This is a genomic window from Streptomyces sp. NPDC039423 (assembly GCF_055598725.1).
Map to the genome: position 1 here is coordinate 169634 of NZ_JBVKAH010000007.1, position 112256 is coordinate 281889.

At 73.3% G+C, this 112256-nt stretch carries 106 protein-coding genes and 7 tRNA genes (1 of these 113 cut by a window edge); 78 read left to right on the forward strand and 35 right to left on the reverse strand.

The features are described from left to right. Nucleotides 1-1769, forward strand: partial view of a DEAD/DEAH box helicase gene (locus ACZ7LK_RS23055; RefSeq protein ID WP_392275854.1) — the 3' portion only. 1051 nt of this gene lie to the left of the window's left edge; 1769 of the gene's 2820 nt are visible here — the last part of the coding sequence; the start codon falls outside the window, past its left edge; it ends in the stop codon at nucleotides 1767-1769. Nucleotides 1770-1831: 62 nt separating this feature from the next. On the opposite strand, the gene ACZ7LK_RS23060 is transcribed toward ACZ7LK_RS23055, so the two are convergent. Genes ACZ7LK_RS23060 through ACZ7LK_RS23070 form a run of 3 tightly spaced genes read right to left on the reverse strand, consistent with a single transcriptional unit; the run spans nucleotide 1832 to nucleotide 4216 of the window. Then, a complete protein-coding gene (locus tag ACZ7LK_RS23060; protein WP_471143028.1) occupies nucleotides 1832-2779 on the reverse strand; it encodes an ADP-ribosylglycohydrolase family protein in 948 nt (315 codons plus the stop codon). 4 nt (nucleotides 2780-2783) lie between these two features. Continuing rightward, nucleotides 2784-3236: an ABA4-like family protein gene (locus tag ACZ7LK_RS23065; RefSeq protein WP_392275856.1), complete on the reverse strand. Its 453-nt coding sequence runs from the start codon at nucleotides 3234-3236 to the stop codon at nucleotides 2784-2786. Continuing rightward, entirely contained in the window at nucleotides 3233-4216 is a 984-nt protein-coding gene (locus ACZ7LK_RS23070; protein ID WP_471143030.1) for a hypothetical protein, read from the reverse strand. The genes ACZ7LK_RS23065 and ACZ7LK_RS23070 overlap by 4 nt, the downstream gene beginning before the upstream one ends. Before the next feature lie 139 nt (nucleotides 4217-4355). Between ACZ7LK_RS23070 and ACZ7LK_RS23075 the strand changes: the two genes are divergently transcribed. Beyond that, nucleotides 4356-5066 (forward strand): MerR family transcriptional regulator, encoded by a 711-nt coding sequence (locus tag ACZ7LK_RS23075; RefSeq protein ID WP_469462216.1) that lies wholly within the window; start codon nucleotides 4356-4358, stop codon nucleotides 5064-5066. Between the two features lie 351 nt (nucleotides 5067-5417). Here the strand turns inward: ACZ7LK_RS23075 and ACZ7LK_RS23080 are convergent, their stop codons facing one another. Next, the gene (locus ACZ7LK_RS23080) at nucleotides 5418-6263 is read right to left on the reverse strand and encodes a siderophore-interacting protein (protein ID WP_469462218.1); all 846 of its coding nucleotides are present in this window, start codon (nucleotides 6261-6263) and stop codon (nucleotides 5418-5420) included. Nucleotides 6264-6312: 49 nt separating this feature from the next. Beyond that, nucleotides 6313-7218: a 5'-3' exonuclease gene (locus ACZ7LK_RS23085; RefSeq protein WP_471143249.1), complete on the reverse strand. Its 906-nt coding sequence runs from the start codon at nucleotides 7216-7218 to the stop codon at nucleotides 6313-6315. 177 nt (nucleotides 7219-7395) lie between these two features. Between ACZ7LK_RS23085 and ACZ7LK_RS23090 the strand changes: the two genes are divergently transcribed. Then, nucleotides 7396-7938, forward strand: coding sequence for a helix-turn-helix domain-containing protein (locus ACZ7LK_RS23090; protein WP_392275860.1), 543 nt, complete (start codon nucleotides 7396-7398; stop codon nucleotides 7936-7938). Beyond that, nucleotides 7938-8663 (forward strand): helical backbone metal receptor, encoded by a 726-nt coding sequence (locus ACZ7LK_RS23095; protein ID WP_392275861.1) that lies wholly within the window; start codon nucleotides 7938-7940, stop codon nucleotides 8661-8663. The genes ACZ7LK_RS23090 and ACZ7LK_RS23095 overlap by 1 nt, the downstream gene beginning before the upstream one ends. Here the strand turns inward: ACZ7LK_RS23095 and ACZ7LK_RS23100 are convergent. Next, complete coding sequence (locus ACZ7LK_RS23100; RefSeq protein WP_469462225.1) at nucleotides 8581-9702, reverse strand: TDT family transporter; 1122 nt, start codon at nucleotides 9700-9702, stop codon at nucleotides 8581-8583. The two genes, ACZ7LK_RS23095 and ACZ7LK_RS23100, sit on opposite strands and share 83 nt — an antisense overlap. Before the next feature lie 70 nt (nucleotides 9703-9772). Between ACZ7LK_RS23100 and ACZ7LK_RS23105 the strand changes: the two genes are divergently transcribed. Next, entirely contained in the window at nucleotides 9773-10672 is a 900-nt protein-coding gene (locus ACZ7LK_RS23105) for a LysR family transcriptional regulator (protein WP_392275863.1), read from the forward strand. Nucleotides 10673-10790: 118 nt separating this feature from the next. On the opposite strand, the gene ACZ7LK_RS23110 is transcribed toward ACZ7LK_RS23105, so the two are convergent. From ACZ7LK_RS23110 to ACZ7LK_RS23120, 3 genes are all read right to left on the reverse strand, one after another. Next, nucleotides 10791-11468 carry a gamma-glutamyl-gamma-aminobutyrate hydrolase family protein gene (locus ACZ7LK_RS23110; RefSeq protein WP_469462227.1) on the reverse strand — a complete coding sequence of 226 codons (678 nt, stop codon included), beginning with the start codon at nucleotides 11466-11468 and terminating at the stop codon, nucleotides 10791-10793. Between the two features lie 144 nt (nucleotides 11469-11612). Further along, on the reverse strand, nucleotides 11613-13097 hold the full coding sequence (eat, locus tag ACZ7LK_RS23115) for an ethanolamine permease (protein WP_471143036.1): 1485 nt from the start codon (nucleotides 13095-13097) through the stop codon (nucleotides 11613-11615). A 186-nt stretch (nucleotides 13098-13283) separates the two neighbouring features. Beyond that, nucleotides 13284-14030 (reverse strand): FadR/GntR family transcriptional regulator, encoded by a 747-nt coding sequence (locus ACZ7LK_RS23120; RefSeq protein WP_392275866.1) that lies wholly within the window; start codon nucleotides 14028-14030, stop codon nucleotides 13284-13286. Between the two features lie 78 nt (nucleotides 14031-14108). Between ACZ7LK_RS23120 and ACZ7LK_RS23125 the strand changes: the two genes are divergently transcribed. The 4 genes from ACZ7LK_RS23125 to ACZ7LK_RS23140 all read left to right on the forward strand — a co-directional run bounded on the left by ACZ7LK_RS23125 (nucleotide 14109) and on the right by ACZ7LK_RS23140 (nucleotide 18740). Then, nucleotides 14109-15479 (forward strand): glutamine synthetase family protein, encoded by a 1371-nt coding sequence (locus ACZ7LK_RS23125; protein ID WP_392275867.1) that lies wholly within the window; start codon nucleotides 14109-14111, stop codon nucleotides 15477-15479. Nucleotides 15480-15489: 10 nt separating this feature from the next. Further along, complete coding sequence (locus ACZ7LK_RS23130) at nucleotides 15490-16854, forward strand: aldehyde dehydrogenase family protein (protein ID WP_471143039.1); 1365 nt, start codon at nucleotides 15490-15492, stop codon at nucleotides 16852-16854. Nucleotides 16855-16860: 6 nt separating this feature from the next. Beyond that, the gene (locus ACZ7LK_RS23135) at nucleotides 16861-17643 is read left to right on the forward strand and encodes a 3-oxoacyl-ACP reductase (protein ID WP_392275869.1); all 783 of its coding nucleotides are present in this window, start codon (nucleotides 16861-16863) and stop codon (nucleotides 17641-17643) included. A gap of 200 nt (nucleotides 17644-17843) precedes the next feature. Then, on the forward strand, nucleotides 17844-18740 hold the full coding sequence (locus tag ACZ7LK_RS23140) for a DUF2510 domain-containing protein (RefSeq protein ID WP_471143042.1): 897 nt from the start codon (nucleotides 17844-17846) through the stop codon (nucleotides 18738-18740). 25 nt (nucleotides 18741-18765) lie between these two features. On the opposite strand, the gene ACZ7LK_RS23145 is transcribed toward ACZ7LK_RS23140, so the two are convergent. Next, nucleotides 18766-19968 (reverse strand): amino acid deaminase/aldolase, encoded by a 1203-nt coding sequence (locus ACZ7LK_RS23145; RefSeq protein WP_392275871.1) that lies wholly within the window; start codon nucleotides 19966-19968, stop codon nucleotides 18766-18768. A 170-nt stretch (nucleotides 19969-20138) separates the two neighbouring features. Here ACZ7LK_RS23145 and ACZ7LK_RS23150 point away from each other — a divergent pair, with 170 nt between their 5' ends. The 3 genes from ACZ7LK_RS23150 to ACZ7LK_RS23160 are packed head-to-tail and all read left to right on the forward strand — an operon-like array spanning nucleotide 20139 to nucleotide 23696. Then, the gene (locus tag ACZ7LK_RS23150) at nucleotides 20139-21755 is read left to right on the forward strand and encodes a hypothetical protein (protein ID WP_471143046.1); all 1617 of its coding nucleotides are present in this window, start codon (nucleotides 20139-20141) and stop codon (nucleotides 21753-21755) included. Continuing rightward, nucleotides 21752-22939 (forward strand): type VII secretion-associated serine protease mycosin, encoded by a 1188-nt coding sequence (gene mycP / locus ACZ7LK_RS23155; protein WP_471143048.1) that lies wholly within the window; start codon nucleotides 21752-21754, stop codon nucleotides 22937-22939. Before ACZ7LK_RS23150 ends, mycP begins: the two co-directional genes overlap by 4 nt. Nucleotides 22940-22961: 22 nt before the next feature. Continuing rightward, a complete protein-coding gene (locus tag ACZ7LK_RS23160) occupies nucleotides 22962-23696 on the forward strand; it encodes an SseB family protein (protein WP_471143051.1) in 735 nt (244 codons plus the stop codon). A 36-nt stretch (nucleotides 23697-23732) separates the two neighbouring features. Here ACZ7LK_RS23160 and ACZ7LK_RS23165 read toward each other — a convergent pair whose 3' ends face one another. Beyond that, nucleotides 23733-24107 (reverse strand): DUF1844 domain-containing protein, encoded by a 375-nt coding sequence (locus ACZ7LK_RS23165; protein ID WP_392275876.1) that lies wholly within the window; start codon nucleotides 24105-24107, stop codon nucleotides 23733-23735. A gap of 289 nt (nucleotides 24108-24396) precedes the next feature. Here ACZ7LK_RS23165 and infC point away from each other — a divergent pair, with 289 nt between their 5' ends. The 9 genes from infC (at nucleotide 24397) to ACZ7LK_RS23210 (ending at nucleotide 34320) form a co-directional block, all read left to right on the forward strand. Continuing rightward, nucleotides 24397-25098, forward strand: a complete 702-nt coding sequence (infC, locus tag ACZ7LK_RS23170; protein ID WP_392275877.1) for a translation initiation factor IF-3 — start codon at nucleotides 24397-24399, stop codon at nucleotides 25096-25098. Nucleotides 25099-25199: 101 nt separating this feature from the next. Continuing rightward, on the forward strand, nucleotides 25200-25394 hold the full coding sequence (rpmI, locus tag ACZ7LK_RS23175; RefSeq protein WP_041128339.1) for a 50S ribosomal protein L35: 195 nt from the start codon (nucleotides 25200-25202) through the stop codon (nucleotides 25392-25394). A 102-nt stretch (nucleotides 25395-25496) separates the two neighbouring features. Continuing rightward, nucleotides 25497-25883, forward strand: a complete 387-nt coding sequence (gene rplT / locus ACZ7LK_RS23180; protein WP_064068121.1) for a 50S ribosomal protein L20 — start codon at nucleotides 25497-25499, stop codon at nucleotides 25881-25883. Between the two features lie 101 nt (nucleotides 25884-25984). Further along, nucleotides 25985-26839, forward strand: a complete 855-nt coding sequence (locus ACZ7LK_RS23185) for a TrmH family RNA methyltransferase (protein WP_392275878.1) — start codon at nucleotides 25985-25987, stop codon at nucleotides 26837-26839. Between the two features lie 54 nt (nucleotides 26840-26893). Next, nucleotides 26894-28087, forward strand: a complete 1194-nt coding sequence (locus ACZ7LK_RS23190; protein ID WP_392275879.1) for a sensor histidine kinase — start codon at nucleotides 26894-26896, stop codon at nucleotides 28085-28087. A gap of 139 nt (nucleotides 28088-28226) precedes the next feature. Then, on the forward strand, nucleotides 28227-29366 hold the full coding sequence (pheS, locus tag ACZ7LK_RS23195; RefSeq protein WP_392275880.1) for a phenylalanine--tRNA ligase subunit alpha: 1140 nt from the start codon (nucleotides 28227-28229) through the stop codon (nucleotides 29364-29366). Beyond that, nucleotides 29366-31894: a phenylalanine--tRNA ligase subunit beta gene (gene pheT / locus ACZ7LK_RS23200; protein WP_392275881.1), complete on the forward strand. Its 2529-nt coding sequence runs from the start codon at nucleotides 29366-29368 to the stop codon at nucleotides 31892-31894. The genes pheS and pheT overlap by 1 nt, the downstream gene beginning before the upstream one ends. 477 nt (nucleotides 31895-32371) lie before the next feature. Continuing rightward, entirely contained in the window at nucleotides 32372-33712 is a 1341-nt protein-coding gene (locus ACZ7LK_RS23205; protein WP_392275882.1) for a transcriptional regulator, read from the forward strand. A gap of 77 nt (nucleotides 33713-33789) precedes the next feature. Then, nucleotides 33790-34320, forward strand: a complete 531-nt coding sequence (locus ACZ7LK_RS23210; protein WP_392275883.1) for an NUDIX domain-containing protein — start codon at nucleotides 33790-33792, stop codon at nucleotides 34318-34320. Nucleotides 34321-34335: 15 nt separating this feature from the next. Here ACZ7LK_RS23210 and ACZ7LK_RS23215 read toward each other — a convergent pair whose 3' ends face one another. Together ACZ7LK_RS23215 and ACZ7LK_RS23220 are read right to left on the reverse strand one after the other, a co-directional pair. Next, nucleotides 34336-34593, reverse strand: coding sequence for a hypothetical protein (locus ACZ7LK_RS23215; protein ID WP_392275884.1), 258 nt, complete (start codon nucleotides 34591-34593; stop codon nucleotides 34336-34338). A 129-nt stretch (nucleotides 34594-34722) separates the two neighbouring features. After that, nucleotides 34723-35586: a 3-hydroxybutyryl-CoA dehydrogenase gene (locus ACZ7LK_RS23220; RefSeq protein WP_392275885.1), complete on the reverse strand. Its 864-nt coding sequence runs from the start codon at nucleotides 35584-35586 to the stop codon at nucleotides 34723-34725. 168 nt (nucleotides 35587-35754) lie between these two features. Here ACZ7LK_RS23220 and ACZ7LK_RS23225 point away from each other — a divergent pair, with 168 nt between their 5' ends. Beyond that, complete coding sequence (locus tag ACZ7LK_RS23225; protein ID WP_469462249.1) at nucleotides 35755-37062, forward strand: glycoside hydrolase family 10-like protein; 1308 nt, start codon at nucleotides 35755-35757, stop codon at nucleotides 37060-37062. 28 nt (nucleotides 37063-37090) lie between these two features. Here the strand turns inward: ACZ7LK_RS23225 and ACZ7LK_RS23230 are convergent, their stop codons facing one another. Then, entirely contained in the window at nucleotides 37091-37282 is a 192-nt protein-coding gene (locus ACZ7LK_RS23230) for a DUF1918 domain-containing protein (RefSeq protein WP_392275887.1), read from the reverse strand. Nucleotides 37283-37508: 226 nt separating this feature from the next. Between ACZ7LK_RS23230 and ACZ7LK_RS23235 the strand changes: the two genes are divergently transcribed. Further along, a complete protein-coding gene (locus ACZ7LK_RS23235; RefSeq protein ID WP_392275888.1) occupies nucleotides 37509-38666 on the forward strand; it encodes a methyltransferase in 1158 nt (385 codons plus the stop codon). Between the two features lie 4 nt (nucleotides 38667-38670). Here the strand turns inward: ACZ7LK_RS23235 and ACZ7LK_RS23240 are convergent, their stop codons facing one another. After that, entirely contained in the window at nucleotides 38671-39195 is a 525-nt protein-coding gene (locus tag ACZ7LK_RS23240) for a hypothetical protein (protein ID WP_392275889.1), read from the reverse strand. Between the two features lie 247 nt (nucleotides 39196-39442). Here ACZ7LK_RS23240 and argC point away from each other — a divergent pair, with 247 nt between their 5' ends. The 5 genes from argC (at nucleotide 39443) to ACZ7LK_RS23265 (ending at nucleotide 44371) form a co-directional block, all read left to right on the forward strand. Continuing rightward, a complete protein-coding gene (gene argC, locus ACZ7LK_RS23245; RefSeq protein ID WP_471143061.1) occupies nucleotides 39443-40471 on the forward strand; it encodes an N-acetyl-gamma-glutamyl-phosphate reductase in 1029 nt (342 codons plus the stop codon). A 112-nt stretch (nucleotides 40472-40583) separates the two neighbouring features. Further along, nucleotides 40584-41735 (forward strand): bifunctional glutamate N-acetyltransferase/amino-acid acetyltransferase ArgJ, encoded by a 1152-nt coding sequence (argJ, locus tag ACZ7LK_RS23250; protein ID WP_392275891.1) that lies wholly within the window; start codon nucleotides 40584-40586, stop codon nucleotides 41733-41735. After that, nucleotides 41732-42637, forward strand: coding sequence for an acetylglutamate kinase (gene argB / locus ACZ7LK_RS23255; protein WP_392275892.1), 906 nt, complete (start codon nucleotides 41732-41734; stop codon nucleotides 42635-42637). Before argJ ends, argB begins: the two co-directional genes overlap by 4 nt. 38 nt (nucleotides 42638-42675) lie before the next feature. Continuing rightward, a complete protein-coding gene (locus ACZ7LK_RS23260; RefSeq protein WP_471143252.1) occupies nucleotides 42676-43827 on the forward strand; it encodes an acetylornithine transaminase in 1152 nt (383 codons plus the stop codon). 7 nt (nucleotides 43828-43834) lie between these two features. Further along, nucleotides 43835-44371, forward strand: a complete 537-nt coding sequence (locus ACZ7LK_RS23265; protein ID WP_392275893.1) for an arginine repressor — start codon at nucleotides 43835-43837, stop codon at nucleotides 44369-44371. 30 nt (nucleotides 44372-44401) lie between these two features. On the opposite strand, the gene ACZ7LK_RS23270 is transcribed toward ACZ7LK_RS23265, so the two are convergent. Then, complete coding sequence (locus ACZ7LK_RS23270; RefSeq protein ID WP_392275894.1) at nucleotides 44402-45133, reverse strand: L,D-transpeptidase family protein; 732 nt, start codon at nucleotides 45131-45133, stop codon at nucleotides 44402-44404. Nucleotides 45134-45337: 204 nt separating this feature from the next. On the opposite strand from ACZ7LK_RS23270, the gene ACZ7LK_RS23275 reads away from it, so the two are divergent. From ACZ7LK_RS23275 to ACZ7LK_RS23290, 4 genes are all read left to right on the forward strand, one after another. Then, a complete protein-coding gene (locus ACZ7LK_RS23275; RefSeq protein ID WP_469462256.1) occupies nucleotides 45338-46531 on the forward strand; it encodes an argininosuccinate synthase in 1194 nt (397 codons plus the stop codon). A gap of 82 nt (nucleotides 46532-46613) precedes the next feature. Next, nucleotides 46614-48041 carry an argininosuccinate lyase gene (argH, locus tag ACZ7LK_RS23280; protein WP_392275896.1) on the forward strand — a complete coding sequence of 476 codons (1428 nt, stop codon included), beginning with the start codon at nucleotides 46614-46616 and terminating at the stop codon, nucleotides 48039-48041. Nucleotides 48042-48263: 222 nt separating this feature from the next. Next, on the forward strand, nucleotides 48264-48815 hold the full coding sequence (locus tag ACZ7LK_RS23285; protein WP_392275897.1) for a TetR/AcrR family transcriptional regulator: 552 nt from the start codon (nucleotides 48264-48266) through the stop codon (nucleotides 48813-48815). Continuing rightward, nucleotides 48812-50356 carry an MFS transporter gene (locus ACZ7LK_RS23290; RefSeq protein WP_392275898.1) on the forward strand — a complete coding sequence of 515 codons (1545 nt, stop codon included), beginning with the start codon at nucleotides 48812-48814 and terminating at the stop codon, nucleotides 50354-50356. The genes ACZ7LK_RS23285 and ACZ7LK_RS23290 overlap by 4 nt, the downstream gene beginning before the upstream one ends. Before the next feature lie 115 nt (nucleotides 50357-50471). On the opposite strand, the gene ACZ7LK_RS23295 is transcribed toward ACZ7LK_RS23290, so the two are convergent. Next, a complete protein-coding gene (locus ACZ7LK_RS23295; RefSeq protein WP_392276058.1) occupies nucleotides 50472-51101 on the reverse strand; it encodes a lysophospholipid acyltransferase family protein in 630 nt (209 codons plus the stop codon). A gap of 265 nt (nucleotides 51102-51366) precedes the next feature. On the opposite strand from ACZ7LK_RS23295, the gene ACZ7LK_RS23300 reads away from it, so the two are divergent. From ACZ7LK_RS23300 to ACZ7LK_RS23310, 3 genes are all read left to right on the forward strand, one after another. Continuing rightward, nucleotides 51367-52515, forward strand: coding sequence for a glycerophosphodiester phosphodiesterase (locus ACZ7LK_RS23300; protein WP_471143069.1), 1149 nt, complete (start codon nucleotides 51367-51369; stop codon nucleotides 52513-52515). A gap of 125 nt (nucleotides 52516-52640) precedes the next feature. Beyond that, a complete protein-coding gene (locus ACZ7LK_RS23305; RefSeq protein ID WP_392275900.1) occupies nucleotides 52641-53342 on the forward strand; it encodes a sigma-70 RNA polymerase sigma factor region 4 domain-containing protein in 702 nt (233 codons plus the stop codon). A 39-nt stretch (nucleotides 53343-53381) separates the two neighbouring features. Then, entirely contained in the window at nucleotides 53382-53864 is a 483-nt protein-coding gene (locus ACZ7LK_RS23310) for a GNAT family N-acetyltransferase (RefSeq protein WP_392275901.1), read from the forward strand. Here the strand turns inward: ACZ7LK_RS23310 and ACZ7LK_RS23315 are convergent. Then, nucleotides 53842-54246, reverse strand: a complete 405-nt coding sequence (locus ACZ7LK_RS23315) for a hypothetical protein (RefSeq protein WP_392275902.1) — start codon at nucleotides 54244-54246, stop codon at nucleotides 53842-53844. The two genes, ACZ7LK_RS23310 and ACZ7LK_RS23315, sit on opposite strands and share 23 nt — an antisense overlap. A 1-nt stretch (nucleotide 54247) precedes the next feature. Beyond that, a complete protein-coding gene (locus tag ACZ7LK_RS23320; protein WP_392275903.1) occupies nucleotides 54248-54607 on the reverse strand; it encodes a hypothetical protein in 360 nt (119 codons plus the stop codon). A 535-nt stretch (nucleotides 54608-55142) separates the two neighbouring features. On the opposite strand from ACZ7LK_RS23320, the gene ACZ7LK_RS23325 reads away from it, so the two are divergent. The 8 genes from ACZ7LK_RS23325 to ACZ7LK_RS23360 all read left to right on the forward strand — a co-directional run bounded on the left by ACZ7LK_RS23325 (nucleotide 55143) and on the right by ACZ7LK_RS23360 (nucleotide 66118). Continuing rightward, the gene (locus ACZ7LK_RS23325) at nucleotides 55143-56240 is read left to right on the forward strand and encodes a methionine ABC transporter ATP-binding protein (RefSeq protein WP_392275904.1); all 1098 of its coding nucleotides are present in this window, start codon (nucleotides 55143-55145) and stop codon (nucleotides 56238-56240) included. Further along, nucleotides 56237-56908, forward strand: coding sequence for a methionine ABC transporter permease (locus ACZ7LK_RS23330; RefSeq protein ID WP_469462265.1), 672 nt, complete (start codon nucleotides 56237-56239; stop codon nucleotides 56906-56908). The genes ACZ7LK_RS23325 and ACZ7LK_RS23330 overlap by 4 nt, the downstream gene beginning before the upstream one ends. 65 nt (nucleotides 56909-56973) lie before the next feature. Continuing rightward, nucleotides 56974-57837 carry a MetQ/NlpA family ABC transporter substrate-binding protein gene (locus ACZ7LK_RS23335; RefSeq protein WP_392275906.1) on the forward strand — a complete coding sequence of 288 codons (864 nt, stop codon included), beginning with the start codon at nucleotides 56974-56976 and terminating at the stop codon, nucleotides 57835-57837. Nucleotides 57838-58016: 179 nt separating this feature from the next. Next, on the forward strand, nucleotides 58017-58664 hold the full coding sequence (locus ACZ7LK_RS23340) for a GNAT family N-acetyltransferase (RefSeq protein ID WP_392275907.1): 648 nt from the start codon (nucleotides 58017-58019) through the stop codon (nucleotides 58662-58664). Between the two features lie 61 nt (nucleotides 58665-58725). Continuing rightward, on the forward strand, nucleotides 58726-59934 hold the full coding sequence (cbiE, locus tag ACZ7LK_RS23345) for a precorrin-6y C5,15-methyltransferase (decarboxylating) subunit CbiE (RefSeq protein WP_471143077.1): 1209 nt from the start codon (nucleotides 58726-58728) through the stop codon (nucleotides 59932-59934). Nucleotides 59935-60240: 306 nt separating this feature from the next. Further along, nucleotides 60241-63714 (forward strand): nicotinate-nucleotide--dimethylbenzimidazole phosphoribosyltransferase, encoded by a 3474-nt coding sequence (gene cobT, locus ACZ7LK_RS23350; RefSeq protein ID WP_471143080.1) that lies wholly within the window; start codon nucleotides 60241-60243, stop codon nucleotides 63712-63714. A gap of 313 nt (nucleotides 63715-64027) precedes the next feature. Beyond that, nucleotides 64028-65260 (forward strand): uroporphyrinogen-III C-methyltransferase, encoded by a 1233-nt coding sequence (gene cobA, locus ACZ7LK_RS23355; RefSeq protein ID WP_392275910.1) that lies wholly within the window; start codon nucleotides 64028-64030, stop codon nucleotides 65258-65260. A gap of 39 nt (nucleotides 65261-65299) precedes the next feature. Continuing rightward, on the forward strand, nucleotides 65300-66118 hold the full coding sequence (locus ACZ7LK_RS23360; protein ID WP_469462274.1) for a TrmH family RNA methyltransferase: 819 nt from the start codon (nucleotides 65300-65302) through the stop codon (nucleotides 66116-66118). 28 nt (nucleotides 66119-66146) lie between these two features. On the opposite strand, the gene ACZ7LK_RS23365 is transcribed toward ACZ7LK_RS23360, so the two are convergent. Continuing rightward, nucleotides 66147-67325, reverse strand: a complete 1179-nt coding sequence (locus ACZ7LK_RS23365; protein ID WP_392275912.1) for a serine/threonine-protein kinase — start codon at nucleotides 67323-67325, stop codon at nucleotides 66147-66149. Between the two features lie 473 nt (nucleotides 67326-67798). Between ACZ7LK_RS23365 and ACZ7LK_RS23370 the strand changes: the two genes are divergently transcribed. From ACZ7LK_RS23370 to ACZ7LK_RS23380, 3 genes are all read left to right on the forward strand, one after another. After that, complete coding sequence (locus ACZ7LK_RS23370; protein ID WP_392275913.1) at nucleotides 67799-68005, forward strand: hypothetical protein; 207 nt, start codon at nucleotides 67799-67801, stop codon at nucleotides 68003-68005. Between the two features lie 465 nt (nucleotides 68006-68470). Next, complete coding sequence (locus ACZ7LK_RS23375) at nucleotides 68471-69448, forward strand: phosphotransferase family protein (RefSeq protein WP_471143085.1); 978 nt, start codon at nucleotides 68471-68473, stop codon at nucleotides 69446-69448. Between the two features lie 40 nt (nucleotides 69449-69488). Then, nucleotides 69489-69758 (forward strand): TFIIB-type zinc ribbon-containing protein, encoded by a 270-nt coding sequence (locus ACZ7LK_RS23380; protein ID WP_392275915.1) that lies wholly within the window; start codon nucleotides 69489-69491, stop codon nucleotides 69756-69758. Between the two features lie 50 nt (nucleotides 69759-69808). Here the strand turns inward: ACZ7LK_RS23380 and ACZ7LK_RS23385 are convergent. The 5 genes from ACZ7LK_RS23385 to ACZ7LK_RS23405 all read right to left on the reverse strand — a co-directional run bounded on the left by ACZ7LK_RS23385 (nucleotide 69809) and on the right by ACZ7LK_RS23405 (nucleotide 70261). Further along, nucleotides 69809-69880 (reverse strand) — tRNA-Val (locus ACZ7LK_RS23385). A 34-nt stretch (nucleotides 69881-69914) separates the two neighbouring features. Beyond that, nucleotides 69915-69986, reverse strand: a tRNA-Val gene (locus ACZ7LK_RS23390). A gap of 19 nt (nucleotides 69987-70005) precedes the next feature. Next, nucleotides 70006-70077 (reverse strand) — tRNA-Val (locus tag ACZ7LK_RS23395). A 1-nt stretch (nucleotide 70078) separates the two neighbouring features. Then, nucleotides 70079-70152 (reverse strand) — tRNA-Cys (locus tag ACZ7LK_RS23400). 36 nt (nucleotides 70153-70188) lie between these two features. Next, nucleotides 70189-70261: transfer RNA gene (locus tag ACZ7LK_RS23405), tRNA-Gly, on the reverse strand. Nucleotides 70262-70406: 145 nt separating this feature from the next. Here ACZ7LK_RS23405 and ACZ7LK_RS23410 point away from each other — a divergent pair. The 3 genes from ACZ7LK_RS23410 to ACZ7LK_RS23420 are packed head-to-tail and all read left to right on the forward strand — an operon-like array spanning nucleotide 70407 to nucleotide 73147. Then, complete coding sequence (locus ACZ7LK_RS23410; protein WP_392275916.1) at nucleotides 70407-71462, forward strand: chorismate-binding protein; 1056 nt, start codon at nucleotides 70407-70409, stop codon at nucleotides 71460-71462. After that, nucleotides 71459-72271: an aminotransferase class IV gene (locus ACZ7LK_RS23415; protein ID WP_392275917.1), complete on the forward strand. Its 813-nt coding sequence runs from the start codon at nucleotides 71459-71461 to the stop codon at nucleotides 72269-72271. Before ACZ7LK_RS23410 ends, ACZ7LK_RS23415 begins: the two co-directional genes overlap by 4 nt. Nucleotides 72272-72304: 33 nt before the next feature. Beyond that, nucleotides 72305-73147 carry a GNAT family N-acetyltransferase gene (locus ACZ7LK_RS23420; protein WP_392275918.1) on the forward strand — a complete coding sequence of 281 codons (843 nt, stop codon included), beginning with the start codon at nucleotides 72305-72307 and terminating at the stop codon, nucleotides 73145-73147. Nucleotides 73148-73153: 6 nt separating this feature from the next. Here the strand turns inward: ACZ7LK_RS23420 and ACZ7LK_RS23425 are convergent, their stop codons facing one another. Then, a complete protein-coding gene (locus ACZ7LK_RS23425) occupies nucleotides 73154-73687 on the reverse strand; it encodes a DsbA family protein (RefSeq protein ID WP_392275919.1) in 534 nt (177 codons plus the stop codon). Between the two features lie 171 nt (nucleotides 73688-73858). On the opposite strand from ACZ7LK_RS23425, the gene ACZ7LK_RS23430 reads away from it, so the two are divergent. Together ACZ7LK_RS23430 and ACZ7LK_RS23435 are read left to right on the forward strand one after the other, a co-directional pair. Then, complete coding sequence (locus ACZ7LK_RS23430) at nucleotides 73859-74302, forward strand: hypothetical protein (RefSeq protein WP_392275920.1); 444 nt, start codon at nucleotides 73859-73861, stop codon at nucleotides 74300-74302. Nucleotides 74303-74405: 103 nt separating this feature from the next. Next, nucleotides 74406-74678: a hypothetical protein gene (locus ACZ7LK_RS23435; RefSeq protein ID WP_392276067.1), complete on the forward strand. Its 273-nt coding sequence runs from the start codon at nucleotides 74406-74408 to the stop codon at nucleotides 74676-74678. 27 nt (nucleotides 74679-74705) lie between these two features. Here ACZ7LK_RS23435 and ACZ7LK_RS23440 read toward each other — a convergent pair whose 3' ends face one another. Next, nucleotides 74706-75266, reverse strand: coding sequence for a CGNR zinc finger domain-containing protein (locus tag ACZ7LK_RS23440; RefSeq protein ID WP_392275921.1), 561 nt, complete (start codon nucleotides 75264-75266; stop codon nucleotides 74706-74708). Between the two features lie 256 nt (nucleotides 75267-75522). Next, nucleotides 75523-75936 carry an SsgA family sporulation/cell division regulator gene (locus ACZ7LK_RS23445; protein ID WP_003959770.1) on the reverse strand — a complete coding sequence of 138 codons (414 nt, stop codon included), beginning with the start codon at nucleotides 75934-75936 and terminating at the stop codon, nucleotides 75523-75525. A 190-nt stretch (nucleotides 75937-76126) separates the two neighbouring features. Here ACZ7LK_RS23445 and ACZ7LK_RS23450 point away from each other — a divergent pair, with 190 nt between their 5' ends. After that, complete coding sequence (locus ACZ7LK_RS23450) at nucleotides 76127-76591, forward strand: TIGR02611 family protein (RefSeq protein ID WP_392275922.1); 465 nt, start codon at nucleotides 76127-76129, stop codon at nucleotides 76589-76591. Nucleotides 76592-76655: 64 nt separating this feature from the next. Continuing rightward, a tRNA-Val gene (locus ACZ7LK_RS23455) sits at nucleotides 76656-76730 on the forward strand. Nucleotides 76731-76785: 55 nt separating this feature from the next. On the opposite strand, the gene ACZ7LK_RS23460 is transcribed toward ACZ7LK_RS23455, so the two are convergent. After that, nucleotides 76786-79119, reverse strand: a complete 2334-nt coding sequence (locus ACZ7LK_RS23460; protein ID WP_471143093.1) for an SCO7613 C-terminal domain-containing membrane protein — start codon at nucleotides 79117-79119, stop codon at nucleotides 76786-76788. A gap of 89 nt (nucleotides 79120-79208) precedes the next feature. On the opposite strand from ACZ7LK_RS23460, the gene ACZ7LK_RS23465 reads away from it, so the two are divergent. Continuing rightward, the gene (locus ACZ7LK_RS23465; protein ID WP_392275924.1) at nucleotides 79209-79658 is read left to right on the forward strand and encodes an SRPBCC family protein; all 450 of its coding nucleotides are present in this window, start codon (nucleotides 79209-79211) and stop codon (nucleotides 79656-79658) included. Nucleotides 79659-79697: 39 nt separating this feature from the next. Next, nucleotides 79698-79769, forward strand: a tRNA-Val gene (locus ACZ7LK_RS23470). Between the two features lie 60 nt (nucleotides 79770-79829). Here the strand turns inward: ACZ7LK_RS23470 and ACZ7LK_RS23475 are convergent. Further along, a complete protein-coding gene (locus tag ACZ7LK_RS23475) occupies nucleotides 79830-80555 on the reverse strand; it encodes a 3'-5' exonuclease (protein WP_392275925.1) in 726 nt (241 codons plus the stop codon). Between the two features lie 154 nt (nucleotides 80556-80709). Here ACZ7LK_RS23475 and ACZ7LK_RS23480 point away from each other — a divergent pair, with 154 nt between their 5' ends. From ACZ7LK_RS23480 to ACZ7LK_RS23495, 4 genes are all read left to right on the forward strand, one after another. Further along, a complete protein-coding gene (locus ACZ7LK_RS23480) occupies nucleotides 80710-81276 on the forward strand; it encodes a DUF4365 domain-containing protein (RefSeq protein WP_392275926.1) in 567 nt (188 codons plus the stop codon). Continuing rightward, nucleotides 81276-82496: a hypothetical protein gene (locus tag ACZ7LK_RS23485; RefSeq protein ID WP_392275927.1), complete on the forward strand. Its 1221-nt coding sequence runs from the start codon at nucleotides 81276-81278 to the stop codon at nucleotides 82494-82496. The genes ACZ7LK_RS23480 and ACZ7LK_RS23485 overlap by 1 nt, the downstream gene beginning before the upstream one ends. Nucleotides 82497-82607: 111 nt before the next feature. Continuing rightward, nucleotides 82608-84584, forward strand: a complete 1977-nt coding sequence (gene thrS / locus ACZ7LK_RS23490) for a threonine--tRNA ligase (RefSeq protein WP_471143097.1) — start codon at nucleotides 82608-82610, stop codon at nucleotides 84582-84584. 68 nt (nucleotides 84585-84652) lie between these two features. Beyond that, nucleotides 84653-85222, forward strand: coding sequence for an HIT family protein (locus ACZ7LK_RS23495; protein WP_392275929.1), 570 nt, complete (start codon nucleotides 84653-84655; stop codon nucleotides 85220-85222). A gap of 45 nt (nucleotides 85223-85267) precedes the next feature. Here the strand turns inward: ACZ7LK_RS23495 and ACZ7LK_RS23500 are convergent, their stop codons facing one another. Together ACZ7LK_RS23500 and ACZ7LK_RS23505 are read right to left on the reverse strand one after the other, a co-directional pair. After that, a complete protein-coding gene (locus ACZ7LK_RS23500; protein ID WP_392276059.1) occupies nucleotides 85268-86914 on the reverse strand; it encodes a hypothetical protein in 1647 nt (548 codons plus the stop codon). Between the two features lie 179 nt (nucleotides 86915-87093). Then, a complete protein-coding gene (locus ACZ7LK_RS23505; RefSeq protein WP_392275930.1) occupies nucleotides 87094-89295 on the reverse strand; it encodes an elongation factor G-like protein EF-G2 in 2202 nt (733 codons plus the stop codon). A gap of 259 nt (nucleotides 89296-89554) precedes the next feature. On the opposite strand from ACZ7LK_RS23505, the gene pgsA reads away from it, so the two are divergent. From pgsA to ACZ7LK_RS23580, 15 genes are all read left to right on the forward strand, one after another. Next, nucleotides 89555-90307, forward strand: coding sequence for a phosphatidylinositol phosphate synthase (gene pgsA, locus ACZ7LK_RS23510; protein ID WP_469462296.1), 753 nt, complete (start codon nucleotides 89555-89557; stop codon nucleotides 90305-90307). Next, on the forward strand, nucleotides 90304-91218 hold the full coding sequence (locus tag ACZ7LK_RS23515; RefSeq protein WP_471143102.1) for a phosphatidylinositol mannoside acyltransferase: 915 nt from the start codon (nucleotides 90304-90306) through the stop codon (nucleotides 91216-91218). Before pgsA ends, ACZ7LK_RS23515 begins: the two co-directional genes overlap by 4 nt. Then, complete coding sequence (locus ACZ7LK_RS23520; protein WP_471143104.1) at nucleotides 91215-92375, forward strand: glycosyltransferase family 4 protein; 1161 nt, start codon at nucleotides 91215-91217, stop codon at nucleotides 92373-92375. Before ACZ7LK_RS23515 ends, ACZ7LK_RS23520 begins: the two co-directional genes overlap by 4 nt. Before the next feature lie 187 nt (nucleotides 92376-92562). After that, nucleotides 92563-93111 carry a LemA family protein gene (locus ACZ7LK_RS23525; RefSeq protein WP_392275934.1) on the forward strand — a complete coding sequence of 183 codons (549 nt, stop codon included), beginning with the start codon at nucleotides 92563-92565 and terminating at the stop codon, nucleotides 93109-93111. Between the two features lie 109 nt (nucleotides 93112-93220). Continuing rightward, on the forward strand, nucleotides 93221-94129 hold the full coding sequence (pdxS, locus tag ACZ7LK_RS23530; protein WP_073758122.1) for a pyridoxal 5'-phosphate synthase lyase subunit PdxS: 909 nt from the start codon (nucleotides 93221-93223) through the stop codon (nucleotides 94127-94129). Beyond that, nucleotides 94129-94719, forward strand: coding sequence for a pyridoxal 5'-phosphate synthase glutaminase subunit PdxT (gene pdxT / locus ACZ7LK_RS23535; RefSeq protein ID WP_392275935.1), 591 nt, complete (start codon nucleotides 94129-94131; stop codon nucleotides 94717-94719). Before pdxS ends, pdxT begins: the two co-directional genes overlap by 1 nt. A gap of 62 nt (nucleotides 94720-94781) precedes the next feature. Further along, nucleotides 94782-95534 (forward strand): YebC/PmpR family DNA-binding transcriptional regulator, encoded by a 753-nt coding sequence (locus ACZ7LK_RS23540; protein WP_392275936.1) that lies wholly within the window; start codon nucleotides 94782-94784, stop codon nucleotides 95532-95534. 109 nt (nucleotides 95535-95643) lie between these two features. Next, nucleotides 95644-96177 (forward strand): crossover junction endodeoxyribonuclease RuvC, encoded by a 534-nt coding sequence (gene ruvC, locus ACZ7LK_RS23545; protein ID WP_469462303.1) that lies wholly within the window; start codon nucleotides 95644-95646, stop codon nucleotides 96175-96177. After that, the gene (ruvA, locus tag ACZ7LK_RS23550) at nucleotides 96174-96791 is read left to right on the forward strand and encodes a Holliday junction branch migration protein RuvA (protein ID WP_392275938.1); all 618 of its coding nucleotides are present in this window, start codon (nucleotides 96174-96176) and stop codon (nucleotides 96789-96791) included. Before ruvC ends, ruvA begins: the two co-directional genes overlap by 4 nt. 124 nt (nucleotides 96792-96915) lie before the next feature. Beyond that, complete coding sequence (gene ruvB, locus ACZ7LK_RS23555) at nucleotides 96916-97998, forward strand: Holliday junction branch migration DNA helicase RuvB (RefSeq protein WP_392275939.1); 1083 nt, start codon at nucleotides 96916-96918, stop codon at nucleotides 97996-97998. 166 nt (nucleotides 97999-98164) lie between these two features. Then, nucleotides 98165-98650 carry a preprotein translocase subunit YajC gene (gene yajC / locus ACZ7LK_RS23560; RefSeq protein WP_392275940.1) on the forward strand — a complete coding sequence of 162 codons (486 nt, stop codon included), beginning with the start codon at nucleotides 98165-98167 and terminating at the stop codon, nucleotides 98648-98650. 141 nt (nucleotides 98651-98791) lie between these two features. Beyond that, entirely contained in the window at nucleotides 98792-100558 is a 1767-nt protein-coding gene (secD, locus tag ACZ7LK_RS23565) for a protein translocase subunit SecD (protein ID WP_392275941.1), read from the forward strand. A gap of 1 nt (nucleotide 100559) precedes the next feature. Beyond that, nucleotides 100560-101663, forward strand: a complete 1104-nt coding sequence (gene secF, locus ACZ7LK_RS23570; protein ID WP_392275942.1) for a protein translocase subunit SecF — start codon at nucleotides 100560-100562, stop codon at nucleotides 101661-101663. Next, nucleotides 101660-102202, forward strand: a complete 543-nt coding sequence (locus ACZ7LK_RS23575) for an adenine phosphoribosyltransferase (RefSeq protein ID WP_392275943.1) — start codon at nucleotides 101660-101662, stop codon at nucleotides 102200-102202. Before secF ends, ACZ7LK_RS23575 begins: the two co-directional genes overlap by 4 nt. 188 nt (nucleotides 102203-102390) lie before the next feature. Next, a complete protein-coding gene (locus ACZ7LK_RS23580; protein ID WP_471143112.1) occupies nucleotides 102391-104889 on the forward strand; it encodes a RelA/SpoT family protein in 2499 nt (832 codons plus the stop codon). 64 nt (nucleotides 104890-104953) lie between these two features. Here the strand turns inward: ACZ7LK_RS23580 and ACZ7LK_RS23585 are convergent, their stop codons facing one another. Together ACZ7LK_RS23585 and ACZ7LK_RS23590 are read right to left on the reverse strand one after the other, a co-directional pair. Continuing rightward, nucleotides 104954-106183: a DUF349 domain-containing protein gene (locus ACZ7LK_RS23585; RefSeq protein ID WP_392275945.1), complete on the reverse strand. Its 1230-nt coding sequence runs from the start codon at nucleotides 106181-106183 to the stop codon at nucleotides 104954-104956. 220 nt (nucleotides 106184-106403) lie between these two features. Beyond that, nucleotides 106404-107192: a peptidylprolyl isomerase gene (locus ACZ7LK_RS23590; protein ID WP_392275946.1), complete on the reverse strand. Its 789-nt coding sequence runs from the start codon at nucleotides 107190-107192 to the stop codon at nucleotides 106404-106406. A gap of 153 nt (nucleotides 107193-107345) precedes the next feature. Between ACZ7LK_RS23590 and ACZ7LK_RS23595 the strand changes: the two genes are divergently transcribed. The 4 genes from ACZ7LK_RS23595 (at nucleotide 107346) to ACZ7LK_RS23610 (ending at nucleotide 111467) form a co-directional block, all read left to right on the forward strand. Then, a complete protein-coding gene (locus ACZ7LK_RS23595) occupies nucleotides 107346-108053 on the forward strand; it encodes an MBL fold metallo-hydrolase (RefSeq protein WP_392275947.1) in 708 nt (235 codons plus the stop codon). 13 nt (nucleotides 108054-108066) lie between these two features. Further along, nucleotides 108067-109329, forward strand: a complete 1263-nt coding sequence (hisS, locus tag ACZ7LK_RS23600; protein ID WP_471143116.1) for a histidine--tRNA ligase — start codon at nucleotides 108067-108069, stop codon at nucleotides 109327-109329. A gap of 124 nt (nucleotides 109330-109453) precedes the next feature. Further along, entirely contained in the window at nucleotides 109454-110077 is a 624-nt protein-coding gene (locus ACZ7LK_RS23605; protein WP_392275949.1) for a vitamin K epoxide reductase family protein, read from the forward strand. Nucleotides 110078-110108: 31 nt separating this feature from the next. Further along, a complete protein-coding gene (locus tag ACZ7LK_RS23610) occupies nucleotides 110109-111467 on the forward strand; it encodes a replication-associated recombination protein A (RefSeq protein ID WP_392275950.1) in 1359 nt (452 codons plus the stop codon). A gap of 31 nt (nucleotides 111468-111498) precedes the next feature. On the opposite strand, the gene ACZ7LK_RS23615 is transcribed toward ACZ7LK_RS23610, so the two are convergent. Continuing rightward, nucleotides 111499-112179 carry a DUF2470 domain-containing protein gene (locus ACZ7LK_RS23615; protein WP_392275951.1) on the reverse strand — a complete coding sequence of 227 codons (681 nt, stop codon included), beginning with the start codon at nucleotides 112177-112179 and terminating at the stop codon, nucleotides 111499-111501. Nucleotides 112180-112256: the final 77 nt, after the last annotated feature.

The following is a 112256-nucleotide window of genomic DNA, read 5'->3' on the forward strand; positions in this document are numbered from 1 at the left end:
TGCACGTCCTCGGGTACTACGAATGGCTGGAGGGCCTGGAGCGGGGCATCGCCGCGCACCACGCCGGCATGCTGCCGACCTTCAAGGAGGTCGTCGAGGAGCTGTTCGTCCAGGGCCTGGTCAAGGCCGTGTTCGCCACCGAGACCCTGGCGCTCGGCATCAACATGCCCGCCCGCTCCGTGGTGTTGGAGAAGCTCGTCAAGTGGAACGGCGAGCAGCACGCCGACATCACCCCCGGCGAGTACACCCAGTTGACCGGGCGCGCCGGGCGGCGGGGCATCGACGTCGAGGGCCACGCCGTGGTCCTCTGGCAGCGCGGCATGGACCCCGGCCACCTGGCGGGACTCGCCGGCACGCGTACGTACCCGTTGCGCTCCAGCTTCAAGCCCTCGTACAACATGGCGGTCAACCTGGTCGACCAGTTCGGCCGGCACCGCTCGCGCGAGCTGCTGGAGACGTCCTTCGCCCAGTTCCAGGCGGACCGGTCGGTCGTCGGCATCTCCCGCCAGGTCCAGCGCAACGAGGAGGGCCTGGAGGGCTACCGCGAGGGCATGACCTGCCATCTCGGTGACTTCGAGGAGTACGCGCGGCTGCGCCGCGAGCTCAAGGAGCGCGAGACGGAGCTGGCCAAGCAGGGCGCCGCGCAGCGCCGGGTGGCGGCCGCGACGTCCCTGGAGCGCCTCAAGCCGGGCGACGTCATCCATGTGCCGACCGGCAAGTTCGCCGGACTGGCGCTGGTGCTGGACCCGGGCCTGCCGGCCGGCCGGGCCAACGGGCACCGCGGCTTCGAACACCAGGACGGGCCGCGCCCGCTGGTGCTCACGGCCGAGCGGCAGGTCAAGCGGCTGGCGTCGATCGACTTCCCCGTGCCGGTCGAACCGCTGGAGCGGATGCGCATCCCCAAGTCCTTCAACCCGCGCTCCCCGCAGTCGCGGCGCGACCTGGCGTCCGCGTTGCGCACCAAGGCCGGGCACATAGCGCCGGAGCGGCACCGCAAGCAGCGCTCGGCCGCCGCCGACGACCGCGAGATCGCCCGGCTGCGCACCGCCTTGCGCGCGCACCCCTGCCACGGGTGCGACGAGCGGGAGGACCACGCCCGCTGGGCCGAGCGGTACCACCGGCTCCAGCGCGACACGCGGCAACTGGAGCGGCGCATCGAGGGGCGTACGAACACCATCGCGCGGACCTTCGACCGGATCGTCGCCCTGCTCACGGAGATGGACTACCTGCGCGGCGACGAGGTGACCGAGCACGGCAAGCGGCTCGCCCGCCTCTACGGCGAACTGGACCTGCTGGCCAGCGAATGCCTGCGGGACGGCGTCTGGGAGGGGCTCAACCCGGCCGAACTGGCCGCGTGCGTCTCCGCCCTGGTCTACGAGTCCCGGCAGGCCGACGACGCGGTCGCGCCGAAGCTCCCCACGGGCAAGGCCAAGGCGGCGCTCGGCGAGATGGTCCGCATCTGGGGACGGCTGGACGCCCTGGAGGAGGACTTCCGGATCAACCAGGCCGAGGGCGTCGGCCAGCGCGAACCGGACCTCGGCTTCGCCTGGGCCGCCTACCAGTGGGCCTCCGACAAGAGCCTCGACGAGGTGCTGCGCGAGGCGGAGATGCCGGCCGGTGACTTCGTCCGCTGGTGCAAGCAGGTCATCGACGTCCTCGGACAGATCGCGGCGGCGGCGCCCGGCGAGGGCAGTACGGTCACCAAGAACGCGCGGAAGGCGGTCGACGCGCTGCTGAGGGGCGTCGTCGCCTACAGCTCGGTGGGCTGACGGGGCACGACGTCAGGGCCCGGCCGGATCCCGGCCGGGCCCTGACGCGCTCCGGGCTCAGGTCACCCCTGACGGGGGCCCGCCGCGAGGGCCCCGGCCAGCGCGGTGAGCTCCGCGACCCGCAGCACCCGGTCGCCGTGGCCCGGCAGGGGCACATGCAGGGCGGCCGTCCAGCGGTCGGGGATCGCCCCCGCCCCGTACACCGCGCCCGCCAGCGTGCCCGTGACGGCCGCGACGGTATCGGTGTCACCGCCCAGGTCGATCGCGGCGGCCAGGGCGTCCTCGAAGGAGCCGGTCGTCCGCAGCGCCCACAGCGCCGAGCCCAGACAGGGCCAGACGGCGCCGTTGAACTCGGAGGCGTCGTCCGGGTGCCAGTCGGGGGCCAGGACGACGGCCCAACGTGCCCGGTGACCGGCATCGACCTCGGCCAGGGCGTCCGGCACGGCCGCCACGGGGTCCGCCCCGTCCAGGGCGACCCGGACCAGTTCGTGCAGGACGGCCGTCCCCTCCCAGGCCGCGCGGTCGCCGTGCGTGAGCGCCGCGAGCCGCCGGGCCGCCTCCATCGTCGCGGAGCGGCCGGCGCCGGCGAAGTACACGGCGGAAGTGGCCGCGCGCATCAGCGAACCGTTGCCCGCGGCGCGCCCGGTGATCTGGAAGTGCAGTGCGGCGGCGCGGTCCCACGGCTGCCCGTTGGACAGGACGTCCTCCGTCTGGAGCCCGATGTCCTTCGGTGCGCCGGCCGCCCACCGCCGGAAGCGGTCGAAGACGTCCGGCAGGTCGAGCCCGCCGCGTTCCAGCAGCGACTCCCCGACCAGGACGGCCATCTGCGTGTCGTCCGTGGCCTCGCCCGGGTCCCAGCCGGCGCCCCCGCACATCGCGCCCCTCCCGTCCGGGAAGCGCGCCGAGTAGACGCCCGGCGGGCCGAACTCGAAAGGGGCGCCGAGCGCGTCTCCGACGGCCGAGCCCAGGACGGTACCGGCAACACGGCCGCGACGGTCGGGGGTTGACATGGGATCAGCGTACGGCCGGCCCGCCGGGGCGGGGCGGCGCGCTCCGGCGGGCCGCCGCCCGGACGGCCAGGAAGAGCAGCAGCCCGACAGGGGAGAGCAGGATCGTCAGGACCAGCAGCGGTCCGGTCACCAGCGGATGCAGACCGAGGCGCCGGGCCTGGAGGAACATCCACTGGCCGATCAGCAGGTCCCACGCGATGACCTGCGCCCAGATCGCGCCCGCGCCGCCGGAGAGTGCGGTCAGGGCGCGGAACGTCTCCAGGTCCGGCTCGCGGACGGCGGTCCACAGTTCGGGGAACACCGGTACGGCGAGGCCGAGGTAGACCAGCAGGATCGGGACGACGGTCCAGGGCGAGGCGGCGATCCGGGCCGTCCGGGACCAGTTGGGCGCCAGGATCATCAGCAGCCAGACCGGGGCGGCCAGGAAGAAGGACAGCTCGAAGAGGAGGACGGTCATGCCGCGTGCTCCGGGTGTGCCGAGGGGGCGGGAGCGGGTGACCGGGTGGTGCCGGCGGCCGGGGCGGGCGTGGAGCGGCGCAGCGCCACCCAGGTCGCCGCCGCGGTGAGGGCGAGGATCAGGGCCGCCGCGATGAGCGTCGCACCGTCGGGGTGGACCAGCGGCTGACCGCGCAGCGCCTGCCAGGTGAGCAGGGCCAGCACCGCCGCGTACGCCGCCGACGCGACCAGTACCAGGCGGGTGCGGACCCGTTCGTCGTGGAGCCGGCGGAAGCGCGGGGCCAGGGTGACGAGGACGAGGACCAGCAGCGGGAGCAGTTGCAGGGCGTGCATGCCCACGAAGTGCGGGATCCGCAGGTCGCCGCCGGTGGTCGACCAGCCGGTGAGCGGCATGCCGGGGCCGCCGTCCGGGACTCCGACGCTGTGCGCGCCGACGGTCGTGGAGTCCGGCTTCTGCTCGGGCGTCGGCTGCGTCATCAGGAAGCCGAGCCCCGTGCCGGCCAGGGCGAGCGCCGTGCCCAGACGGATGGCCCAGGTGGAGGCCCGATCCACGAGCCGGGTGCGGAAGAGGAGCACGGCGAGGGTGAGCGTGGCGGTCCACAGGATCACGATGGTCACCGCCATGATCTCGTACAGGCCGGCGTCGAAAGCGGTCCCGACGTTGAAGTGGCTGCGCCTGCCCCGGATCACCTGGCCGGTGATCACGGCCATCTCCACGGCGCCCGCCGCCGCGACGACGGTCCCCGCCCACCAGCCGGCCCGCCGGAAGCGGGGGAGCAGCGACAGCATCCAGGCCAGGGACAAGCAGTAGGCGGTGAGGGAGAGGGTGAACTTGAGCGGCTTCGCCCAGATCGGCGCGCCCACCAGGACGCGGTCGTCGACGGCGAGACCGGCCGCGGAGACGACGGCGAGCACCATCATCGCGCCGGAGAAGAGCGTCAGCGGCCGGTGGAGACCGGCGAGTCGACGGAAGACGGACATGCTTCTGGATCCCCCTGTGTGACGGCCACGGCCGGGACATGTATGGATAGCGGCACTGTCTGCTATCTGATAGTGAGACTATCTATGATGGAGGTTGCGTTGGCAAGGGTGAGCCGGAAACGAAGAGGGTGAACGCCGCGTGCGTATCGGTGAGTTGAGCCGCAGGACCGGGGTCTCGGTGCCGACGATCAAGTACTACGTACGGGAGGGACTCCTCCCGGCGGGCCGGCTGACCAGCCCGAACCAGGCCAGCTACGACACGCTCCACGAGCGCAGACTGCGGCTGATCCGGGCTCTGCTGGACGTGGGCGGCCTGTCGGTGGCCGCCATCCGGGAGGTGCTCGACGCGGTCGACGACGACGGCCGGCCGGTGCACGAGATGCTCGGTGAGGCCGCCGACCGCCTCACGCCCCGGCACGCGGGCGAGGCCGACGAGGACATGGAGGCGGCGCGCGCCACGGCGGCGGAGTTCATCACGCGCCGGGGCTGGCACGTGTACACCGATGGCCCCCACGCCGAGTCGCTCGCGGGGGCCATCGCCGCGCTCCGGCGCCTGGGGCACGGGTCGTTCGTGGAGCTGCTGGACGCCTACGCGGACGCCGCCGAGAAGGTGGCCGCCGCCGACCTGGCGTGGGTGGCCCGCAACGTCAAGCGCGAGGAGGTCGTCGAATGCGCGGTCATCGGCACGGTGCTGGGCGACGCGGTCCTCTCGTCCTTGCGCCGCCTGGCCCATGTGGACGCCTCGGCCCGCGCGTACGGGGACGGGGACGGGGACCGGGTCCTCGGCGTGGCCGACGCCGCCGGCCACGCCGGTGACGGGGTGGCGCCGGGGGCGCGGGCGGGGGAGTGACCGGCCCGGGTCGCACCGCGCCCGGGCCGCCGCGAGGTTGCCCGCGCCCGGTGCCGACGGGCCGGGGCGGCCGCGCCGGGCTGCCGGACGCGGTGTCGGGCGGGGCGGTTGGGCGCGGTGCCGGCGGGCGGTCGTGTGAGGCCGAGGGGCGCCCGCGCGCGGTGCCGGCGGACGGGCGGTCGGGTGGGACCGCGGGGCGCCCTCGGGAGGTGCCGGCGGCCGCGGCGGCCGCGTGGGGCCGCGGGCGCTCGCGTGAGGCTGCCGGGGCGGTGCCGGGCGCCCGGCGCGGTCGGTGTCACGCGGCGAGCGCCCGCGGGAGCCTGATCCGGTAAGGGGCCGGGGCCCGGGGGGTCAGGCGGCGGGGGATTCCTGTTCGCGCTCCACCTGGGCGTTCCAGTCGCGCTTGACCGCGCGCCAGGCCTCGTCCGTCTGGCCCAGGCGCCAGTAGCCGGAGATGGACAGGCGCTCGCGCGGCACCTGGCGCTCCAGGCGGAGGTGGCGGCGCAGCTCCTTGACGAAGCCGGCCTCGCCGTGGACGAAGGCGTGCACGTCGCCGGGCGGGAAGTCCAGCGCCCGGACCGCCGCGAGGAGCGCGTCGCCGACCGGGGCCGCGCCGCGGTGGAGCCAGCGCAGCTCCACGCCCGACGGCACCGCGATCTTCTGCTCGTCGTCGGGGGACTCGACCTCGACGAGGGCGTGGCCCACCGCGTCCTCCGGCAGCCGCTCCAGCGAGGCGGCGATGGCGGGCAGCGCGCTCTCGTCGCCCACCAGCAGGTGCCAGTCCGCCGCCGGGTCCGGCGCGTACCCGCCGCCCGGCCCGAGGAAGCGCACGGTCTCGCCCACCCGGGCGCGCGCCGCCCACGGGCCGGCCAGGCCCTCGTCGCCGTGCACGACGAAGTCCACGGTCAGCTCCCGCTGGGCCGGGTCCCACGCCCGGACCGTGTACGTCCGAGTGGTGGGCCACTGCTCACGCGGGAACTCCTCGCGGATCCGCGCCATGTCGAACGGCTCCGGGTACGTCACGCCGGGCGCCGGGAAGAGCAGCTTGACGTAATGGTCCGTGAACTCGTCCGCCGGGAAGTCGTCCAGCCCGTCGCCGCCCAGCACGATGCGCACCATGTGCGGCGTGATCCGCTCGGTGTGCACGACGCGCGCCTCTCGCGCCTGGGGTGCCTTGCGAGCCGGCTGTTCCGCCACAGTGGTCTCCCGGGGGACGTGGTTGCTTAGGTATACCTAAGTTAACACCTCATCCGCGAAGCGTGACGAGGAGCCGGTCCAGCGAACCGCCCAGCCCCCACCGCTCCGCCAGCCGTTCCAGGCCCGCGGGGTCGCGCGGGCCGGACGGCAGCGCGGGGTCGAACTCCGGCAGGGGCACGTCCCCGGCGACCCGTACGACCTTCGGGGCCACCGCCACGTAGTCCCGGGCCTCGTCCAGCCGCCTCCGCTGCGCGGGCGTCAGCTTCGACGCCGGATCGTCCACCGCCGCCATGATCCCGGCCAGGTCCCCGTACGTGTCCAGCAGCTTGGCCGCCGTCTTCTCGCCGATGCCCGGCACGCCCGGCAGCCCGTCGCTCGGGTCGCCGCGCAGCAGCGCCAGGTCCGCGTATCCCGGCCCGTCCACCCCGTACTTGCCGCGCAGCCACGCCTCGTCCGTGACCTGGAGCGTGCCGACGCCCTTGAGCGGGTACAGCACCCGCACGCCCCGGGCGTCGTCCACAAGCTGGTACAGGTCCCGGTCGCCGGTCACGATGTCCACCGGCCCCGCCGCCCGCCCGGCCAGCGTCCCGATGACGTCGTCCGCCTCGTACCCCGCCACACCCACCCGGGCGATCCCCAGGGCGTCCAGCACCGCCTCGATCACCGGCACCTGGGGCGACAGCGTGTCCGGGACCTCCTCCTCGTCCGGCCCCACCTCCGTCTCCTCGGCCACCCGGTGCGCCTTGTACGACGGGATCAGCTCCACCCGCCAGGCCGGCCGCCAGTCCGCGTCCATGCAGGCGACCAGGTCGTCCGGCCGCCGGTCCTGGACCAGCCGGGCGATGAAGTCCAGCAGTCCGCGCACGGCGTTGACCGGCGTGCCGTCCGGCGCCCGGACGGAGTCGGGGACCCCGAAGTAGGCGCGGAAGTACAGGGAGGCGGAGTCGAGGAGCATCAGGCGTCGCGTCACGCCTCCGATCATGCCCCACCCCACTGACAGCCGGGCGTCCGCGACGGGCCCGCGCGGAGCACACGTCCCCCGGGGCCCGCCGCTTCGCGCCTTTCCCTCCCGTTGCGCTACTCGGTGGTACCGCCGCTGCGTAAGGTGGTCGCAGAGGGAGGGAGCCGAGACATGGACGAGAAGGAGACGCTCCGGGTGGGCGTGGCCGTCCGCAGGAGGCGAAGAGCCATGGCGCTCACCCTCGCCGCGGTCGCCGCGCGGAGCGGGCTGTCCGTGCCCTTCCTCAGCCAGATCGAGAACGAGCGCGCCCGGCCCAGCGAGCGCTCCCTCCAGCAGATCGCCGACGCCCTGGAGACCACCACCGTGGCGCTGCTCGACGCCGCCGACCCGGCACGCACCGTCGACGTCGTACGCGCCGCGGACGATCCCGGCCGCCCCGGCGCGCGGGCCCTGGTGCGCGGCCAGCACCAGATGCACGCCGAGGAGTTCACCGGCGAGCACGACGCGGGGCGGGAACTCGTGCTGCGCAACGACGCCATGCTGTACGTCGCCGACGGCACCGCCCAGGTGGAGGCCGAGGGGCAGGCGTACCGGCTGGAGCGCGGCGACACCCTCTACCTCTCCGGGGGCGTCCGGCACCGCTGGCGGGCCGGCGACCCGCACACCCGGGTCCTGGTCGTGTCCGTCGCCGAGCACATCGAGACCTCCGCCTGATGCGGGTCGTGTCGCTGGTGCCCTCCCTCACCGAGGCCGTCGCCGTCACGGCCCCGGGACTGCTGGTCGGTGCCACGAACTGGTGCACCCACCCCGCCGGACTCGACGTCACCCGTATCGGCGGCACCAAGAACCCGGACGTCGCGGCGGTCGTCGCCCTCCGCCCCGACCTCGTCGTCGCCAACGAGGAGGAGAACCGGGCCCCCGACCTGGCCGCCCTGCGCGCCGCCGGGATCGACGTCCTGGTCACCGAGGTCCGCGACCTGGACCAGGCCTTCCCGGAGCTGGACCGGGTGCTGCGCGCCTGCGGGGTGCCGGAGCGGCCGCACTGGCTGGAGGCGGCGCGGGAGGCCTGGGCGGCGGTCACGCCCGGTCCGCGCCGCACGGCCGTCGTGCCCGTCTGGCGCCGCCCCTGGATGGTGCTGGGCCGCGACACCTTCGCGGGCGACCTGCTGGCCCGCCTCGGCGTCGTCAACGTGTACGCGGACCACCCCGAGCGTTACCCGCGCGTGCCCCTCGACGAGCTGCGCGCCGCCGGGCCCGACCTGGTCGTCCTGCCGGACGAGCCGTACCGGTTCACCGCCGACGACGGGCCCGAGGCGTTCGACGGCATCCCCGCCGCGCTCGTCGACGGACGGCACCTCACGTGGTACGGGCCGTCGCTGGCCGCGGCACCGGAGTCGCTGCGAGCAGCTCTCCGGCGGCCAGTCCACGGGCCGTCCTGACGGCCGCCGTCAGCCATGCCGCCACCAGCAGCGCGTACAGGCCGACCGCCAGCCACCCCAGGACGGCGAGCCCGGTGTGCCGCGCCAGCCCCTCCGCGCCCGTCACGCACGTACCGACCGGGAACGTGAACGCCCACCAGGTCATCGCGAACGGCATGCCCCGGCGACGCGCCCGCAGCACCACCGCCCCGGCCAGCGCCAGCCACATCAGCGCGAAGCCCATCACGGGCACGCCGTACAGCACGGCCAGGCCGGCGGCGTACGGCACGCCGGCCGGCACCGCGCCGGCGAGGTTGTTCGCCGCCGTCGCGGACTGGCCCAGCGGCCCGAGGACCAGGAACAGCGTCGGCGTCATGGCCAGCGGCAGCGGGCCGCCGGTCACCAGCCGCCCGAAGACCAGCGGCAGCACCACCAGGGTCGCCAGCAGGCTCAGCCCGAACATCCCGTAACAGGCGGTCAGCAGGGTCCGCTGCCACTGGCCGGGCGGCAGGTGCGGCACCAGGAGGGGGCCGAGCGCCGCGGACACCATGGGCGCCACGACGGGCAGCAGCCACACCGGTGAGGCCGGACCGGTGTCATGGCGCACCACCATCAGGTACGGGACCGCCACCGCGACCGTCAGCCCGATCACCGTCCCGGCCGTGAACAGGACCGCGTCGAGGGCCAGCGCGGCACCCGGCCCGATCCAGTCCACGCCGACCACGAGCGCCCCGCCCCCGACCGCCACCAGGGCCATGGCCAGGCACCCGTAGAACGGGGCGACGGCGGGATCCAGGAGGTGCGTCCGGGCCTGGTCCCGGTGGTGCGTCCAGTGCAGCGCCCGCGCCGCGAGCAGGGTGAGCAGCAGCACCAGGGACAGCGCCCAGACGGCGGCGCAGGCGGTACGCAGCCCCGGCACGGGGGCGGGAAGCGCGGCGCCCGCGTTGGCGACGATCGCGGTGCCCATCACCGTCGCGTACCAGTTGGGCCCGAGGTGCCGGACGGCCGTGGCGCGGGGAACGCGGGTGATCGGGACACGGTGCTGCGCGAGGGTTGCCATGGCACCACCCTGTGTCCCGGGGATGCCCCTCACCAGAGATCACTGTCCTATGGCCACATAAACTGGGGTTATGACTCTCGCGCACCGCGTTCCCGACCTCGGGGCCCTGGAACTGCTGCTGGCCGTTGCCCGGCACGGCAGCCTGGGCCGCGCCGCGCGCGAGGTCGGGATCACCCAGCCCGCCGCCAGCAGCCGCGTCCGCTCCATGGAACGCCAACTGGGGGTCGCCCTGGTGGACCGCTCCCCGCGCGGGTCCCGGCTCACCGACGCGGGCACCCTGGTCACCGACTGGGCGCGGCGGATCGTCGAGGCGGCGGAGGCGTTCGACGCCGGGGCCCAGGCGCTGCGCGACCGGCGCGACTCGCGGCTGCGGGTCGCCGCGTCCATGACGATCGCCGAGTACCTGCTGCCCGGCTGGCTCATCGCGCTGCGGGCCGAGCGCCCCGACACGGCGGTGTCGCTCTGGGCCGGCAACTCGACCGACGTCGCCGCCGGGCTGCTCGCCGGGGAGGCGGACCTGGGGTACGTCGAGGGCCTCACCGTTCCGGAGGGCCTGGACGCGGCGGTGGTCGCCCACGACCGCCTGGTGGTCGTCACGGCGCCCTCCCACCGGTGGGCCCGCCGCCGCGCCCCGCTGACCCCCGCGGAACTGGCGGCCACCCCGCTGGTGCTGCGCGAGTACGGCTCGGGCACCCGCCAGGTCCTGGACGCCGCGCTCGCCGAGTACGGCGGGCTGGCCGACCCCCTGATGGAGCTGGCCTCGACGACCGCCGTGAAGGGCGCGGCGGTCAGCGGGGCGGGACCGGCGGTGCTCAGCGAACTGGCCGTCACCGAGGAGCTGTCCTCGCGGCGCCTGGTGGAGGTCCCCGTGGAGGGCGTCCACCTCCGCCGCGCCCTCCGCGCCGTCTGGCCGACGGGCCCCCTCCCCACCGGCCCGGCCCGCGACCTGCTGTCCCTGGCGCGGGGCTAGGGGGCAGTCGCGCCGATCTTGCCGGGCTCTCGGCGTCCGCCACCGCACCTCGCGCCGATCCGGCCAGATCGTCGGGGCACCCCCTGGCAACGCCGCCCGGGCCGCCCGGACGGGCTGGTCACGAGGAGGCCCGGACCAGGCCCTCCATGACCCGCGGGTCGTCGCCCATCTCGGGGTGCCACTGGACGCCCAGCACCCAGGGGGCGCCCGGCAGTTCGACCGCCTCCACGGTGCCGTCCTCGGCGTGCGCCGAGGGGATCAGGCCCTCGCCCAGCCGGTCCACGGCCTGGTGGTGGTAGGTGGGGACCGCCGTCGCCTCGCCGACGAGCGCGGCGTACCGCGTCCCCGGAACCGGCTTCACCGTGTGGGCGTCGAACACGCCGACCCCGCCGGTGTGCCCGTCCAGGTGCTGGACCAGCGTGCCGCCGAGGGCCACGTTCAGCAGTTGCATGCCGCGGCAGATGCCCAGGAGCGGCGTGTCCGCCGCCAGCGCCGCCCCGATGAGCGCGAGCTCCCAGGCGTCCCGCGCCGCCGCCGGCGGGCCGGTGCGCGGGTCGCGCTCGGCCCCGTACCGCTCGGGGTCGACGTCGGCGCCGCCCGCGACGACGAGCCCGTCGAGGCGGGCGACCACATCGGCGGCGACGGACGGCGCGTCCGGCGGGAGCATCACGGCGATGCCGCCCGCGGCCCGGACCAGACGGGGGTACGCCTCCGGGAGGAGCGCGGCGGGCAGCTCCCACACGCCCCACCGGGCGGGGTCCAGGTAGGTCGTGACGCCGATGAGCGGCTTCGGCACGGTGTGGTTCCTCTCTGTCTCGGTCCGGGCGCCGGGAGCGCTTCCCGTCCCGGTCCTGGTTCCGGTTCCAGCCCCGGTTCCGGCCCCGGTCCCGGTTCCAGCCCCGGTCCCGGGTCCGGTCCCGTCGCGGTCCCGGACACGGGCTCAGTCGCGGGTGAGTTCGGCCTCGGCCGCGGCCAGGGCCGCGAACTCCTCCTCGGGCGCGTTGGCGACGAGACGGTGCCGACTGTAGAAGGCGAAGTACGCCAGGGCGACCGCGTAGACCCCCAGCGCCATGAACGCGGCGTCCTTGTCCACCAGGAACGTCGCCACCAGCGCCGACAGCGCCAGCACGAAGGCGACCGAAGAGGTGACGATCCCGCCGGGCGTACGGTACGGGCGGGGCAGCTCCGGCTCGCGGCGCCGCAGCACGATGTGGGACAGCGCCATCAGTGCGTAGCTGATGGTGGCGCCGAACACCGCGATGTTCAGCATCCGCGCCCCGTTCCCGGTCCCGGCCGCCAGCGCGAACCCGATCGCGCCCGGGATCAGCAGCCCCAGGTACGGGGACTTGCGGCGGCTGGTCAGCGACAGGAACCGGGGCAGGTACCCGGCCCGGGAGAGGGCGAAGAGCTGCCGCGAACCGGCGTAGATGAGTGAGAAGAACGAGGCCACCAGCCCCGCCAGCCCCGCGTAGTTGACGAACCGGCTCAGCGCCGTCGGGTCCCCGTCCCCCTGGAGGGCCACCACCAGCGGGTTGCCAGCGTCCTGGATGGCGGCCGAGCCGCGGACACCCGTCGAGGCGAAGAACGTCAGCACCGCCAGCAGCACCAGGACCAGCAGCGACAGCGACAGCGCCCGGGGCATCGAGCGCACCGGGTCCTTGGCCTCCTCGGCGGCGAGCGGCACGCCCTCGACCCCCAGGAAGAACCACATCCCGAACGGGAAGGCCGCCCAGATGCCGAGCAGCCCGTACGGCAGCCAGGAGTTCGCCCCGAACGCCGTGGGGTCGGCCGGGATGTCGTTCAGCCCGTCCGCGTGGAACTCGGTGAGGGCACCGGCCGCGAAGATCAGCAGGGCGGCCACCGCGACGGCGGTCACGACCAGGCTGAAGCGCAGCGCCTCGCCGACGCCCCACAGGTGGATACCGATGAAGATCACGAAGCAGGCCAGGTAGACGGGCCAGCCGGACTCCAGGCCGAACAGGCCGAGGGATTCGACGTAGTCGCCGATGAAGATCGAGATGGCGGCCGGGGCGAGGATGTACTCGATGAGGATGGCCGTCCCGGTGAGGAACCCGCCCCAGGTGCCGAGCGCCCGGCGGGCGAAGCCGTAGCCGCCGCCGGCGGCCGGCAGGATGGCGGACAGTTCGGCGAGGGCGTAGACGAGACAGGCGTACATCACGCCCATCAGCACGGTCGCCGTCGCCAGCCCGCCGAAGCCGCCCTCGGAGAGGCCGATGTTCCAGCCGGAGAAGTCGCCGGAGACGACGTACCCCACTCCGAGCCCGGTGAGCAGCAGCCAGCCGGCGCTGCCCTGCCGCAGCGCCCGGCGCCGCAGATAGTCGTCGGATTCGGAACCGGATCCGGAGTCGGAGCCGGAGCCGGAGTCCGCCGGCCCGGGTGTGTCCTTGGTTTCTTCCAGCGTCATGGCAGCCGTGCTCCCGTGTCGGTCGGGGCCCAATGGAATGGACCCATACCTTTGCGGTGGGCGGGCGGGAGCGCAAGACCCGTGCGTTACTTTCGGGTTACGCCGACGGCCCGGTCCGCCCCCGGTGGCCGCCCGCCCCCGGCCGCCGCCCGCCACCCGTGGCCGCCCGCCCCGGCCCGCGCCCCGTCACGTCAGGAACCCGCGCAGCAGCGCCGCCGTACCCGCGCAGTGCTCCCGCATCACCTCGCGCGCCGCGTCCGCGTCGCCCTCCAGGACGGCCTCCACCAGTGCGGTGTGCTGGTGCTGCGAGTGCTCCAGGTTGCGCACGAGCAGGGGGATGCAGTCCAGCAGGTCGTTGACCGACGCCCGCACGGCCGCGTACTGGGCCGTCAGTGTGGGCGAGCCGGACAGTTCGGCGAGCGTCAGGTGCAACAGCGTGTCCTGGCGCCGGTACTCCTCCAGCGGGGCGTCGTGCGTGGCCCGCAGCGCCGTGCGCAGCCGTTCGGCGCCCTCCTCGGTCAGCCCGTGCGCCGCGCACAGCCCCGCCGCGCCGACCTCCAGCACCTCGCGGAACCGCAGCGTGTCCTCGACGTCGACCGACGCGATGCGCCGCCGCAGCTCCGCCTCGCCGGAGTCGCCGGGCGCCCGGTCCCGGTGCAGCACGAACGTTCCGCCGTAGCGGCCGCGCCGGCTCTCCACCAGGCCCTGCTCCTGGAGCACCTTGAGCACCTCGCGCAGCGTCACCCGGCTGATCCCCATCCGGTCGGCCAGCTCCCGCTCGGCGGGCAGCCGCTCGCCGCCGGGCACCAGACCCAGCCGTACGACCTGGAGGATCTGCTCCAGCGCCTCCTCGAAGCCGTTGCCCGCGCGCACCGGCCGCAGCACGGGTGCCAACCGGTCCCCGGGTTCGCCGCCCGGGCTCTTCTTCGCCACCTCGCCGTTTCCCCTTCCCAAGCAATGGTCTTCCGCAATACCTTATGGCTCCCGGCTGACCGAAGGAGGAGCAATCCCGTGGCAGACCGCAAACCCCCGCTCGACGTCGAGGAACTGCGTGCCCTCGTCGCGAGCGGTGAGATCGACACAGTGGTCCTGGCCTTCCCCGATATGCAAGGGCGGCTCCAGGGCAAGCGGTTCGCCGCACCCTTCTTCCTCGACGACGTGCTGGAGCACGGCACCGAGGGCTGCAACTACCTCCTCGCCGTCGACGTCGAGCTCAACACCGTCGAGGGCTACGACATGTCCTCCTGGGCCAAGGGCTACGGCGACTTCGCCATGCGCCCGGACCTGACCACCCTGCGCCGGGTCCCCTGGAACGACGGCACCGCGATGCTCATCGCCGACCTCGCCTGGAACGACGGCTCACCGGTCGTCGCCGCGCCCCGCCAGATCCTGCGCCGCCAGCTCGAACGGCTCGCCGAACACGGCTACACCGCCCACGTCGGCACCGAGCTCGAGTTCATCGTCTTCAAGGACACCTACGAGCAGGCCTGGAACGCCGACTACCGCGACCTCACCCCGGCGAACCAGTACAACATCGACTACTCCGTCCTCGGCACCGGCCGCATCGAACCCCTGCTGCGCCGCATCCGCAACGAGATGGCCGCCGCCGGGCTGACCGTCGAGTCCGCCAAGGGCGAGTGCAACCCGGGCCAGCACGAGATCGCGTTCAAGTACGACGAGGCCCTGGTCACCTGCGACCAGCACGCCATCTACAAGACCGGCGCCAAGGAGATCGCCGCCCAGGAGGGCGTCTCGCTCACCTTCATGGCGAAGTACAACGAGCGCGAGGGCAACTCCTGCCACATCCACCTGTCCCTCCAGTCCATCGACGAGGCCGGACACAGCGTCATGGCGGGCGACGGACCGGGAGGGATGTCACGGGTCATGCGGCACTTCCTCGCCGGACAGCTCGCCGCGCTGCGCGACTTCTCCCTGCTCTACGCCCCCAACATCAACTCCTACAAGCGCTTCCAGCCCGGCTCCTTCGCGCCGACGGCCGTCGCCTGGGGGTACGACAACCGCACCTGTTCCCTCCGGGTCGTCGGCCACGGCCGCTCGATGCGCTTCGAGAACCGCCTCCCCGGCGGCGACGTCAACCCGCACCTCGCCGTCGCCGGCCTGGTCGCGGCCGGCCTGTACGGCATCGAACAGGAGCTGGAGCTCCCCGAGCCGTGCGACGGCAACGCGTACGCCGCCGACTACGACCACGTCCCCACCACCCTGCGCGAGGCCGCCGAACTGTGGGAGAGCAGCCCCATCGCCAAGGCCGCCTTCGGGGACGAGGTCGTCGCCCACTACCGCAACATGGCGCGGGTCGAGCTGGAAGCCTTCGACGCCGCGGTGACCGACTGGGAGCTGCGCCGCTCCTTCGAACGCATGTGAGGCCCCTGTCGTGACCACCGAACACCTCGTACTCGACCCCGCCACCGAAGAGGTCGTCGCGACCGTCCCGGCCGCCACCCCGGCCGACGTCGACGCGGCCGTCACCCGTGCCGCCGCCGCCCAGCGGGGGTGGGCGGCGGCGGCCCCCGCCGACCGCGCCCGCCTGCTGCGCCGCTTCGCCGCCGTCGTCGACGAGCACGTCGAGGAACTTGCCCGCCTGGAGGTCCGCGAGGCCGGCCACACCCTCGGCAACGCCCGCTGGGAGGCCGGCAACGTCCGTGACCTCCTCGACTACGCGGCCGGCGGTGTCGAGCGCCTCAACGGCCGGCAGATCCCCGTCCCCGGCGGCCTCGACATCACCCTCCTCGAACCCCTCGGCGTCATCGGCGTGATCGCGCCGTGGAACTTCCCCATGCCGATCGCCGCCTGGGGCACCGCCCCCGCCCTCGCGGCCGGCAACGCGGTCGTCCTCAAGCCCGCCGAGACCACCCCGCTCACCGCGCTCCGCCTCGCCGAACTCGCCCTGGAGGCCGGCCTCCCCGAGCACCTGTTCCAGGTGCTGCCGGGCGCCGGGCCCGTCACCGGCGACGCCCTCGTCGAGCACCCCGGCGTCGCCAAGATCGTCTTCACCGGCTCGACACGGGTCGGCAAGGCCATCATGGCCAAGTGCGCCGCCCGGGTGAAACGCGTGACGCTGGAACTCGGCGGCAAGAGCCCCAACATCGTCTTCGCCGACGCCGACATCGAGGCCGCGGCCGCCGCCACCCCCATGTCCTTCCTGGACAACTCCGGACAGGACTGCTGCGCCCGCACCCGCATCCTGGTCCAGCGCGCCGTGTACGACCGCTTCCTGGAGCTGCTGGCGCCCGCCATCGAGGAGATCGTCGTCGGCGACCCGTCCGACGAGAGGACGCAGATGGGCCCCCTCATCTCCCGCGCCCAGCTCGACCGGGTCCGGTCGTACGTCCCCGACGACGCGGAAGGCATCCGCGGCAAGGCCCCCGAAGGCCCCGGCTTCTGGTTCCCGCCCACCGTCCTCACCGGCCTCGCGCCCGACGCGCCCGCCGCCGTAGAGGAGGTCTTCGGCCCCGTCGCCGCCGTCCTCCCCTTCGACGACGAGGCCGACGCGATCCGGCTCGCCAACGCCACCGAGTACGGCCTGTCCGGCTCCGTCTGGACCCGGGACATCGGCCGCGCCCTGCGTGTCTCCGGCGCCGTCCGGGCCGGGAACCTCTCCGTCAACTCCCACTCCAGCGTCCGCTACTGGACCCCGTTCGGCGGTTACAAGCAGTCCGGCCTCGGCCGCGAACTCGGCCCCGACGCCCTCACCGCCTTCACCGAAACCAAGAACGTCTTCATCAGTACGGAGGCCTGACCCACCATGACCGAAACCCCTGTGTGCCGCCGCCTCACCGGCCGTACCGCCGTCATCACCGGCGCCGGCAGCGGCATCGGCCTCGCCGCGGCCCGCCGCCTCGCCGCCGAGGGCGCCCACGTCGTCTGCGGCGACATCGACGAGCGGGCGGGCAAGGCGGCGGCCGACGAGGTCGGCGGCACCTTCGTACGCGTCGACGTCACCGACGCCGACGAGGTCGAGGCGCTCTTCAGGACCGCGTACGAGACCTACGGCAGCGTCGACATCGCCTTCAACAACGCCGGCATCTCGCCGCCCGACGACGACTCCATCCTCACCACCGGCCTGGAGGCGTGGAAGCGGGTCCAGGAGGTCAACCTCACCTCCGTCTACCTGTGCTGCAAGGCCGCCATCCCCTACATGCAGCGCCAGGGCAGGGGCTCCATCATCAACACGGCCTCCTTCGTCGCCATCATGGGCGCGGCCACCAGCCAGATCTCGTACACCGCCTCCAAGGGCGGCGTCCTGGCCATGTCCCGCGAGCTGGGCGTGCAGTTCGCCCGCGAGGGCATCCGCGTCAACGCCCTGTGCCCCGGGCCGGTGAACACCCCGCTCCTCCAGGAACTGTTCGCCAAGGACCCCGAGCGCGCCGCCCGCCGCCTCGTGCACATCCCGGCCGGCCGCTTCGCCGAGGCCGACGAGATCGCGGCCGCCGTCGCCTTCCTCGCGAGCGACGACTCGTCGTTCGTCAACGCCACCGACTTCCTCGTCGACGGCGGCATCTCCGGGGCGTACGTCACGCCCCTCTAGCCCACCCCTCGCGGCAGCCCCCGCGGCCACCTCCACCCACCCGGCAGCCGGGCGTCGCACGACGCCCGGCTGCCGGGCGCGGAGCAGGAGCGTGCACGTGAGGGACGGACGGACGACGCCGGCCGGGTCTTGTGCGCCGGACCGGCGGGAGCGCCGTACCGGACCGACCGGATGCCGTGCGCGCCCCCTAAGGTGACCGCATGAGCATGACGCCACCCGGCTGGTACCCCGACCCGGCCGACCCCGCCGTCGAGCACTGGTGGGACGGCACCGCCTGGACCGGGCACACCCGCGCCGCCGGCACCGGCGCCCCCACCGCCCTGACCCCCGCGCGCCCGGAGCGGCGGACCGGCCGCCTCGTCGCCGTCGCGCTGGCCGGCGTGACGGTGACGGCGGTGGCCGGCGCGGCGGCGCTCCTCCTCGGCGGCGGCGACGGACCGCCGGCCGACGCCGCGAACAGCCCCACGCCACCACCGGTCACGTCCGCGCCCGCGTCGCCGCCCCCCGCCCCGGCCACCTCCCCTCAGGAGGACCCGGGACTCGTCGTCGACCAGCTCAACGGCATCACCCTGCCCGTCCTCGACGGCTGGGAGAAGGCGGAGTTCACCACCGACAACGTGCCGACCGTCTCGACGGTCGCCGACGACCCGTGCCCCGCCGCGAGCAGCCGCACCTGCAAGCGCGGCACGGTGTCCTCCCGCACCGCCACGGCCACCGGCACCAGCGACCCCAAGGCCATCGCCGAGGAGGACATCGCCAGGGCCGCCGACCGTGCCTTCGAGGAGGACGCCCTCGGCGTCCGGCCCTACGGCGGCATCCGCTCCCACAAGGTGCTGGCCGAACGGGCCGCGGTCGTCGCCGGCCGCACCGGCTACCTGGTCCGCTGGCAGGTCACCACCGGCCAGGGCCCCGGCGGCTACGTCCAGTCCCTGGTCTTCCCCTCGTCGCTCGGCAGCGAGTCACCCGTGATCGTGCGGTTCGCGTTCTCCGCCGGGCCGGGCGCCCCGCCACTGTCGGCGATGGACGAGATCACCGCCGGCATCCGGCCCGTCGGCAGCTCGACCGGTGGGGGAGTGGGCAGCAGCATCGGCCCGTGACCGCGCCGGGCGCCCGCCGGGCCCGTCAGAGGAACGTCCGCCCCTCACCCCGGTAGGTCGGCACGGTCGCCGTGACCCGGTCGCCCTCGATCAGGTGCAGCGCGTCGAACCGCTCGCACAGCTCGCCCGCCTTCGCGTGCCGGAACCACACCTTGTCGCCGATCAGCAGGTCGTCGGCGGCCGGGCCCAGCAGCGGGGTCTGCACCTCGCCCGCGCCCTCCCGCGGGTCGTACCGCAGCCCCTCCGGGAGGTACGGGACCGGCAGCCGGTCCGCCCCCGCCGCACCCGACGCGGGGTACCCGCCCCCCAGCACCGTCACCACGCCCATGCCCGGCCGGCGCACCACGGGCTGCGCGAACAGCGCCGCCGGACGGCCGCGGAACGACGTGTAGTCGTCGAACAGACGCGGTACGTACAGCCCCGACCCGGCCGCGACCTCGGTCACCGCGTCCTCGGCCGCCGTGTGCTGGACGCTCCCCGTCCCGCCCCCGTTGACGAACTCCAGGTCCGGCGCCACCGCCCGTACCGCCGCCACCACGGCCGCCCGCCGCACCGCCAGTTCCCGCCGGGCGGCCGCCTGCATCAGCCGCACCGCCCGCGACCGCACCGGCCGGCCGGCGAGGGCGTCACCCACACCGGCGACATGACCCTCGTACGCCATCAGCCCGACGAGCCGGAACCCCGGGCGCCGGGCCACCGACCGCGCCAGCTCCGCCACCTGCGCCGGCGTACGCAGCGGCGACCGGCGGGCCCCGATCCGGATCCTGCCGCCCAGCAGGTGCAGCGACGTGTCCAGCTCCAGGCACACCCGGACCTCCTCGGCACCCCCGTCCCGCGCGCCGTCGACCAGGTCCAGCTGCGCCGGGTCGTCCACCATCACGGTCACCGCGGCCGCGAGCTTGGCGTCCCGCGAGAGCTCGGCGAACCCGGCGCGGTCGGCCGACGGATAGGCCAGCAGCACGTCGTCGAACCCGGCCCGCGCCAGCCACAGCGACTCGGCGAGCGTGTACGACATGACGCCCGCGAACCCGTCCCTGGCCAGCACCCGCTCCAGCAGCGCCCGGCACCGCACGGACTTGCTCGCCACCCGTACCGGCTTGCCGCCGGCCCGGCGGACGAGATCGTCGGCGTTGGCGTCGAACGCCTCCAGGTCGACGACGGCGAGGGGCGCGTCGAGATGGGCGGTGGCCCGGTCGTACCGGGCCCGGTCAGCGGCACGCGGAGTCATGGCCAGAGCCTGCCAGAACCGCCTACCCGGGGGTAGGGGGACGTTCCGGTCAGATCCGGCCCGGCCGGCGGCCGCGTTCCCGTCCGAGCGGGCGCAGCCCGTAGAGTTACCCACGCGCTGACGAACGGGCCTGCCCCGCAAGGCGATCCGGACGACACCGAGGGGGGCGGATGAGCACCGAGGCACGACACCCTTCGCCCGGCGCCACGCGGACTCCCCGCCCGCCGTCGATACCGCCGTCGGCCCCGGGTTCCGGTTCCGCCCCGGCGAGCGCGTCCGCCACCGCTCCGGTCACGCCGCCCCGCCCCACCACCGCACCGGCGGCCCGCCCCGCGACGGGTTCCGGTCAGACCCGGCCGACCGCGTCCGGCACCGTTCCGGCCCAGGGACCCGGCGGCGCCCCTACGCGCCCCCTGGCCCCCGCCCCCGGAACCGCCCCCGCCCCCGGAACCGCTCCGGCACCCGCCTCCGGGCTCCGCCACGCCACCACCGCGCCCGCCACCGCTCCGGCCCCCGGTACCGCGCCCGCCCCGGCACCCGCGCCCGCCTCCGCGCCGCGCACGCCCGCGCCGGCGCCGGCGCGCGAAGCCGCCCCGGCCCCCGCCTCCGCGCCGCGCGCCCCCGCCCCGACGCCCGGAACCACCGCCGCCCCCGGGCCCGCCACGGCGCCGCGCGTCCCCGCCTCCGCGCCCGCCGCCGGGGCCGTCGAGACGACCGCCCGGTTGCGCCCCGTCCGCGAGCAGGCGACCACCCCTGCCGCCCCGCCGGCCCCCGGAGCGGCGCCCCGGGCCGTACCGCCCACGACGCCGAAGCCCACGACGGCGGCGCCCGCGACGCCGACGCCCCCGCCGCCCACCCGGCGGCGGCCCGTCGGCGCCGTCGACCTCACGCCCCGGCCCGGGGCCGCCTCCCCGCACCCCGCCGCCCCGCACGTGACCGCCCCGCACCCGACCGCCCCGCCCTACTGGCTGCCCCCAGAGACGCCCGTCGAGACGACCACCCGCCTCCGGCCCGTCCGCAGCAGGCACCCCGCCCGCGCGGCGGCGGCCGTCGCCTGCCTGGTGCTGGGGCTCGGGCTCACCGGCGGGGCGGCCGCCGGGTCGTGGCTCGTGGGGGACTCGGCCGCGCGGACCTCCGCCGGTGACCGCTTCGGCGAGGCGCGCGGCCTCTGGCACAGCGTCCCCGTCGACACCCTGTTCCCGCGCACCCTCGACGGCGAGGGCGCCGGACCCGGACGCGCCGACCGCACCTGGACGCGGGTCGCCGTCGCGCCGGACGGGCCGTGCGCCGGGGCCTTCGACCCGCTGCTGCTGCGGACCCTGCGGCCGGTGGGCTGCGACCGGGTGCTGCGCGCCACGTACACCGACGCCACCTCCACCAGCGTCACCACCGTCGGCATGGTCTTCACCGACGCCGACCGCCCCGGCATGGCCGCGCTGCGTGAGCGCTTCCGGGCCGAGAGCCTCGACGAGCGCACCGACCTGCTGCCGCGCACCCTCTCCGCACCCGGCACCGTCGCCGCCCGCTTCGGGGACGCGCAGCGGGCGAGCTGGCGGGTGAGCGTGCTCACCGACGTACCCGTCATCGTCTACGCGGTGTCCGGCTTCGCCGACGGCCGTACGGTCGCCGACCCGCAGCCCGCCGCCGAGGCGATGGCCGAGGGCCAGACCAGCACCCCCGCGCAGGCGGGACTCGGCCACGACGCCGACGGCATCGCCGACCGGATCGAGCGCCGCCTCCGCACCACGGCGACCACCGGCGCGGAAGCCGCACAGGAGCTCCGATGACGTCCCCGACCCACCGCCGCCGCGGCGCGGCCCTCACGGCCGCCCTCGCCGCCACCGCCTTCGCCGTGCTGCCCGCCGCGCCCGCGCACGCCGACACCATCCGGGAGCGCCAGTGGGGCCTGGAGGCGCTGCACACCGCCGGGGCCTGGGACACCACCAAGGGCGAGGGCGTCACCGTCGCGGTCCTGGACACCGGCGTGGACGACACCCACCCGGACCTCGCCGGCAACGTCCTGCCCGGCAAGGACCTCATCGGCTTCGGCGCCCGGCGCGGCGACCGGCCCTGGGCCCGCCACGGCACCGCCATGGCCGGCATCATCGCGGGCCACGGGCACGGCCCCGGCGGCGAGGACGGTGTCCTCGGCATCGCGCCCGAGGCGAAGATCCTGCCCGTCCGCGTCATCCTCGAAGGCGGCGACCCGGCCCGCACCAAGGCCCGCAACACCCGGGGCACCGCCCTCGCCCAGGGCATCCGCTGGGCCGTCGACCAGGGCGCCGACGTCATCAACCTGTCGCTCGGCGACGACAGCGAGTCCGCCCACCCCGACGCGGGCGAGGACGCCGCCGTCCAGTACGCCCTGTCCAAGGGCGCCGTCGTCGTCGCCTCGGCCGGCAACGGCGGCGACAAGGGCGACCACATCTCGTACCCCGCCGCCTATCCCGGCGTCATCGCGGTCACCGCCGTCGACCGGTACGGCACCCACGCCGCGTTCTCCACCAGCCGCTGGTACGCGACGGTCAGCGCGCCCGGCGTCGACATCATCATCGCCGACCCCGACCGCAAGTACTACGAGGGCTGGGGCACCAGCGCCGCCTCCGCGTTCGTCTCGGGCGCCGCCGCCCTCGTCAAGGCCGCCCACCCCGGGCTCACCCCCGCCCAGGTCAAGAAGCTGCTCACGGACACCGCCCGGGACCGCCCCCGGGGCGGCGGCCACGACATCGACAAGGGCTACGGGACGATCGACCCGGCCGCCGCGATCCGGGCGGGTGCCGCGCTGCGCCCGGCCGACCTCAAGGCCGCCACCGCCGGCTACGGCAAGCGGTACTTCGGTACGGGCCCGGCGGCCGCGCCCGGCGGGGACGAGGACACCGGCCTGCTCGCCCCGGTCGCCGGCGGGATCGGCGTGCTGCTGCTGGCCGCCGCGCTCGTGCTGTGGCGCGGGGGCCGCGCCGCCGGGCGCTGACCCGCGCCGTTAGGCTCGTCGCGTGGCGCTCAAGAACATCCCTGACCCCGGTTTCTCCGACGACGACGGCACCGCCGACCCGAGGCTCGCCGAGGCCCTCGCGGCCTGGGCCGAGGACCGGGCCGCCGAGCCGCGCGTCCTCGCCGCCCTCAAGGACGCCCGGCTGCTCGTCCCGGTCGTCGCCGTCCTCGGCGAGGTGGAGGAGGACCCGGAGACGGGGCTGCGCCGCGAGAAGACCAGCGACATGGCCGTCCCCACGCTCACGGCCGGCGACCGCCGCGCCCTGCCGGCGTTCACCTCCCTCACGTCCCTGGCCCTGTGGGACCCGGCCGCCCGCCCCGTCGCCGTACCGCTGCACCAGGCGCTCCAGGCGGCCGCCCACGAGAAGGCCGACACCCTGGTGCTGGACCTCGCCGGGCCGGTGCCGTACCAGCTGACCGGCCGCGCGCTGCTCGCCCTCGCCGAGGGCCGCACCTCCACCGACCCGCTCGCGGACCCGGCCGTCACGGCGGCGGTGCGTACCGTGGTCGCCGCCGAACCCGCGGTCCTCCGCGCCCACCTCGGCCCCGGCACCGCGGACGGCACCCTCGCCCTGGTGCTGGCCCCGGACGCGGCCCCCGCCGAGGCGGCCCGTCGCGTCGCCCGCGCCCTGGCCGCCGACGAGACACTGAGGGCCCGCCTGGTGCGCGGCCTCGACCTGGCACTCCTGCCGGCCACCGCCACGCCCCCGGGCGAGCCCTTCTACGTACGTCCCTGAGACTGCGTACGCCCCTGAGAGGGACGGCCGCGCGGATCAGCCGTAGACCGGCCCGGTGTACTTCTCGCCCGGGCCCTGACCCGGCTCGTCGGGCACGAAGGACGCCTCGCGGAAGGCGAGCTGGAGCGACTTCAGACCGTCCCGCAGCGGAGCCGCGTGGAAGGAGGAGATCTCGGTGACGCCCGCGTCCAGGAGACCCGCCAGCGCGTGGATCAGCTTGCGCGCCTCGTCGAGGTCCTTGTGCTCGTCGCCCTCCTCGGTGAGCCCGAGCTTGACGGCGGCGGCGCTCATCAGGTTGACGGCGACCGTCACGATCACCTCGACCGCGGGGACCTCCGCGATGTCGCGGGTCATCGTCTCGAAATCGGGGGTCTGGGCGGCGGAGGCGTTGCTCGGCGTTGCGTCACTCATGGGGCCCACGATATGCGCCCCGTCCCGGTTAGCCGCACCCGGCGGGAGCTGGTAACCTGGTGTGACGACCGGCTGGACACGACTCGTGCTCCGGCCCACAAGTGGAGGCTCCGATCTCCCACCTGACCGTCCTCCGGGACGGCGGGTCACCGGTCAGGTGGCGACCATCGTTCCGTACGGACGATGGAGCCGCCCGATGTGCGCCCCGCGGTACGCCGTGGCGGTGCTCCGGTATGACGAGGAGCCCCGCCTGTGTCCCGTCCGGGGCATTTTTCATGCGCCGGCGCGGTTGGTCTCACTAAACAGACGTTACGCGTCCGTCCGCCAGGCGGTCGCGTGGTGCTACCGAGGAGGATCCATCAGCGCCGAGCCCCGCATCAACGACCGGATTCGCGTTCCCGAGGTGCGACTTGTCGGTCCCAGCGGCGAGCAGGTCGGGATTGTTCCGCTTGCCAAGGCCCTGGAGCTTGCGCAGGAGTACGACCTCGACCTCGTCGAGGTCGCGGCGAACGCCCGTCCGCCGGTCTGCAAGCTCATGGACTACGGGAAGTTCAAGTACGAGTCGGCCATGAAGGCCCGTGAGGCGCGCAAGAACCAGGCGCACACGGTCATCAAGGAGATGAAGCTCCGGCCGAAGATCGACCCGCACGACTATGACACCAAGAAGGGTCACGTCGTCCGGTTCCTCAAGCAGGGCGACAAGGTCAAGATCACGATCATGTTCCGTGGTCGCGAGCAGTCCCGGCCGGAGCTCGGCTACCGCCTGCTCCAGCGGCTCGCGGAGGACGTCCAGGACCTCGGCTTCATCGAGTCGAACCCGAAGCAGGACGGCCGGAACATGATCATGGTTCTCGGCCCGCACAAGAAGAAGACCGAGGCGATGGCCGAGGCCCGCGAGGCCCAGGCCGCTCGCAAGGCCGAACGCCAGGGCCAGCCCGCCCAGGCGGACGAGGTCGCCGACGAGGTTGCCGACGAGGCCGCCGAGGCCTGATTCCCGGGCGCCCGCCCAGGATTCAACCGACACACATGACGCTCCCGCCTGCCGGTCCCCGGACCGGCTGGGAGCGCCACTGACGAGGAGAGAACGGCGCTATGCCGAAGAACAAGACGCACTCCGGTGCCAAGAAGCGCTTCAAGGTCACCGGCTCCGGCAAGATCCTGCGCGAGCGCGCCGGCAAGCGCCACCTGCTCGAGCACAAGTCGTCCAAGCTGACGCGTCGCCTCACCGGCAACGCCGAGATGGCCCCGGGTGACAGCGCCAAGATCAAGAAGATGCTGGGCATCTGACTGACCTCCGCCCCCGGCCACCGGGGGCAGCCCGACACCGGGACCCATATCGTTTCCGGGCCGTGTGAGTCCAACCACGGCCCCGCTACAAGGAGTTAACAAGTGGCACGCGTCAAGCGGGCAGTCAACGCCCACAAGAAGCGCCGGGCGATCCTCGAGCAGGCCAGCGGCTACCGCGGTCAGCGTTCGCGCCTGTACCGCAAGGCCAAGGAGCAGGTCACCCACTCGCTGGTCTACAACTACAACGACCGCAAGAAGCGCAAGGGCGACTTCCGTCAGCTGTGGATCCAGCGCATCAACGCCGCTGCCCGCGCCAACGGCATGACGTACAACCGCCTCATCCAGGGTCTGAAGGCCGCCAACATCGAGGTGGACCGCAAGATCCTGGCCGAGCTCGCGGTCAACGACGCCAACGCGTTCGCCGCGCTCGTCGAGGTCGCCCAGAAGGCGCTCCCGAGCGACGTCAACGCCCCGAAGGCCGCTGCCTGATCTCCCAGGCCGCAGTTCTTCCCTCCGGACCCGCAGGCCCCGAGCCTGCGGGTCCGGTCTGTTCAACCCCCGCGCGTACGAGAAGAGAGCCGCCGACCACCATGGGCACCCCCGAGCTGATCTCCCCCCGTTCCCCGCGCGTCATCGCGGCGCGGCGGCTCGCCAAGCGCAACTTCAGGGGCAAGGAGCGCCGGTTCATCGCGGAGGGCCCCCAGGCCGTGCGCGAGGCCGTCGCCCACCGGACCGGCGGCGAACCGACCCTCGTGGAGCTGTTCACCACCGTCGAGGCCGCCGAGCGGTACGCCGGCATCGTCGAGGCCGCCCGCGCCACCGGCGCCCGCGTCCACCACGCCTCCGACGCCGTGCTCGCCGAGGTCTCCCAGACCGTCACCCCGCAGGGGCTGCTCGGGGTGTGCCGCTTCCTGGACTCGCCGTTCGAGGAGATCCTCGCCGGCCGGCCCAAACTGGTCGCCGTCCTCGCCCACGTACGCGACCCCGGCAACGCCGGGACCGTGCTGCGGTGCGCCGACGCGGCCGGCGCCGACGCCGTCGTCCTCACCGACGCCTCCGTCGACCTCTACAACCCCAAGGCGGTGCGCGCCTCCGTCGGCTCCGTCTTCCACCTCCCGGTCGCCGTCGGCGTCCCCGTCGAGCAGGCCGTCGCCGGACTGAGGGGCGCCGGGGTGCGGATCCTCGCCGCCGACGGGGCCGGCCGGGACGACCTGGACGCCGAGCTCGACGCCGGCACCATGGGCGGGCCCACCGCCTGGATCTTCGGCAACGAGGCGTGGGGCCTGCCCGAGGAGACCCGCGCCCTCGCCGACGCCGTGGTGCGCGTCCCCATCCACGGCAAGGCCGAGAGCCTGAACCTGGCGACCGCCGCGGCCGTATGTCTCTACGGCTCCGCGCGTGCGCAGCGTGCTGCCGGAGGGTGCCGCTCCGTGACCTCCAGCTAGTAGGGTGGCGGGCTCGGGGGCCCACTGCGTGACACGGAGGGGTGGGAGACGGGGATGACGGTCGGCACCAGCAGGCCCGCGGCACGGAAGGGCGCCTTAGCGGGCGCCGGCGCGGGCGCTTCCGCCGCTCCCGGCACGACCGGGACGGACACGGCCGGGACGGACGCGCCCGCCACGCCCGGGCCCGCGACGGCCACGCCTGGGATCGACCCCGACGACCTGCCCGACGGCCTCGTCGTCGCCGACGCGGACGGCCGGGTGGTGTGCTTCAACGCCGCCGCCGTGCGCCTCACCGCCGTCCCCCGCGCCGAGGCACTCGGCCGGCCCCTGGACCAGGCGCTGCCGCTGGAGGACCTCAAGGGCAGGCGCTGGTGGACGCTGACCGACCCGTACGGCGGACTCGCCATCCGCGTCGGCCAGCCCGAGCGCAACCTCCTGCTGCCCGGCAACCGGGAGGTCCTCGTCGCCGCCCGCTACGTGCGCGAGGAGCCCCTCGGGCCGGTCCGGAAGGTCGTCGTCACCGTCCGCGGCACCGAGGCGCGGCGGCGCACCGAGCGCAGCCACGCCGAACTGATCGCCACCGTCGCCCACGAGCTGCGCTCCCCGCTCACCTCCGTCAAGGGGTTCACCGCCACGCTGCTGGCCAAGTGGGAGCGGTTCACCGACGACCAGAAGCGGCTGATGCTGGAGACCGTCGACGCCGACGCCAACCGCGTCACCCGGCTGATCGCCGAACTCCTCGACATCTCCCGAATAGACTCCGGGCGTCTCGAGGTGCGCCGCCAGCCGGTCGACATCGCGGCCGCCGTCGGCCGCCACGTCCAGGCGCACACCGCCCGCGGCCAGTCGCCGGACCGGTTCTTCGTCCGCGTACGCCACCCGCTGCCCGATCTGTGGGCGGACCCGGACAAGATCGACCAGATCCTCGGCAATCTGCTGGAAAATGCGGTGCGCCACGGTGAGGGAACCGTCACCATTGAGGTGGCCCCCACCGGCCCCCAGGACGACGAGAAGGGAACGGCCGTCACCGTGAGCGACGAAGGCCCCGGCATCCCCGAGGAGTCGATGGGCCGTGTCTTCACCCGCTTCTGGCGGGGGAGCAAGCGCGGCGGGACCGGCCTCGGCCTGTACATCGTCAAGGGCATCGTCGAGGCGCACGGCGGGACCATCACCGTCGGCCGCGGACCCGCCGGTGGCGCCCAGTTCCGATTTACGCTGCCCGTGGGCGCCCCGGCCTACCTGGCCTAGCCAGGGCCCGCCGAGTGTCCACGGGCTGATCCGCGGCTCATCGCGCCGCCCACACCCCGTTAGACTCGTCCTTTGGCACCTTTGCGTCCTCGGTCGTCGAGCGGGGGCCCCAGCCAGCCCATCGGAAGTACGGGAAGAGATGTCGGCACCGAACAAGTCGTACGACCCAGTCGAGGTCGAGGCACTGAAACCGGAAGAGATCGAGCGCATGCGGGACGAGGCGCTCGCCGCCTTCGCGGCCGCCGGCGACCTCGACGCGCTGCACGAGGCCAAGGTCGCCCAGACCGGCCCCACCTCGCCGCTCGCGCTCGCCAACCGGGAGATCGGCGCCCTGCCGCCGCACGCCAAGGCCGAGGCCGGCAAGCGCGTGGGGCAGGCCCGGGGTGCCGTGAACAAGGCACTGGCCGCCCGGCAGGCCGAGCTGGAGGCGGAGCGCGACGCGCGCGTGCTCGTCGAGGAGGCGGTGGACGTCACCCTGCCCCACGACCGCACCCCGGCCGGCGCCCGCCACCCGCTGACCACCCTCATGGAGCGCGTCGCGGACGTCTTCGTCTCCATGGGCTACGAGGTCGCCGAAGGCCCCGAGGTCGAGGCGGAGTGGTTCAACTTCGACGCCCTGAACTTCGTGCCGGACCACCCGGCGCGCCAGATGCAGGACACCTTCTTCGTCCGGGGCACCTCCTCCGACGGCGAGGCCACGACGGGCGACGAGTCCGGCATCGTGCTGCGCACCCACACCTCCCCGGTGCAGGCCCGCACGCTCATCGACCGCGAGCCGCCCGTGTACGTGGTGTGCCCCGGCCGCGTCTACCGCACCGACGAGCTCGATGCCACGCACACCCCGGTCTTCCACCAGATCGAGCTGCTGGCCGTCGACGAGGGCCTGACCATGGCGGACCTCAAGGGCACCCTGGACCACATGGTCCAGGCGCTCTTCGGCCCGGACATGAAGACCCGGCTGCGCCCGAACTTCTTCCCGTTCACCGAGCCGTCCGCCGAGATGGACATGCTCTGCTACGTGTGCCGCGGCGAGTCCGTCGGCGACGTGGACCGGCCCTGCCGCACCTGCGGCAGCGAGGGCTGGATCGAGCTGGGCGGCTGCGGCATGGTCAACCCCAAGGTGCTCACCGCCTGCGGCGTGGACCCCGAGAAGTACAGCGGGTTCGCCTTCGGGTTCGGCATCGAGCGGATGCTGATGTTCCGCCACAACGTCGAAGACATGCGAGACATGGTCGAGGGTGACGTCCGGTTCACCCGGCCGTTCGGGATGGAGATCTGATGCGGGTCCCGCTTTCGTGGCTGCGGGAGTACGTCGACCTGCCGGCGACGGAGACCGGCCGTGACGTACAGGCCAAGCTGGTGTCGGCCGGGCTGGAGGTCGAGACCGTCGAGCGGCTCGGCGCCGGCCTGACGGGCCCGCTCGTGGTGGGCAAGGTCCTCACCATCGAGGAACTGACCGAGTTCAAGAAGCCGATCCGCTTCTGCACCGTCGACGTCGGCGGCGCCAACGGCACCGGCGAGCCGCAGGAGATCATCTGCGGCGCCCGGAACTTCGCCGAGGGCGACAAGGTCGTCGTGGCCCTGCCCGGCGCCGTCCTCCCCGGCGACTTCCGGATCGCCGAGCGCAAGACGTACGGCAAGGTCTCGCGCGGCATGATCTGCTCCGGCGACGAGCTGGGCATGGGCGACGACGGCTCCCACGGCATCATCGTCCTCCCGCCGGAGTACGAGGTCGGCATCGACGCCACCGAGCTGCTGGAGCTGTACGACGAGGTCCTCGACATCGCCGTCACGCCCGACCGCGGCTACTGCCTGTCGATGCGCGGCATCGCCCGCGAGGTCGCCACCGCCTACGGCCTGCCGCTGCGCGACCCGGCTCTCCTCGACGTGCCCGCGCCCAACTCCTACGGCTACCTGGTCAAGGTCTCCGACCCGATCGGCTGCGACCGCTTCACCGCGCGCACCGTCGTCGGCCTCGACCCGGAGGCCCGCTCCCCGATCTGGCTCCAGCGCCGCCTCCAGAAGGCCGGCATGCGCCCGATCTCCCTCGCCGTGGACATCACCAACTACGTGATGCTGGAGCTCGGCCAGCCGCTGCACGCCTACGACCGCTCCCGGCTCGACGGCCCCATCGGGGTCCGCCGCGCCGAGCCCGGCGAGAAGCTCACCACCCTCGACGGCACGGTCCGCGTCCTCGACCCGGCCGACCTGCTCATCACCGACAACCGCGGCCCCATCGGCCTCGCGGGCGTCATGGGCGGCGCCAACACCGAGATCGCCGACTCCGAGACCGACCCGGAGACCGGCGAGGTCCGCGGCACCACCGAGGTGGTCATCGAGGCCGCGCACTTCGACGCGATCTCCATCGCCCGCACCGCGCGCCGCCACAAGCTGTCCTCGGAGGCGTCCAAGCGCTTCGAGCGCGGTGTCGACCCGCAGGCCGCGGCCGCCGCCGCGCAGCGCACCGTCGACCTGCTGGTCCTCCTCGCGGGCGGCACCGCCGAGGCCGGCGTCACCGAGGTCCTCGCGCCGTCCGCGCCGCGCACGATCACGATGCCCGCCGACCACCCCGACCGCGTCGCCGGCGTGGCGTACGGCCGGGAGACCGTCGTCCGCCGCCTCCAGGAGGTCGGCTGCGACGTGTACGGGCAGGACGAGCTGGTCGTCACCGTCCCGTCCTGGCGTCCCGACCTCAACGAGCCCAACGACCTCGCCGAAGAGGTCATCCGGCTCGAGGGGTACGAGAACCTGCCCTCCACGCTCCCCAGGCCCCCGGCCGGCCGCGGGCTCACCGAGCGCCAGCGCACCCACCGCCGCGTGGGCCGCGCCCTGGCGGGTGCCGGGTACGTCGAGGCGCTGAACTACCCGTTCATCGGCGAGCAGGTCCTCGACCAGCTCGACATCCCGGCGGACGACCCGTGCCGCGAGGTCGTCACCCTCGTCAACCCGCTCTCCGACGAGGAGCCCGCGCTCCGCACGACGCTGCTGCCGGGCCTGCTCGGCGCGCTGCGCCGCAACGACGGCCGCGGCAGCCACGACCTGGCGCTCTTCGAGACCGGCCTGGTCTTCAGGGCCGCCCGGGAGCAGGGCGTCGCGGTGCGGCTGCCCGTCGACCGGCGCCCGACCGACGAGGAGATCGCCGGCGTCAACGCCGTCCTGCCCGAGCAGCCGCGGCACGCCGCCGTCGTCCTGGCCGGGGCGCGCGAGCAGGCGGGCTGGTGGGGCGGTGGCCGCCCGTCCGACTGGGCCGACGCCGTCGAGGCCGCCCGGACCGTCGCCCGCGAGGCCGGCACCGAGCTGATCGTGCGTCAGGGCCAGTACGGGCCGTGGCACCCGGGCCGCTGCGCCGAGCTGGCCGTGGTGGTGGACGGCGAGGAGCGGGTCGTCGGCCACGCCGGCGAGCTGCACCCGCGCGTCATCAAGGCGCTGCACCTGCCCGCCCGTACGTGCGCGATGGAGCTGGACCTCGACACCGTCGAGCGGGCCTCGGCCGGTGCCGTGCGCGCGCCGCGGATCTCGGCGTTCCCGGTCGCCACGCAGGACGTCGCCCTGGTCGTGGACCGGCAGGTGCCGTCCGCCGAGGTGGGCAGCGCGCTGCGCGAGGGCGCCGGTGAACTGCTGGAGTCCATCCGGCTGTTCGACGTCTTCGAGGGCGAGCAGATCGGCGAGGGCAAGAAGTCCCTGGCGTACGCCCTGCGGTTCCGGGCGGCCGACCGCACGCTGACCGTCGAGGAGGCCTCGGCCGCCCGTGACGCCGCGGTGGCCGTGGCCGCCGAGCGGACCGGCGCGGTGCTGCGCGGCGCCTGACGCCCGTACGCACGAGGAGGGGCACGGCCGGGACCACGGGCCGTGCCCCTCACGCGTGCCCGGACCGGACGCCGTAGGGCCGGGGGCGCGGGTACCGCCGGGCGTCTCCCCGGCGGCGTGGACGTGATCGGCCGTGCGCGACGGTCGTACGGGTACGGCGCGGACCCGGGGCCGCGCCGTACCCGTCCTGTGCCCTCCCATCGGTCGCGTCCGTCGGGGACATGGCGGTGCGGCCGGCGCCGTCCGCCCTGCCGCGGAGTGTCGGGCAGATCAGGCAGGACGGACGACGCTCCTGCGGGCCGCCGCACTGTTCGAGGGGGAGCCGGCGGCCCGGCCGCCTCTGTGAGAGACCGCCCAGTCAACCGGCGCCGGGCGCCCGGCGGCAGCGCGCGCGGAGTACGGATACGGGCATTCCGTTCACACCCCGTGCGAACCCGACTCCACTAGTCTGGGCACACCGAGTCACCGGAGGGGCCCATGCAGCCCAACACCCTGCTCGACGCCCTGCTCGACGAGGCGGGGATCTCGCACGCGGGCCTGGCCGCCCACGTGAACCAGGCCGGACGGGCGCGCGGCCTGGCGCTGCGGTACGAACACACCGCGGTGGCGCGCTGGTTGAAGGGCCAGCGGCCGCGCGGCCAGGTCCCGGACCTGATCTGCGAGGTGCTGGGCGCCCGGCTGCGCCGCCCCGTCACCCTGGACGACATCGGGCTGGGCGTCCCCGGCGAGGCCGCCGCCGCGCACGGCTCGCCGCTGTCCGGCTTCGTGGAGCGGGCCACCGCGCTGTGGCGCTCCGACGAGCAGCAGCGGCCGCACGTCCTGGGCGCACCGGCGGTGACCGGCACCCCGGCCGTGATGCCCGTGTGGGAGTGGGAGAACCCGCCCGAGGACGCCGACGTCTCGCGCGACGGCCAGACCCGGGTGAGCCTGTCCGACATCACCATGCTGCGCGCGGCCCGCGCCCACTACGAGCTGATGTACCGCCGGGCGGGCGGCATCGCCACCCGCGCCCGGATCGTCGGCTTCCTCAACGCGGAGACCGCGCCGCTGCTGCGCGGCGGCTACAGCGACGCGCTGGGCCGCCAGTTGCACCGCGCGACCGGCGGACTGGTCGCGGTCGCCGGCATCTGCGCGTACGACTCCGACGCGCACGGCCTCGCCCAGCGGTACTTCCACCAGGCGCTGCGGCTGGCGAAGGCGAGCGGCGACCGGGGGCTCGGCGGTTATGTGATCGCCCTGCTGGTCAACCAGTCGCTGTTCATGGGGGAGTACCGGCAGGCGGTGGCGTTCGCGGAGGCCGCGCTGCGCACCGCGGGACGGCAGATCACCCCGGCGCTCGCCGCGGACCTGTACGCGATGCAGGCCAAGGCGTACGCGCACCTGGGCGACGGGTCCGGCGCGCTGAGATGCATCCGGCGGGCGGAGGCGGACGCGGAGCGCATCCGGCCGGGCCACGAGCCGGACGAGACCGGCTACGTCCAGCCAGGGCTGGTCAACGTGCAGGTCGCCGAGGCCCTGCTGAGCCTGGGCGATCTGGACGGGGCGCGGGAGCACGCGGCGGCGGCGGTGCGCACACCGGCGCACGACCGGGGGCGTGTGCACCGGCTCGCCATGCTGAGCCAGATCGAACTGCGGCAGGGCGAGGCGGACCGGGCGGCGGTGACGGCGGCCGAGATGGCCGAACGGGCGCGCGGGATGGAGTCGCAACGGCTGCGGGACCGGTTGCGCGAGGTGCGCGAACACCTGGTGGCGAGCGGATGCAGTGATGCCGAGGAGGCGGCCGGGCTCATCGACGGGGCGCTGCGCGTGCCGCTGTGACCTTGCCGTGCGACGTTCCGCACGGTCCCAGGGCCTGCTGCGATATTGCCACCTACTTGTCGGAAGGTGGCAGAAAAGTGCAGTGGACGAACCTGAGCGAACAAACCATCTATGAGAACCGCTGGTTCAAGGTCAACCTCGCGGACGTCGCACTCCCCGACGGCCGGCACCTGGAGCACTTCCTCATCCGGCTCCGCCCGGTGGCCGTGGCGACGGCCGTCAACGCGGCCAACGAGGTGCTGATGCTGTGGCGGCACCGTTTCATCACCGATAGCTGGGGCTGGGAACTCGCCGCCGGGGTCGTCGAGGACGGCGAGGACGTCGCCGCGGCGGCAGCCCGGGAGATGGAGGAGGAGACCGGGTGGCGCCCGGGCCCCCTGCACCACCTCCTGACCGTCGAACCGTCCAACGGCCTCACCGACGCCCGCCACCACCTCTACTGGGCGGACGACGCCACGTACGTGGGCCACCCCCAGGACGACTTCGAGTCGTCCCGCCGCGAGTGGATACCGCTGAAACTCGTCCCGGACATGATCGCCCGGGGTGAGGTCCCGGCCGCCAACATGGCGGCCGGGCTGCTGATGCTGCACCATCTCCGGCTCGGCTGACGGCGGTCGCCCGGGTCAGTGGCCGAGCGCCTGCCACACCGCCACCGCCAGCGCGCCCACGGCGGTGCACGCGGAAACGGCGGGCAGCGGCCACTTGGCCTGCTCCAGTGCCGCCACGCGCGCGGCCAGACCGGTCAGTTCACGGTCGATCTGGCCGTTGCGCTGGGCGAGCAGCGCGAGCTGCCCGTCGATCCGGGCGAGCCCGACGTCGAGACAGCGGCGCAGCTCTGCGAACTCCTCGACGGCCGTTAAGTGTTCGGGATCGGTGGTCACGGTTCTCCGCTCCTCTTGGTCGACTGAGCGGTACCGAGTCAACCCCCGTGACGGGAGCGCGGGGAGCGTGTGCGCAGGGCATATGCGCACACGCTCCGCACACCCCGTGCGAAAGTTCGTCGCTCAGCGTCACGAACCGTAGGGGTAGAAGCCCGATCCCGTCTTACGGCCGAGGCGCCCCGCGTCCACCATGCGCTGGAGCAGCGGGGGAGCGGCGTACAGCGGCTCCTTGTACTCGGCGTACATCGAGTCCGCGACCGAGTGGACCGTGTCGAGGCCGATGAGGTCGGCGAGCTTCAGCGGCCCCATGGGGTGGGCGCAGCCCATCTCCATGCCGTTGTCGATGTCCTCGCGGCTGGCGATGCCCGACTCGAACATCCGGATCGCGGAGAGGAGGTAGGGGATCAGCAGCGCGTTCACGACGAAGCCGGAGCGGTCCTGGGCGCGGATCGCGTGCTTGCCGAGCACCTTCTCCACCACGGCCTGGGAGCGGCTGATCGTGCCCTCGGAGGTGGTCAGTGCCGGGATCAGCTCGACGAGCTGCTGCACCGGGGCCGGGTTGAAGAAGTGGATGCCGATGACCTGGTCGGGGCGGGACGTCGCCACGGCCAGCTTCACCAGCGGGATGGAGGAGGTGTTCGAGGCGAGGATCGCGTCCTGGCGGGTCACGACCTGGTCGAGGACCTGGAAGATCTCGGTCTTCACCTGCTCGTTCTCGACGACCGCCTCGACGACCAGGTCACGGTCGGCGAACTCGCCGAGATCGGTGGTGAAGCTGAGCCGGGCGAGCGTCGCGTCGCGCTCCTCCTCGGTGATCTTGCCCCGCTGGGCGGCCTTGGAGAGGGAGTTGTACAGCCGGGTACGGCCGATCTCCAGGGCCTCGCCGGTGGTTTCGGCGACCTTGACCTCCAGGCCGCTACGGGCACACACCTCCGCGATGCCCGCGCCCATCTGGCCGCAGCCCACCACTCCGACGCGTTCGATGTCGGTCACATCGTGCCTTTCGCTGATCTTCCCTGCGGCAGGTCCCCCGTGTGATTCCGGCGCCCGCCTCGACCCCACGACGTTACTCCGTTCGCGCGGGTGGAGGCCGCTCCGGGGCGGGCATGCTCTGCGGGGACGGGGAGACAACGGGACAACCCACCGGTAAGGGGCATATGAATGCGGCATATCGGTAGACGGAGCCTGGCGGCGGCCGTGATCGGAGCGGCGGCCTCGCTGTGGACGGCGGCGGACGCGGGCGCGGCGGCCCGGTCCGGCCGCGAGCACGGCCAGGGCCACGGGAAGCACGACAAACACGGGAAGCACGGGAAGCACGGGAAGCACGGCAGGCGGCGGGCCGGCCGGGAGTTCCGCGGGATGTGGCTGGCGACCGTCGCCAACCGCGACTGGCCCTCCAAGCCGGGCCTCCCGGCCGACCGGCAGCGCGCCGAGCTGCTGGCGTTCCTCGACGCCGCGGTGGAGCGGCGGCTGAACGCGGTGGTGTTCCAGGTGCGCCCCACCGCCGACGCGCTGTGGCCCTCGCCGTACGAGCCCTGGTCGCAGTGGCTCACCGGCGTCCAGGGCCGGGACCCGGGCTGGGACCCGCTGGGCACGGCGGTGGCCGAGGCGCACGCGCGGGGCCTGGAGCTGCACGCCTGGTTCAACCCGTACCGGGTGGCCAACCACACGGACCCGGCCCGGCTGGCGGAGGGCCACCCGGCCCGGGTCCACCCGGACTGGGTGCTGCCGTACGGCGGGAAGCTGTACTACGACCCGGGGCTGCCGGAGGTGCGGCGGTTCGTCCAGGACGCCATGCTCGACGCCGTACGCCGCTACGACATCGACGCCGTGCACTTCGACGACTACTTCTACCCCTACCCGGTCGCGGGCCAGGCCTTCGCCGACGACGACACCTACGCCGCCCACGGGGCCGGCTTCCCGGACAAGGCCGCGTGGCGGCGCGACAACATCGACCGGCTGGTGCGGGAGATGTCCGAGGGGATCCGGGACATCGACCGGGACGTACGGTTCGGGATCAGCCCCTTCGGCGTGTGGCGCAACCGCGCCGCCGACCCGCTGGGCTCGGACACCCGGGCGGGCGTCCAGACCTACGACCACCTGCACGCCGACACCCGCAAGTGGGTCAAGGAGCGCTGGATCGACTACGTGGTGCCGCAGCTCTACTGGCACATCGGCTTCGCCGCCGCCGACTACGCCACGCTGGTGCCCTGGTGGGACGACGTGGCGCGGGGCACGGGCGTCGAGCTGTACGTCGGGGAGGCGCTGTACAAGGCCGGTGACCCCGCCCAGCCGGCGGCCTGGCAGGACCCGGCCGAACTGTCACGCCACCTCACGCTCGCGGGGGAGTACCCGCGGGTGCGGGGGCATGTCTTCTTCTCGGCCAAGGAGGTCGTGGCGGACCGTATCGGCGCGATGGCCCGGGTGGTGGCCGACCACTACCCGACCCCGGCCCGTCCGCCGGACTAGGGAGCGTCTCGCCGATCGTGCCGGACGGCTAACCGGGCTCCTTGTGGCGTACGACGCTGTCGGGGCCCGGGGACATCACGGCCTCGTGACCGTCGTCGAAGCGGACGCGGTACGGGGGAGTGCCGTCCGGCCCGAGCACCTCGATGACCTCGGCGGTCCGGTCGTGCTGGCCCACGACCCTGCCGTGCACCAGCAATGTGTCGCCCACGATCGCGTGCATCGAGTGACCTCCTTGCGGCATTTCGCCCTGTTTGTCGTTCCGTAGGGGGAGTCTACGTCCGCAGGTGTGGTCCGTGTCACCCGGAGGAAGCCGGTCGGGTGCCGGTCGTTGAGGGGGCAACGAGCGTGTCCGGCAGCACGCGTTCGCGCCGCTCGACGTCCCGGACCGCTGGAGGGCGCGCTCCGGTTCCGGCGGCCCCCGCCCCACCGGCTAGCCTGGGCGGACAATGAACCGTCTGACCACGTCATGGGGCGCGTACGAACTCGCCCGCTTCCCCGAGGACCCGCGCGACCGGCTGCGCGCCTGGGACGCCGCCGACGAGTACCTGCTGGGACACCTCGCCGGAACACCGCTCCCGGACACCGGCACCGTGGTCGTGGCCGGTGACCGGTGGGGCGCCCTGGCCACCTCGCTCGCCGGGCACCACCCCGGGCGGGTCGTCCAGATCACCGACTCGTACCTCGCGCGCGAGGCCACCCGCGCCAACCTCGCCCGCAACGGCGTCGACCCCGGCGCCGTGCGGCTGCTGACCACCCGGGACGCCCCGCCCGAGCGCATCGACGTGCTGCTCGTCCGGGTCCCCAAGAGCCTGGCGCTCCTGGAGGACCTGCTGCACCGCCTCGCCCCGGCCGTGCACGCCGGGACGGTCGTCGTCGGCACCGGCATGGTCAAGGAGATCCACACCTCCACGCTCCGGCTCTTCGAGCGGATCATCGGCCCCGCCCCCACGTCCCTGGCGGTCAAGAAGGCCCGGCTCGTCCTGTGCACGCCGGACCCCGCGCTCCCGCGCACCCCGAGCCCCTGGCCGCTCCGTTACGCCCTCCCCGACGACGCCCCGGCGCCCGTCGCGGGCCGGACCGTCGTCAACCACGCCGGCGTCTTCTGCGCCGACCGCCTGGACATCGGCACCCGGTTCTTCCTCCAGCACCTGCCGCGCGGCCTCGGCGGCTCCCGGGTCGTCGACCTGGGTTGCGGCAACGGGGTGGTGGGCCTCGCCGTGGCGCTCGCCGACCCGGGGGCGCGGCTCCTGTTCACCGACGAGTCGTACCAGGCGGTCGCGTCGGCCGAGGAGACGTACCGGAGCAGCGGCCCGCCCGGCGGCGACGCCGAGTTCCTGGTCGGCGACGGACTCGCGGACGTCCCGGCCGGCTCCGTCGACCTGGTGCTGAACAACCCGCCCTTCCACAGTCACCAGGCCATGACCGACGTCACGGCCCGCCGGATGTTCTCCGACGCCCGGCGCGCGCTGCGCGACGGCGGCGAGCTGTGGGTGGTCGGCAACCGGCACCTCGGCTACCACGTGACGCTGCGCCGCGTCTTCGGCAACTCCGAGGTCGTGGCGGCCGACCCGAAGTTCGTCGTGCTGCGGGCCGTGAAGAAGTAGCCGGTCAGGCGTCCGGCAGCCGGCTCCCGCAGCGCCCGCAGAAGCGGACGCCGGACTCGTCGGGGGCGAGCCGCCCGCACTCCGGGCACACCCGGCCGAGCAGGCACACGGCCTCGCCGCCCGCCCGGTCACCGTCGTCCGCCCGGTCCTCCGCCGGGGCACCGGGGGCGGACCGGATGGAGAGCCCCGGCCGGCGGCGGTGTGCCGTCAGGTACGTCAGCCCCTCCGGCCCGGCCGCCATCCCGCGCCGCGAGCCGCGCGGCAGCCACACCACGCACCCCGCCTCCAGCGGGAGCTCACCCTCCGGGGTGCCGAGCCGCCCGGTGCCGTCCACCACATAGACCAGCACGTCCAGGTCCGGCTCGACGTGCGCGGCGACCCGGGAGCCGGCGGCCAGGCGCACCACATTGGCGTCGAGCTGACGGCTGTCCTCCGCGAGGCGCCACAGCGCACCGCTCCGGTCGGCAGGCACGTCCCGGATCACGTCCGCCACACGGGCGAGTACACCGGCCACCGGGTTCGCTGCCATCGTCGTGCTCCTGCTCGCGCCGAATCGCTGAGGCAGCGGATATTACCGTCCGTACCGTCCCCTCAACGCGTGAACGTCAACGAGGCGTTGTGGCCGCCGAACGCCCGAGAAGTCCGTCAGCGCCGCCGCCGGCGCTCCCCGCTCCCCGCGCGGGCGCGCCCGTGCCCGCCCATGCCGGCAGGCACACGGAAACGTTGCATAAAACTGCGAAGATGCGTATAGTCATGCCATCGACGAGGAGGGTCCAGTGGCAGTACGAGCAGCAGTGGCGGGTGCGAGCGGGTACGCGGGCGGAGAGGTGCTCCGGCTGCTCCTCGGCCACCCCCGGGTGGAGATCGGCGCCCTGACCGGTCACTCCAACGCGGGCCAGACGTTCGGCCCGCTCCAGCCCCACCTGCCGCCGCTCGCCGACCGCGTCCTCGAACCGACCACCGCCGAGGTCCTCGCCGGCCACCACGTGGTCTTCCTCGCCCTTCCGCACGGACAGTCCGCCGCGGTCGCCGAGCAGCTCGGCGACGACGTCCTGGTCATCGACATGGGCGCCGACTTCCGGCTGAAGGACGCCGCCGACTGGGAGCGGTTCTACGGCTCCGCGCACGCCGGGACCTGGCCCTACGGCCTCCCCGAGCTGCCGGGTGCCCGCGCCGCGCTGGAGGGGACCAAGCGCATCGCGGTGCCGGGCTGCTACCCCACCGCCGTGTCCCTCGCGCTCTACCCCGCGTACGCGGGCGGCCTCGTCGAGCCGGAGGCGGTGGTCGTCGCCGCGACCGGTACCTCCGGCGCGGGCAAGGCGCTCAAGCCGCACCTGCTCGGCTCCGAGGTCATGGGTTCCATGAGCCCGTACGGCGTCGGCGGCGGCCACCGCCACACCCCCGAGATGATGCAGAACCTCGGCGGGGTCGCAGGGGAGCCCGTCACCGTCTCCTTCACCCCCACCCTCGCCCCGATGGCCCGCGGCATCCTCGCCACGTGCAGCGCCAGGGCGAAGCCGGGCACCACCGCCGAGGACGTCCGGGCCGCCTACACCAAGGCGTACGCCGACGAGCCGTTCGTCCACCTCCTCCCCGAGGGGCAGTGGCCCGCGACGTCGTCCGTGTACGGCTCCAACGCCGTACAGGTCCAGATCGCCCTCGACCCGGCGGCCGGCCGCGTCATCGCGATCAGCGCCATCGACAACCTCACCAAGGGCACCGCCGGCGGCGCGGTGCAGAGCATGAACATCGCCCTCGGGCTCCCCGAGGACACGGGTCTTTCCACGACCGGAGTCGCACCGTGAGCCCGGGACGCCTCCCCGTGGTGGCCGGGGCGGAACACGCGGCGACCGGGCCGCGGACGACGACGATGCCCGCACCACCGTGCGCGGGCGCAGCAGCGAACGGAGAAGCACAGTGAGCGTCACGGCAGCGAAGGGATTCACGGCCGCGGGCATCGCGGCCGGGATCAAGGCGAACGGCAACCCGGACCTGGCCCTCGTGGTCAACAACGGGCCCCGCCGCGCCGCCGCGGGCGTGTTCACCTCCAACCGCGTCAAGGCCGCCCCCGTCCTGTGGTCCGAGCAGGTCCTGAAGACCGGCGAGCTGCGGGCCGTCGTTCTCAACTCCGGCGGCGCCAACGCCTGCACCGGCCCCCAGGGCTTCCAGGACACCCACGCCACCGCCGAGAAGGTCGCGGAGGTCCTCGACATCGGCGCCGGCGAGGTCGCCGTCGCCTCCACCGGACTCATCGGCGTGCTCCTGCCCATGGACAAGCTGCTTCCCGGCGTCGAGAAGGCCGCCGGGGAACTGTCCGAGCACGGCGGCGAGAAGGCCGCCATCGCCATCAAGACCACCGACACCGTCCACAAGACCTCCGTGGTCACCAAGGACGGCTGGACCGTCGGCGGCATGGCCAAGGGCGCCGGCATGCTCGCCCCCGGTCTCGCCACCATGCTCGTCGTCCTCACCACCGACGCCGACGTCGACGCCGCCGCGCTCGACAAGGCGCTCCGCGACGCCACCCGCGTCACCTTCGACCGGGTCGACTCCGACGGCTGCATGTCCACCAACGACACCGTCCTGCTGCTCGCCTCCGGCGCCTCCGGCATCACCCCGGACCACGACGACTTCGCCGAGGCCGTGACGCAGGTCTGCGGCGACCTCGGCCGCCAGCTCATCGGCGACGCCGAGGGCGCGTCCAAGGACATCCGCGTCGAGGTGATCAACGCGGCGAGCGAGGACGACGCCGTCGAGGTGGGCCGCTCCATCGCCCGCAACAACCTCCTCAAGTGCGCCATCCACGGCGAGGACCCCAACTGGGGCCGCGTCCTGTCCGCCATCGGCACCACGAAGGCCGCCTTCGAGCCCGACCGGCTCAACGTCGCCATCAACGGCGTCTGGGTCTGCAAGAACGGCTCGGTCGGCGAGGACCGCGACCTCGTCGACATGCGGTACCGCGAAGTGAAGATCACCGCCGACCTGGCGGCCGGGTCCGCGTCCGCCGTCATCTGGACCAACGACCTCACCGCCGACTACGTCCACGAGAACAGCGCGTACAGCTCATGAGCACCACACGCAAGCACACCGCCCTGCCCAAGGCGCAGATCCTCATCGAGGCGCTGCCCTGGCTGACGCGCCACCACGGCAAGACCGTCGTCATCAAGTTCGGCGGCAACGCCATGGTCGACGAGGAGCTGAAGGCCGCGTTCGCCCAGGACGTCGTCTTCCTCCGGCACGCCGGCCTCAAGCCGGTCGTCGTCCACGGCGGCGGTCCCCAGATCAGCGCCCAGCTCGACAAGCACGGCCTGGCCAGCGAGTTCAAGGCCGGCCTCCGCGTCACCACGCCCGAGGCGATGGACGTCGTACGGATGGTGCTCGCCGGACAGGTCCAGCGCGAGCTCGTCGGACTGCTCAACCAGCACGGCCCGTTCGCCGTCGGCATGACCGGCGAGGACGCGCACACCATCACCGCCACGCAGTACCGGCCGCGCATCGACGGCGAGCTCGTCGACATCGGCCGCGTCGGTGAGATCACCGAGATCGACACCGGCGCCATCCAAGCACTGCTGGACAACGGCCGCATCCCGGTCGTCTCCTCGATCGCACGTTCCCAGGACGACGGACATGTCTACAACGTCAATGCTGATACGGCGGCTGCGGCACTCGCTGCGGCGCTGGGCGCCGAGACTCTGATGGTGCTGACCGACGTCGAGGGCCTGTACGAGGACTGGCCCCACAGCGACGAGGTCATCAGCCGGCTCACCGCCACCGAGCTGGAGAAGCTGCTGCCCGAGCTCTCCAGCGGCATGGTCCCCAAGATGGAGGGCTGCCTGCACGCCGTGCGCAACGGCGTCACCACCGCGCGCGTCATCGACGGGCGCGTACAGCACTCGATCCTGCTGGAGATCTTCACCGACGAGGGCATCGGCACGATGGTCGTGCCGGACGGACCAGGGGGACCGCAGTGACGAACCAGGAACTGACCCAGCGCTGGCAAGGCGCGCTGATGGACAACTACGGCACGCCCCGGCTCCCCCTCGTCCGGGGCGAGGGCGCCAAGGTGTGGGACGCGGACGGCACCGAGTACCTCGACTTCGTCGGCGGCATCGCCGTCAACGCCCTCGGTCACGCCCACCCCGCCGTCGTCCAGGCCGTCTCGCGGCAGATCGGCACCCTCGGCCACGTCTCCAACCTCTTCGTCGCCGAGCCGCCCGTCGCCCTCGCCGAGCGGTTGCTCCAGCTCCTCGGCCGGCCCGGGCGGGTCTTCTTCTGCAACTCGGGCGCCGAGGCCAACGAGGCCGTCTTCAAGATCGGACGGCTGACCGGCCGCACCCACATGGTCGCCACCACCGGCGGCTTCCACGGCCGCACCATGGGCGCCCTGGCCCTCACCGGCCAGCCCGGCAAGCAGGAGCCGTTCCTGCCGCTGCCCGGCGACGTCACCCATGTGCCGTACGGGGACGTCGACGCGCTCCGCGCCGCCGTCACCGACCGGACGGCGTTCGTCGTCATCGAGCCCATCCAGGGCGAGATCGGCGTCGTCGTCCCGCCGCCCGGTTATCTGAAGGCCGCCCGGGAGATCACCCGCGCGACCGGCGCGCTGCTCGTCCTCGACGAGGTGCAGACCGGCATCGGGCGGTGCGGCCACTGGTTCGAGCACCAGGCGCACGGCGTCGAGCCGGACGTCGTCACCCTCGCCAAGGGCCTGGGCGGCGGCCTGCCCATCGGCGCGACGATCGCGTTCGGCCCGGCGGCCGACCTGCTGAAGCCCGGCCACCACGGCACGACGTTCGGCGGGAACCCCGTCGCGTGCGCCGCCGGACTCGCCGTACTCGACACCCTCGCCGCCGATTCCGCCCTCGACGAGGTCAAGCGCCTCGGCGAGAGGCTGCGCGCCGGAATCGAGGCCCTGGACCACTCGCTGGTCTCCCACGTCCGTGGTGCGGGCCTGCTGCTGGGTATCGTGCTCACCGAGCCCCTCGCGCCTCAGGTGCAGCAGGCGGCTCAGGACGCCGGCCTCCTGGTGAACGCGCCCGCTCCCGATGTCGTACGGCTCATGCCGCCGCTCGTCATCGGTGACGACGAGGTGGACGCCTTCCTCCGGGCCCTGCCCGGCGTCCTCAGCAGCGTGAACGGGGAAGGACGAGCCGGAGAATGAGACGACGATGACCGACGCGCAGGACCTCGACCACGGGGGGCCGTCCGTCCCGCAGACCCGGACGGCACGCCACCGCCGGATCGTGGACATCCTCAACCGGCAGCCGGTGCGGTCCCAGAGCCAGCTCGCGAAGCTCCTCGCCGACGACGGGCTGAGCGTCACCCAGGCGACGCTCTCCCGGGACCTCGACGAGCTGGGCGCCGTGAAGATCCGCAACACGGGCGGCGAACTCATCTACGCGGTGCCCAGCGAGGGCGGCTTCCGCACCCCGCAGGCCCCGCTCGGCGAGTCGGCCAAGGAGGAGCGGATGCGGCGCCTCTCGGGCGAGCTGCTGATCTCCGCCGAGGCCTCCGCCAACCTGGTGGTCCTGCGGACGCCCCCGGGCGCGGCCCAGTTCCTCGCGTCGGCCATCGACCAGGCCGAACTGCACGCCATCCTCGGCACCATCGCCGGTGACGACACCCTGCTGCTCATCTCCCGCGACCCCGCGGGCGGCCAGGCCCTCGCGGACCACCTGCTGCGGCTGGCGCAGAAGGAGCGGTGACCGGCCCGGCACCCGGCCCCGACCACCGGGTCAGTACCGGGTGACGGCGGTCGCGCCCGACTCCGTGCCGATCGCGATGTGCGGGCGGCGGGAGCGGTCCGCCCAGGTGAGGATCCGGCGCATGGCGCGGGCCGGAACGGCCACGCAGCCCGCCGTCGGCCCGCGCCCCGCCACGTGCAGGAAGATGCCCGCGCCCCGGCCGCGTACCGGACGGTCGTAGTTGAATCCGATCACCAGGGCGTGGGCGTAGCGCCGCCCGTAGGTGACGAGGTGCTCCGCCTCCCCGGCCCGGCAGTCGGGAGGCAGGCCCTCCACCCAGCGGTTGTAGGCGCGTGACCGGTTGTCCTGGCACCACCAGGACTCCCGCGTCACGCGCCGGTACCGCACCCCCGTGCCCGCCGGGCGGGCGTCGATGCCGAAGGCGTACGGCAGCGCGTACAGACCCGTCGGCGTGGTCGACGTGCCCTGGCGCCGCCGGCCGCCCTCGACCAGCCCGTTCGCCCCGAACCGCGCCGCCGCCGAACCCGCCCGCACCCACCGCCCGCCGCGCCGGTCCCACCAGCTCACCCTCCCGTGGGTGGCCCCGGCGCGGGGCGCGACGGCCGTGATCAGCTGCGTACCGCCCCCCGTGTCCGCCATCCGCGCGGGCAGCGGCGGACCCTCCCCGGCGGCGGCGACCGGGACCGGCGGCAGGACGGCCACGAGGACGGCGGCGAGGGCGGACGCGAGAACGGCGGCGAAGGCGGGACCTGGGCGGCGCATGCCCGGACCGTACGCCCGCCGCCCCCCTCCCGCCCGCCGCGCGCGGCCGAACGGGGCCGGGCCCCACGGCCGGTCCGCGCGCCCCTCCCCGGCCCACCGGCCCCCGCGTCACCCGCCTCCCGGACCACCGGGACCCGCGTTGACAAAACATACGGCGGTCTGCATAGTTATACCTGTCAGTGAATGCACCGTAAGGAGAAACCCGTGACCGAGCGCGTCGTACTCGCCTACTCGGGCGGACTGGACACCTCCGTCGCCATCGGCTGGATCGCCGAGGAGACGGGTGCCGAGGTCATCGCCGTCGCCGTGGACGTCGGCCAGGGCGGCGAGGACCTGGACGTCATCCGCAAGCGCGCGCTCGCCTGCGGTGCGGTCGAGGCCGAGGTCGCGGACGCCAAGGACGAGTTCGCCGACGAGTACTGCCTCCCGGCGATCAAGGCCAACGCCCTCTACATGGACCGCTACCCGCTGGTCTCGGCGCTCTCCCGGCCCGCGATCGTCAAGCACCTGGTCGCCGCCGCCAGGAAGCACGACGCCTCGATCGTCGCCCACGGCTGCACCGGCAAGGGCAACGACCAGGTCCGCTTCGAGGCCGGCATCCAGGCCCTCGGTCCCGACCTGAAGTGCATCGCCCCGGTCCGGGACTACGCGATGACCCGCGACAAGGCCATCGCGTTCGCCGAGAAGGCGGAGCTGCCGATCGCGACCACCAAGAAGTCCCCGTACTCCATCGACCAGAACGTCTTCGGCCGGGCCGTCGAGACCGGCTTCCTCGAGGACATCTGGAACGCGCCGATCGAGGACATCTACGAGTACACCTCGAACCCGGCCACCCCCCGTGAGCCCGACGAGGTGGTCGTCACCTTCAAGGAGGGCGTCCCGGTCGCCATCGACGGCAAGCCCGTCACCGTCCTCCAGGCCATCCAGCAGCTCAACGAGCGGGCCGGCGCCCAGGGCATCGGCCGGATCGACATGGTCGAGGACCGGCTGGTCGGCATCAAGTCCCGCGAGGTCTACGAGGCCCCCGGCGCGATCGCCCTGATCACCGCCCACCAGGAGCTGGAGAACGTCACGGTCGAGCGCGAGCTGGCCCGCTACAAGCGGCAGGTCGAGCAGCGCTGGGGCGAGCTGGTCTACGACGGCCTGTGGTTCTCGCCGCTCAAGCGGGCCCTGGACGGCTTCATCAACGAGGCCAACCAGCACGTCTCCGGTGACATCCGGATGACCCTGCACGGCGGCCGCGCCGTCGTCACCGGCCGGAAGTCGGACGAGTCCCTGTACGACTTCAACCTGGCCACGTACGACTCGGGCGACACCTTCGACCAGTCCAAGGCGCAGGGCTTCATCGACATCTTCGCGCTCTCGTCGAAGATCGCCGCCAAGCGTGACCTGACCTGACCCCGCTCGTTCGACAGCCGCCTCCCCGTTCCCCGTGGGCGGGGAGGCGTCGTACTTCCCCGGCCTTGAGGAGCTTGAAGCAGTGAGCAGCAACAACGGTGACGTCCGGCTCTGGGGCGGCCGCTTCGCCGACGGTCCCGCCGAGGCACTGGCCAAGCTGTCCGCGTCCGTGCACTTCGACTGGCGCCTCGCGCCGTACGACATCGCCGGCTCCCGCGCCCACGCCCGCGTCCTGCACAAGGCCGGGCTGCTGACCGCCGACGAGCTGACGCGCATGCTGGCGGGCCTCGACCGGCTGGAGGCCGACGTCGCGGACGGCTCCTTCACCGGCACCATCGCCGACGAGGACGTCCACACGGCGCTGGAGCGGGGGCTGCTGGAGCGGCTCGGCCCCGACCTCGGCGGCAAGCTGCGCGCGGGCCGGTCCCGCAACGACCAGGTGGCCACGCTGTTCCGGATGTACCTGCGCGACCACGCCCGGATCATCGGCGGGCTGCTCGCCGACCTCCAGGACGCCCTGGTGGGCCTGGCCGACGCCCACCCGGACGTCGCCATGCCGGGGCGTACGCACCTCCAGCACGCCCAGCCCGTGCTCTTCGCCCACCATGTGCTCGCCCATGTGCAGTCGCTCTCCCGGGACGCGGAGCGGCTGCGCCAGTGGGACAAGCGGACGGCGGTCTCCCCGTACGGCTCCGGCGCCCTCGCCGGCTCGTCGCTCGGGCTGGACCCGGAGGCGGTCGCCAAGGACCTGGGCTTCGAGAACGGCAGCGCGGGCAACTCCATCGACGGCACGGCCTCGCGCGACTTCGTCGCCGAGTTCGCGTTCATCACCGCGATGATCGGGGTGAACCTCTCCCGGATCGCGGAGGAGGTCATCATCTGGAACACGAAGGAGTTCTCCTTCGTGACCCTGCACGACGCCTTCTCCACCGGCTCGTCGATCATGCCGCAGAAGAAGAACCCGGACATCGCCGAGCTCGCGCGCGGCAAGTCGGGGCGGCTGATCGGCAACCTCACGGGCCTGCTGGCGACCCTGAAGGCGCTCCCGCTCGCGTACAACCGCGATCTCCAGGAGGACAAGGAGCCGGTCTTCGACTCCTGCGACCAGCTCGAGGTCCTGCTGCCCGCCTTCACCGGCATGATGGCCACGCTCACCGTCAACCGCGAGCGGATGGAGGAGCTGGCCCCGGCGGGCTTCTCGCTCGCCACCGACATCGCGGAGTGGCTGGTCAAGCAGGGTGTGCCGTTCCGGGTGGCGCACGAGGTCGCCGGTGAGTGCGTCAAGGAGTGCGAGGCGCACGGCATTGAGCTGGACCAGCTCACCGACGAGCAGTTCGCCAAGATCTCCGAGCACCTCACCCCCGAGGTGCGGACGGTCCTGGACGTCCCCGGCGCCCTCGCCTCCCGCAGCGGCCGGGGCGGCACGGCCCCCTCCGCCGTCGCCACCCAGCTCGCCGAGCTCAAGGCCGACCTCGTGATCCAGCGCGCCTGGGCCACTGCCAAGCGGTAACGGCGCGGCGGCACCTTGCGCGCGATCGCGCGTGCCGCGCTTTCCCAGCACCCACCGAAGGCCCCGCGAGGGGCCTTCGGTGCGTTCGGGGCCGCAGCGGGAGCGGGCCGGAGCCGGTGGCGTACGGGCGTGTGGCCTGAGGGACCGCGCCGTCGGCGTATCAGGCGAGTCGATCGGATCCCGAATGAGACGTTGATGTCTCACGTGGGTTATGGTTGTCTCATGACAGTCGACCGTGAGCAGGTGCTGCGCACCGCCGCCGCCCTCCTCTCCCGCAAGGCGACCGCCACCATGGACGAGGTCGCCCGCGCCGCCGGCATCGGCCGCGCGACCCTTCACCGGCACTTCGCCGGACGGGACGCGCTGGTCAGGGCCCTGGAGGCGCTCGGGATCCAGGAGTTCGAGGCGGCCATCGACGCCGCCCGGTTCGAGGACGGCACCGCCGAGGCGGCACTGCGCCGGCTGATCGCCGGACTGGAGCCGGTCGCCGGGCTGCTTGCGTTCCTCGTCACCGAGAACCAGCTCTTCGAGGGCGACCAGATGAACGAGGGCTGGGCCCGCCTCGACGCCCGCGTGGCCGCGCTCTTCCGGCGCGGCCAGGAGGAGGGCGAGTTCCGGATCGACCTCACGCCCGCCTGGCTCACCGAGGCGCTCTACGGGCTCATCGGCACCTGTGCCTGGGCCGTGCAGGACGGGCGGGTCGCCGCCAAGGACTACCAGTACATGATCGCCGAGCTGCTGCTCGGCGGAGCACGCAGGAGCGTGGAGAGATGACCCGTACCGATCAGCCCACCAGGGAAGCGGAGGTCCTGCGCCGCCCGGGCCGGTGGCTGGCACTCGCCGTACTGGTCCTCGCCGTGCTGCTGGTGGCCGTCGACGCCACCGTGCTCGGCCTGGCGACACCGTTCCTCAGCGAGGACCTCCGGCCGACCGGCACCCAGTTGCTGTGGATCGGCGACGTCTACTCCTTCGTCATCGCCGGGCTCCTCGTCTCCATGGGCAGTCTCGGCGACCGCATCGGCCGCAAGAAGCTGCTGCTGACCGGGGCCACCGCCTTCGGTGCCGTCTCCGTCCTCAACGCGTACGCCACCAGCCCCGAGATGATGATCCTCGCCCGTGCGCTGCTCGGCGTCGCCGGCGCGACCCTCATGCCCTCCACGCTGGCGCTCATCCGCAACCTGTTCCACGACCCGCGCGAGCGCAGCCTCGCCATCGGCATCTGGGGCGCCATGGCGTCCGCCGGCGCGGCGGTGGGCCCGGTCGTCGGCGGCTTCCTGCTGGAGCACTTCTGGTGGGGCTCGGTCTTCCTGATCAACCTGCCGGTCATGGCCGTGCTCGTCCTGGTCGGCATGCGGTACATCCCCGAGTCGAAGAACCCCGCGCCCGGACCCTGGGACCTGCCCAGCGTCGCGCTGTCGCTCGTCGGCATGATCGGCGTCGTGTACGCGGTCAAGGAGGCCGCCGCGCACGGGCTCCACCTCGGTACGGCCGCCGCCGCCGTCATCGGCGCGGCCGCGCTGGCCTGGTTCGTACGGCGCCAGCTCCGGCTCGCCGCACCGCTGCTCGACATGCGGCTGTTCCACCACCGGGGCTTCTCCGGCGCGGTGCTCGCCGATCTGCTGACCATCCTGGGCCTGTCGGGACTGGTGTTCTTCCTCTCCCAGTTCCTCCAGCTCGTCCAGGGACGTTCCCCGCTGGAGGCGGGCCTCGCCGAACTGCCCGCCGCTCTCGGCGCGGTGACGACCGGTCTGATCGCCGGTCATGTGGCCCGGCGCTTCTCGGTGCGGTCCGTGGTGTCGGGCGGCCTCGCCGCCGTGGGCCTGGCGCTCGCCGCGCTGACCCTGCTCGACCGCTCCACGGGCTACCCGATGCTCGGCGTGTCCCTGCTGGTCGTCGGGGTCGGCGCGGGCTTCGCGTTCACCGTGACCGCCGACGTCATCCTGTCGAGCGTCCCGCGCGAGCAGGCGGGGGCCGCGTCGGCCGTCTCCGAGACGGCGTACGAACTCGGCGCGGCGCTCGGCATCGCGCTCCTCGGCTCCGTGGTGACCGGCGTCTACAGCGACTTCGTCACCCCGCCGGGCGTCCCCGCCGACACGGCGGCGGCCGCGCACGAGTCGCTGGGCGGCGCGGTGGAGGCCTCCGCCGGCCTGCCGGACGCGACGGCCGGGGCGCTGGTCACCACCGCGCAGGACGCCTTCGTCGAGGGCCTGCGCATCGCGGCCGGGGCCGGCGCGGCCGTCCTGCTGGCGACGGCGGTCGCGGCCTGGTTCCTGCTCCGGGGCCAGAGGCTCGAAGAGGGCGCCGAACACCCCTAGGGGGTGTCCGGGCACAGGTCCGGCACCTGGCCGGACCCGTGCCGGACAGGCCGGAGGGCCGCACCCGACGCGGGTGCGGCCCTCCGGCAGTACGGGAGCCCGGGCCCCCGTACCGCTACGCCGCCTTCGCCTTGGTGGCGTACATGTCCACGTACTCCTGCCCCGACAGGCGCATCACCTCGGTCATCACCGAGTCCGTCACCGCCCGCAGCACGTACCGGTCACGGTCCATGCCCTCGTAGCGGGAGAACTCCATCGGCTCGCCGAAGCGCACCGTCACCCGGCCCGGGCGGGGCAGACCCGCGCCGCCCGGCTGGAGCTTGTCGGTACCGATCATCGCGAACGGCACCACCGGCGCGCCCGTCATCAGCGTGAGGCGCGCGATCCCGGTGCGGCCGCGGTACAGGCGGCCGTCGGGGGAGCGGGTGCCCTCCGGGTAGATGCCGAAGACGTTGCCCTCCTCCAGCACCCGGCGCCCCGTCATCAGCGCGGCGACACCGCCGTTGGCGCCGTCCCGGTCCACCGGGATCATGCCGACGCCCGTGAAGAACCACGCCATGAGCCGGCCCTTGACGCCCTTGCCCGTGACGTACTCGTCCTTGCCGATGAAGTAGACCTGACGGTCGCACACGATCGGCAGGACGATCGAGTCGATGAACGTCAGGTGGTTGCCCGCCAGGATGACCGGCCCGTCACCGGGGATGTTCTCGGCGCCCTCCACCCGGGGGCGGAACATCAGGCGCATGACCGGGCCGAGCACTGCCTTGATGAGCGCGAAGCGGGACAACGAGTCCTCCGTCGAAATCAGCCGACCACGTACATGACCAGTATGTGCAGGTGAGGACGATACTCGTGGGCCACGCCCGGACGCACACCGGGTTCACCGAGTCGATACACAGTGTTGACCCGTGTTTTCCGCGAATTCGCGCGAGGTCTCCCCCGGGCGGGGCGCCGCTGCCTACGATCGGCCTCGCAAGGATGTCCGAAAAGTACTCACCAAGGGAGCCTCCATGACACAGGGCGCGCACATGAGTCCCGGGCGCCGTACGGTGCTGGGAGCGGCGGTGCTCGGCTCGGCCGCCCTCTCCGTGGGCGCCGGCGCCGGCCCGGCCGCCGCGCACGGCCGCCCGCCGGCCGCGTACCGGCACCTGCCCGTGCCGACGGTCATCGCGCACCGGGGCGCCAGCGGCCACCGCCCCGAACACACCCTCGGCTCCTACCGGCTGGCCCTCGACATGGGCGCGGACGTCATCGAGCAGGACCTCGTCCCCACCAAGGACGGGCACCTCGTCTGCCGTCACGAGAACGACATCACCGGGACGACGGACGTCGCCGACCACCCGGAGTTCGCCTCCCGCAAGACCACCAAGACCGTCGACGGCACGCCCCTGACCGGCTGGTTCACCGAGGACTTCACGCTCGCCGAGCTGAAGACGCTGCGGGCCAAGGAGCGGATCCCCGCCACCCGGCAGGAGAACACCCTCTACGACGGGCGCTGGACCGTCCCCACGTTCGAGGAGGTGCTGCGCTGGGCCGAGAAGGAGGGGCACCGCCGCGGCCGCCCGGTGTGGCTGCACGTCGAGACCAAGCACCCCACCTACTTCCGCAAGCTGGGCCTCGCCCTGGAGGAACCGCTCGCCAAGCTGCTGCGCCGGTACGGGCGCCACGGCGCCGGCTCGCCGACCTTCCTCCAGTCGTTCGAGCCCAGCAGCATGATGCGGATGGCGAAGCTGGTCTCGGCGCCGCGCGTCGTCCTGCTGTCCGGCGCCGGCACCCGCCCCTGGGACTTCACCGAGTCGGGCGACCCGCGCACGGTCGCCGACCTCATCACCCCCGAGGGCCTGGAGTGGATCGCCTCCTTCGCCCAGGGCATCGGCCCCACGCTGGACCTCGTCGTCCCCCGGCGCCCCGACGGCACCCTCGGCGAGCCCACCACCCTGGTGCGCGACGCGCACGCCGAGGGGCTGGTCCTCCACCCGTACACGCTGCGCAACGAGAACACCTTCCTGCCGGCCGAGTTCCGGCGGGGCACGGACCCGGCGGCCTACGGGGACGCTTTCGGCGCGTACCGGGCCTACTTCGCCACCGGTATCGACGGCATCTTCACCGACCAGCCCGACACCGGCCTCCTGGCCGCCGCGGACCACCGCGCCCGCTGACCCACGCCCCGCCCGGCCGGGCCCGTGTCGCGCGGTCGTCAGCACCCCGCCCGGCACAACCCCCGGACGGGCGGTTTCGGGTGGCGCGGGCAACCGCGCCACCCGGCGGCCGTGTCATGGCCGGCATGACACCCCCCGAAGCGACGCCCACCCGAGAGCCGCTGCCCGAAGCGCCCCCCACCGCACCCACCCCCACCGCACCCACCGGCACCGCACCTACCCCCACCGCACCCACCGGCACCGCACCAACCCGCCATGTGCCCGCCCGCCGCGCACCCGCCCGCGCCACCGGTGCCCCCGCGCCGGCCGGGGACGCCCTCCCCGAACTCGTCCGCGCCCTCACCGCGCTGCTCGCCGCCGAGTCGGCGGCGGAGGCCGCGGCCGCCGGCGTCGAGCCGGGCGACCTCGAACAGGCCGTGTGGCTCAGGCTCCTGGAGCGCCTCGACGGCGGCCCCGGCGTTCCCGACCACCCCGCCGACTGGCTGCGCCGCGCGGTCCGGGCGGAAGCCCGCCGCGCCCGCCGCACCGTCGTACGGGAACTGCCCTACGCCCACGACCCCGTGTCCGACACCGAGCCCGAGAGCGCCGCGCTGGTCGCCGAACGCCGCCGTGCCCTGCGGACCGCCGTCGCGCGCACACCCGTCCACTGCCGGCGCCTGCTGACCGCGATGCTGTCGCCCACCGACCCCACCTACCGGGAAATCGCAGGAGAGTTGGGTATCTCACAAGGCAGTTTGGGGCCAATGCGTTCCCGTTGCCTGGGATGCCTGCGCAGAATGCTCGCGGCAGAGGTTGCCGTTCCTGCACATCGGGGAATGGAGCGGTAGACCCACAGGGCGGATCAGGTGAGCCGGAGGCATGCATACATGGGCATGAGCGTGACCATCTCAGCGGCGAGCGCGCAGGACGCCGAACACATCCTGAAGCTCCAGTACCTGTGTTACCAGAGCGAGGCCGAGCTCTACGGCGACTACGCCATCGAACCCCTCACCCAGTCGCTCGACGACCTGAAGGCCGAACTCGACCGCGGCCACGCCCTGGTCGCCCGGCTCGGCGACGAGGTCATCGCCTCCGTACGCGGCCGGATCGACGACACCGGCACCGCCACCATCGGCAAGCTCATCGTCCATCCGCGGCTGCGCCGCCACGGCCTCGGCGGCCGCCTTCTGGACGCCATCGAGGAGCACTTCGCCACCGGCCGCGCCCCCGCCGCCAAGCGCTTCCAGCTCTTCACCGGACACCGCAGCGACGCCAACCTGCGCCTCTACCGCAAGAAGGGGTACGAGACCGTCGCCACCGAGGAAGTGGGCCCGCGGCTCACCCTCGTCACGCTGGAGAAGGCCGCCTAGCCTTCCGCAGCCACAGGATCCCGGTCACCGGGAGCAGCACCGGGATGAAGACGTACCCGTACCCGTAGTCCGACCAGACCGTGGCGTCCGGGAAGGCGCCGGGATCGGCCAGCGTCCAGGTACCCACGGTCAGTACGCCCACCAGCTCGGCGGCGCAGCACACCAGCGCCGCCCTGCGGGCCGTCTCCCCGCCCCGCACCAGCGTGTACGTGATGAACACGTACACCACCGCCGCCAGCGCCGACAGCGAGTACGCCAGCGGCGCGCGGCCGAACTCGGTGGCGATCTGCAACACCGACCGCGACACCGCGCCGACCGACATCACCCCGTACAGCCACACCAGCAGCATGCCCGGCCCCCGGGCCAACCGGCGCTCCGTCATGTCAGCCGTTCCAGATGTCGTAGAGGCGTACTTCGAGCACCGCCAGCACCACCGCCCCGGCCGCGACGGTCGCCGACCCCCAGCGGCTGCGCTCGGTCAGCGACAGGAAACCGGCCGCCGGCACCGCGCACAACGCGCCGATCAGGTACGCCAGGAAGATCGCCGTACCCTCGTCGGCATCCTCGCCCCCCACCAGCCGTACGACGCCGACCACGAGCTGCGCCAGGGCCAGCACCGTCACCACCGCCATGCCGATGAAGTGCCAGTCCTTCGTCGGCTGGTCCCGGTACGCGGCGAAGCCGCACCAGGCGGCGAGGGCGAGCGCGGCCACGGAGACCGCGACCGTCAGGGCGTCAAGCATGCGCCCGAGACTATTACGGGCCAAAAGGCCCCGTGCGACCGCCCCCGCGAGGGCGACGGGCCGGGCCGGGGCGACCGTGGTCTTGACCACAGCGAGCGCCCCCGCCGGCCACCCCCGGCACCCCGGCCGACGGTCGCGGGAAGGGCGACGGCCCAGGCCACAGCGGGCGGAACGGCCCCCGGCGCCGTGCCGCCACCGCCCCACGGTCGTCCGTATGACGTACACGGCCCGTCCGCTATTCGGACAGCCATCCGGACGTCGACAGGGGGTCTGGTTTACTGGCCCGCATGACCACGACGAGCTGCCGCACCCTTGCGACCGAGGCGATCACGACGCCCGGTGCTCGTTGTATGTGTCGAATGTGCGCCTTCTGAGGGCCCCTGCCTGAGCCTCGCGCCCCGAAGCGAGACCCGACAGCCGAGCCGTGCTCCGTACGTCATCGAAACCGACGGACCACGCCTGCCCCGCGCACGAGCCGTTCCCCGGCCCACCCGGCCGAATCAGCCGTGCCGCGCGTCGGAACGACGAATGCCCCGTGCCCGGCGGACACCGCGCCGTGCACTCGACAGTGACGGAAACCCCTGTGATCACCACTACGGGCCTGACCAAGGTCTACGAGTCGCGAGGCCGCCAGGTCACCGCTCTGGACGGCGTCGACCTGCATGTCCGCGAAGGCGAGGTCTTCGGCGTCATCGGACAGAGCGGCGCCGGCAAGTCCTCGCTCATCCGCTGCGTCAACCTCCTGGAGCGCCCCACCTCCGGCACCGTGACGGTCGACGGCACCGACCTCACCGCCCTCGCCGGCCGCGGCCGCCGCGCGGGCAAGGACCTGCGCCGGGCACGCAGCCGCATCGGCATGGTCTTCCAGCACTTCAACCTGCTGTCCTCCCGCACCGTCCAGGACAACATCGAGCTGCCGCTGGAGATCCTCGGCGTCTCCGGCGCCGACCGCTCCCGCCGTGCCCTCGAACTCCTCGACCTCGTCGGCCTCGCCGACAAGGCCAAGGCGTACCCCGGCCAGCTCTCCGGCGGCCAGAAGCAGCGCGTCGGCATCGCCCGCGCCCTGGCCGGCAATCCCAAGGTGCTGCTCTCCGACGAGGCCACCAGCGCCCTGGACCCCGAGACCACCCGCTCCATCCTCCAACTGCTGCGCGACCTCAACCGGCAGCTCGGCCTGACCGTCCTGCTCATCACCCACGAGATGGACGTCGTCAAGCAGATCTGCGACTCCGCCGCCCTGATGAAGCGGGGCCGCGTCGTCGAGTCCGGCACCGTCGCCGAACTCCTCGCCACCCCCGGCTCCGAGCTCGCCCGGGAGCTGTTCCCGGTGACCGGCGAGGCCTCCGGCGGCGACCGCACGGTCGTCGACGTCACCTTCCACGGCGAGGCCGCCACCCAGCCGGTGATCTCCCAGCTCTCCCGCACGTACAACATCGACATCTCGATCCTCGGCGCCGCCATGGACACCGTCGCCGGACGGCAGATCGGCCGCATGCGCATCGAGCTGCCCGGCCGCTACGAGGAGAACGTCGTCCCCATCGGCTTCCTGCGCGAACAGGGCCTCCAGGTGGAGGTCGTCGACGGGGAACCGAAGGTGCCCGCACAGGGCCTGGTCAAGGAGATCGCGAAGTGACCTGGGAAGAAATGCGGCCCCTGCTGGAGCAGGGCACCATCGACACGCTCTACATGGTGCTGTGGTCCACCGTCGTCACCGTCGCCGGCGGCCTGCCGCTCGGTGTCCTCCTCGTCCTGACCGACAAGGGCGGACTGCTCCAGAACCGCCCGGTGAACAAGGTCATCGGCGTGATCGTGAACATCGGCCGGTCGCTGCCGTTCATCATCCTGCTGGTCGCCCTCATCCCGGTCACCACACTCGTGGTCGGCACCTTCATCGGCCCCACCGCCATGATCGTGCCGCTCTCCATCGGAGCCATCCCCTTCTTCGCCCGCCTCGTCGAGACCGCGATCCGCGAGGTCGACCACGGACTCGTCGAAGCCGTCCAGTCCATGGGCGGCGGGATCCCGACGATCGTGGGGAAGGTGCTGCTCCCGCAGGCCCTCCCGTCCCTGATCGCCGCCCTGACCACCACCGTGATCACGCTCATCAGCTACTCGGCCCTGGCCGGCGCGGTCGGCGGCGAGGGCCTCGGCTCCAAGGTGATCACCTACGGCTACCAGCGGTTCGAGACCGGCTTCATGCTCATCACCGTGGTGCTGCTGATCGTCATCGTCACGATCATCCAGCTCATCGGCGACCTGGCCGTACGCCTCCTCGCCCGCCGCGGCCGCACCGCTTCCTGACCCCCAAAAACAGCCCGCACTCCTTGTCCGGGCGTTGTCCGCACCACCAGAAAGAGGCACTTTTCGTGCGTAAGAACATCAAGCTCACCACCGCCTTCGCCGGCATCACCGTCCTCGCCCTCGGCCTGACCGCCTGCGGCACCGCCTCCGACCCGTCCTCCTCCAAGGGCGGCTCCGGCAAGGCCGACGAGACCAAGCCCCTCGTCGTCGCCGCGTCCCCCACGCCGCACGCCGACATCCTGGGCTTCGTCAAGGACAACCTCGCCGAGAAGGCCGGCCTCAAGCTGGAGATCAAGGAGTTCACGGACTACGTCCTGCCGAACACCGCCACCCAGCAGGGCCAGGTCGACGCCAACTACTTCCAGCACAAGCCGTACCTGGACGACTTCAACAAGAAGAACAAGACCACCATCGTCCCGGTCGTCAACGTCCACCTGGAGCCCCTCGGCCTCTACTCCAAGAAGCTGAAGGCGCTCAAGGACCTCAAGCCCGGCCAGACCGTCGCCGTCCCCAACGACACCACCAACGGCGGCCGCGCGCTCAAGCTGCTCGCCGACAACGGCGTCATCACCCTCAAGGACGGCGTCGGCGCCAACGGCAAGCTGTCCGACATCAAGGACAAGAAGGGCCTGGAGTTCAAGGAGCTGGAGGCCGCCACCGTGCCCCGCGCCCTGAACGACGTCGACGCCGCCGTCATCAACGGCAACTACGCCATCGAGGCCAAGCTCAGCCCCGCCAAGGACGCCCTGGCCCTGGAGAAGGCCGAGGGCAACCCCTACGCCAACTTCCTCGCCGTCAAGGAGGGCAACGAGAAGGACGCCCGCGTGCGCAAGCTCGCCGAGCTGCTGAACTCGCCCGAGGTGAAGAAGTTCATCGAGGACACCTACAAGGACGGCTCCATCGTCCCCGCCTTCGGCGCGGTCAAGTAGCCCCGTCCGTACGGCACACAGGCCCCGCGCACCCCGTCCGGTGCGCGGGGCCTCCGCCATGTCGACGCATCGACGAGTCGACGTATCCGTACCGACGAATCCGTACCGACCCGGCCATGCGCACAACCGGCTGCATGCTGCATGCTGTGCCTTCACGGCCTTTACGGACGGTCCCCTGCATGGAGCTGCGCATGACTACCACCTTTCCGGACATCTCCATCAGCACGGAACGGTTGGTGCTGCGCCCCTACGACGAGTCGGACATCCCCGCGCACACCGAGATGATGAACGACGAGATGGTCGTCGCCTGGACCTCCGCCCCGCACCCCTACACCACCGGCCACGCCGAGGACTGGGTCCGCAGGATCGCTCCCGGGGAACGCACCGAAGGCCGCGGCGTCGTCCTCGCCGTCACCGAGTTCCTCACCCAGCGCCTCGTCGGCACCATCCACCTGAAGAACACCAACTGGCGCACCCGCGCCACCGAGGTCGCCTACGTCACCGCCCCCTGGGCCCGCGGCGAGGGCTACGCCACCGAATCCGTCCTCGCCGTCGCCCAGTGGCTCTTCCGCCACCAGCGCTTCGAACGCCTGGAACTGCGCACCGCCGCCGACAACACCGCCTCCCAGCAGGTCGCCCAGAAGATCGGCTGCATCAGCGAGGGCGTCCTCCGCAACGCCTGGATAGCGCGCACCCAGACGGAGGACGGCGGCTGGACCGACATCAGGACCGATCTGATCGTCTGGAGCCTGCTCCCCGAGGACCTCGAAGGCGCCGCCGACCAGCTCGCCGACGCCGGATACTCCTCGTTCACCGACTGGAACTGACACCCGGTACGCTCACCAGCACTCCACCCGACCTCCACAACACTCCAGGAGACAGACGAAGATGGCCGACCGGGTCACGGTGATCGGCTGGGACGGCTCGCCCCTCACCACGGCCGCCAGGTCCGCCCTTTCGGCCGCCACCCTGGTGGCCGGAGCAGGCCACCATCTGGCCCTCCCGGACATCCCTCCCGCCGCCGAACGCGTCCGCCTCGGCAGCGTCGACCTCGCCGCCCGCCGCATCGCCGGCCACCGCGGCACCGCCGTCGTCCTCGCCGACGGCGACCCCGGCTTCTTCGGCGTCGTCCGCACCCTGCGCGCACCCCAGTACGGCCTGGAGGTCGAAGTGGTGCCCGCCGTCTCCTCCGTCGCCGCCGCCTTCGCCCGCGCCGGCATGCCCTGGGACGACGCCCACGTCGTCGTCGCCCACAGCCGCACGCTGCGCCGCGCCGTCAACGTCTGCCGCGCCCACCCCAAGGTCGCCGTCCTCACCTCCCCGGGCGCCGGCCCCGCCGAGCTCGCCCTCCTCCTCGACGACGTCCACCGCACGTTCGTCATCTGCGAGGAACTCGGCACGGAACGCGAACAGGTCACCGTCCTCACCTCCGACAAGGCCGCCGACCACGCCTGGCGCGACCCCAACGTCGTCATCGTCATCGGCGGCGCCGCGGCCGGCGCCCAGGGCGGCGGCTGGCTGATGGGCCCCGACCCCGGAGCCGTACGCGGCTGGGGGCTGCCCGCGCACGCGTACGGCGACGACCTCCGCACCGGCGAGACGGCGGACCTCCGCGCCGCCCAGCTCGCCCGCCTCGGCCCCCGCACCGGCGACCTCGTCTGGGACATCGGCTGCGGCGCCGGCGCGCTCGCCGTGGAGGCCGCCCGCTTCGGGGCCGCCATCATCGCGGTCGACGAGGACCCGGCCGCCTGCGCCCGCACCGAGGCCGCCGCACGCCACTACGGCGTCCAGGTCCAGACGGTGGCGGGACGGGCGCCGCACGTGCTGGAGCGGCTGCCGGAACCCGATGTTGTACGGATCGGGGGCGGGGGAGTGGCCGTCGTCACCGCCTGCGCGGACCGCCGGCCCGAGCGCATCGTCACGCACGCCACCACCCGGGACGAGGCGGAGGCCGTCGGGGCGGCGCTGACCGAGGGCGGGTACGCGGTCGAGTGCGCGCTCCTCCAGTCCGTCGAACTCGACCCCGGCGCCTGGACCGAACGCGACCGCACGGTCGTCTTCCTGCTGTCCGGCCACCGGCCGGCACCCTCCCCGTGACCATGTCACTACACCACGGCAGGTAGGCTGGCCGATCGTTGTACGGCGGCCGGACGACCGGCACATCGCTTCGTCGGCATCCGGACGAGGGGGCCTTTCCGGCGCCCCTCCGCCGTACGGCGCTACCGGGGGGTTGCGCGACGTGGCGCAGTCCACAGCCGACGGTGGCGGATCCCGCTGCCACGGCGGCAGAAGGCCGCGACAATACGTCTTGTCCGCGGGTCGTTCGTGCCGCGCGGCGCGCATGCTCGTTCTTGTTGGCGGGCGACGGTCTGAAGGAGCACAACCGATGGGCGAGGGGTACGCATGACTGACACCGGCCAGGTCCCGGGCGAGGGGCAGCCGGAGAACGCAGGCATGGTGGAGCAGCCGGGCGTCCCCGCCCCGGGCGCCTACACCTTCCTGGACCCCTCCGACACCGCTGCCGAGGACGACGACCTGCTGCTGATGCCGGGGTCGCAAGGAGCCTGGAGCGAGCCGCACGCCGGCGTCGCCCCGGCGCCCATGGCGATGCCCCCGACCGTCCCCGCGGCGGTGGACCCGGTGGGCGCGGCGGTCATCGCCGAGCAGCAGGCCCAGCAGGCCCAGCAGCTCCAGCATGAGCAGCCGGTGTTCGAGCCGGTGGCGCAGGCCGCGCCGGCCGCCCACGAGCCGGTGGCCCCGGTGTACGAACCGGCCGCCCCGGAGCAGGCCGCAACGGCCCCCGAGCAGGCCGCCCGGGAGGCGGTCGCGCCGGAGCAGTTCGTCCAGGAGCCGGTCGTCCACCACGAGCACGCCGTCCACGAGGCGGGCGCGCACGAGGCCGGTGGGCATGACTCCGGGTCGGTCGACCTGACCGGCGTACGGATGCCCGAGCCCGCCCCGGCGCAGGCCCAGGTCCCGGCGCCCGCCCCCGAGCCCGCCCAGGCGCAGGTTCCCGCGCCCGCGCGTCGCCCGCTCCACATGGGCCCGCCGGTCCCGGACGCCACGGGCGGCGTCGTCCGCTCGCTCGCCGACCGCGGCCCCGCCCAGCCCGGTCCGGCGACCTCCGGCGGCCTGGAGTACCTGGACGTGCCCCGCGAGGAGCCGGTGCCGTCGCCGCTGCCCGGTCCGCAGCTCGGTGAGCTGCCGCCGCAGAGCGCGGAGCCGTGGTCCCCGCAGCCACAGCAACCCCAGCAGCCCCACACATCGCCGCCTGCCACAGCAGAAACGGTCGTTCCGGAGCAGGTGCCCGCGCCGGCCGGGCAGTTCGTGCCGGTCGAGGGCACCGTCCCGACCGCGCCGCACCTGGCGCCCGCGCCGCCCGCCGAGCCGGCCCCCCAGGAGCCCGCCGCCGAACCCGTCGCCGCCGCCCAGGAGCCCGCGGCGGACGTCGCCGTGACCGTCCCGGCCCCCCGCGACGGCGACGCCCCCGCCGCCGCGCCGGCCGCGCCGGAGCCGGTTGCCGAGCAGCCCGTCGTCGAGCCCGTGCCCGAGCAGCCGGTGGCCGAGCAGCCCGCGCCCGCCGAGCCTGGCGCGCCCGAGCAGCCGGTGGCACCGGAGCCGGTCGCCGAGCAGCCCGTCGCCGAGCCCGCCGAGCCCGCCGGGCCCGCCGAGCCCGCCGAGCCGGTGGCAACGGAGCCCGCCGCCGAGCAGCCCGTCGCCGCCCAGCCGGTCCTCGCCGAGCAGCCGGCCGCCGAGCCGCAGCCGCAGCCCGTGGCCGTCGCGCCCGAGCCTGCGCCGGCGGCCGAGCCCGCGCAGGCCGCCCCCGAGCAGCAGCCCGAGGTCCTGGAGACGGCCGACCCCGAGCAGGCTGCCGACGCCGGGCAGGCCGAGGTCCCCCCGACGGCGGAGACCCCCGCCCAGGAGGCGCCCACCGCCCCGGACGCCCCCGAGGCCCCTGCCCCTTCCGACGCCCCCGCCCCGGACGCCACGCCCGAAGCGGACGCCGCACCCGCCCCGGACGCACCCGCCCCGGACGCACCCGCCCCGGACGCCACGCCCGAAGCGGACGCCACCCCCGGCACGGACGCCCCCGCCCCCGACGCCCCCGCCCCGGACGCCCCCGTCCAGGGCGCGCCCGTCCAGGGCGCGCCCGCCCCCGGCTACGACGACGTGGAGCGCGAGGCCGTGCTCCGGGTCATGCGCGAGCGCCGGGACATCCGCAACGGCTTCCGCGGCGACCCGATCCCGCACGAGGTCCTCCTCCGGGTCCTCGAAGCGGCCCACACGGCACCGTCCGTGGGCCACTCGCAGCCCTGGGACTTCGTCGTCATCCGCTCGGCAGAGACCCGGCGCACCATGCACGAGCTCGCCCAGCGCCAGCGCGAGGCGTACGCCAAGTCGCTGCCGAAGGCCCGGGCCAAGCAGTTCAAGGAACTGAAGATCGAGGCCATCCTCGACACCCCGGTGAACATCGTCGTCACCGCCGACCCCACCCGCGGCGGACGCCACACCCTCGGCCGGTACACCCAGCCGCAGATGGCCCCGTACTCCTCGGCGCTCGCCGTCGAGAACCTGTGGCTCGCCGCCCGCGCCGAGGGCCTCGGCGTCGGCTGGGTCAGCTTCTTCGACGAGCGCGAGATGGTCCGCGCCCTCGGCCTGCCCGAGCACCTGGAGGTCGTCGCGTACCTGTGCGTCGGCTACGTCGACGAGTTCCCGGAGGAGCCGGAACTGATGCAGGCCGGCTGGTCCAAGCGCCGCCCGCTGTCGTGGGTCGTCCACGAGGAGACGTACGGCCGCCGCGCCCTGCCCGGCGAGGAGCCGCACGACCTCCTCCAGGAGACCGTCTCCAACATCCGCCCGCTCGACGCCAAGGCGCTCGGCGAGGCCTGGGAGCGGCAGAAGCGGATGACCAAGCCGGCCGGCGCGCTCGGCATGCTGGAGATCATCTCCGCGCAGCTCTCCGGCCTGTCCCGGATGTGCCCGCCGCCCATCCCCGAGCCCGCGGCCGTCGCGATCTTCGCCGGCGACCACGGCGTGCACGCCCAGGGCGTCACCGCCTGGCCCCAGGAGGTGACGGCCCAGATGGTCGCCAACTTCCTGGGCGGCGGCGCGGTCTGCAACGCGTTCGCCAACCAGGTGGGCGCCGAGGTCTGCGTGATCGACGTCGGCGTCGCCGGCGACCTGCCGGCCACCCCCGGCCTCCTGCCGCGCAAGGTGCGCCCTGGCACCGCCGACTTCACCACCGGCCCCGCCCTCAGCCGCGAGGACGTCCTCGCGGCCGTCGAGGTCGGCATCGAGACGGCCAGGGACCTCGTCGCCGCGGGCAACAAGGCGCTGCTGACCGGTGAGATGGGCATCGCGAACACCACCGCGTCCGCCGCGCTGATCTCCGTCTACACGGACGCCGACGCCGCGGAGGTCACCGGCCGGGGCACGGGCATCAACGACGAGATGCACGCCCGCAAGGTGGACGTCGTCCGGCGCGGACTGGAGCTGCACCAGCCGGACCCGGCCGACCCCATCGGTGTCCTCGCGGCCATCGGCGGCCTGGAGCACGCGGCGCTCGTCGGGTTCATCCTCGGCGGCGCCTCCCTCCGCACGCCCGTCGTCCTCGACGGGGTCAGCGCGGGAGCGGCGGCACTCGTCGCCCGGGCCATCGCCCCCGAGGCGCTGGCGGCGTGCATCGCTGGCCACCGCAGTGCGGAGCCGGGCCACATGGCGGCCCTGAACAAGCTGGGCCTCCGCCCGCTGGTGGACCTCGACCTCCGCCTGGGCGAGGGCACCGGTGCCCTGCTGGCCCTGCCGGTGATCCAGAGCGCGGCCCGCGCGATGCACGAGGTGGCGACGTTCGACTCGGCGGGCGTCACGGAGAAGTAGCGGGCGCGGCGGGGGAGGGCCGCCGGGGACGCAAGCCCCGGCGGCCCCCGCCGCCCGTACCGCCCGCCTCCCGGTCCACCGGCCACCACCCGCCCCCTTGGCCCCCGGGCCTCCGGCACCGCCCGGCCACCCTCCGCCCCTCCCGGACCCGCCGGCCGCCCGGCCCGGGCCACCGCCCCGGACCCGTCCGGCGGAGCGCACCGTATCGTGGTCGGCAGCGTCCCCCACCGCGCCGCCCCCGCCCCACCAGCCGCTTCACCGTCGCAGCGGCCCCGCACACCGCACCACCGCCCTGCCGAGGAGCCGCACCGTCATGGCCGAGCACGCCGAGCACCCCGCCTACCCCGTCGGACTGCGCCTGACCGGGCGCCGCGTCGTCGTCATCGGCGGCGGCCAGGTCGCCCAGCGCCGCCTCCCCGCCCTCATCGCGGCCGGCGCCGACATCACCCTGGTCTCCCCGTCCGCGACGCCGTCCGTCGAAGCCATGGTGGAGGCCGGCGAGCTGACCTGGGTGAAGCGCCGGTACGAGGACGGGGACCTGGCCGACGCCTGGTACGCCCTGATCGCCGCCACCGACCCGGAGGCCAACGCCCGCGCGTCCGCCGAGGCCGAGCGCCACCGCGTCTGGTGCGTACGCTCCGACGACGCCGAGGCGGCCACGGCCTGGACCCCGGCGACCGGCCGCAGCGAGGGCGTCACCGTCGCCGTGCTCACCGGACACGACCCGCGCCGTTCCGCCGCCGTACGGGACGCGATCGTGGAGGGGCTGCGCGACGGTTCGATCGCGGCCCCGCACCACCGCTCCCGCACGCCCTTCGTCGCCCTGGTCGGCGGCGGCCCCGGCGACCCGGACCTGATCACCGTGCGCGGCCGCCGGCTGCTGGCCGAGGCGGACGTGGTCATCGCCGACCGCCTCGGCCCCCGCGACCTGCTCGACGAACTGCCGCCGCACGTCGAGGTGATCGACGCGGCGAAGATCCCGTACGGCAGGTTCATGGCGCAGGAGGCCATCAACAACGCCCTCGTCGAGCACGCCAAGGCCGGCAAGTCCGTCGTCCGCCTCAAGGGCGGCGACCCCTTCGTCTTCGGCCGGGGCATGGAGGAGGCGCAGGCACTCGCCGAGGCCGGCATCGCCTGCACGGTCGTCCCGGGCATCTCCAGCTCGATCAGCGTTCCCGGTGCGGCGGGCATCCCGGTCACCCACCGGGGCGTGGCGCACGAGTTCACCGTCGTCAGCGGCCATGTCGCCCCCGACGACCCGCGCTCGCTCGTCGACTGGGCGTCGCTCGCCAAGCTCACCGGCACCCTCGTCATCCTCATGGGCGTCGACAAGATCGGCGCGATCGCCGAGGCACTGGTGGCGCACGGCAAGGCACCGGACACCCCGCTCGCGCTCGTCCAGGAGGGCACGACGGCCTCCCAGCGGCGCGTGGACGCCACGCTCGCGACGGTCGCGGAGCGGGTCCGGGCCGAGGACGTCCGCCCGCCCGCGGTCATCGTCATCGGACCGGTCGTCGCCGAAGGCCCGCACAAGAGCACCAAGTAACCCGTTGGCACCCCATACCGGACGAGGCAGTATCACCCCGTGGCCGAACTCATCACCATCGACGACCCCGACGACCCGCGCCTGCACGACTACACGGGTCTGACCGACGTCGAGCTGCGCCGCCGGCGCGAGCCGGCCGAGGGCCTGTTCATCGCCGAGGGTGAGAAGGTCATCCGGCGCGCCAAGCAGGCCGGGTACGAGATGCGGTCGATGCTGCTGTCGGCCAAGTGGGTCGACGCCATGCGCGATGTGATCGACGAGGTCCCGGCGCCCGTGTACGCGGTGACGCCGGACCTCGCCGAACGCGTCACCGGCTACCACGTGCACCGCGGCGCGCTCGCCTCCATGCAGCGCAAGCCGCTGCCCACGGCCGGCGAACTCCTCACCGGTGCCCGCCGGGTGGTCGTCATGGAGGGCGTCAACGACCACACCAACATCGGCGCCATCTTCCGCAGCGCCGCCGCCCTCGGCATGGACGCGGTCCTGCTGTCGCCCGACTGCGCGGACCCGCTCTACCGCCGGTCCGTGAAGGTCTCCATGGGCGCCGTCTTCTCCGTCCCCTACGCCCGCCTCGACACCTGGCCCCGAGGCCTGGAGACGGTACGGGAAGCCGGCTTCCGGCTGCTCGCGCTGACCCCCGACGAGAAGGCCACCAGCATCGACGCGGCAGCCCCGCACCGGCTGGAGCGCGTCGCCCTGATGCTGGGCGCGGAAGGCGACGGACTCACCACCAAGGCGCTGATGGCCGCCGACGAATGGGTGCGCATCCCCATGGCCCACGGCGTGGACTCGCTCAACGTGGGCGCGGCGGCCGCCGTCGCGTTCTACGCGGTGGCCACCGGCCGCCCCGGGGCCTGACCGGCCACCCTCCAGGGGGCCCCGGTCCCTATCCCTGGAGGCCCTGCGCCGCCGCGATGCCCAGCAGCACGATCAGCGTCACCACCACGAAGACGAAGATCCGCTGACGCAGCAGCCGCGGGTTCGCCGGCCGGCGCGCACCGCCCGCTCCCGTGCGGACCCCCGGCCGCGACGCCGTCCGGCCGCCGCCGGTCCGGGCCGGCGGCCGATTGCGCGGCGACGAGGCGCGCGGAGCCGACGCGCCGCGCGCCCCGGGCGCGGGCGTGCGCGGGGACCGGTCCTGGGTGCCGCGCTCCGTGTAACGCTCCGTCAGCCGCCCCGTGGGCCGGTCGTCCACCGGCCTCGCGGCCGGCCGCGGCGCCGGCGGCCGGACGTCGGACAGCCCCTGCGCCTCCCGGGCGGCGATCTCCTTGAGCCGCATGGACAGTTGCAGGGTGCTGGGACGTTCCTCCGGGTCCTTCGCCAGACACGCCCGCACGAGCGGCGCCAGCGCGTCCGGCACGCCGTGCAACTGCGGCTCCTCGTGCACCACCCGGTACAGCATCACCTCGGAACTCCCGTGCCCGAAGGGCGAGTCCGCCATCGCCGCGTACGCCAAGGTCGCCCCCAGCGCGAACACGTCCGTCGCCGGGGTGACCGCCGCGCCCCTGACCTGCTCGGGCGCCAGGAAGCCGGGCGAGCCCACCGCCGTCCCCACATGGGTGAGCGTGGACGCGCCGGTCGCCCAGGCGATGCCGAAGTCGATGATCCGGGGGCCCTTGGGCGACAGCAGGATGTTCGACGGCTTCAGGTCCCGGTGCACCACCCCGGCCTCGTGCACGGCCACCAGGCCCTCCGAGAGCGCCGCGCCGATGGCCGCCACGTCGGCCGCCACCAGCGGACCCTCCTCGGCGACCTTGTCGTGCAGGGAGGGTCCGGGCACGTACTGCGTGGCGAACCAGGGCCGGTCCGCCTCCAGGTCGGCCGCCACCAGCCGGGCCGTGCACCCGCCGCGGATCCGCCGCGCGGCCGACACCTCGCGGGCGAAGCGCGAACGGAACTCCTGGTCCTCGGCGAGATCCGGCCGGATCACCTTCAGGGCCACGCGCTGCCCCCGCCGGTCGGAACCGAGGTACACGACCCCCATGCCGCCCGCGCCGAGCCGCCGGTGAAGCCTGAATGAGCCGACGACACGCGGGTCCTCGCGCCGGAGCCGCATCATCGCCATGTCCGTCCCCTACCTGCGGTGGGGAGGCCCCACCCTCGCTGCACCGGTGTCCGTTTGACGTGGCACAGCTTACGTACCCGCGCCCCGGCGCGCTCATAGGCCGCGCCCTCGCGAACCGATCGATTGTCAGTGCCGATGGCCCCCCGGGAGCGGCCCGTGACCTCAAGCCCCGCCCCCGATACGGGTGTTGACCCTCCACGGTGACCGGCGGTACCGAGGTGCCGACCGGACGTGAGTGACGTCACCCGGCGCTGCGGACCCCTCCGGGAAGTCCCCCACACCGGCACGTCCGTCTCCACCCAGGGGAGTACGCCGTCCGGTGGCGGCTCATCCTCCGGGAGGCCCGCGAATGGGTACGCGGGCATGACGTGCCGGGCCCACCGCTTCCCTAATGTTGAGGTCAAGCGGCGGGTGGCAGCACTCGTCCCCCGAGGTCAGACACCCGCCGCTGCCGAAACGACAGGAGAGGAACCATGGCGGACACGGCAACGCGGACGATGGTCCGCACGCAGGGACGCAAGGCGTACGCCTCGTTCGGCGCCCGCCCGTCCGGCCGACGCCACCCCCTGGTGGCCACGGCCATGGTCCTCCCGCTGGCCGTGCTCCTGGTGGTCGCCTTCGGCGGCTGGGACGCAGTGGTCACACAGGCGTCGTCCGTGGGCGTGATGCTGGGGCGCTGAACGGCGCCCCGGACCCGGGAGAGCGGCCCGGGTCGGGGTCATCCGGCCAACAACCCCGTGGGGACGGGGGTGCGGCGGACGGCAGCGGTGGCCGGCAGCTGGGGAGCTGCCGGCCACCGCTTTGTCCCCCCGACCCTGGTTGCCCGCCCGTGCCGCGGGGCGGTGTGCGCGGTGCGCGGTGCCTGCCGGTGGGTGGGGGGTGTGGCCCCTCCGGGCTCACCTCCTCGAGGCCGGCGGGGCGCCCTACCGGATGTGTGGCCGTTCGTCGCCGCCGGCCTCTGCGGGGGCGACCCTGCACGGCCCCAGCCCGTCGCCCGTCTGCGGACCGGTTCGCCGAGGCCGTGGCCCTCTCCCTTGTGCGTCGTCCGCAGGCCGGATCGTCCGAGGCTGACGTGCCCGTCGTTGAGGGGCCCGTCCCGCGCCCGGGCACCGCACCGCACAGCACCGCACCCGTAAGGTCGTGGCGTGCAGCAGCAGGAGACCGACGCCCTCGTACGGGAGCTCGACGCCGTGGCCCGGCGGGCCGTGCCCCACCCGGACTGCCGCGCCTGCCGGGGGTCCGGCGCCGTCCTGGCGGACCGCCCGGACGGCACCGTGGTCCGGCACGGGCACGCCGTGGCCAAGGCGCACGCCCCGGACACCGAGGCCGCCGCCCACCGCGTGCGCCTCGCCGTCGCCGCCCACCCGCGCCTCGCGGGCATCCTGCTGCCGCCCCTCCCGGTGGCCGCGCGGGAGGTGGGCGGCCGACCGGTGAGCGCCTGGCCGTACGGCAGCCCCGTCGACCCGGGCGACCCGGAGGCCGCCCCGTGGGAGCAGGCGGCCACCCTGCTCGCCCGCCTCCACCGCGTAGCGCCCGGCGACCTGCCCGGTCCGTTGCCGGTGATGCGCGGCCCCGCGAAGGCGGCCCGGGCGGTGGCGCGGATGACGGCGGCCGGACCGCACCCGGCCGCCGCGCCGGTACGGGCCGCCTGGCGCCGCCTTCCCGCCTGGGCGCGCGACGAGGCGCCCGGCCCCGCCGTACCGCCCGGGACGGGCGCGGCGCTCTGCCACGGGGACCTGCACCTGGGCCAGCTCGTCCGCCACCCCGCCGCCACCGGGCCCTGGCTGCTGATCGACGTCGACGACCTGGGGGTGGGCGAGCCCGCGTGGGACCTGGCCCGCCCCGCCGCCTGGTACGCGGCCGGGCTGCTGGCTCCGCGGGTGTGGGACCGCTTCCTCGGCGCCTACCGGGCGGCGGGCGGTCCGGCCGTACCCGCCGACGGCGACCCCTGGCCCCGGCTGGACGTGCCGGCCCGCGCGCTGACGGTCCAGACGGCCGCCCTCGCGATCGCCAAGAGCACGGCCGAGGGCCGGGACTTGGACGACGTCGAACTGAGCGTGATCGACGCCTGTACCCGAATCGCGACACTCCCACCCGAGTTGGACGCCGCGGCTCCGTCGTAGGGTGAGGACACCATCCGTACGGCGAGGAGTTGAGCCGAGCATGCAGTGTCCCAAGTGCCATGCCCCCATGCACACCTACAACCGCAACGGCGTCCAGATCGAGCAGTGCAGCGGCTGCCGGGGGATCTTCCTGGACTACGGCGAGCTGGAGGCCCTGACCCGCCTGGAGGCGCAGTGGGTCCAGCAGGCCCCGCCCGCCCCGCCGGCCCCGCAGGCCTACCCGGCCGCGCACGCCCCCGCCTGGGGCGCCCCGCACCACGGGCACCACGGCCACCACCGCGGCTTCGGCCGGATGCTCTTCTCGTCCTGAGACGACGACGAAGCCCCGGCCGCGTGATGCGGCCGGGGCTCCGGGGCGTGTGGACGATACTGGGATTGAACCAGTGACCTCTTCCGTGTCAGGGAAGCGCTCTCCCGCTGAGCTAATCGTCCTCGGGACCATGATCCGGAGATCACGGGCACTGCGTGCGCGATACTGGGATTGAACCAGTGACCTCTTCCGTGTCAGGGAAGCGCTCTCCCGCTGAGCTAATCGCGCGGGGGATCCGAAGATCCAGTGGACGATACTGGGATTGAACCAGTGACCTCTTCCGTGTCAGGGAAGCGCTCTCCCGCTGAGCTAATCGTCCTTGGAGGTGGAGACGGGATTTGAACCCGTGTAGACGGCTTTGCAGGCCGTTGCCTCGCCTCTCGGCCACTCCACCAGGAGTGCAGGGGTTCGGGATGGATCCCCCACTTCGAGCGGACGACGAGATTCGAACTCGCGACCCTCACCTTGGCAAGGTGATGCTCTACCAACTGAGCCACGTCCGCTTGTCGTTTCCGTTCCGCTTCCGCGTCCCGGCGACGTGTTGAACTCTAGCGGATTCCCGGGCCAGCACAAAAACGCGTTTGCCCAGCGTGCTGCGCTGAGCCCGCTCCGCACCGTCCCGTCGGCCCCGGCCATAGACTCGCATCCGTGCACGACCTCGCTCCTCTGGCCCGCTTCGGCGGCCTCCTCGCAACCGACCTGCGGGATGTCACCAGTGACCCCGAGGCCCTCGACTCGACCGGCTTCTGGGCGGTCAGCGCGGACTTCGAGGGCCGTCTGACCTGCGCACGCTTCGGCGACGTACGTCCCGACCCGGTGCCCGCGCCCGTTCCCGGCGCCTGGCGCGGGCCGGCCGCCGGTGACTGGACGTCCTCGCTCGACCGCGCCGCGTACACCGCCGGCGTACGGAGGATCCGGGAGCACATCGCGGCGGGCGAGGTCTACCAGGCGAACCTCTGCCGGGTGCTCTCCGCGCCCCTGCCGGACCCCGCCGCCGACGTGGACGCGCTCACCGCGCTCCTCGCGCGCGGCAACCCGGCCCCCTATGCCGGAACGATTCGCCTCCCCGCCCACGGCGTGGAGATCGCCACCGCCTCGCCGGAGCTGTATCTGCGCAGGGACGGCGCCACCGTCGAGTCCGGCCCCATCAAGGGCACCGGGCGGACCGCCGAGGACCTCCTGGACAAGGACCGCGCCGAGAACGTGATGATCGTCGACCTGGTCCGCAACGACCTGGGGCGGGTGTGCGCCACCGGATCGGTCACCGTGCCCGCCCTGTGCGCCCTGGAGGAACACCCCGGGCTCGTGCACCTGGTGTCCACCGTGCGCGGCGAGCTGGCGCCCCGGGCCCGCTGGAAGGACCTGCTGGACGCCACCTTCCCGCCCGGTTCGGTGACCGGCGCCCCCAAGTCGAGCGCCCTGCGGATCATCGACGCGCTGGAGACCGCCCCCCGGGGGCCGTACTGCGGCGGCATCGGCTGGGTCGACGCCGACCGCCGCACCGGCGAGCTGGCCGTCGGCATACGCACCTTCTGGATCGACCGCACGGAAGGCCCGGGCGTGCTGCGCTTCGGCACCGGCGCGGGCATCACCTGGGGCTCGGACCCCGAGCGCGAGTGGGACGAGACGGAACTGAAGGCCTCCCGGCTGCTCGCTGTAGCGTCGGGCACGTACGAGGCGAGTGGAAGGACCATCGGGACATGAAACTGTGGGTCAACGGCGCGCTGCACGACGCGGACGCCGCCAAGGTCTCCGTACTCGATCACGGACTCACCGTGGGTGACGGCGTCTTCGAGACGCTCAAGGCCGTGGACGGCCGGCCCTTCGCGATGGACCCGCACCTGGAGCGGCTCACCCGTTCCGCGCGCGGCCTCGGCCTGCCCGACCCCGACCTCGACGAGGTCCGCCGGGCCTGCGCCGCCGTGCTGGAGGCCAACCCGATGCCGCTGGGCCGGCTGCGGGTCACGTACACCGGGGGGCTGTCCCCGCTGGGCTCCGACCGTGGCGACGCCGGACCGACGCTGGTGGTCGCCCTCGGCGAGACGCGGCCCCGCCCCGACAGCACCGCCGTGATCACCGTTCCCTGGACCCGCAACGAGCGCAGTGCGCTGGCCGGGCTCAAGACCACCTCGTACGCCGAGAACGTGGTCGCCCTCGCCAGGGCCCACGAGGCGGGCGCGAGCGAGGCGCTGTTCGCCAACACGGTCGGACAGCTCTGCGAGGGCACCGGCTCCAACGTCTTCGTCGTCCTGGACGGCGGGCTGTACACCCCGCCGCTCGCCTCCGGCTGCCTCGCCGGCATCACCCGGGCGCTGACCGTCGAATGGACCGGCGCCCAGGAGGCCGTGCTGCCGATGGACGTCCTGGAGCGCGCCGACGAGATCTTCCTGACCTCCACCCTCCGCGACGTCCAGGCGGTCCACCGGGTCGACGGGCGCGAGCTGCCCGGTGCGCCGGGGCCGGTCACCGCCAAGGCCATGCGGATCTTCGCGGAGCGCGCGGCCCAGATGTGAGCAGCCGGGCGCGGGGTGGGTAGGACACAGGCGATGACCACCACCCTGCGGCCGGCCGGGCCGCTCCAGCAGACCCCCGACGGCGGCCGCTCGCGCCTCTACGACGTCTGCGTGAACAGCCGCCGCGCGGGCTCCGTCGAGCTCGGCACCGTCCCCGGCACGGGGCGGCGGCCGGCCGGGCTGATCCGCTCGCTCCGCATCGAGGAGCCGGACCGGCGGCGCGGCCGTGGCACCGTGGCCGCGCTCGCCGCCGAGGAGGTGCTGCGCGACTGGGGCTGCGACCAGGTCACCGTCTCCGTACCGGCCGGGGCGGAGGCCGCGCTGCGGATGGCGACCGCCCTCGGCTACACCGAGCGCAGCCGCAACATGGCCAAGGACCTCACCGGGCCGCCGCCGGAGCTGCCCCCGGAGGTCCTGACCAGGCCCATGACCCGGGTCGAGTACGCGGAGTGGGAGGTCCGTTCCCAGCGGCGGTTCGCCCGGAGCTGGGCCGAGCGGGGCGTACCGGAGGAGGAGGCGGTGGCGCGGGCCGAGGCGAGCCGGCTGCGGCACCTTCCGGACGGCCCGGCCACGGCGGGGGCCGCGTTCCACGTGGCGGTCCGGGACGGCCTGCCCGTCGGGCACCTGTGGACCGGCCGGCTGGAGCTCTCCCCGGGCGAGGAGGCCGCGTTCGTGTACGACGTCGAGGTGACGGTCGAGCAGCGGGGCCGGGGGTACGGCCGGGCGCTGATGCTGCTGGCCGAGCGGATCGCGCTGGAGGCGGGGGAGCGCCGGATCGCCCTGCACGTCTTCGCGGGCAACGCGCCGGCCCAGCGGCTCTACGAGTCGCTGGGGTACGCGACGACGCACGTGAACAGCGTCAAGCCGCTGCTCTGAGGGCCCTCAGGACCGGCCGTCCGGCTCGGCCAGGAGCCGGTCGGCGATTTCCTCGATGCGCTCGCGCAGCCCCTCCTGGCTCTTGCCGCCGTCCAGCCGCTCGCCGCCGATCACGTACGTCGGGGTGCCGGTGACGCCGATGGCCTTGCCCTCCGCCTGGTCGGCGTCGACGATCAGCAGGTGCCGGCCGTCGATCAGGGCGGTGTCGAACTCCTCGGCGTCCAGGCCCAGTTCGCGAGCCGTGTCGATCAGTACCGGCTCGCCCCGGGCGGTCAGTTCCTGGGTCCTGGCCAGCACCGCCTCCGCGTACGGCCAGCCCTTGCCCTGCTCGATCGCCTCCTCGGCGGCCTGCGCGGCGGCGTAGGCGTGCCGGTGCTTCTCCAGCGGGAAGTGCCGCAGCCGCACCTCCATCCGGTCCCCGTACCGGGCGCGCAGGGCGCGCAGGTCGTCCAGGGCGGCGTGGCAGTCGGGGCACTGGAGCTCGCACCAGACGTCCAGGACGACGGGGCTCGCGGTGCGGTCGGTGGTGGAGTCGTTCATGGGGGCAGTCTTCCAGCAGGACCGCCGGGGCCCCAACCGGGATCCTGGGGTGGAGGCGGGCCCTGAGATGTCCCGGAGATCGCCCCGGTGGCCGCTCGGGGCATGGCCGCGGCGCGGCCGGGCGGTGCAGGATGGAGGGGACGTACCGTCCGCACCCGCCTGGAGGACCGGATGCTCGCCGAGACGATCTGCTCCGCCGTGTCCGCCGCCGGGCTGGGCATCGCGGCGCTCACCGCGTACCGCAAGAGGTTCCTGGCCGCCGCCCGTGTCGCCGCCTACGCGCTGGTCCCGCTCGGGCTGGTCATGACCGGTGCCGTGGAGTGGCTGGCCCGGACCGCCTTCAGCCCGGTGGCGTGGGGCGGCTTCGCCGTGCTCGGGCTGTCCTGGCTGCTGTTCATGACGACCCGGGCCGTGGAGCGCCGGCGCGCCGGCGGGACCCGTGCCGAGCGCGGGGGTCGCAAGGCCCGCCGGGAGCGGGCGGAGGGCGGGGAGGGCCGCCCGGCGGCCGAGCCGGCCGCGTCCGCGCCGTCGCTGGGAGCCGGGGGCCGCGCCACGGCGAAGCCCGCCGACGACTTCAGCGACATCGAGGCCATTCTCAAGAAGCACGGGATCTGAGCACGGCACACGGCCAGGGACCACGGGAAGGGGTGAACTCCCCTGCCGATCATGTGCGTTCGCCGTTCACGCGGTGACCGGCTGCGCCATCATCGGGACCGAGATGCCGGAAACCACGCGGGAGTCGTTCCCCGCCACCTACGCAACCGCCCAGCACGCCATCGACGAGGTCATCGACAGAACCCACGCCCTTCACACCTCCGCCACCTCCGGCGGAGAAGCCGCCGACAGAACCGGCGACATGACCGTCGGGACCACCGTCGAGGAGCGGCGCGGATGCCTGTTCGCGCTCTCCCAGCCACCGCTGGTGATCTTCCTGGCGGTCATCGGCTGCCTGCTGCTGATGGCCGCGGTGCACGATCTGTTCGTGCTGTAACCGCGGCCGGGCCCGGCGCGGTGCGGTTCAGCCCGCCGCCGCCTCCTTGCGGCGGGCCCGGTACGCCGCCACGTGGAGCCGGTTCCCGCAGGTGCGGCTGTCGCAGTAGCGGCGCGAGCGGTTGCGGGACAGGTCGACGAAGGCCCGTCCGCAGTCCGGCGCCTCGCAGCGGCGCAGCCGGTCCTGCTCGCCGGCGACCACGATGAAGGCCAGCGCCATGCCGCAGTCGGCGGCCAGGTGGTCGGCGACCGAGGCGCCCGGCGCGAAGTAGTGCACGTGCCAGTCGTAGCCGTCGTGGTCGGTGAGCTGCGGCGTGGTGCCGGCGGCGGCCACGAGCTGGTTGATCAGCTCGGCGGCGGTACGGGCGTCGGGTGCCGCGAACACCTCGGCGAATCGTTTTCGTACGTCGCGTACGGCCCGCAGGTCCGGCTCGCCGAGGTCGGTGACCCCGCTGACGTTGTGGTCCCGTACGAAGGCGTACAGCGCCGCGATGGTGCCGAGCCCGTCGCCCCGGCCGCCCTCGGGCGCGGTGTTCAGCAGATCGACGACGGTGTCGAGCGCGATCCGGGTGTCGTGGGGGATCAGCACGATTCGCTCCCTGGCCTGCCGCGGGCGGGCGCCCGCCGGATGGCGCCGACTCTAGCGGCTCGCCGGCGGGGCGCCGGGGCGGTGTCCGGGGGAGCGGGGCGCCCGGGCGGCCGGAAACGCACCGGCGCCGTCACCGCGGTGGTTTCCGCGGTGACGGCGCCGGTGTCGCCGTATCCGGCCGGTCACGGCCGTACGAGCTCTCCGCGCGGCGCCGTCGCCCCGAGTCGGACGGCGCCGTGCGGCTCTCGGCCTGGCCCTAGCTTTCGGCCAGGATGTGCGAGAGCTCCGTGTCGAGGTCGAAGTGACGGTGCTCGGTGCCGGGCGGCACCGCGGCGTCGGTCCGCTTCAGGAACGACTCCAGGGCACGCGCGGGGGCCTCGAGCAGGGCTTCGCCCTCCGGGGAGCTCAGCGCGATGCAGACGACGCCCTGGCCGTGGCTGCGGGACGGCCATACTCTGACGTCGCCGGTGCCCGTGGGGCGGTGGAGCCCTTCGGCGAGAAGGTCGCGGGCGAACACCCACTCGACCGTCTCCTCGGCTCCGGTGTGGAAGGTGGCGTGCACGGCATAGGGATCGGCCGTGTCATACCGCAGGCCCGCCGGTACAGGCAGTGAGGACTCGCTGGATACAACGAGGCGCAGGTGCAGCTCGCAGCTGACCGTGGTGTTCATAAGCGCCAGGGCCTTTCGCTCAGTGTGCGCTCGGGGATTCGCACGTCGGCGAAATCGACATGCCACCTACGGTGCCGTTGTAAACCCCTCTGTCTGTTTTGTGGCCCTTGAGGTACCTCGTATGGCGGTGTGTAAGCGGGCCTTATACGTCCATTCCGGTGCCCGGTCGCCGTCGGGTAGGTTGGTGCTCATGAACGCGGAGAGTGACGAGCGGGGCAAGGTCGCCCGACCGGCGACCACCACACCCGCCACGGGGGACGTGACGGGGGAGGCGACCGCGGAACCGGCACTCGGTTCGCGGGCGCCCGAATTCATCAAGGCGCGCAGGACGCTCCACATCAGCTGGCAGGTCGGCGTGTTCGTCGTCGGCCTCGCCGTCGTGGCGGCCGGCGTCTCGATGCTGGTGCTGCCGGGGCCGGGCTGGGTCGTGATCTTCGGCGGCATGGCGATCTGGGCGACCGAGTTCGTCTGGGCGCAGCTCGTGCTGCGCTGGACCAAACGGAAAGTGACCGAGGCCGCGCAGCGGGCCCTCGACCCCAAGGTGCGGCGGCGCAACATCATCCTCACCACCGTCGGCCTGGTGATCATCGCGGCGCTGCTGAGCGTCTACCTGTGGAAGTACGGGCTCACCCTGCCCTGGAAGATCGAACGGTGATCCACCGGGCCGCCGGACGTGGTCGGGGCACCCTCTGACATGGGGTAATGTTTGCGGTGCGCCCGGGCGATTAGCTCAGTGGGAGAGCGCTTCGTTCACACCGAAGAGGTCACTGGTTCGAACCCAGTATCGCCCACCACCCGGCCCGAAGGCCCCGGAGACCCTATGTCTCCGGGGCCTTCGGCGTTCCCCGGTCAGCCCATCCGGCCGAGGGTGTCGCGGAGCCGCCGGGCGTCGCGCAGTCGCTGTTCGTACGTCGCGCCCACCGCGAGCAGCAGCAGACCGGCCAGCGCCGGCGGCAGCCAGCGGGGCAGCGCGCCGACCGCCTGGACGACGTACGGCGCCAGTTCGTGCACCCCGACCAGGGCGAGGACCGCGCCGCCCAGCAGCAGCGGGGCCTGCAACCGCAGCCGGGCGCCCGCCAGCGTGACGGCGAGCGCCACCAGGCCCAGCAGCAGCGGGCGCGGCCAGTCCGCGTCGCCCCACGCCGCGAACAGGCTCGGCACCAGGGTCGCGGCCAGGCCCGGACCGTACGCCGTCCAGGACGACGCCGCCGGGTCGCGGCGCGTCCGCAGCACGCCCACCACGAGCGCCGGCACCGTCACCGGGACCGTGTACGCCTCCGGGGCGGCCACCCCGGAGGCGGCCAGCCGCACCCAGGTCGCCGCCACGAACAGCGCCGTGGCCGCGTACCCGGCCGCGGGGCGCCGCTCCGGGCGTACCGCCGTGGCCGCCGCCAGCACCCCGCCCAGGGCCAGCACGAGGGCCAGGACCGCCGGGCGGGCGGACGCCGTCCCCACCGCCAGGGCCCCCGCCCCGGCGCCCGCCAGCTCGACCGGCACGGCCACCGGGTGGCGCCGCAGCACCGCCCCGACGGTCGCCGTCGCGGCCGGCACGGTCAGCAGCGCCAGACCCGCCAGGTCCATCGGCAGGTCCACCGCCGCGGCGACGGCGCCCACCAGGCCGGTCGCGGCCACCACCGCGGCACAGGCCGCCACGGTCCGGTGCACGCCCCCGCCGAGGACCGCCGCGCCCGCGAGGAGCCCGCACAGTACCCCCGGCACGACGACCGCCGCCGGGCCCGTACCCCACGCGTCCACCGCGACGACCACGCCGCCGAGCAGCGCCCCGCCCAGGGCGACGCCGCCGACCGCGTCCCGCGCCGCACCGGGACGCCCCGGCAGCCCGGCGGCCACCCGGGCCGGACGCACCACCACGGCCAGGAGCCCGGCCGTCAGCAGGAGCCGGGCCGCCGACGCGCCCCCGAACGGCAGCGACAGGGCGTCCGGCAGACCGAACGCGGCCACCCAGCCCAGCCCCAGCGCACCGCACCGCGCCGGCACGGACCGGAGGCACACCAGCACCCCGGCGACCATCACCAGCGACGCCTCCACCGCCCACGGAACACCCGGCCGGATCCCCGCCACGGCGGCCGCCACCAGGGGCAGCGCCCACACCAGCGCCACCGCCTGCGCAGCCGCCGACGCCCAGGCCAGTCCCCGGCCCACCGCGCCCGGCACCCCACCGCGCACCGCCACCCCGCACACCGCCACCGCGACCAGCAGATGACCCGGCACCGCCCACGCCCCGGGCACCACCTCCCGCACCAGCCCGCCGCCACCGGCGACCGCCAGCAGCCCGGCGACCACCGCCCACGCCGCGGCCCACCCCTCGCCGCCGGCCGTCGCCCCCCACGCCCCGTACAGCGCGAGACCCGCCGCCCCCAGCAGCAGCACGGCCGGTCCCGCCCCGCCGTCCACCACCGAGAACCAGGACGCCACCAGGACCGCCCCGCCCCCGGTCGCACCGGCCGTCGCACCCGCGACCACCCGCACCGCGCCACCCGGCCGCAGCCGCACCGCCATCAGCACGTCCAGGGCCGCCGTCGCCAGCAGCGCCCAGCCGACCGTCAGCGTCCCCGCGCCCGACGCCAGCGCCCACAGCGGCAGCGGCAGTTGCGCCGCCACCACCGCCACCGGGAGCGGACCCCGCAGCCCGCCGGCCACCACGCCGTACGCCGCCCACAGCGCCGCCAGCACCGCCGACGCGACCGCCGCGTACGCCAGGGCGCCGGTCTGCGACAGGGCGACCCGGTGCAGCGCGTACGCGTCCAGCACCGTCAGCAGCAGGCCCAGCGAGGCCACCGTCTCCGCCGTCGCGCCCAGCCGCCGGCGCAGCAGCACCACCGGCGCGGCGAGCGCCCCGGCCGTGACCGCGGCCAGGACCGCGGCACGGCCACCGATGCCCAGGTGCCCCCAGCTCACCAGCGTGAAGGCGACCGCGGCGACGGCCAGCAGCACACCGCCCAGCGTCAGCAGCACGTTCCGCGCGCCGCGCGGCGCGGTCTCCGCCCCGGCGGCGGCCGCCGGTGTCGTCGGTGGCGCGGGGCGCCCGGGAGCGGCCGGCGCGTACAGCACGCTCAGCAACCAGGCCCTGCGGGCCAGCAAATGCGACCGGCGGGCGTCCAGTTGCGCCAGCTCACGGTCCAGGACCACCAGCTCCTCGGCCGGTGACGGCACGGTGTTCATGAGCGGAGTGTGTCCCGGGCCACACCGCGCGACATGAGCGTACGTACTCAGACGGGCATGAGTACGGCCCGGCGGCGCAGACTCGCACCATGAACTGGTGCCACTACCGCTTCCGCAGCGTCTGGGAACTGACCGCCCCGCCCGGGACCGTCTACCGGGTCCTGGAGCACGCCGAGGAGTACCCCTCCTGGTGGCCGCAGGTGCGCGAGGCGACCCGGCTCGACGAGCGCACCGGCACCGCCCGCGTGCGGTCCTTCCTCCCGTACGACCTCGTGGTGACCCTCACCGAGCGGCGCCGTGACCCGGCCGCCCGGGTCCTGGAGACCTCGCTCGCCGGGGACGTCGAGGGATGGGCCCGCTGGACGCTCACCTCCCCCGGGGGCGACCGCACGCGCGTCCTCTACGAGCAGGAGGTCGAGGTCCAACGGCCCCTGCTGCGGCGCCTCGCCCTGCCCTGCCGCCCCCTCTTCCGGGCCAACCACGCCGTGATGATGCGGGCGGGGCGCCGGGGCCTGGCCGCCCGGGTGCGAACGGTTTGAAGGAAGCGGGCCGGGGCCTGTATGGTTCAGTGCGTTCCCGGGCGATTAGCTCAGTGGGAGAGCGCTTCGTTCACACCGAAGAGGTCACTGGTTCGAACCCAGTATCGCCCACCGGGGAAGGCCGGTCCGTGAGTCACGGACCGGCCTTCGCGCTTCCCGGGCCCGTCCGCGTCAGGCGGCCGCCGACAGCTCCGGGCGCAGCGGCCAGGCCGGGTCCACGGCCTCCTCTGAGCCGTTGCGCGCGAACCACGCCTGGAGGCCCCGGGCCTGGGCGGCGTGCCACCCCGCCTGCAAGGTGTGCAGTTCCGCCGGTGACAGCCGCTCCATCCGCGCCGCGAACCGGCGCCCCACCGCCCGGACGACCTCCAGCGCCGCCGTCGCGTCCGCCGCCGCGTCGTGCGCGCCCTCCAGCGCCACCTCGTACTGGGCGCAGAGGTCCGTGAGCGTACGGCGGCCCTTGCGGTACCGGTCCAGGTGCTTGTCCAGCACCCTCGGGTCCAGTACGCACAGCGGGGCGTTCTGGAGGTACCGGGAGAGCGACGAGGCGCGGTGGCGGCGCAGTTCCCGGTCGAGCAGGGTCAGGTCGAACGGCGCGTTCATCACCACCAGCGGCCGGCCCGCCGCGCAGTGCTCGGCGAGCTGCCGCGCTATCTCCTCCACCACCGGTGACGGCCAGCGCCCGTTGCGCTGGAGGTGATCGTCCGTCAGGCCGTGCACCTCGGTGGCGCCCGGCGGCACCGGTATGCCCGGATTGACCAGCCACCGGGTGGCCCGGACCCGCCCGCCGGCGGCATCCTGGACGACGACGGCGGCCGACACTATGCGGTCCCGCTCGACGTCAACTCCCGTGGTTTCCGTGTCGAAAGCGGCCAGGGGCCCTTCGTACCAGAGCGTCATACCCCGAACTCCTCGCGCGTGCCCGGCAGATGGCGTGATCCCCCTGCCCGAAACGGTGATACCCGCGCCGTTTGCGCCGTACGCAGGACGGTGACAACACAGGTGAGGGGCCGTCGGACTGACGCCCCGTCGCCACCCGGAAGGCATGGGAGCCATGGCGCTCGCGCAGCCCGAACCCGGTGGGCTGCTGCCCGAGCGCGTCGCGCCGCTGCGGGGCGCGCTCGCCACCACCGCCTGCATGGAGACCCTCCAGGTGGGCTACCTCCACGCGGTCGCGGCCGCCGCGGGCTGCTCGCTGTCCCAGCCGTTTCCGGACAACGGCATCGACTGGCACGTCAGCCACAGCGCCCCCGGGCACACCGTCGACGACGAGGTCACCATCAAGGTGCAGCTCAAGTGCACCTACCAGATCCCGCCGCACCCGCCGGGGCCCGCGTTCTCCTTCACCCTCGACAACGACCACCTGGTGAAGCTGGCCCGCACCCCCGTCTCGGTGCACAAGATCCTGGTCGTGATGATCGCCCCCAGGTCCCGGGAGGACTGGCTGCGCGCCGGTCACGACCGTCTCGACCTGCGGCACTGCTGCTACTGGACCAACCTCGCGGGGCACCCGGTCACCGGCCGGCGCCGCACCACCGTGCGCGTACCAACCCATCGGATATTCGACGACCGGGCGCTCTGCGACATCATGACCCGGGTCGGGGCGGGAGGAAGACCCTGATGCACCGGCCGACCGGCGAGCCCATGCGGCCGCCCCCCACCGCCCCCGGCGCCACTCCGGCCCCCCACACCCCGCTCGATCCCGCCCAGGTCGACCCGCTCGTCCTCGGTGCCCTGCTGGACCGGCACGGCTGGCGCCGCCGCGGCGGCGCGCCCGGACGCTACAGCCGCTGGACCCCGCCCGGCCCCGGCGGAGGGGCCACCAGCCTCCTCGTTCCCGAGAGCCGTGCCTTCCCCGACTGCGAGGACCTCGTCGGCGAGGCCCTCGCCGCGCTCACCCACTGCCCCGCGCCGTCCGCCCGCGAGGTCCTCACCGGGCTGACGGTGCCCAGCGACGAGGTCCGCTGGTGGCGGGACGTCCCGCAGGGGCCGTCCGGCACCGTCCCGTGGCCCGTGCAGGAACAGCTCCGCTCCGCCGCCCGGCAGGTCCTCCTCGCCGGCGCCCTCGCGGTGCGCGGCCGCGCCGGCTACCACGGCGCCCGGCACCGGCGGCAGGCCCGGGCCTCGCTGGACGGCGTCCTCGTCGGCAACGCCCAGGGCGGCCGCGGTCTCACCGCCTTCGTGCCGGTCGACCCCGGCCGGGTGGTCACCGCCCGGCTCTACCACGCCCTGTACGCGGCCCGGGAGGCCGTCGACTATCAGCGGGCGACCGGCAGGCCGGAGGCGTTCGACTCGGCTGTCGAGGCCGGGGTCAGCAGGGAGCTCACCGAGGCGCTGGTCTCGCTGGTGCGCGGTGCCGAGGGAGCGCGGATCGCCCTGGAGTGGGCGCCCGCGGCGGGCGTCCCGGAGGGGTGCGCGGCCCGGCCGGAGCCGGTCGAGTTCTCCCCGGGCGACCTGCCCGCGCTGCGGGAGGCGGGCGCCCGGTACCTCCAGGAGGAGCCCTCGGTGCCCGTGCGCATCACCGGGACGGTGGTCCGCATGCGCCGGTCGGGTCCGCGCGGGGCGGGCACGGTGCGGCTGCGGGTGCTGGCCGGGGCGGAGGTGCCCTACGTACGGGTGGCGCTGGACGAGGAGTCCTACCGCACGGCCGGGCACGCGCACCTGGTCGGGCTGCCCGTCCGGGTGGCGGGGCGGCTGGAGAGCCGGGGCGGGTTCCGGCGGCTGACGGACGCCTCCGGGGTGGTTCCGGTGCAGGTCGACGAGGCGGAGCGGGACCGGCTGATGAAGTCCCTGCACGAGAACCTGGGCATCTTCGGGGAGGCGTGCGGCCCGGGGGACTGAGGCCCGGGGCGGGGGAAACCGTTTCGCGGGCGGGCCGGGCGGCTCGGTACCATGACGTCTGGCCGTCGCACACGTCATGCGGCGCGCTTCCCCTTCAGTCAGGAGAGACCGGTGTCAGACGTCCGTGTGATCATCCAACGCGATTCCGAGCGGGAAGAGCGCGTGGTGACGACGGGCACTACGGCCGCCGACCTCTTCACCGGTGAGCGCACCGTCGTCGCCGCCCGGGTCGCGGGCGAGCTGAAGGACCTGACGTACGCGATCAAGGACGGCGAGACCGTCGAGCCGGTGGAGATCTCCTCCGAGGACGGTCTGAACATCCTCCGCCACTCGACCGCGCACGTCATGGCGCAGGCCGTGCAGGAGCTGTTCCCCGAGGCGAAGCTCGGCATCGGCCCGCCGGTCAAGGACGGCTTCTACTACGACTTCGACGTCGAGCGCCCCTTCACCCCCGATGACCTGAAGGCCATCGAGAAGAAGATGCAGGAGATCCAGAAGCGCGGCCAGCGCTTCTCCCGCCGGGTGGTGAGCGACGAGGCCGCCCGCGAGGAGTTGGCGGGCGAGCCGTACAAGCTGGAGCTCATCGGCATCAAGGGCTCCGCGTCCAGCGACGACGGCGCGGACGTCGAGGTGGGCGGCGGCGAGCTGACCATCTACGACAACCTCGACGCCAAGACCGGCGAGCTGTGCTGGAAGGACCTCTGCCGCGGCCCGCACCTGCCGACCACCCGGAACATCCCGGCGTTCAAGCTGATGCGCAACGCGGCGGCGTACTGGCGCGGCAGCGAGAAGAACCCGATGCTCCAGCGCATCTACGGCACCGCGTGGCCGTCGAAGGACGAGCTGAAGGCGCACCTGGACTTCCTCGCCGAGGCCGAGAAGCGCGACCACCGCCGCCTGGGCACCGAGCTGGACCTGTTCTCCGTCCCCGACCAGATCGGCTCCGGCCTCGCCGTCTTCCACCCCCGGGGCGGCATCATCCGCCGCGTCATGGAGGACTACTCGCGCAAGCGCCACGAGGAGGAGGGGTACGAGTTCGTCTACACCCCGCACGCCACCAAGGGCCGCCTCTTCGAGACCTCCGGGCACCTCGACTGGTACGCGGACGGTATGTACCCGCCCATGCAGCTCGACGAGGGCGTGGACTACTACCTCAAGCCCATGAACTGCCCGATGCACAACCTGATCTTCGACGCGCGGGGCCGGTCCTACCGTGAGCTGCCGCTGCGCCTGTTCGAGTTCGGGACCGTGTACCGGTACGAGAAGTCCGGCGTCGTACACGGCCTGACCCGTGCCCGCGGCTTCACCCAGGACGACGCGCACATCTACTGCACCAAGGAGCAGATGGCGGAGGAGCTCGACAAGACGCTCACCTTCGTCCTGAACCTGCTGCGCGACTACGGTCTCAACGACTTCTACCTGGAGCTGTCCACCAAGGACCCGGAGAAGTTCGTCGGCTCGGACGAGATCTGGGAGGAGGCCACCGAGACGCTGCGGCAGGTGGCCGAGAAGCAGGGCCTGCCCCTGACCCCGGACCCGGGCGGCGCGGCCTTCTACGGCCCGAAGATCTCGGTCCAGGCGAAGGACGCGATCGGCCGGACCTGGCAGATGTCGACCGTCCAGCTCGACTTCAACCTGCCGGAGCGGTTCAACCTGGAGTACACCGCCCCGGACGGTTCCCGTCAGCGGCCGGTCATGATCCACCGTGCCCTGTTCGGCTCCATCGAGCGCTTCTTCGCGGTGCTGCTGGAGCACTACGCGGGCGCCATGCCGCCGTGGCTAGCCCCGGTGCAGGCGGTCGGCATCCCGATCGGCGACGCGCACGTGGACTACCTCCACGAGTTCGCCGCCGACGCGAAGAAGAAGGGCCTCCGGATCGAGGTCGACGCGTCCTCGGACCGCATGCAGAAGAAGATCCGCAACCACCAGAAGCTGAAGGTGCCCTTCATGATCATCGTCGGTGACGACGACATGAACGCCGGCACGGTCTCCTTCCGCTACCGGGACGGTTCGCAGGAGAACGGCATCCCGCGCGAGGAGGCGCTGGCGAAGATCGCCGACGTCGTGGAGCGCCGGGTCCAGGTCTGACGCAGGAGCCGAGGGGCGGTCCCGGTCGACGGGACCGCCCCTCGGTCATCGCTCCACCGCCAGCGAATATGCTGGCACGCATGACGACTGAGCCGGAGCAGCAGATCGGAGTCGGGACGCCTGACGCGTTCCAGCGCCTGTGGACGCCCCACCGGATGGCGTACATCCAGGGCGAGAACAAGCCGACCGGCCCCGGCGCCGACGACGGCTGCCCGTTCTGCACCATTCCGGCCAAGTCGGACGAGGACGGCCTCGTCGTCGCCCGGGGCGAGAGCGTGTACGCCGTGCTCAACCTGTACCCGTACAACGGCGGACACCTGATGGTCGTGCCGTTCCGGCACGTCGCCGACTACACGGAACTGGACGAGGCCGAGACGGCCGAACTGGCGCGGTTCACCAAGCAGGCCATGACGGCGCTGCGGACCGCATCCGGCGCGCACGGCTTCAACATCGGCATGAACCAGGGCGCGTCCGCCGGCGCGGGCATCGCCGCCCACCTGCACCAGCACATCGTGCCGCGCTGGGGCGGCGACACCAACTTCATGCCGGTCGTCGGCCACACCAAGGTGCTGCCGCAGCTCCTCGGCGACACTCGCCGGATGCTCGCCGAGGCTTGGCCGGCAGGACCCACGGCCTAGTCGCGGCCGTCCGCCCCGCCGGCCCGTCCGGCCGGCGGTGCCGGGTCACGCGTCGTACGTGTCGGCCTTCTTCGGCATCGGGTCCTGGACGAGGCCGCTGAGGACCATCGAACGGTTGCTGAAGCGCTCGGTGTCCACCCCGTGCTCGGTGAGCATCCTGATGGTCGCCGTGTGCACGGCCCGCATGACCGGGGTGGCCGCGCGGATGGCGTCGTCGGCCATGAAGCGGTGGCGCCAGGGCTGGGCCGCCCAGGCGTGCCGCAGGCCGAAGGGCTCCGGCAGGACCAGCTTGCCGCCCAGGAAGTCCAGGACCGGCGGGAACCACGTCAGCGGGGCCCGGACCGCCAGGCGTACCACCTCGTCGTTGTCGATCAGCGGCAGCGGGATCTCCTTGGTCTCCCAGAACCGGACGGTCTTGGAGACGACCTTCTTCTTGGGCTCCGGCTTCGTGGTGAACAGCCCGTGCACCGGGCCGAGGGCGTGGCCGGTGACCTCGATGCGCAGCGTGTGCAGGAGCGCCGTGACGGTGACCATCATGGTGAGGACCAGTTGGCCGTCCCACAGGACGAACTGCACGCCCAGGTAGTGGCGGTTGCCCTTGCCGAACTGGTTCTCGTTGCAGATGCGCTGTATCTCGTGCGGCTTGACCTGGTACGCCACGATGTCCTCGCCCTCCGGCCGGGCGACCTCCTTCGCGCCCTCCCCGACCGGGGTGACGATCCAGTGCTTCACCGACGGGGCCGGGAAGCCGGTCTTGAGGGTGCCGCGCTCCAGCATCTTCAGCTCGTCGTGGATGGGGCGGATGACGTCCCAGGTGCGGAAGGCGTGGATCTCCTTGCCCTCCTGCGGGACGAGTTCCTCGGCGAGGTGCCAGCTCCCCCAGCGGGTGCCCATGCCGAGGATGCCCTTGGGGCCGGCGTAGAAGACGACGTTGGAGCGCTGCTCGGCGGTGAGCTTCTCGAGCTGCTGGCGCAGTTCCTCGGCGGCGGTCTCGTTGGGGTCGTGCGGTACGGCCTCGGGGATCTTGGGGCCCATGCCGCCACCGCCGCTGAGCAGGGAGTCCCAGCGGGCGCGCAGATCCTTCGCGGTCGCCTCGCAGATCCGTTTGGCGAGGAACCAGCCGATCACCGGGGCGACGAACATGGCGCGGAGGTAGAGCGCCGGGATGCCGGTGAAGGGCAGCCGGAACAGGAACAGCACGGCCAGGATGCCCACCCCGACCAGCAGCAGGGTGCCCAGCGGTCCCGAGCGTTTGCCGGAGGCGCCGCCGGCCAGCATGCGGCGCAACTGGAAGACGGTCAGCCACACCAGCATGCCGGGCAGGAACAGCACGCCGAAGACCAGGGTGATCAGGGTCAGCCGCCGGTCGCGCCGCTTGCGGATGTTGGTGGCGGCCAGGCAGTGCTCGACGACCGGCTGGGGATCGGTGCCGAAGGACTGGATGAGCGGCTTGCGGGCGCCACCGAGCATCCGTACCTGGACGGCCCGCGAGAACGCCTCGCCGAAGGTCGGTTTGAACAGCGAGAACCGGCCTTTCGTGACGGTCGACTCGTGCCATTCGTTGTTGGCCTTGAGGATCTCCTCGACCTCGACGTTCTCCCGGTAGGCGGCGGATGCCAGCGCGTGCGTCGCCACGGTCTGTCCGGCCGAGCCCTGGAGCGGGACCTGTGCCCCGGGGCCGAAACTGTCCATTGTCACTTCGCCGCCCCCATCGCCGCGTGTGTCCGCACTGCGGTCTGTTCCCAACCCCCGTGCCCCGCACACCTGCTGAGCTGGGCACTACAGCCTATCGAGGACATCGCGCGCGCGTCGGCGGACGGCGGAATGCCGCCCGCTCAACGGGGTTGGGCGGGCGGCACGGCCAACGGTGGTCAGTCCTCCGTGCGTTCGCGGACCTTCTCGGCGATCTGCGGGGGCATCGCCTCGTGACGGGCGTAGGCGCGGTCGAACCGGCCGGTGCCGTGGGAGATGGAGCGGAGGTCGACGGCGTACCGTCCGATCTCGATCTCCGGTACGTCGGCCCGGACGAGCGTCCGCCCCTGGCCGGCCTGCTCGGTGCCGACGACCCGGCCGCGCCGGCCGGACAGGTCGCTCATCACCGGTCCGACGAACTCGTCCGGTACCAGGACCTGGACCTCGGCGACCGGTTCCAGGAGGTCGATGCGGGCGTCGGCGGCGGCCTCGCGCAGCGCCAGGGCGCCGGCCGTCTGGAAGGCCGCGTCGGAGGAGTCCACCGAGTGGGCCTTGCCGTCGAGGAGGGTGACCCGCACGTCGACGAGCGGATGACCGGCCGCGACGCCCTTGGCGGCCTGGGCGCGCACGCCCTTCTCGACCGACGGGATGAACTGGCGCGGTACGGCCCCGCCGACGACCTTGTCGACGAACTCGATCCCGGACCCGGGCGGCAGCGGCTCGACCTCGATCTCGCAGATGGCGTACTGCCCGTGCCCGCCGGACTGCTTGACGTGCCGCCCGCGGCCCGAGGCCGGTCCGGCGAAGGTCTCGCGCAGCGACACCTTGTGCGGGACGACGTCGACCTGGACCCCGAACCGGTTGCGCAGCCGCTCCAGGGCGACGTCCTTGTGCGCCTCGCCCAGGCACCACAGGACGACCTGGTGGGTGTCCTGGTTCTGCTCCAGCCGCATGGTCGGGTCCTCGGCGACGAGCCGGGACAGCCCCTGGGACAGCTTGTCCTCGTCCGCCTTGCCGTGCGCCTGGATGGCGAGCGGCAGCAGCGGGTCGGGCATGCTCCACGGCTCCATCAGGAGGGGGTCGTCCTTGGAGGAGAGGGTGTCGCCGGTCTCGGCGCGGGACAGCTTGGCGACGCACGCCAGGTCGCCGGCGATGCAGCGGTTGAGCTGCCGCTGCTGCTTGCCGAAGGGCGCGGAGAGCGCGCCGATCCGCTCGTCGACGTCATGATCCTCGTGGCCCCGGTCGGCGAGGCCGTGCCCGGAGACGTGGACGGTCTCGTCGGGGCGCAGGGTCCCGGAGAAGACCCGTACCAGCGAGATGCGGCCGACGTACGGGTCGGAGGAGGTCTTGACGACCTCGGCGACGAGCGGCCCGTCCGGGTCGCAGGTGATCCCGGGGCGCGCCCTTCCGTCGGGGGTGGTGACGGTGGGCGCCTCGCGCTCCAGGGGGGTGGGGAAGCCGCGGGTGATCAGGTCCAGCAGTTCGACGGTGCCGAGCCCCTGCTTCGCCCCGGACGCGGCGGCCGCGGCGGCGAGGACCGGGTGGAAGGTGCCCCGGGCGACGGCCTTCTCCAGGTCGTCGACGAGGGTCTTGAGGTCGATCTCCTCGCCGCCGAGGTAGCGGTCCATCAGGGTCTCGTCCTCGCTCTCGGCGATGATCCCCTCGATGAGACGGTTGCGGGCCTCCGCGATGAGCGGGAGCTGGGCGTCGTCGGGAGGGTTCTCCTTCCGCTCGCCGGAGGAGTAGTCGAAGACCTTCTGGGTGAGCAGCCCCACGAGTCCGGTGGCGGGGGAGTGCCCGTCGGGCGTCTGGGCGCCCAGGACGGGGACGTACAGCGGCAGGATGGCGTCGGGGTCGTCGCCGCCGAAGATCCGCGCGAGGACGCGGGTCAGCTCGTCGAAGTCGACGCGCGCGGTGTCGAGGTGGGTGACGACGATGGCCCGGGGCATGCCGACCGCCGCGCACTCCTCCCACACCATGCGGCACGAGCCGGCGACGGCGTCGGCCTCCTGTGCGGCGGAGACGACGAAGAGGGCCGCGTCCGCGGCGCGCAGACCGGCCCGGAGTTCCCCGACGAAGTCGGCGTACCCGGGAGTGTCCAGCAGATTGATCTTGCACCCGCCCCATTCGAGGGGGACGAGGGAGAGCTGTACGGAGCGCTGCTGGCGGTGTTCGATCTCGTCGTAGTCGGAGACCGTGCCGCCCTCCTCGACCCGGCCCGCCCGGTTGACCGCTCCGGCGGTCAGCGCGAGGGCCTCCACGAGGGTCGTCTTGCCGGATCCGCTGTGGCCGACCAGCACCACGTTCCGTACCGATGAGGGCTGGTCGGCCGTTATTGCCCTGCCGGCGGCTCCGGGGTGTGCGTTCGCCTTGTCGCCCATGATTCTTCCTCCTGATCGCGAGTGCACGGGGTGCACGGTGGAGGTGGGGGGCGCGGGCGCGGGGGAGGAGCCTCCTTCGGGCAGCTCCGGCGGTGCCCGCGGTCGTCTTTCGAGCTTTCCACTCAGGCCAGGTTGCGTCCATACGTCCGACACCGCGACGGGAGCAGGGTGCCCCGGGGTGGCGGGTGGCCCCGCGTGGCTACGATGGGCCAGCCGGTGGCCGTAGGGGCCGCGCGGCCCACCGACCCTCGGGAAGGCCATGCTGAACAAGTACGCGCGTGCTTTCTTCACGCGTGTTCTCACGCCGTTCGCCGCGTTTCTGCTCCGCCGCGGGGTGAGCCCCGACGCCGTCACGCTCATCGGCACGGCCGGCGTGGTGGCGGGCGCGCTGGTCTTCTTCCCCAGGGGCGAGTTCTTCTGGGGCACGATCGTCATCACCCTGTTCGTGTTCTCCGACCTGGTCGACGGGAACATGGCCCGCCAGGCCGGTGTCTCCAGCCGCTGGGGCGCCTTCCTGGACTCGACCCTGGACCGGGTCGCAGACGGGGCGATCTTCGGGGGCTTCGCCCTGTGGTACGCGGGCGGCGGCGACGACAACGTGCTGTGCGCGGTGGCGATCTTCTGCCTGGCGAGCGGCCAGGTCGTGTCGTACACCAAGGCGCGCGGCGAGTCGATCGGCCTGCCGGTGGCCGTCAACGGGCTGGTCGAGCGAGCGGAACGGCTCGTGGTCTCGCTGGTGGCCGCGGGTCTCGCCGGACTCCACGGGTTCGGGGTGCCGGGCATCCAGGTGCTGCTGCCGATCGCCCTCTGGCTGGTGGCCGTGGGCAGCGCGGTGACGCTGGGGCAGCGGGTGGTGACGGTACGGCGCGAAGCGGCCGAGGCGGACGCGGCGGTGGGTACCGGTGGTGCTGCTGGTACCGGTGGTGCTGCTGGTACCGGTGGTGCGGGGGCGCCCGGCGACGCTTCGGGTGCTTCGGGCGCTTCGGGTGCGAGGGGGAGTGAGGCGACATGAGCGCTGTGGGTGAGCGGGTGACCGACGCGCTGTACGGGCTCGGCTGGTCGGCCGTGAAGAAGCTGCCCGAGCCGGTGGCGGCCGGGCTCGGCCGGCGCATCGCCGACACCGCGTGGAAGCGGCGCGGCAAGGGCGTGCTGCGCCTGGAGTCCAACCTCGCGCGCGTGGTGCCCGACGCCTCCCCGGCGCGGCTCGCCGAGCTGTCGCGGGCCGGGATGCGCTCGTACATGCGCTACTGGATGGAGTCGTTCCGGCTGCCCGCGTGGAGCGCGGAGCGCGTCGGGGAATCCGTCGACGTGAAGGACGTGCACCAGCTCACCGACGGCCTCGCCGCCGGCCGGGGCGTGATCCTGGCGCTGCCCCACCTGGCCAACTGGGACCTCGCCGGCGTGTGGGTCACGCGGGCGCTGGGCGTGCCGTTCACGACGGTCGCCGAGCGGCTGAAGCCCGAGACGCTGTACGACCGGTTCGTCGCGTACCGGGAGTCGCTGGGCATGGAGGTCCTGCCGCACACCGGCGGCTCGGCGTTCGGGACGCTGGCGCGGCGGCTGCGGGCGGGCGGGCTGGTCTGCCTGGTCGCCGACCGTGACCTGTCGACGTCGGGCGTCGAGGTGAAGTTCTTCGGCGAGACGGCGCGGATGCCGGCCGGGCCGGCGATGCTGGCCCAGCAGACCGGCGCGCTGCTGCTGCCGGTGACGCTCTGGTACGACGGGTCGCCGGTCATGAAGGGGCGGGTGCACGCGCCCGTCGACGTCCCCGAGACGGGTACGCGCGCCGAGAAGACGTCCTCCATGACACAGGCGCTGGCCGACGCCTTCGCCACCGGAATCGCCGACCACCCGGAGGACTGGCACATGTTGCAGCGGCTGTGGCTCGCCGACCTGGATCCCGCGAAGGGGCCCGGCGCGTGAGGATCGGCATCGTCTGCCCGTACTCCTGGGACGTGCCGGGCGGCGTCCAGTTCCACATCCGGGACCTCGCCGAGCATCTGATCCGGCTCGGCCACGAGGTGTCGGTGCTGGCCCCCGCCGACGACGGGACGCCGCTGCCGCCGTACGTCGTCTCGGCGGGGCGCGCGGTCCCCGTGCCGTACAACGGCTCGGTGGCCCGGCTGAACTTCGGCTTCCTGTCGGCGGCCCGGGTGCGGCGATGGCTGCACGACGGCACGTTCGACGTCATCCACATCCACGAGCCGGCGTCGCCGTCCCTGGGGCTGCTGTCCTGCTGGGCGGCGCAGGGGCCGATCGTGGCGACCTTCCACACGTCCAACCCGCGGTCGCGGGCGATGATCGCCGCGTACCCGATCCTCCAGCCCGCGCTGGAGAAGATCAGCGCCCGGATCGCGGTCAGCGAGTACGCGCGCCGGACCCTCGTCGAGCACCTGGGCGGCGACGCCGTCGTCATCCCCAACGGCGTCGACGTCGATTTCTTCGCCAAGGCGGAACCGAAGGCGGAGTGGCGCGGCGGGACCCTCGGGTTCATCGGGCGGATCGACGAGCCCCGCAAGGGACTGCCCGTGCTGATGAAGGCCTTCCCCAAGATCCTTGCCGCCTGCCCCGACACCCGGCTGCTCGTCGCGGGCCGGGGCGACGAGGAGGAGGCCGTCGCGTCCCTGCCGGCCGACATGCGCTCGCGGGTCGAGTTCCTCGGCATGGTCAGCGACGAGGACAAGGCGCGGCTGCTGCGCAGCGTGGACGTGTACGTCGCGCCCAACACGGGCGGCGAGAGCTTCGGCATCATCCTGGTCGAGGCCCTGTCGGCGGGCGCCCCGGTGCTGGCCAGCGACCTCGACGCGTTCGCCCAGGTCCTGGACCAGGGCGCGGCGGGCGAGCTGTTCGCCAACGAGGACGCGGACGCGCTGGCGAAGGCCGCCGTCCGCCTGCTCGGCGACCCGGACCGGCGCGAGGAGCTGCGGGAGCGGGGCAGCGCCCATGTCCGCCGCTTCGACTGGTCGACCGTCGGCGCGGACATCCTCGCGGTGTACGAGACGGTCACGGACGGCGCGGCGTCGGTCGCCACCGACGAGCGCCTCGGCCTCCGCGCCCGCTGGGGCCTGGCCCGCGACTGACCCGGCGGGCCGTGGCCGTGACGCCGTACGAGCACCCGGCCCGTGCCCGGCCGTCCGGACGCGGGCCGGAGCCGCACCCGGCCGCCCGGACGCCGGCCCCTGCCCGGCCGCCCGGACCCGTCCCCTGCCCGCCGGGCCGCGGCGTACCGCGGGCCGTCCGGTGGCGGGGTGCCGGTAGCCTTCCGCCGTGATCGAAACCCTCATCTGGATCGTCGTCGGCCTGGTGGCCATCGGCCTGTACCTGAGCTGGACCGCCGGGCGGCTCGACCGGCTGCACGCCCGGATCGACGCGGCCCGGGCGGCGCTCGACGCCCAGCTCCTGCGCCGCGCCTCGGTGGCCCAGGAACTGGCCACCTCGGGCGTGCTCGACCCGGCGGCGTCGATCGTGCTGTACGAGGCCGCCCACGCCGCCCGGCAGGCCGAGGAGGAGCAGCGGGAGGTCGCCGAGAGCGAGCTGAGCCAGGCGCTGCGCGCGGTGTTCGGCGAGCCGGAGCAGATGGAGGCGGTACGGGAGGCCCCGGGCGGCGAGGAGGCGGCCGGCGAGCTCGCGGCGGCGGTGCGCCGGGTGCCGATGGCCCGCCGGTTCCACAACGACGCCGTACGGGCGGCGCGGGCGCTGCGCCGGCACCGCAAGGTGCGCTGGTTCCGGCTGGCCGGGCACGCCCCGTTCCCGATGGCGTTCGAGATGGACGACGAGCCGCCGGTGGCCCTCGCGGACCGGCCCGGGAGCGGCTGAGCCCGGCAAAACGAGCCACCGGCTCACCATTGGCCCTTGATGTGGACTGGGTGGCCCCGGTTTCCTCGGTGTAGCTGAAACCGCCCCGTTTCCCGAGTGAGGTCCATCCGTGTCCAGCACCACCACCCCGCAGTCCCCCGAGACCGGCACCGCCCGCGTCAAGCGCGGCATGGCCGAGCAGCTCAAGGGCGGCGTGATCATGGACGTGGTCAACGCCGAGCAGGCCAAGATCGCCGAGGACGCCGGCGCCGTCGCCGTCATGGCCCTGGAGCGGGTCCCGGCCGACATCCGCAAGGACGGCGGTGTGGCCCGGATGTCCGACCCGAACATGATCGAGGAGATCATCGACGCGGTCTCCATCCCGGTCATGGCCAAGTCCCGCATCGGTCACTTCGTCGAGGCCCAGGTCCTCCAGTCCCTCGGCGTGGACTACATCGACGAGTCCGAGGTCCTCACCCCGGCCGACGAGGTCAACCACTCCGACAAGTGGGCCTTCACCACCCCCTTCGTCTGCGGTGCCACCAACCTGGGCGAGGCCCTGCGCCGCATCGCCGAGGGCGCGGCCATGATCCGCTCCAAGGGCGAGGCCGGCACCGGCAACGTCGTCGAGGCCGTCCGCCACCTGCGCCAGATCAAGAACGAGATCGCCAAGCTGCGCGGCTTCGACAACAACGAGCTGTACGCCGCCGCCAAGGAGCTGCGCGCCCCCTACGAGCTCGTCAAGGAGGTCAGCGAGCTCGGCAAGCTGCCGGTCGTGCTGTTCTCCGCCGGTGGCGTGGCCACCCCGGCCGACGCCGCGCTGATGCGCCAGCTCGGCGCCGAGGGCGTCTTCGTCGGCTCCGGCATCTTCAAGTCCGGCGACCCGGCCAAGCGCGCCGCCGCCATCGTCAAGGCCACCACCTTCTACGACGACCCGAAGATCATCGCCGACGCCTCCCGCAACCTGGGCGAGGCCATGGTCGGCATCAACTGCGACACCCTCCCCGAGGCCGAGCGCTACGCGAACCGGGGCTGGTGATGACCACTCCGCTCATCGGGGTCCTGGCCCTCCAGGGCGACGTACGTGAGCACCTGATCGCCCTGGCCGCGGCGGACGCCGTGGCCAGGCCGGTCCGGCGTCCCGAGGAGCTCGCCGAGGTGGACGGCCTGGTCATCCCCGGCGGCGAGTCCACCACCATCTCCAAGCTCGCCGACCTGTTCGGCCTCATGGAGCCGCTGCGCGAGCGCATCGGGGCGGGCATGCCCGTCTACGGCACCTGCGCCGGCCTGATCATGCTCGCCGACAAGATCCTCGACCCGCGCTCGGGCCAGGAGACGCTCGGCGGCATCGACATGATCGTCCGCCGCAACGCCTTCGGGCGCCAGAACGAGTCCTTCGAGGCGGCCGTCGAGGTCGCGGGCGTCGAGGGCGGTCCGGTGGAGGGCGTCTTCATCCGGGCCCCCTGGGTCGAGTCGGTCGGCGCCCGGGCCGAGGTCGTCGCCGAGCACGACGGCCACATCGTCGCCGTACGGCAGGGCAATGCCCTCGCCACGTCGTTCCACCCGGAACTGACCGGCGACCACCGCGTGCACGCCCTGTTCGTCGACATGGTGCGCGCCGCGGCCTGACCCGCTCCCGGTAGGATCTCCGGGGTCAGTTCAGAAATTGGTTACGCGAAGGAGACAGGCAGATGTCCGGCCACTCTAAATGGGCTACGACGAAGCACAAGAAGGCCGTGATCGATGCCAAGCGCGGCAAGCTCTTCGCGAAGCTGATCAAGAACATCGAGGTCGCGGCCCGCACCGGCGGCGCCGACCCCGACGGTAACCCCACGCTCTTCGACGCCATCCAGAAGGCGAAGAAGAGCTCGGTCCCGAACAAGAACATCGACTCCGCGGTCAAGCGCGGCGCCGGCCTGGAGGCCGGTGGCGCCGACTACGAGACGATCATGTACGAGGGTTACGGCCCGAACGGTGTCGCGGTGCTCATCGAGTGCCTCACCGACAACCGCAACCGCGCCGCCTCCGACGTCCGTGTCGCCATGACCCGCAACGGCGGCTCGATGGCCGACCCGGGCTCGGTGTCGTACCTGTTCAACCGCAAGGGCGTCGTCATCGTCCCCAAGGGCGAGCTGTCCGAGGACGACGTGCTCGGCGCCGTCCTGGACGCGGGCGCCGAGGAGGTCAACGACCTCGGCGAGACCTTCGAGGTCATCAGCGAGGCCACCGACCTGGTCGCGGTCCGCACCGCCCTCCAGGAGGCCGGCATCGACTACGACTCGGCCGACGCCAACTTCGTCCCGACCATGCAGGTCGAGCTGGACGAGGAGGGCGCCCGCAAGATCTTCAAGCTGATCGACGCGCTCGAGGACAGCGACGACGTGCAGAACGTCTTCGCCAACTTCGACGTCTCCGACGACGTCATGGCGAAGGTCGACGCCTGACCCACGCACGGGTGACGGGCCGGCAGGGGACACACCCCTCGCCGGCCCGTCCCGTTGTCGGTGCCACCCGATAGCCTGCACGAACAGGTTGACGAAGAAGGGGGGCGGCGTGCGCGTTCTCGGGGTGGACCCGGGGCTGACCCGGTGCGGTGTCGGGGTCGTCGAAGGCGTCGCCGGGCGCCCGCTGACCATGCTCGGCGTCGGCGTCGTGCGTACGCCCGCGGACGCGGAGACGGGGCACCGCCTCGTCGCCATCGAGCGCGGCATAGAGGAGTGGCTCGATGAGCACCGGCCGGAACGGGTCGCCGTGGAGCGGGTGTTCAGCCAGCACAATGTGCGTACGGTGATGGGTACGGCCCAGGCCAGCGCCGTCGCCATCCTGTGCGCCTCGCGCCGGGGGATCCCCGTCGCCCTGCACACCCCCAGCGAGGTCAAGGCCGCCGTCACCGGCAGCGGCCGCGCCGACAAGGCCCAGGTCGGAGCGATGGTCACCCGGCTGCTCCGGCTGGACGCCCCGCCCAGGCCGGCCGACGCCGCCGACGCGCTCGCCCTCGCCATCTGCCACATCTGGCGCGCCCCCGCCCAGAACCGCCTCCAGCAGGCGGTCGCCGCACACCACGCAAGGAAAGGCCCCACCGCATGATCGCCTTTGTCTCCGGCCCGGTCGCCGCGCTCGCCCCGACCACCGCCGTGATCGAGGTCGGCGGCATCGGCATGGCCGTCCAGTGCGCCCCGAACACCCTGTCCGGGCTGAAGGTCGGTCAGGAGGCCCGGCTGGCCACGTCGTTGGTGGTCCGGGAGGACTCCCTGACGCTGTACGGCTTCGCGGACGACGACGAGCGCCAGGTCTTCGAGCTGCTCCAGACCGCCAGCGGGGTCGGCCCGCGCCTGGCCCAGGCCATGCTCGCCGTGCACTCCCCGGACGCGCTGCGCGTCGCGGTCGCGTCCGGCGACGAGAAGGCGCTCACCGCGGTGCCGGGCATCGGGAAGAAGGGCGCGCAGAAGCTGCTGCTGGAGCTGAAGGACCGGCTCGGCGAACCGGTCGGCGCCCACATCGGCCGGCAGGGCGTCGGCACCGCGGGCCCCGCGCCCTGGCGCGACCAGCTCCACGCCGCGCTGATCGGCCTGGGGTACGCCGGCCGCGAGGCCGACGACGCGGTGGCGGCGGTCGCCCCGCAGGCCGAGGCCGCCGGCGACGTACCCCCGATCGGGCAGCTCCTGAAGGCCGCCCTCCAGACCCTGAACCGCACCCGATGACCCCGCTCGCCACCGCCACCGGACCCACCGGCCCCGCCGCGCATCCCGCGCCCCACCGGGGACCGGTGCCGCCGGCCGACCACCCGTGCGGCTCCGCCGCCATGACCACACGAGGCAATCCGCAGTGAACTGGGACGACGACACCAGCACGCCGGCCGCCGACGCCGCGGCCGACCGGCTCGTCGGGGCGTCCGCCGACGGGGAGGACCAGGCCGTCGAGGCGGCCCTGCGCCCCAAGTCGCTGGACGAGTTCGTGGGCCAGGAGCGGGTGCGCGAGCAGCTCGACCTGGTGCTCAAGGCCGCCCTCGCCCGGGGCGCCACCGCCGACCACGTCCTGCTCTCCGGCGCCCCCGGCCTCGGCAAGACCACCCTCTCCATGATCATCGCGGCCGAGATGGGCGCCCCCATCCGCATCACCTCCGGCCCCGCGATCCAGCACGCCGGCGACCTCGCCGCGATCCTCTCCTCCCTCCAGGAGGGAGAGGTCCTCTTCCTCGACGAGATCCACCGGATGTCCCGGCCCGCCGAGGAGATGCTCTACATGGCCATGGAGGACTTCCGCGTCGACGTCATCGTCGGCAAGGGCCCCGGCGCCACAGCCATCCCGCTGGAGCTGCCGCCCTTCACCCTGGTCGGCGCCACCACCCGGGCCGGCCTGCTGCCGCCCCCGCTGCGGGACCGCTTCGGCTTCACCGCCCACATGGAGTTCTACGCGCCGGCCGAGCTGGAGCGCGTCATCCACCGCTCCGCCCAGCTCCTGGACGTCGGGATCGACACCGACGGCGCCGCCGAGATCGCCGGCCGCTCCCGCGGCACGCCCCGTATCGCCAACCGCCTGCTGCGCCGGGTCCGCGACTACGCCCAGGTCAAGGCGGACGGCATGATCAACCGCGACATCGCCGCCACCGCCCTCAAGGTGTACGAGGTGGACGACCGGGGCCTGGACCGGCTCGACCGGGCCGTGCTGGAAGCCCTGCTCAAGCTGTTCGGCGGCGGGCCGGTCGGCCTGTCCACCCTCGCCGTCGCCGTGGGCGAGGAGCGCGAGACCGTCGAGGAGGTCGCCGAGCCCTTCCTCGTACGGGAGGGTCTGCTGGCCCGTACGCCCCGCGGCCGGGTCGCCACCCCGGCGGCGTGGGCGCACCTCGGGCTGCTGCCCCCGCAGGCCGGCGGCCCGGGCGGCGGACAACAGGGCCTGTTCGGGGTGTGACGGCGAGGGGACTCGCCGGGCCAGGAACCGCGGTGCCATGCTGGGCGTTGTTCCATCGATGCGGACTCGCCTAGACTCCGCCGATGCCGACCCTTCAGGCCGGCGTACCCACCCCCGAAGATCAGGCCGCGGTTGCCCCGCGACCGTGCGAAGGATTTGTCGTCCCGTGAGTATCGTGACTCTCCTGCCGTTCATCGTCCTCATCGGGGCCATGTTCCTGATGACCCGCTCTGCCAAGAAGAAGCAGCAGCAGGCGGTGGAAATGCGCAACCAGATGCAGCCCGGAACCGGCGTACGGACGATCGGGGGGATGTACGCCACTGTCAAGGAGGTCGGCGAGGACACGGTCCTCCTGGAGGTCGCTCCAGGAGTCCACGCCGTGTACGCCAAGAACGCCGTCGGCGCCGTGCTCGACGACGAGGAGTACAACCGCATCGTGCACGGTGACGGTGACCTGAAGACCGACGCCGCCGTCGTGCCGGACGACGCCTCGTCGCTCACCGGAGCCGGATCCACCGACGCCGCGGCCGCCGACGACGACGCCCGGATCGACCTGGGCAAGAAGGACGCGGCCGACGACGGCGCGACCGCCCCGCGGGCCGAGGACGCCAAGGCCGACGAGAAGAACGACGGCGGCACCGACGCGAAGTAGGGCCGTGCCGACGGACCGCGGCGCCCACCGGCGTGCGCGGTCCGTTCCGTGCCGACACACACGGGGGATTCCCCACACCACTTCGTGGCCGCCTCGACGCTCACCCGGCGTAGCGGCGGTTGGACAGGGAGAAACGAGAAGGTGGCAGCACCCAAGAAGGGCCGAGGGCCGGCATCGGGGGGGCAGGGCAAGCCGGGGCGCGCCCTGGCCGCGATCCTGATCGTCATGGCCGCGCTGACCGGCGGCATGTTCTGGTCGGGGCACACCACGCCGCGCCTGGGCATCGACCTCGCCGGCGGTACGACGATCACCCTCAAGGCCGAGGCGGAGCCCGGCCAGGAGAGCGCGGTCAACGAGACCAACATGAACACCGCGGTCGGGATCATCGAGCGCCGTGTGAACGGCTTGGGCGTGACCGAGTCCGAGGTCCAGACCCAGGGCCGCGAGAACATCATCGTCAACATCCCCAAGGGGACGAACTCGCAGCAGGCCCGGGAGCAGGTGGGCACCACCGCCCAGCTCTACTTCCGCCCCGTCATCACCGTCGCCCCCGGCGGCCCGGTGAAGCCGGACCCCTCGACGAGCCCCAAGCCGTCGACGAGCCCCAAGCCCAGCGCCTCGCCCTCCGGCAAGGGCGGCCAGGACGAGGTGACCGCTCCGTCCCCCAAGCCGAGCGCCACCGCGCAGGGCCGTGCCGTCACCGACGCGCTCAAGGCGCCGACGCCGGCGCCCAGCGGCTCCGCCTCCGGCAAGCCGAAGACGCCCGAAAGCCCCAAGCCGACGCCGTCCGGTGACGCCGCGGCCGCCGAGAAGCTCCAGGCCCAGTTCATCGCGCTCGACTGCACGGACCGCAAGGCCCGGGTCGCGGCCGGCGAGCACGCCAAGCCCAGCGACACGACCATCGGCTGTGGCAAGAACGGCATCGGCGAGTGGGAGAAGTACATCCTCGGCCCGGCCGAGGTGGACGGCAAGGACGTCGACGACGCCCAGGCGGCCATCAACCAGCAGAACGGTCAGTGGATCGTTCAGATGGAGTTCACCGACAAGGGCTCCAAGAAGTTCCAGAAGATCACGAGCCGGCTCTCGCAGCAGCAGCCGCCGATGAACCAGTTCGCCATCGTCCTCGACGGCGAGGTCGTCTCCGCGCCCTCCGTCCGCACGACGCTGAGCGCCAACGCCGAGATCTCCGGCAGCTTCGACCAGCAGTCCGCCCAGGACCTGGGCAACATCCTCAGCTACGGCGCGCTGCCGCTGAGCTTCGAGGAGCAGAGCGTCACCACCGTCTCCGCCGCCCTCGGCGGCGAGCAGCTCAAGGCCGGTCTCATCGCCGGTGCCATCGGTCTGGCACTCGTCGTGATCTACCTGCTGGTCTACTACCGGGGCCTGTCCGTCGTCGCCCTGCTCAGCCTGCTGGCCTCGGCGATCCTCACGTACACCCTGATGGCGCTGCTCGGCCCGGCCATCGGCTTCGCGCTGAACCTGCCGGCCGTCTGCGGTGCGATCGTCGCGATCGGTATCACCGCGGACTCCTTCATCGTGTACTTCGAGCGCATCCGCGACGAGATCCGCGAGGGGCGGACGCTCCGCCCGGCCGTCGAGCGGGCCTGGCCGCGTGCCCGGCGCACCATCCTGGTCTCCGACTTCGTGTCGTTCCTGGCCGCCGCCGTGCTCTTCATCGTCACCGTCGGCAAGGTGCAGGGCTTCGCGTTCACGCTGGGCCTGACCACGCTGCTGGACGTCGTGGTCGTCTTCTTCTTCACCAAGCCGGTCATGACGCTCCTCGCCCGCACGAAGTTCTTCGCCGGCGGGCACCCCTGGTCCGGTCTGGACCCGAAGCGGCTCGGGGCGAAGCCCCCGCTGCGCCGCTCGCGCCGTCTGTCCGCCCCCATCGACCCGAAGGAGGCGTGAGATGTCGCGTCTCGGCAGCATCGGCGCCAGGCTGTACCGCGGCGAGGTCGGCTACGACTTCGTCGGCAAGCGGATGATCTGGTACGGCGTCTCCATCCTGATCACCATCACCGCCGTCGTGGGCCTGGCGGTGCAGGGCCTCAACATGGGCATCGAGTTCAAGGGCGGTGCCGTCTTCAACACCCCGAAGACGAGCGCCTCCGTCGCCCAGGCCCAGGAGTACGCGGAGGAGGCCTCCGGCCACGCCGCGATCGTCCAGAAGCTCGGCAACGGCACCCTGCGCATCCAGGTCAGCGAGCTCAACACCGGCCAGGCCGACCGGGTGGCCGCCGAACTGGCCGAGGACCTGAACCTCCCCGCGGACAAGATCGACCGCGAGCTGGTCGGCCCGAGCTGGGGCGAGCAGATCGCCAACAAGGCCTGGACCGGCCTCGGCGTCTTCATGATCCTCGTGGTGGTCTACCTGGCCATCGCCTTCGAGTGGCGCATGGCGCTGGCCGCGCTGATCGCCCTGGTCCACGACCTGACGATCACCGTCGGCATCTACGCCCTGGTGGGCTTCGAGGTCACCCCGGGCACCGTGATCGGTCTGCTCACCATCCTCGGTTACTCCCTCTACGACACCGTCGTCGTCTTCGACGGTCTGAAGGAGGCGTCGAAGGACATCACCAAGCAGACCCGCTGGACCTACAGCGAGATCGCCAACCGCAGCCTCAACGGCACCCTGGTCCGCTCCATCAACACCACCATCGTGGCGCTGCTGCCGGTCGCCGGCCTGCTGTTCATCGGCGGCGGCTTCCTCGGCGCGGGCATGCTCAACGACATCTCGCTGTCGCTGTTCGTGGGTCTCGCCGCGGGCGCGTACTCGTCGATCTTCATCGCCACGCCGCTCGTCGCCGACCTCAAGGAACGCGACCCGCAGATGAAGGCGCTGAAGAAGCGGGTCCTCGCCAAGCGCGCCCAGGCCGCCCAGAAGGGCGAGCCCCTGGACGCGGGGGACACCGGGACCGACGACCGGGACGACGAGCCGCAGGACGCCGCCCCGGCCGGAGCGGTGGTCGGCCAGCGCCGCCAGCCCACCCGGGGGCGGGGCAAGCGCCGATGACCGTCACCACACGGGAGCTGCTGCTCAGCCGCATCCGGGACGTCCCGGACCACCCCATCGCGGGGGTGACGTTCAAGGACATCACGCCGCTCCTGGCGGACCCGGAGGCGTTCGCCGCCCTGACCGGGGCGCTGGCCGAGCTGTGCGTCCGGCACGGCGCGACCAAGATCGTCGGCCTGGAGGCGCGCGGGTTCATCCTGGCCGCCCCGGTGGCCGTCTCCGCGAAGCTCGGCTTCGTCCCCGTCCGCAAGGCGGGCAAGCTGCCCGGCGCGACACTGAGCCAGGCGTACGAGCTGGAGTACGGCACCGCGGAGATCGAGGTCCACGCCGAGGACCTGGCCCCCGGTGACCGGGTCATGGTCATCGACGACGTTCTCGCCACCGGCGGCACCGCCGAGGCCTCGCTGGAGCTCATCCGGCGGGCCGGCGCGGAGGTCGCGGGCGTCGCCGTCCTCATGGAACTCGGGTTCCTGGGCGGTCGCGCCCGGCTGGAGCGGAGCCTGGCCGGCGCCCCGCTGGAGTCGCTGATCACGCTCTGACCAGCACGCACACGGCACCACGACGGGCACCCGGAACACCGGGTGCCCGTTTCGTGTGCGCGTCCGGGGCTCCCGGCGCCCCGGCCCGGACCGGTCCCGTCCCGTCCGAGGGGGAACGGCTCGCCCGGGGTCAGTACCATGGGATTCCGGGCCTGACCGGGGGACCCGGACCCGCACGAGGAGCGCTCTTGCCAGACGAGGCCCAGCCACTCTCCGCCGCGAAGCCCGACCAGCAGGCCGACAAGGCCGCGGCGCCCCCAGCCACGCCCCCCGACGAGGCCGCGCGCGGCGAGGCGGCGGCGGACGCGCGGAAGGCCGCGCCGCAGCGCGCCCAGGGCCCCGCCCCCGTCTCGGCCCCCAAGCCCACGCCGCCCGCCGTCGCCCGCTCCGGCGGCTCCTCCAATCGCGTGCGCGCCCGCCTCGCCCGGCTCGGCGTCCAGCGCTCGTCGCCGTACAACCCGGTCCTGGAGCCGCTGCTGCGCATAGTCCGCGGCAACGACCCGAAGATCGAGACGTCGACCCTCCGCCAGATCGAGAGCGCCTACCAGGTCGCCGAGCGCTGGCACCGCGGCCAGAAGCGCAAGAGCGGCGACCCGTACATCACGCACCCGCTGGCCGTCACCACCATCCTCGCCGAGCTCGGCATGGACCCGGCCACGCTGATGGCGGGCCTCCTCCACGACACCGTCGAGGACACCGAGTACGGCCTGGAGCAGCTCCGCAAGGACTTCGGCGACCAGGTCGCCCTCCTCGTCGACGGCGTCACCAAGCTCGACAAGGTCAAGTTCGGCGAGGCCGCCCAGGCCGAGACGGTCCGCAAGATGGTCGTCGCCATGGCCAAGGACCCGCGTGTCCTGGTCATCAAGCTCGCCGACCGGCTGCACAACATGCGCACCATGCGCTACCTCAAGCGGGAGAAGCAGGAGAAGAAGGCCCGCGAGACCCTCGAGATCTACGCGCCGCTGGCCCACCGGCTGGGCATGAACACCATCAAGTGGGAGCTGGAGGACCTCGCCTTCGCGATCCTCTACCCCAAGATGTACGACGAGATCGTCCGCCTCGTCGCCGAGCGCGCCCCCAAGCGGGACGAGTACCTCGCCATAGTGACCGACGAGGTCCAGGCCGACCTCCGCGCCGCCCGCATCAAGGCCACCGTCACCGGCCGGCCCAAGCACTACTACAGCGTCTACCAGAAGATGATCGTCCGCGGCCGTGACTTCGCGGAGATCTACGACCTGGTCGGCATCCGCGTCCTCGTCGACACCGTCCGCGACTGCTACGCCGCACTCGGCACCGTCCACGCGCGGTGGAACCCGGTCCCCGGCCGGTTCAAGGACTACATCGCGATGCCGAAGTTCAACATGTACCAGTCGCTGCACACGACGGTCATCGGACCCAACGGCAAGCCCGTCGAGCTCCAGATCCGCACCTTCGACATGCACCGCCGCGCCGAGTACGGCATCGCCGCGCACTGGAAGTACAAGCAGGAAGCCGTCGCCGGTGCCTCCAAGGTGCGTACCGACGTCCCCAAGCGGGCCGGCGGCAAGGACGACCACATCAACGACATGGCGTGGCTGCGCCAGCTCCTCGACTGGCAGAAGGAGACCGAGGACCCCAGCGAGTTCCTGGAGTCACTGCGCTTCGACCTGTCCCGCAACGAGGTCTTCGTCTTCACCCCGAAGGGTGACGTCATAGCGCTCCCCGCGGGCGCCACCCCGGTGGACTTCGCGTACGCCGTCCACACCGAGGTCGGCCACCGCACCATAGGGGCGCGGGTCAACGGACGGCTCGTCCCGCTGGAATCGACCCTCGACAACGGCGACCTGGTGGAGGTCTTCACCTCCAAGGCCGCCGGCGCCGGCCCCTCCCGCGACTGGCTCGGCTTCGTCAAGTCGCCGCGCGCCCGCAACAAGATCCGCGCCTGGTTCTCCAAGGAGCGCCGCGACGAGGCGATCGAGCAGGGCAAGGACGCCATCGCGCGCGCGATGCGCAAGCAGAACCTGCCGATCCAGCGCATCCTCACCGGCGACTCGCTGGTCACCCTCGCGCACGAGATGCGCTACCCCGACATCTCGTCGCTGTACGCGGCGATCGGCGAGGGCCATGTCGCCGCCCAGGGCGTCGTGCAGAAGCTGGTGCAGGCCCTCGGCGGCGAGGAGGCCGCCAGCGAGGACATCGCCGAGTCCGCCCCGCCGTCGCGCGGCCGCGGCAAGCGGCGCGCCAAGGCCGACCCGGGCGTGGTGGTCAAGGGCGTCGAGGACGTGTGGGTCAAGCTCGCCCGCTGCTGCACGCCGGTACCGGGCGACCCGATCATCGGCTTCGTCACCCGCGGCAGTGGCGTATCGGTTCACCGCGCCGACTGCGTCAACGTGGACTCGCTGTCGCAGCAGCCCGAGCGGATCCTCGACGTCGAATGGGCGCCCACCCAGTCCTCGGTCTTCCTGGTCGCCATCCAGGTCGAGGCGCTGGACCGCTCCCGGCTGCTGTCGGACGTCACCCGGGTGCTGTCCGACCAGCACGTCAACATCTTGTCGGCGGCCGTCCAGACGTCCCGCGACCGGGTGGCCACCTCCCGCTTCACCTTCGAGATGGGCGACCCCAAGCACCTCGGGCACGTCCTCAAGGCGGTCAGGGGCGTGGAGGGCGTGTACGACGTGTACCGCGTGACCTCGGCCCGCCGACCGTAACCGGACAGCGAAAGGGGCCTCCCCCGCCGGGGAGGCCTCTTTCTCGTACGCGCGGTACGCGCGGTCAGCCGCCGAACTCCTGGAGACCCTTCAGGGCCTGGTCCAGCAGCGCCTGCCGGCCCTCCAGCTCACGCGCCAGCTTGTCCGCCTTGGCGTCGTTGCCGGCCGCACGGGCGGCGTCGATCTGCTTCTGGAGCTTGTCGACCGCGTCCTGGAGCTGGCCCGTCAGACCCGCCGCACGCGCGCGTGCCTCCGGGTTGGTCCGGCGCCACTCGGTCTCCTCGGCCTCCTGGATCGCCCGCTCGACGGTGTGCATCCGGCCCTCGACCTTGGGACGGGCGTCGCGCGGTACGTGCCCGATCGCCTCCCACCGCTCGTTGATGGCCCGGAAGGCCGCACGGGCCGCCTTCAGGTCCGTCACCGGCAGCAGCTTCTCGGCCTCGCCGGCGAGCTCCTCCTTCAGCTTGAGGTTCTCCGCCTGCTCGGCGTCACGCTCCGCGAAGACTTCGCTGCGGGCCGCGAAGAAGACGTCCTGGGCACCGCGGAAACGGTTCCACAGATCGTCCTCGTGCTCCCGCTGGGCCCGGCCCGCCGCCTTCCACTCCGCCATCAGCTCGCGGTAGCGGGCGGCCGTCACGCCCCAGTCGGTGGAGCCGGACAGTGCCTCGGCCTCCGCGACCAGGCGCTCCTTGACCTTGCGGGCCTCCTCGCGCTGCGCGTCCAGCGACGCGAAGTGCGCCTTGCGCCGCTTGGAGAACGCCGACCGGGCGTGCGAGAAGCGGTGCCACAGCTCGTCGTCGGACTTCCGGTCGAGCCGGGGGAGGCCCTTCCAGGTGTCCACCAGCGCCCGCAGCCGCTCACCCGCGGCCCGCCACTGCTCGCTCTGCGCCAGCTCCTCCGCCTCGGCGACCAGCGCCTCCTTGGCGTGCCGCGCCTCGTCGGTCTGCTTGGCCTTCTGGGCCTTGCGCTCCTCGCGCCGCGCCTCCACGGTCTCGACCAGCTTGTCGAGCCGCTTGCGCAGCGCCTCGAGGTCGCCGACGGCGTGGTGCTCGTCCACCTGATGACGGATGTGGTCGATCGCGGCCGTCGCGTCCTTGGCCGACAGGTCGGTGGTCTTCACCCGCTTCTCGAGGAGGCCGATCTCGACAACCAAGCCCTCGTACTTGCGCTCGAAGTAGGCCAGTGCCTCCTCGGGAGATCCGGCCTGCCACGATCCGACGACCTGCTCGCCGTCGGCTGTACGCACGTACACGGTGCCCGTCTCGTCGACGCGGCCCCACGGGTCGCTGCTCACAGCGCCTCCTCCACATGATGCCGACGAGGGCGGTCACCCCCGGGCATCGTCCACAGTTCCCTGACGGGCCTCGCCCGCCCTCCACAACGCGACATTCGAACCGCGCTGCACAACGCCAATCTAGGCGACCGGCCGCCCGGCTGTCCGCTCTCAGCGCGACCGAATTCGGTGGTTCACGCCCTGGGTACGCCGTAGGTCACGCTGTGCGTCACGCCGCGGCTCACGCCTTGCCGACGACCGCCTTCTGGAGGGTGACGGCCTTCTTGGGCGCACCGTCCGTCGCGCCGCCCTCGACCCCGCCCTCCGCGATGTCCTGGACGACCTTCAGGCCGGCCGCGTCCATCGTTCCGAAGGGTGTGAACTGCGGGGGCAGCTTGGTGTCCTTGTAGACCAGGAAGAACTGGCTGCCGCCGGTGTTCGGCTGCATGGTGTTGGCCATCGCCACCGTCCCGGCTTTGAAGGTCACCTTGCCGTCCGCGCCCGGCTTGCCCAGCGAGGCGAGGTTCTCGTCCGGGAGGGTGTAGCCCGGGCCTCCGGTGCCGTCGCCCTTGGGGTCGCCGCACTGGAGCACGAAGATGCCCTGCGTGGTGAGCCGGTGGCACGTCGTGCCGTCGAAGTACTTCTTGTCCGCGAGGTGCTTGAACGAGTTCACCGTGCGCGGTGTCTTCGACGCGTCCATGGTGATCGACACGGCACCGTGGTTGGTGGTGAGCGCCATCGTGTACGCCGCCTTGGCGTCGACGCTCATCTTCGGCTCGTCGGCCTTCGGCTCCGGCGAGGACTCGGCGCCCGGCGACGAGGAGGGGAACTCGATGGGCTTCTTCGCGTCGGCGGATTCGGTGCGGAAGTTCGTGTAGGCCCCGGCTCCCGCCACCAGCGCCACGGCCACCGCGGCCACGACGATCCGGGTGCGGCGCCTGGCCCTCTTCTGGGCCTCCTCCCGGCGCCTCTGCTGCCGCTCGAACTTCTCCCGGGCGAGCTGGCGCCGCCGCTGATCGCTGGTGACCACCGGGTCTTCTCCTTGTCGGTCGTCTGTTCCTGTCCTGGCCGAGTGTGCCCGTACCGTATACGGGTTGGCTGTGGATTGAGCAGCGCCGGTAGGCTCTGATCTGCTGCATTCCTTTACCGGACGACGCGTGCCGGACGACCCTTAAGGACGATCGTGCTCATTGCCGGGTTCCCCGCCGGGGCCTGGGGGACCAACTGCTACCTGGTCGCCCCCGCCGCCGGCGAGGAGTGCGTGATCATCGACCCGGGCCACCAGGCCACCCAGGGGGTCGAGGAGACGCTCAAGAAGCATCGGCTCAAGCCCGTGGCCGTCGTCCTGACCCACGGCCACATCGATCACGTCGCCTCCGTCGTCCCGGTCTGCGGCGCCCATGACGTACCCGCCTGGATCCACCCGGCCGACCGGTACATGATGAGCGACCCGGAGAAGGCCCTCGGCCGCTCCATCGGCATGCCGCTCATGGGCGAGCTGACCGTGGGGGAGCCGGACGACGTCCACGAGCTGACCGACGGGTCGAAGCTGAGCCTCGCCGGCCTGGAGCTCACCGTGGCGCACGCGCCCGGCCATACCAAGGGGTCGGTGACCTTCGGGATGCCCGAGGCCGCGGACGTCCCGCCGGTCTTCTTCTCGGGCGACCTGCTCTTCGCCGGCTCCATCGGACGCACCGACCTGCCCGGCGGTGACATGGACGAGATGCTCGCGTCGCTGGCCCGCGTGTGCCTGCCGCTCGACGACTCGACCGTGGTGCTGTCCGGCCACGGCCCCCAGACGACCATCGGCCGCGAGCGCGCCACCAACCCGTACCTGCGCGAGGTGGCGGCCGGCCAGGGAGCGTCCCCCGCTCCCCGACGAGGAATGTGACGAGAGAAGCCCCGTGAGTACCTTCCAGGCCCCCAAGGGCACCTACGACCTGCTGCCGCCGAATTCCGCGACGTACCTCGCCGTCCGCGAGGCGATCTCCGCGCCGCTGCGGAACTCCGGCTACGGGTACGTCGAGACCCCCGGCTTCGAGAACGTCGAACTGTTCGCGCGCGGTGTCGGCGAGTCCACCGACATCGTCACCAAGGAGATGTACGCCTTCGAGACCAAGGGCGGCGACAGGCTCGCGCTGCGCCCCGAGGGCACCGCGTCCGTGGTGCGCGCGGCGCTCCAGGCCAACCTGCACAAGCAGGGCAACCTCCCCGTCAAGCTCTGGTACTCCGGCTCGTACTACCGCTACGAGAAGCCTCAGGCGGGCCGCTACCGGCACTTCTCGCAGGTGGGCGCCGAGGCGATCGGGGCCGAGGACCCCGCGCTGGACGCCGAGCTGATCATCCTGGCCGACCAGGCGTACCGCTCGCTCGGCCTGCGGAACTTCCGCATCCTGCTGAACTCGCTGGGCGACAAGGAGTGCCGCCCCGTCTACCGCGAGGCCCTCCAGGGCTTCCTGCGCGGCCTCGACCTCGACGAGGACACCCGCCGCCGCGTCGACATCAACCCCCTGCGGGTCCTCGACGACAAGCGCCCCGACGTCCGCAAGCAGCTCGTGGGCGCGCCGCTGCTGCGCGACCACCTGTGCGAGGCCTGCACGGCGTACCACTCCGAGGTGCGCGAGCTGCTGACGGCGGCCGGGGTGGCCTTCGAGGACGACGAGAAGCTGGTGCGCGGCCTGGACTACTACACGCGCACCACCTTCGAGTTCGTCCACGACGGCCTGGGCGCGCAGTCCGCGGTGGGCGGCGGCGGCCGCTACGACGGCCTGTCCGAGATGATCGGCGGCCCCGCCCTGCCGTCGGTGGGCTGGGCGCTCGGCGTGGACCGCACGGTGCTGGCGCTGGAGGCCGAGGGCGTCACCCTCGACCTGCCCGCCACCACCAGCGTCTTCGCGGTCCCGATCGGCGAGGACGCCCGGCGCCGGCTGTTCGGCGTGGTCACCGGCCTGCGCAAGGCGGGGGTGGCGACGGACTTCGCGTACGGCGGCAAGGGCCTCAAGGCGGCGATGAAGGCCGCCAACCGCAGTGGTGCCCGGTACGCCCTCGTCCTGGGCGAGCGGGACCTCGCCGAGGGCGTGGCGCAGCTCAAGGACATGGAGACCGGCGAGCAGGAGCCGGTCGCGCTCGACGGACTCGTCGAGAAGCTGGGCGCGCGCCTGGCCTGACGCCTTCCGGACACCCCGGCCCCCGGCCGGGGTGTCCTTATGTCCCGCGAACGGCGGACGGGCGCCCGTGTACGGCAGAATGACCACTGCCTCATGCACCGACCGAGTGAGGGAACGGCCCACCATGACGACGACAGCGGTTGACGAAGCGTCCTCCGGCCCCGGCACGACGTCCGTGGGGGCGGGGCGGGCGTTCGCGTGGATGCTGGTGGTCACGGGGGCGGCGGGACTGCTGGCGGCGTGGGTGATCACGCTGGACAAGTTCAAGCTGCTTCAGGACCCGGACTTCACCCCGGGGTGCAGCCTGAACCCGGTCGTCTCGTGCGGCAGCATCATGAAGAGCGAGCAGGCCTCGGTCTTCGGCTTCCCCAACCCGATGCTGGGCCTGGTCGCCTACGGCATGGTCGTCGCCATCGGTGCCGGGCTGCTGGCCGGCGCCCGCTACCGGCGCTGGTACTGGCTGGGCCTGAACGCCGGAACGCTGTTCGGCACCGGCTTCTGCATGTGGCTGATGTACCAGTCGCTGTACGAGATCAACGCGCTGTGCCTGTGGTGCTCGCTGGCCTGGGCCGCCACCCTCACCATGTTCTGGTACGTCACCTCGCACAACGTCCGCGCGGGCCTGCTGCCCGCCCCCCGCCCGGTGCGCACGTTCCTCGACGAGTTCACCTGGGTCCTGCCCGTCCTGCACATCGGGATCATCGGCATGCTGGTCCTCACCCGCTGGTGGGACTTCTGGACCGGCTGACGTGTCAGTGGCCTGACATAGGCTTCACGGTGTGGAGCCCGACCTCTTTACCGCCGCAGCCGAGGAACGCCAGGAGAAGGACCCGTCCAGCAGCCCCCTGGCCGTCCGGATGCGTCCGCGCACCCTCGACGAAGTCGTCGGCCAGCAGCACCTGCTGAAGCCCGGATCCCCCTTGCGCCGACTGGTCGGCGAGGGCGCGGGCGGGCCCGCCGGAGCGTCCTCCGTGATCCTCTGGGGCCCGCCCGGCACCGGTAAGACGACCCTTGCGTACGTCGTCTCCAAGGCGACCAACAAGCGGTTCGTGGAGCTGTCCGCGATCACGGCGGGCGTCAAGGAGGTCCGGGCGGTCATCGACGGCGCCCGGCGGGCGGCCGGCGGTTTCGGCAAGGAGACGGTGCTCTTCCTCGACGAGATCCACCGCTTCAGCAAGGCTCAGCAGGACTCGCTGCTCCCGGCCGTGGAGAACCGCTGGGTCACCCTCATCGCCGCCACCACCGAGAACCCGTACTTCTCGGTGATCTCCCCGCTGCTGTCGCGCTCGCTGCTCCTCACCCTGGAGCCGCTCACCGACACCGACGTGCGGGGACTGCTGGAGCGCGCGCTCACCGACGAGCGCGGTCTGGGCGGCGCGGTGACCCTGCCGGACGACGCGGTGGCGCACCTGCTGCGCATCGCGGGCGGTGACGCCCGCCGGGCGCTGACCGCCCTGGAGGCGGCGGCCGGAGCGGCCCTCGCCAAGGGCGAACCGGAGATCACCCTCGCCACCCTCGAGGAGACGGTGGACCGTGCCGCGGTGACGTACGACCGGGACGGCGACCAGCACTACGACGTGGCCAGCGCCCTGATCAAGTCCATCCGGGGCTCCGACGTCGACGCGGCCCTGCACTACCTGGCGCGGATGATCGAGGCCGGTGAGGACCCCCGCTTCATCGCCCGCCGTCTGATGATCTCCGCCAGTGAGGACATCGGGCTCGCGGACCCCACCGCGCTTCCCCTCGCGGTCGCGGCCGCCCAGGCGGTCGCCATGATCGGCTTCCCGGAGGCGGCCCTCACCCTCAGCCACGCCACGATCGCCCTCGCCCTGGCCCCCAAGTCGAACGCCGCGACCACCGCGATCAGCGCCGCCCGGGCGGACGTGCGCAACGGCCTGGCCGGCCCCGTCCCGCCCCATCTGCGCGACGGCCACTACAAGGGCGCCGCCAAGCTCGGCCACGCCCAGGGGTACGTGTACCCGCACGACGTCCCGGGCGGCATCGCGGCCCAGCAGTACGCGCCGGACGAGATCCACGGCAGGCGCTACTACGAACCCACGCGGTACGGCGCGGAGGCGCGGTACGCGGACGTGGTGGAGAAGGTGCGGGAGCGGCTCCGCGGCGAGGGAACGCCCTAGGGGGTGTCCGGCCGACGGCGTCCCGCACGCCCTAGCCGGCCGCTTCGAACAGCGCGCGCATCGCCCGCCGCAGCCCGTGGACGTCCCGCACGGGTTCGGGGAAGTCGAAGCGGGCGTCGAAGCAGCCCCCCGTCTCCTCCCGGCACCGCACCCGCAGTCCGAACCGGTCCAGCGCGAGCGGCACCACGCGCCGGACGCCGGCCCGCCGTCCGAGCAGTGCGCCCAGGCCCTGGACGTGGTCGTCGTGGGCGGCGGCGAGGTGCTGGAGCACCTCGGTCTCGTACGCGATGAGCGGGTCCGGCTCGGCCCGGGCGAACTCCTCGGCGCCCACCGCGGCGTCGCCCCACAGGTCGTCGACGTACAGCTCGCCGACCTCCAGGCGCAGTGTCGTCGTCCCGGGCTCCCCGTGGCCGGGCGCGCACGTCAGCCATCCGGAGGCCCAGGCCCGGCCGCGCACACGGTTGGGGACGGCGACCGGGGCGACGTCCGTGAGCTCCAGCACGGCCGGCAGGTCGTGGTCCTGGGCGTGCGTGGCGGCCCGCACGGCCGGGGATGCGGCCGGGAACAGCAGGTGGACCGCCCCGTCGGGTCCCACCGAGCGCGCGCCCGGCATCAGCTCGTCGGGCCGGGCCTCGTCCGCCCCCGGGAGGATGAGCACCGCGGAGCATGTACTCTGTACGAGAGTTCGTGTGCGCTCGGCTGCTGACGGCATCCGCGCGATTTCAAGCCCGCTGGGACGCGGCTGACCATGAGCTGATCGGACCTCCGTCACATCGGCGCTCTGCGAAG

Coding starts and splice junctions, on each gene's coding strand:
- pheT (WP_392275881.1), top strand. CDS start 29,366: ATGCGGGTCCCGCTTTCGTGGCTGCGGGAGTACGTCGACCTGCCGGCG.
- ACZ7LK_RS23340 (WP_392275907.1), top strand. CDS start 58,017: ATGGAGCTGCGCATGACTACCACCTTTCCGGACATCTCCATCAGCACG.
- pgsA (WP_469462296.1), top strand. CDS start 89,555: ATGCTGAACAAGTACGCGCGTGCTTTCTTCACGCGTGTTCTCACGCCG.
- ACZ7LK_RS23505 (WP_392275930.1), bottom strand. CDS start 89,295: ATGGGCGACAAGGCGAACGCACACCCCGGAGCCGCCGGCAGGGCAATA.
- eat (WP_471143036.1), bottom strand. CDS start 13,097: ATGACGCTGGAAGAAACCAAGGACACACCCGGGCCGGCGGACTCCGGC.
- ACZ7LK_RS23495 (WP_392275929.1), top strand. CDS start 84,653: ATGCTGGCACGCATGACGACTGAGCCGGAGCAGCAGATCGGAGTCGGG.
- ACZ7LK_RS23185 (WP_392275878.1), top strand. CDS start 25,985: ATGGGCACCCCCGAGCTGATCTCCCCCCGTTCCCCGCGCGTCATCGCG.
- ACZ7LK_RS23065 (WP_392275856.1), bottom strand. CDS start 3,236: ATGACCGTCCTCCTCTTCGAGCTGTCCTTCTTCCTGGCCGCCCCGGTC.
- ACZ7LK_RS23605 (WP_392275949.1), top strand. CDS start 109,454: ATGACGACGACAGCGGTTGACGAAGCGTCCTCCGGCCCCGGCACGACG.
- ACZ7LK_RS23370 (WP_392275913.1), top strand. CDS start 67,799: ATGGCGGACACGGCAACGCGGACGATGGTCCGCACGCAGGGACGCAAG.
- ACZ7LK_RS23450 (WP_392275922.1), top strand. CDS start 76,127: ATGAACGCGGAGAGTGACGAGCGGGGCAAGGTCGCCCGACCGGCGACC.
- ACZ7LK_RS23090 (WP_392275860.1), top strand. CDS start 7,396: ATGGACGAGAAGGAGACGCTCCGGGTGGGCGTGGCCGTCCGCAGGAGG.
- ACZ7LK_RS23420 (WP_392275918.1), top strand. CDS start 72,305: ATGACCACCACCCTGCGGCCGGCCGGGCCGCTCCAGCAGACCCCCGAC.
- ACZ7LK_RS23295 (WP_392276058.1), bottom strand. CDS start 51,101: ATGCGCCTGATGTTCCGCCCCCGGGTGGAGGGCGCCGAGAACATCCCC.
- ACZ7LK_RS23070 (WP_471143030.1), bottom strand. CDS start 4,216: ATGTCCGTCTTCCGTCGACTCGCCGGTCTCCACCGGCCGCTGACGCTC.
- ACZ7LK_RS23380 (WP_392275915.1), top strand. CDS start 69,489: ATGCAGTGTCCCAAGTGCCATGCCCCCATGCACACCTACAACCGCAAC.
- ACZ7LK_RS23540 (WP_392275936.1), top strand. CDS start 94,782: ATGTCCGGCCACTCTAAATGGGCTACGACGAAGCACAAGAAGGCCGTG.
- pdxT (WP_392275935.1), top strand. CDS start 94,129: ATGACCACTCCGCTCATCGGGGTCCTGGCCCTCCAGGGCGACGTACGT.
- ACZ7LK_RS23095 (WP_392275861.1), top strand. CDS start 7,938: ATGCGGGTCGTGTCGCTGGTGCCCTCCCTCACCGAGGCCGTCGCCGTC.
- cobT (WP_471143080.1), top strand. CDS start 60,241: ATGACTGACACCGGCCAGGTCCCGGGCGAGGGGCAGCCGGAGAACGCA.
- ACZ7LK_RS23575 (WP_392275943.1), top strand. CDS start 101,660: ATGACCGTCACCACACGGGAGCTGCTGCTCAGCCGCATCCGGGACGTC.
- ACZ7LK_RS23445 (WP_003959770.1), bottom strand. CDS start 75,936: ATGAACACCACGGTCAGCTGCGAGCTGCACCTGCGCCTCGTTGTATCC.
- ACZ7LK_RS23105 (WP_392275863.1), top strand. CDS start 9,773: ATGACTCTCGCGCACCGCGTTCCCGACCTCGGGGCCCTGGAACTGCTG.
- ACZ7LK_RS23480 (WP_392275926.1), top strand. CDS start 80,710: ATGGCGCTCGCGCAGCCCGAACCCGGTGGGCTGCTGCCCGAGCGCGTC.
- ACZ7LK_RS23515 (WP_471143102.1), top strand. CDS start 90,304: ATGAGCGCTGTGGGTGAGCGGGTGACCGACGCGCTGTACGGGCTCGGC.
- ACZ7LK_RS23430 (WP_392275920.1), top strand. CDS start 73,859: ATGCTCGCCGAGACGATCTGCTCCGCCGTGTCCGCCGCCGGGCTGGGC.
- cbiE (WP_471143077.1), top strand. CDS start 58,726: ATGGCCGACCGGGTCACGGTGATCGGCTGGGACGGCTCGCCCCTCACC.
- ACZ7LK_RS23270 (WP_392275894.1), bottom strand. CDS start 45,133: ATGCGCCGCCCAGGTCCCGCCTTCGCCGCCGTTCTCGCGTCCGCCCTC.
- ACZ7LK_RS23460 (WP_471143093.1), bottom strand. CDS start 79,119: ATGAACACCGTGCCGTCACCGGCCGAGGAGCTGGTGGTCCTGGACCGT.
- ACZ7LK_RS23260 (WP_471143252.1), top strand. CDS start 42,676: ATGGACAACTACGGCACGCCCCGGCTCCCCCTCGTCCGGGGCGAGGGC.
- rpmI (WP_041128339.1), top strand. CDS start 25,200: ATGCCGAAGAACAAGACGCACTCCGGTGCCAAGAAGCGCTTCAAGGTC.
- ACZ7LK_RS23310 (WP_392275901.1), top strand. CDS start 53,382: ATGGGCATGAGCGTGACCATCTCAGCGGCGAGCGCGCAGGACGCCGAA.
- ACZ7LK_RS23435 (WP_392276067.1), top strand. CDS start 74,406: ATGCCGGAAACCACGCGGGAGTCGTTCCCCGCCACCTACGCAACCGCC.
- ACZ7LK_RS23615 (WP_392275951.1), bottom strand. CDS start 112,179: ATGCCGTCAGCAGCCGAGCGCACACGAACTCTCGTACAGAGTACATGC.
- argB (WP_392275892.1), top strand. CDS start 41,732: ATGAGCACCACACGCAAGCACACCGCCCTGCCCAAGGCGCAGATCCTC.
- ACZ7LK_RS23135 (WP_392275869.1), top strand. CDS start 16,861: ATGACCGAAACCCCTGTGTGCCGCCGCCTCACCGGCCGTACCGCCGTC.
- ACZ7LK_RS23415 (WP_392275917.1), top strand. CDS start 71,459: ATGAAACTGTGGGTCAACGGCGCGCTGCACGACGCGGACGCCGCCAAG.
- cobA (WP_392275910.1), top strand. CDS start 64,028: ATGGCCGAGCACGCCGAGCACCCCGCCTACCCCGTCGGACTGCGCCTG.
- ACZ7LK_RS23265 (WP_392275893.1), top strand. CDS start 43,835: ATGACCGACGCGCAGGACCTCGACCACGGGGGGCCGTCCGTCCCGCAG.
- ACZ7LK_RS23290 (WP_392275898.1), top strand. CDS start 48,812: ATGACCCGTACCGATCAGCCCACCAGGGAAGCGGAGGTCCTGCGCCGC.
- ACZ7LK_RS23425 (WP_392275919.1), bottom strand. CDS start 73,687: ATGAACGACTCCACCACCGACCGCACCGCGAGCCCCGTCGTCCTGGAC.
- ACZ7LK_RS23140 (WP_471143042.1), top strand. CDS start 17,844: ATGAGCATGACGCCACCCGGCTGGTACCCCGACCCGGCCGACCCCGCC.
- ACZ7LK_RS23285 (WP_392275897.1), top strand. CDS start 48,264: ATGACAGTCGACCGTGAGCAGGTGCTGCGCACCGCCGCCGCCCTCCTC.
- ruvA (WP_392275938.1), top strand. CDS start 96,174: ATGATCGCCTTTGTCTCCGGCCCGGTCGCCGCGCTCGCCCCGACCACC.
- ACZ7LK_RS23475 (WP_392275925.1), bottom strand. CDS start 80,555: ATGACGCTCTGGTACGAAGGGCCCCTGGCCGCTTTCGACACGGAAACC.
- ACZ7LK_RS23235 (WP_392275888.1), top strand. CDS start 37,509: ATGAACCGTCTGACCACGTCATGGGGCGCGTACGAACTCGCCCGCTTC.
- ACZ7LK_RS23060 (WP_471143028.1), bottom strand. CDS start 2,779: ATGTCAACCCCCGACCGTCGCGGCCGTGTTGCCGGTACCGTCCTGGGC.
- ACZ7LK_RS23145 (WP_392275871.1), bottom strand. CDS start 19,968: ATGACTCCGCGTGCCGCTGACCGGGCCCGGTACGACCGGGCCACCGCC.
- mycP (WP_471143048.1), top strand. CDS start 21,752: ATGACGTCCCCGACCCACCGCCGCCGCGGCGCGGCCCTCACGGCCGCC.
- ACZ7LK_RS23465 (WP_392275924.1), top strand. CDS start 79,209: ATGAACTGGTGCCACTACCGCTTCCGCAGCGTCTGGGAACTGACCGCC.
- ACZ7LK_RS23100 (WP_469462225.1), bottom strand. CDS start 9,702: ATGGCAACCCTCGCGCAGCACCGTGTCCCGATCACCCGCGTTCCCCGC.
- ACZ7LK_RS23485 (WP_392275927.1), top strand. CDS start 81,276: ATGCACCGGCCGACCGGCGAGCCCATGCGGCCGCCCCCCACCGCCCCC.
- ACZ7LK_RS23190 (WP_392275879.1), top strand. CDS start 26,894: ATGACGGTCGGCACCAGCAGGCCCGCGGCACGGAAGGGCGCCTTAGCG.
- ACZ7LK_RS23205 (WP_392275882.1), top strand. CDS start 32,372: ATGCAGCCCAACACCCTGCTCGACGCCCTGCTCGACGAGGCGGGGATC.
- ACZ7LK_RS23365 (WP_392275912.1), bottom strand. CDS start 67,325: ATGGCGATGATGCGGCTCCGGCGCGAGGACCCGCGTGTCGTCGGCTCA.
- ACZ7LK_RS23305 (WP_392275900.1), top strand. CDS start 52,641: ATGACACCCCCCGAAGCGACGCCCACCCGAGAGCCGCTGCCCGAAGCG.
- ACZ7LK_RS23085 (WP_471143249.1), bottom strand. CDS start 7,218: ATGCTCCTCGACTCCGCCTCCCTGTACTTCCGCGCCTACTTCGGGGTC.
- ACZ7LK_RS23150 (WP_471143046.1), top strand. CDS start 20,139: ATGAGCACCGAGGCACGACACCCTTCGCCCGGCGCCACGCGGACTCCC.
- ACZ7LK_RS23240 (WP_392275889.1), bottom strand. CDS start 39,195: ATGGCAGCGAACCCGGTGGCCGGTGTACTCGCCCGTGTGGCGGACGTG.
- ACZ7LK_RS23165 (WP_392275876.1), bottom strand. CDS start 24,107: ATGAGTGACGCAACGCCGAGCAACGCCTCCGCCGCCCAGACCCCCGAT.
- ACZ7LK_RS23320 (WP_392275903.1), bottom strand. CDS start 54,607: ATGCTTGACGCCCTGACGGTCGCGGTCTCCGTGGCCGCGCTCGCCCTC.
- ACZ7LK_RS23230 (WP_392275887.1), bottom strand. CDS start 37,282: ATGCACGCGATCGTGGGCGACACATTGCTGGTGCACGGCAGGGTCGTG.
- ACZ7LK_RS23225 (WP_469462249.1), top strand. CDS start 35,755: ATGCGGCATATCGGTAGACGGAGCCTGGCGGCGGCCGTGATCGGAGCG.
- secF (WP_392275942.1), top strand. CDS start 100,560: ATGTCGCGTCTCGGCAGCATCGGCGCCAGGCTGTACCGCGGCGAGGTC.
- pheS (WP_392275880.1), top strand. CDS start 28,227: ATGTCGGCACCGAACAAGTCGTACGACCCAGTCGAGGTCGAGGCACTG.
- ACZ7LK_RS23315 (WP_392275902.1), bottom strand. CDS start 54,246: ATGACGGAGCGCCGGTTGGCCCGGGGGCCGGGCATGCTGCTGGTGTGG.
- ACZ7LK_RS23300 (WP_471143069.1), top strand. CDS start 51,367: ATGACACAGGGCGCGCACATGAGTCCCGGGCGCCGTACGGTGCTGGGA.
- ACZ7LK_RS23500 (WP_392276059.1), bottom strand. CDS start 86,914: ATGGACAGTTTCGGCCCCGGGGCACAGGTCCCGCTCCAGGGCTCGGCC.